A 110,615-nucleotide genomic window follows, 5' to 3' on the forward strand; every position below is an offset into this window, starting at 1 on the left:
GCCCTCGTTGCCGTCTATCTGGTCTGCGCGGAGGGCCTCAAATCGATCGCTGTTCAATCCAGGGCTGGGAGCACTCACCGGCGGGATCACCACGAGCAAGCATGACCGCCGCCGCTGCATGGTCGCGATGCATCTGCCCTCTTGATAGGCAGCGACAATTGGTGTCTGTCGAGGAGGCCGGGGAGGACCAGCGGCCGGGATGACCGGGCCGGATGCCCAGGGCATACCAACCGGGACCAACACCGCCGCATGTCTGCCGCCGATCCCACAGCATCCGCCGCGCCCGCGCGCGCCTGGATCGCGAACCAACCCTATGTGCTGCTCAGCATCACGGCGCTGTGCTGGGCGGGCAATTCGATCGTCGGCCGCCTCGCAGCCGGTCACATCCCGCCCGTCACTCTGTCGTTCCTGCGCTGGTCGCTGGCGTTCCTTCTGATCCTGCCGATCGCCTGGAAGCAGCTTCGCCAGGACTGGCCCGCGATCCGGTCCAAGCTCGGCATCATGATCGCGCTGTCGGTGACCGGCATCGGCGCCTTCAACACGCTGCAATATTGGTCGCTCGAATACACCCAGGCGCTTAACACGCTGCTGCTGCAATCGGCGGGTCCGCTGATCGTCGCGCTGTGGTCGATGCTGTTGCTGCGCGTGCATCTCACCTTCGCGCAGGCGATCGGCATCGTGCTGTCGCTCGCCGGCGTGCTGCTCATCCTGACGCGCGGCCACCCGACTGCGCTGGCCGACATCAGCTTCAACAAGGGCGACCTGATCTTCCTGCTGGCGATGGCGGTGTTCGGCTTCTACTCGGTGCTCACGATCAAGCGGCCGCAGATCCATGGCCTGTCGATGGTGGCCTTCACCTTCGGCTGCGGCGCGGCCAGCCTGATCCCGCTGCTGGTCTGGGAGCTCACGACGCGCCCGGTGATGGCGCTTGACACGCAGAACCTGCTGTCGCTGCTCTACGTCGCGATCTTTCCCTCGACCATCGCGTATCTCTGCTTCAATCGCGGCGTGCTGCTGATCGGCGCCAACCGCGCCGCGCCGTTCTTCCATGTGGTGCCGGTGTTCGGCTCGATCATGGCCTTCGTCTTCCTCGGCGAGCAGCCGCAGATCTTCCACGTGATCGGCTTCGCGCTGGTGCTGGCCGGCGTCTATGCCGCCTCGCGCAAGCAGGCGACCTGATGCGAACGGCTCATCCGAGCGCCTTCCAGGTCATGTAGACTGTCATCAGCGAGACGAAGCCGATCAGCAGGATCCGCAACCGGTCTGGCGGAACGCGGTTCGCCAAGCGCGCGCCGACATCGGTGCCGACCGCAAGGCCGATGATCACGGCGGCTAAAATAGACCATTGCGGCGTGGCGCCGTGCTGCCAATAGATCCACGCCGACGGGATCGTCATGGGCACCAGCGTCAGCGCGAGGCTGATCATTTGCGCCCGATGCTGCGCCATGCCGAGCATCGCGCTCAAGCCGACCACGGTGGCAAGCCCACCGCCGATGCCAAGAAAGCCTGAGGATACGCCGGCCGCGCAGCCGACCGCCAGCAACGCGCCGCGATGCGGCTCAGGCACCGCATCCGGTGTTTCGCCCGGCTGCTTCTGCGATCGCCGGCGCAGCAGCAGGATATCGAGCAGAAGCAGGTAGACGACATAGGCCCAGCGCAGCACCGCTGATGTCGCCGCGTTCGCGATCAGCGCGCCGACGATGCCGCCGATGAGGAATCCGAGACCCAGCCAGAGCAAGATCGTCGCGGTCACGCGGCTGCCGCTCTCCCAATAGCGCCTGATGCCGGCCGCGCTGGTCGGCGGGATCTGCGCGACCAGCGAGAGCCCCTGCGCGACATGCTGCTCGGCCCCGAGCAGCAGCACGGCGAACACGACGAGGCCGCCGCCGGGACTGACGCCAAGCAGCCCCGAGGTGAAGCCGCCGACCAGCCCGGTGCCGAAACCGCCGATGAGATCAGGAACGTTCATCGCTTCGACCTCGCCCGCCCTTTGGTGCTCACCGCCGCACCGCGAGTCCCGTCAACAGCGTCTCGAATGCGGTCATCGCTTCGGCGGAGGAGAACGGCTCGCCCCACAGCCGCTGCAGCACGAAGCCCTGGAACATTGCGACCATCGTGCGGGCCATGCTGCGCGGATGAACCGAGCGGTCGATCAGCCCGAGGCGCTGGCCGCGTTGCAGCAGCTCGCCGATCAGCGCGACTGGCTTGCGAACACCGTCGCTCACCTGGGCGCGGATGTCATCGTCGCGCAGTGCCTCGGCCCAGAGCTGCAGCGCGATGCGGCGGCTGCGCAGCCCCTCCTCCTTCTGCATGTCCGCAAGCGAGGCGCGGGCGACGGCGCGCAACGCATCCAAGGGATCGGAGATGTCGCGCGCGGCAGCCAGCAGCGCCGCATCGCAGGCATGGCGGTGCTCGCCGATCGCCTGGATGAGCTCCTCCTTGCTGGAGAAATGGCCGTAGATGCAGCCCGCGCTCAGACCGGATTGCGCGATCACATCGGCGATCGTGGTTTGATGAAAGCCCTGCCGCGCAAAGCAGACCTCTGCCGCCTGCAGGATCTCGTCCCGGCGCGCGGCCATCGTCTCAGGCTTGAGTTTGGGCATCCGCAGCTCCAGCCCGTCCAGCCGCATGATCGCGGCCCCCGCACGACCGCGATTGTCGCTCCAAAAGGCCTCGGCATCATACAAAACGAATATTCGTTTTGTAAAGCCCTCGCTCGATTTTCGGCATGGCGCCATCCCGCGGGGCGCTCTTGTCCCGCCGGCGGTTTCGGGCACAAGCTCGGATCATCAAGAGAAGCCGATTCCTTGCCCGCTCCATCTCATCCGACCTCGCCGCTGGCCTGGCTCAACAACCAGCCCTATCTGCTGCTGACGCTGGCCTCGCTGTTCTGGGCCGGCAACATCGTGCTGGCGCGCTATGTCGCCGGGCACGTGCCGCCGCTGACCTTGTCCTGCATCCGCTGGATCGGAACCTTCCTGATGCTGTGGCCGTTCGCGCGGCCACATCTCATACGCGACTGGCGCACCTTGCTCGCGAGCTGGCCGCTGCTGCTGCTGCTCGCGCTGACCGGCTTTGCCATCAACAACGCGCTGTCCTATTGGGCGATGCAGTACACCCAGGCGCTGAACGGCCTGCTGATCCAGTCCTCCGCTCCCCTGTTCGTGGCGTTGTGGTCGCTCGTATTGTTCGGCGTGCGGCTGACAGCAGCGCAGCTTGCCGGCATTGCGACGTCATTGACCGGCGTGCTGGTGATCCTGCTGCGCGGTGACCTGGGCGCCCTCACCGCCATTCAGTTCAACCGCGGCGACCTGATGTTTGCCGGCGCGCTGCTGGTGTTCGGCATCTACTCCGCGGTCATGACGCGGCGGCCGGCCGTGCATCAGCTGTCGCTGATCTCGTCCTGCACTGCCCTGGGCGCCGTGCTGCTGCTGCCGCTGGCGGCCTGGGAGTACAGCTCCGGCTTCGTGCTGCAGCTCGATCTGCTGTCGGTGCTGACGCTCGGCTACGTCGTGGTGTTCGCCTCGACGCTGGCCTATCTGTTCTTCAACCGCGGCATCGGCCTGATCGGGCCGAACCGGGCCGCGCCCTTCCTGCATCTGGTGCCGCTGTTCGGCTCGGTGCTGGCCATCCTACTGCTCGGCGAGGAGTTGAAGCCGTTCCACCTCGCCGGCTACGCGCTGGTGGTCGCCGGCGTCGTCATCGCCTCCCGCGTGCCGCTGCGCAAGCCGGACCCGGCGCCTAAACGCTGAGCATGCGGCAAGACGCCCCAGCGGACCGGGCCGCCATCATCCGACTGTCATCGAAGTGTCAGCGTCGCGTCAGGCGTGCTGGTCACAACGCGCATGGTTCAAGCTCGCAGGAGGCTTCCCATGCATCGATATCTGCTTACCACCGTCGCGGTCCTCGCTCTCGGCGCCGGCGCGGCGCTCGCCCAAGGCGAGGGTGAATTTCCGGCCACGCTGGCGGGTCATGCCGTATTATCAGCCGAATCCTTCATCGACGCCCCCGCCGATGCGCCCGACGATCTCAAGACATCCGGCAAGTACACCACCGGCAAGCGCGTCGACGCCATCGGCAGCGTGATGGGCAAGTCCTATGAGCGTCCGACCGGCGTCTCGCTGCCGTTCAAGGGGCAGCCGCTGCAGGGCCATTCCGGCATCAAGAAGATGGCCGACGGAACGTTCTGGGTCCTCACCGACAACGGCATGGGCTCGCGCTACAACTCGCCGGACTCGATGCTCTATCTGAACCGCTACAAGATGGATTGGGCGGGCGGCAAGGTCGAGCGGCTGGAGACGATCTTCCTGCATGATCCCGACAAGAAGGTGCCGTTCCGCATCGTCCACGAGAACACCGCCAAGCGCTATCTGACCGGCTCCGATTTCGATACCGAAGGCTTCCAGATCATCGGCGACACGATCTGGATCGGCGACGAGTTCGGCCCCTACATCATCAAGGCGGACAAGAGCGGCAAGGTGCTTGCGGTGTTCGAGACGGTGGCCGACGGCAAGCCGGTGCGCTCGCCCGACCATTGGGCGGTGCAGTCGCCGGGCGCGCCGGGGGCGACCTACACCAACGTCAACCTGCGCCGCTCGAAGGGTTTTGAGGGCTTCGCCTCGTCCACCGACGGCAAGTTCATCTACGGCCTGCTCGAAGGACCGCTGTGGGACGCCGACAAGAAGGATTGGGAGAAGGTCGACGGCAAGGAAGCGTCGCGCATTCTCGAATTCGACGTCGCCGCGGAGAAATTCACCGGCCGCTACTGGCAATATGTGTTCGAGCAGAACGGCAACGCCATCGGCGACTTCAACATGATCGATCCCGCCCAGGGCCTGATCATCGAGCGCGACAATGGCGAGGGCACCTCCGACAAAGCCTGCCCGCAGGGCACGCGCGGCGAGAGCTGCTTCCCCGATCTCGCCAAGTTCAAGCGCGTCTACAAGATCGAGCTGTCCGACGCCAATGTCGGCAAGCCAGTTCGCAAGATCGCCTATATCGACCTGATGAAGATCAAGGATCCGGACAAGAAGGCACGCAAGCCGCTCAACGACGGCGTCCTCACCTTCCCGTTCTTCACGATCGAGAACGTCGATCGCGTCGACGACACCCACATCATCGTCGGCAACGACAACAATTTGCCGTTCTCGTCGAGCCGCGATCCCAACAAGGCCGACGACGACGAGTTCGTGCTGCTCGAGGTGGGTGACTTCCTCAAGGCCAAGTAACGGGCCTTCGCACCTCACGGCGCTGGCGTTGCGACGCCAGCGCCGACGCCCCTCAGGCCGTGCACACCTTGGCCATGAAGCCGTCGACCGCCTGTTGTAGCAGGCCGGACTGGCTGTCGAGCTCGCGGGCGCTGTTCAGCACCTCGGAGGCCGCCATGCCGGTGGCTTCGGCAGCCTTGGTGACGCCGCCGATATGGGCGCTGATCTCGTTCGAGCCCGCGGCGACCGACTGGATGTTGCGCGCGATCTCGCGCGTCGCGTCGCCCTGCTGCGCGATCGAGGTCGAGATCGAGTTGGTGATCTCGCTCATCTGCGCGATCGTCTGGGTGATGCCGCTGATGGCGGTGACCGCGTCCTGGGTCGAGGTCTGCATCGCCGCGACCTGCGCCGAGATCTCCTCGGTCGCCTTCGCGGTCTGGTTGGCGAGCGCCTTCACTTCGGAGGCGACGACCGCAAAGCCCTTGCCGGACTCGCCGGCGCGCGCGGCCTCGATGGTGGCGTTCAGCGCCAGCAGGTTGGTCTGCGCCGCGATCGAGTGGATCAGCTTGACGACCTCGCCGATCTTCTCGGCGCCGGTCGACAGCACCTGCACGGTGGCATTGGTGCGCTCGGCGTCGCCGACCGCCTTGCTGGCGATCTCGCTGGAGCGGGCGACCTGGCGGGAAATCTCGTTGACCGAGCTCGACAGCTCCTCGGCCGCCGAGGCCACGGTGCCGACATTGTCGTTCGCGCTCTGCGTGGCCGCGCTGACCGTCGAGGCGCGCGAGCTCGCATCGCTCGCCGTCGACGTCATCGACTCCGCCGTGTGCTGCATGCCCTCGGCAGCCGACGCCACCGAGCGGACGATGCCGTTGACGCTGCGCTCGAAGTCGGCCGCAAGGCTCTGCATCGCGGCGCGCCGCTCCGCCTCGGCACGCTGCTTGTTCGCAGCCTCCGCCTGCTCGAGCTCGCGCATGCGCAGCGCATTGTCCTTGAAGATCTGGACCGTCGCCGCCATCCCGCCGATCTCGTCGCCCCGCCCGACTCCGGGAATCTCGCCATCGAGCTTGCCGTCCGCGATCTCGCGCATGCGGCCACCGAGACGATCGAGCGGCACGCTGATGCTGCGGCTGATCAGCCAGGCGATGCCGCCGGCGATGACCGCGATGCCCGCGCAAGCCATCCACATGAGCCATTTCAGCGGCTTCATCTTGGCGTCGAGATCGTCGACATAGACCCCGGTGCCGACGAACGTATTCCAGCCGGGAATTGCGACCGCGTAGGAGATCTTGCGGGTCGGCTGCTCCTGGCCGGGACGCAGATATTCGTAGTGCAAGGTGACTTCGCCGTTCTTGGCGACGCCATCCCGCAGCTCGACGACCAGCTTGCGGCCGTTGAGCTCGAAATCGATCACGTTGGAGCCGCGCTGCTTCATGTCCTGCGAGATCACGACGTTGCCGTCCATCGTGTAGGCGAACAGATAGCCCATGCCCTTGTCGAAGGTCATGGTCCGGCCGCGATTGACGAACTCGTCGAGCGCGGCCTCCTTCGTCATCTTGCCGGCTTCGACCTCCTTGATGAGGCCCAGCGCCATGTTGCGCGCGGTCTCGACGATCGCCCGGCATTGCTCGATGCGGGCGTTGACCATCTCCCGATGCATCAGGTCGGCGGCGAATGTACCGGCTGCCGCGAGCCCCAGGAGAGCGACGCCGACCACAATGGCCAGCTTGGGGGCGATCTTCATATTGTTCAGCAGCACGCGACGCACTCCGCCCGATCGATCTCAACGACCTGTCAAGATTAGCTGCCGGTTAAATGATCAGGCGATCGTTAGGGTTCGGTTGCGAAGCCTCCCCGTAAAAACCCGGATCAGCCGGGTACGGCTTCATCCGCAGCCACAGCCGCGGACGCCGGCCGCAGGGGCGCGAATTCCTCGGCCGTCAGCGTCTCCTTGGCGATCAGCAACTCGACGCCGCGCTCGAGATCGTGGCGATGGCCGTCGAGGATCGCACGCGCCCGCGCGCCGCCCTCCGCGATCAGGTCGCGCACCGCGAGATCGATCTCGCGACCGGTGTCCTCGGCTGCCGATACGATCTGGTCCTGGGGCTGCAGGAACGACGCCTGCGGGTGCGGCGCGTAGGTGCGCTGGCCGACCGTCTTGTCCATGCCGTACTTGGTGACCATCTCGATCGCGATCTCGGTCGCGCGCTGCAGGTCGTCGGCGGCGCCGGTCGAGACGTCGCCGTCGAAGATGATCTGCTCGGAGGCGCGGCCGCCCATCAGCACGGCGATGCGGTTCTTCAATTCGCTGACTGCGAGCAGGAAGCGATCCTCGGTCGGCCGCTGCATGGTGTAGCCGAGCGCGCCGACGCCGCGCGGAATGATCGAGACCTTCTGCACCGGATCGACGCCGGCGAGATTGGCCGCGACCAGCGCGTGCCCCATCTCGTGATAGGCGACGCGGCGGCGCTCGGCCGGGCTGAGCACCCGGCTCTTCTTCTCGATGCCGGCGACGATGCGCTCGATTGCCGTGGTGAAGTCCTCGAACGTCACCTCGTGACCCCCACGGCGGGTCGCGGCGATCGCGGCCTCATTGATCAGGTTGGCAAGATCGGCGCCGGTGAAGCCCGCGGTCAGTGCGGCGACCTTGTCGAGATCGACGCTCCCGGCCATCGTGATCTTGCGGACGTGAACCTTGAGGATGGCGAGCCGGCCGCTTCGGTCGGGCCGGTCGACCAGCACCTGGCGATCGAAGCGGCCGGCGCGCAGCAGCGCGGGATCGAGGATCTCGGGGCGGTTGGTCGCTGCGAGCAGGATGACGCCCGAGCTCGGATCGAAGCCGTCGAGTTCGGCGAGCAACTGATTGAGCGTCTGCTCCTTCTCGTCATAGCCGCCCATCTGCGCGCCGGCGGAGCGGCTGCGCCCGAGCGCGTCGAGCTCATCGATGAAGATGATGCAGGGCGCGGCCTTGCGCGCCTGCTCGAACAGATCGCGCACCCGCGCGGCGCCGACGCCGACGAACATCTCGACGAACTCGGAGCCCGAGATCGAGAAGAACGCGACGCCGGCTTCGCCGGCAACGGCGCGCGCCAGCAGCGTCTTGCCGGTGCCGGGCGGACCGACCAGCAGGATGCCTTTCGGCACGTGGGCGCCGAGCCGGCCATAGCTCTTCGGGTCCTTCAGGAACTGCACGACCTCCTGCAGCTCGAACTTGGCCTCGTCGACACCGGCGACGTCGGCGAAGGTCACCTTGGTATCGGTCTCGACATAGACCTTGGCGCGCGACTTGCCGATCGACATCAGGCCACCAAAGCCCTGGCGGTCCATCACCTTGCGCCCGAGGAACACCCAGATGAGATAGAACATCAGCGCCGGCACGACCCAGGACAGCAGCGTCTGGATGACGCCGCCCGACGGCACGCCGGTCACCGTGACGCCCTTGGCCGCGAGCTTCTCAGCCAGCGGCGGATCGACCCGCGCCGTGATGAACGCCGTCTTTCCGTCGGCCTGCTTGTCCTTGAACTTGCCCTGGATGGTGTCCTGGCTGACCGAGACCTCGGCGATCTTGCCCTGCTCCACCAGTTGCTCGAACTGGCTATAGGGAATGGTCTCGACGGTGTTGTAGGTCGTCAGCAGCCATTGCAGCAGCAGCATGCCGACGCCGGCCAGGAAGATGTAGCCGACGGCAATGGCCTGCTTGCGGGTGTTGGAATCGGATTCCATGTTGGGCACTCGTCCAGTGCTCCCGAGCATCGATCCACGATGATCACGGCCCGGAGCTGCACGAGCGTTTAACAAGCGCCACCCTCGGGCCGCTTGTCCTGGATCAAGTCCGGCCGACAGACCGGCGGGCATCCGACATTGCCGGATGCCGCCTGAACCCGATCATTCCAGATCAATCGGTTGATAGACTCCGGATTTGTCGAGCTGGGTGCCCCAGACCTTGTGCAGCGCCTGATGATCGCCGCGGCTCAGATTGAGCGCGGCGCCAAGGCCCATGTCGAGATTGCGCGTGCTCTCCAGCGCTTCCACCAGGCGTTCGGTATCGAGCTGCGGCCCGCAGCGCTTCAGCGCGTCGATCAGAAGGTTGGCCGCGATATAGCCTTCGAGCGAGATATAGTCCGGCACCTCGCCGGGCGCGACTTGTGAAAGCGCCGTCTTGAAATCGAGCACGGTGCTCGAATAGCCCGAGACGGCCGGCACCGCCTGCGTCACGATGACGTTCTCGGTGAAGCGCGGGCCGAGCAGCATCAACTCCTGCGCCAGCGCGGTGGCGCCGACGATCGACATGTTGGTGTAGATCATGCCGGGATACAGGTCGCGCGTCTTCTCGATGAACTTCGCCGCCGGCCGCGTGGTGCCGACCATCACGATGGCCTTGATCGGCACCTTCTGCGCCTTGAGCTGGGCGACCGCCTCGTCCATGTCGATCGAGTTGCGGGCATAGAGCAGCCGCACGATCGCCTTGTCGTTGAGGCCTGCTGCGCGATAGGCCCTCGCGACACCGGCGAAGCCTTGCTCGCCGAGATCGTCGTTCTGTCCGAACACCGCGATCTGGTTCGGCCTGATCTTGCGCATCTTCAAGAGATAACGCACCGCGGCGTCGGCCTCCTCGACGAAGCTCGGACGGTAGTTGAAGACATAACGATCCGGCGGATCGCGCCGCACCACGCTGCCGCCGGTGAAGGGCGCGAAGAACAGCACCCTGCGCTCGAGCGCGAACGGCACGGCCACGGCCGCAGTCGGCGTGCCCAGATTGCCGACGAAGCCGAACACCTGCTCCCTCTCCCACAGCTGCTTCATCGCCTCCGGCGTCCGGGCCGGCTCGAAGCCGTCATCCGCGGCAATCAGCTTGAGGGCTCGTCCGTGAACGCCGCCGGCGGCGTTGACACGCGCGAACGCCACCTCGATGCCGCGCTTGTAGCTCTGCCCATTCTCCTTGGCGCTGCCCGTATAGGGGATCACCATGCCGAAGCGGATCTCCTGATCGGTGACCCCGCGCACATTGCCCGATGCGACCGGTCTCACCGTGCCGGGGGCGGCATTGGCGGCGGCCGGCGCAACCGTGGCCGATTGGGTCGGCGGCGCGCTGACGCTCCGCTCGAGATCGGCGAGCTGGCGCTCGACCAGCCGGCAGTCGGCGCGTCCGGCATTGACCGCAGCACGGCCCTCCGCGATGTTGCGCTCGAACTCGCGGGCCAGCTCGTTGCGATCGTTCGGATTGGTCGACGCCTCGCGGATCGCTTCCTGAAACTTCGTCAGGATCGCCTGCACGCGACGCGCCGCGATGCTGGTGCATGCCTGAGACGAGCCGACGATCGGGCCGACACGGCCAGCCAGTTCGCGGACCAGATTCACAGTGTCAGCCGAGAAGGCGCCGCTTGCACTCCCCGTCAGGACGACGGCAGCAAGAACCGCGGGGCAACGCGAGCGCCGCGCGATGCACGAGGCGAGAGACAAAAATCGCATCTTGTAGACTGAGGCCTCCGTTCCTGTCCGCCGGGCGACGCGCACAGACCGAACGCAAGGATGAGGCCACCGCGACAATCGCGGTTGCGGTAATTCGGATATCGTCATGACGATATGGAATGCCGGAAACGTCAGGAAAGAATCGGCGTGGTCCCGAAGATCGGAACGAGCCGGTCATTTTTTCCTACGGCCGCTTGATCGCGAAAGCTCTTTTTCCCGTATCCTGCAGCCGTAACGTCCGAATGCCGCTTGCTACTTGCGTCCGCGTCCGGGTGAAGACACGGCATTGCCGGCATCTACGACGGCTTTAAGTTCGGATCAGGGCAGACGTGACGCAATCAGGCCGCACCTGCGTTGACCCGGCAGATCGTGCCGGAGCGGAATCTGTAACTCCTGATATCAACGGATTCCGCGGCCCGATCTCAAGTTGTTAGGACGATCATCGTGACGCGGGCGGATGCCTGGCACTCGGTCATCCGCCCACGATCGATCAGCCTGACGGGCTCATCACCACCGTCTTGTCCTTCGGCCAGCGAACGCGCCACGCGAACGAGATCTCCTTCGTCTCACCGGGCCTGGCATCGAGCATCCATTCGGTGACGCCGCGACGATCGCGAACATTGGTCGAGGTCGGCGGCGTGGTCGCCGGCAGCATCTCGACCGTGATCTCCTCGTTCTCGCTGACCGGGAGCTGATCCTGGATCGCGACCTTCACCGCGAAATCATGCGCGTTGCGAACCGTCGTCTTGAAAGCGCGCTCGTCGATCTTCGCCGTCGTCACGATCAGACCGGCAGATCCCTCGTTGCGCTTCACCACGCTGCGCTCGACCTTGACCTTGTCGTCGGCGCCGAAGCCGAGACGTACGGTCTCGTCCTTGCCGGACGACGCAAGCTTCGAGGTGCCGACGAACATGCCGTCGCGATAGATCGAGACCTTGCCCGGTAACAGCGGCGCATCCTCTGGCTGCGTGAAGCTGGCTTCGAGATAGGCGGTGGGATCGGCGACGGGCGCAGACCTAATGATCAGCTCCGGCGTGATCGTCGCGGTCGAGATGCGCAGGCTCTTGGCGCCATCATTGGTGCCGACGGTCACGCGACCGGGAAGCCGGAAGGCGGTCTGGTAGGCACCGATCTCGACCGCCGTCTCGCGCTCTTCAGCTCTTTTCGGCTCCTGAGCTGCCGGCGTGGGGACGAACGCCTCGACGCTACGACGTCTGGCGAAATTGTCCGACATCGTACCGAGTTGCGGCATCGGCGGAGGCGGTGGCGGCGGATATTGGGCGATCACGGTCCGGAGCTCAGGCGCGCTGCCGCCGCGTCCCGTCCGCACCGTCGACACCGAGAGCGCGACGTCAGACCAGTCCTCGCCCGTAGCCTGCTGGATCTCGGCGCGGCGTACCAGCTCGAGCGCGGGTTTGCGGTCCTTCGCCGACGTGTCGAGGCGGGCGTCGTAGAGCGGCACCCAGCGGGCGTTGCGCACGGCGTAGGTGACGCGCAACTTCGCCTTCGTCGCCGCAGCGGCAGACAGCTCGATCTGAACTTCCAGCTTGCTCGGCGGCTTCTCCGCGCGATCGGCCTCCAGCCGCGCGATCTCACGATCGATCTCGCGCTGTTTGCGCTCGGTCTCACGGATCGCCGCGTCCGCCTGCCCGACTTCTTCCGCAACAGCGGCGAACGCCGTGCGCCATTCGGCGATCGGACGCGCCTCGCCCTTTTCCCCGAGGCCCGCGGGCGACGCCTCGGCGAATCGCTCGGCGAACTTCTTGCGCGCAAGCGCGGCGGCAATGGTGCCGTCGAGATTTGCGCGCTCGTCCTTCAGTGCCTCGATACGCTTGTCGATCTCGGGCAGATTGACCGGAGGGGCCGGGCGCGGCGGCTTCGCATCGACGGTGCCGATCACGAGCTTCGCGCCAGCCTCGCCTTCGACACGCAGCGACGAGACATCGAGCCCGAGCGGAAAGTCCCTGGCGATGGCCGTCGTTTCGCCGGCCGGAAGATCGAGCGAGACCAGCCGCGTGACGCTTGCGCCATCCGGATAAACCGTCACGGCATCGACGATGGAAGTCGCATCGAGATCGCCCGCGCAAGCGGGGCCCGCGGCGAAGGCCGCGCCCAGAACGAGCCCCGTGGCCATCAGGCCCTTGTGTCGCATGGTCATCACTCTCTCCACAGCCCAGCGCCCTCGGGACCGGAACAGCCGGTCCTTCGTCGAGCGTTAGACGCGAGCAGAGCGGGACCGGTTCAAGCTGCCGGAAGCGCGTCCCGAAAAGACAAGGGCAACATGGCGAAAGCCATGCTGCCCTTGTCGGATGACCGATCCGAACGTGGGATCAGAACGTCAGCGCCTTGGCCTGCTTGACCTGCGGCAGCGCCTGGATCTTGGCGAGCAGATCGGCCGGCACGGCGCCGTCGACCTCGACCAGCGCGATGGCGTCGCTGCCCGGCGCGACACGGCCGAGATGGAAGGTCGCGATGTTGATCTTGGCATCGCCCAGGAGGCTCGCGAACTTGCCGATGAAGCCCGGCTTGTCCTCGTTGGTGACGTAGATCATCGACCTGCCGAACTCGGCGTCGACGCGGATGCCCTTGATGTCGACCAGGCGCGGCTTGCCGTCGGCGTAGACGGTGCCGGACACCGCGCGCTCCTGCTGGTCGGTGGTGACCGCGACGGTGATCAGGCTCTCATAGTCGCTCTCGCCGGCGCGCAGCACCTCGTCGACGACCATGCCGCGCTCCTTGGCAATCACCGGCGCCGACACCACGTTGACCTCACCCAGCATCGGCCGCAGCAAGCCGGCCAGCACCGCCGAGGTCAGCGCCTTGGTCTTCATCTCCGCGACCTGGCCTTCATAGGTGATCTGGATCTTGGTGATGCTGCTCTCGGTGAGCTGGCCCGCGAACGAGCCGAGCTTCTCGGCCAGCGCAATGAACGGCTTCAGCTTCGGCGCTTCCTCGGCCGTGATCGAGGGGAAGTTGATCGCGTTCGAGATCGCGCCCGTCAGCAGATAGTCCGACATCTGCTCGGCGATCTGCAGCGCGACGTTCTCCTGCGCTTCGGTGGTGGACGCGCCGAGATGCGGCGTGCAGATCACGGAGGGATGGCCGAACAGCGGATTGCTGGTGGCCGGCTCCTCGGCGAACACGTCGAGCGCCGCGCCCGCGACATGCTTGCTGTTGAGCGCCGCGAGCAGCGCCGCCTCGTCGATCAGACCGCCGCGGGCGCAATTGATGATGCGCACGCCCGGCTTCGTCTTGGCGATCGCCTGGGCATCGATGATGTTGCGGGTCTTGTCGGTCAGCGGCGTGTGCAGGGTGATGAAGTCGGCACGCTTGAGCAACTCGTCGAGCTCGACTTTCTCCACGCCAAGATCGCGCGCGCGCTCCTCGGTGAGGAACGGATCGAAGCCGATCACCTTCATGCGCAGGCCCTGCGCGCGGTCGCACACGATCGAGCCGATGTTGCCGCAGCCGACCACGCCGAGCGTCTTGCCGGTGATCTCGACGCCCATGAAGCGGTTCTTCTCCCACTTGCCGGCCTGCGTCGAGGCGTCGGCCTGCGGGATCTCGCGCGCCAGCGACAGCATCATGGTGATCGCGTGCTCGGCGGTCGTGATCGAATTGCCGAACGGCGTGTTCATCACGATGATGCCCTTGGCGGTCGCCGCGGGAATCTCGACATTGTCGACGCCGATGCCGGCGCGGCCGATCACCTTGAGCCGCTTGGCGCGCTCGATGATCTTCGCCGTCGCCTTGGTTGCGGAGCGGATCGCAAGGCCGTCATAGTCGCCGATGATGTCGGCGAGCTTGTCCTTGTCCTTGCCGAGGTTCGGCTGGAAGTCGACCTCGACGCCGCGGTCTTTGAAGATCTGAACGGCCGCGAGCGACAGTGCATCGGAGATGAGAACTTTGGGCTTGGTCATGACGATGATCCTTCACGCCCTCTTCGAGGGACAGCGCAGCGCGCCGGGATAGGGGAAGCTGTAGGGTGGGCAAAGCGAAGCGTGCCCACCGCCCTCTCGCGTCAGGTGACATAGTCGGTGGGCACGGCGCTCACGCGCCTTTGCCCACCCTACGAAGCTTCGATGAGGCTCAGGCCGCCTTCGGCAGCGCCGCCTTGGCTTCCGCAAACGCCCAGTCGATCCACTGCGTCAGCAGCGCGACGTCGCTCGCTTCCACCGTGGCGCCGCACCAGATGCGCAGGCCGGCTGGCGCGTCGCGATAATGCGCGAAGTCGAAGCCGGCGTTCTCCTTCTCGACCAGCGACACCAGCTTCTTGGCGAACTCGGCCTGAGCATCGGCCGAGAGCGCCGTGATCGCGGGATCGACGACCTTGAGACAGACGGAGGTGTTGGAGCGGATCGCCGGATCCTTGGCGAGGAAGTCGATCCACGGCGTGCGCGCCTTCCAATCGGCCAGCACCTTGGTGTTGGCGTCGGCACGTGCGATCAGCGCCTTGAGGCCGCCGATCGACTTACCCCAGTTCAGCGCGTCGAGATAGTCCTCGACGCACAGCATCGACGGCGTGTTGATGGTCTCGCCCTCGAAGATGCCGGCATTGAGCTTGCCGCCCTTGGTGAGGCGGAAGATCTTCGGCAGCGGCCAAGCCGGCTTGTAGGTCTCGAGACGCTCGACCGCACGCGGTGACAGGATGAGCATGCCATGCGCAGCTTCGCCGCCGAGCGCCTTTTGCCAGGAGAAGGTGACGACGTCGAGCTTCGGCCAATCCAGCGGCTGCGCAAACGCGGCTGACGTCGCGTCGCAGATCGTCAGGCCTTCGCGGCTCGCGCTGATCCAGTCGGCATTCGGCACGCGCACGCCGGACGTGGTGCCGTTCCAGGTGAAGACGACGTCGCTCGCCTGATCGACCTTCGACAGATCAGGAATCTCGCCGTAGCCGGCGTGCAGCTTGGTAACGTCCTTGAGCTTGAGCTCCTTGACGATGTCGCTGACCCAGCCCTCGCCGAAGGATTCCCAGGCGATGGTGGTGACGGGCCGCGCGCCGAGCAACGACCACAGCGCCATCTCGACCGCGCCGGTGTCGGACGCCGGGACGATGCCGATCTTGTAGTCGGCGGGCACTTCGAGCACGTCGCGCGTCAGCTCGATGGCCTGCTTGAGCCGCGCTTTACCGATCTTCGCGCGATGCGAGCGGCCGAGAGGAGCGTCCTTGAGATTTTCGGCGGTCCATCCGGGGCGCTTGGCGCAGGGGCCGGAGGAGAAATGCGGCACGGAAGGCCGCTGCGAGGGCTTCGCTGCAGTCATCGTCTATCCTTCCAGATAGTAAGCCTCCCGTTGGGGGGAGGTGTCCCGCCGGGGTGATTAAGCGAAGGGCCGTTCCGCGTCAAGGAACTTCGCGCCCTCTGATTTGCGGTTCACGCAGACGTGGTTGGCATGCAAGTCGAACTCATTCAGGCGCGGCGCCGATCGGCGCCTGTCCGCCGGGCGGACGATGCAGGAACGTCATCGACGCGTAGGCGCCGATCCAGGAGCCGACGGCCGCAAAGCCGACATAGATCCAATTTTCCGTGTAGCTGATCACCGCGAAGGATGACAGCGTGTACCAGATCGCGCTCCAGTTCGCGGCCGACAGGCGCCGTCGGGCGACGACCGCCGACGTGAACATGACATACACCGCGTCCGTCGCAGCCGTTGCCAGCACGACGCCGAGCGCCGTCAAGGGATTGATCTCGGTCATCGGTCCTCCACACTCCTGGTTGCCGTGCCGCACAAATTCGCAGCGTTGTGTCGCCGGACATGCTCATGCACAATGAAGCGATCTGCACGCGCCGAACAACAAGGATAGAAGAATGGAACGCGTCCGTCTCGGGAGGAGCTCACTCGATGTTACCCGGCTGGGTCTCGGCACGGCGCCGCTCGGCGGCCTGTTCGAGCCGGTCAGCGAGGCCGATGCGGAGGCGACGATCACGGCCGCCTGGGCGCGCGGCGTGCGCTTCTACGACACCGCCCCGCTCTACGGCTTCGGCCTCGCCGAGCAGCGGCTCGGTGCCTTCCTGCGCACACAGCCGCGCGACAGCTATGTGATCTCCACCAAGGTCGGGCGACTGCTGCGCCCCGACGCTGATGCAACGGAGGAAGACCCGCACTACAAGGGCGTGCCGCCGCTGCGGCCGCGCTTCGACTATTCCTATGATGGCGTGATGCGGTCGGTCGAGGAGAGCCTCATCCGGCTCGGCCTCGACCGCGTCGACATCCTGCTGGTGCACGATCCTGACGATCACTACGAAGAGGCCGTCTCGGACGCCTTCCGCGCATTGCAGCGGCTGCGCGACGACGGCAGCATCAAGGCAATCGGCGCCGGCATGAACCAGTCGGAGATGCTGGCGCGCTTCGCCGAGGCCGTGCCGGTCGACTGCTTCCTGCTGGCAGGCCGTTACACGCTGCTCGATCAGGGTGCGCTGACCGCCCTGTTCCCGATCTGCCAGAAGCAGAACATCGCGATCCTGCTTGGCGGCATCTACAATAGCGGCATTCTCGCCAATCCGCATGGCCAGGCGAAGTTCAACTACGAGGATGCGGATGCGGCCCTGGTGGCGCGAGCGCGCCAGCTCGACGCGCTGTGTAAGCAGCACGGCATCGAGCTCAAGGCCGCCGCCATCCAGTTCTGCCTCGCCCATCCGGCCGTGACGGTCGGCCTGCAAGGCGCGCGCAACGCGCAGGAGGCTGCCGACAACATCGCGCTGGCGCAGGCGCCGATTCCGCCCGCGTTCTGGCGCACGCTGCGCGACAGCCATCTCGTCGATGCCAGCGCGCCGCTGCCGGGAGACGCGGCATGAGCCGGAGGATCGATGCGCACCAGCATTTCTGGGATCCCGGCCGCGCCGACTATCCGTGGATGGAAGGCGACGCGCTGGCGCCGATCCGCCGCCCGTTCGGCCCCGCAGACCTCGCGCCGCTGCTCGCCAGGAACGGCCTCGATGCCAGCATCCTGGTGCAGACGCGATCCTCCCTGGACGAGACGGAGGAGTTCCTGCGCATCGCGCATGAGTGGCCATTCGTGGCCGACGTCGTCGGCTGGGTCGACCTGACCGATGCAGCAGTAGGCACGACGATCGACCGGCTGCGCAATCTGCCGGGCGGCGACAGGCTGGTCGGCATCCGCCATCAGGTTCACGACGAGGCCGACCCCGCTTGGATTTTTCGCGGCGATGTCCGGCGTGGGCTGGAGGCCGTGTTCGCACACGACCTGACCTACGATCTATTGGTGCGCACGCGCGAGCTGCCGGCGGCGATCGCGACGGTGCGCGCCTTTCCAAAAGCACGCTTCGTGCTGGATCACGCCGCCAAGCCGCCGATCGCCACCGGCTTCGACCAGGACTGGGCCGATCGGATCGCCGAGCTCGCGGCGTGCGGCAATGTCTGGTGCAAGGTGTCGGGGCTGGCGACAGAGGCGGTCTGGACCGACTGGGACGCCGAGCGGCTACAGCCCTATGTGACGCATGTCGCGCGCTGCTTTGGCCAGGACCGGTTGATCTTCGGCTCGGACTGGCCGGTCTGTCTGCTCGCGGGCGAGTACGACGCGATCAAGCAGGCGCTCGAGCGTTGCCTGGCGCAGCTCGGCCCCGATGTCCGCGACAAGGCCTTCGGGCCGAATGCCGTCGTTGCCTACCGCCTTCAACATACGCCGGGCGATCGCGGGACGAAGACGTAGAACGGAGCAGCGATGCTCTCGTTGGCGCAATCCATCTCGGCACGCGCAGTGCAACCTCTCTCCGCCCTTCGCGGAGAGAGGTCGGATTGCGCAGCAATCCGGGTGAGGGGCATGGCACGCGCGATGCCCAGTTCACAAGTCCATCGGACGGGTACATCGCTGTGCGCCAATGCGGAAGCTCAAGCGCATTCATCGCTGCGGCAATCATCGACAGAGAATGCGCGTGCTGCAAACAAGGTAGCACCACCCATGCAGCTGCCCCTCACCCCAGCCCTCTCCCCGTGAAGAACGGGGAGAGAGAGCGCACTGCCCTCGGCAGCGGCCCCTCGCATCAATCGCCAGAGTGGACAACCCGCACCACGAGCGGATCCGATCAGAACCGCATGACCATGCCGAAATGGCTCTTGGCAAAGCCGAGGCGCTCATAGAAGCGCTGCGCATCGGTGCGGCTCTGGTGCGTCATCAGCTCGATCAGATTGCAGTGACGGCTGCGCGCCTCGGCAATCGCCCATTGCAGCAACTGCTCGCCGATCCCCAGGCTGCGGCGGTCGGTGGCGACGCGGACATCCTCGACCAGCGCCCGCGACGCGCCTTGTGAGCTCAGGCCCGGCAGGATGCACAATTGCAGGCAGCCGACCACCCGGCCCGCCTCCTCCGCCACGACCAGCGTGATGTTGGAATCGCGCGCGATGGCGTCGAACGCGTCGAAATAGGATTGCGGCAGCGGCTCCTGGATCCGCTCCCGCGCACGGCCGAGATGATCGTCGGCGAGCATCGCGATGATGGCGCCGACATCGTCGCGGCGCGCGGAGCGGATGATGATAGACATCGAGCTCACTCGGTGCAACGACAGGCTCAGAACTTGTAGCCGAGACCCGCGCGCACGGTGTTGACGCTGGTGTCGACCGTCGACGTGAACCGCACATATTCGTATTCGGCGCGCGCGAACAGTCCGCCGACCAGATTGACGTCGACGCCGAGACCGGCGCTGTAGCCATAGATCAGGTGGTTGTGCTGCAGGTTGTTCGCGCTCAGCGGCGCCAGCGCCGTGTAGCCGCCGAGCTGGGTGGTGCTCACGCGATCCTGCACCGTGACGGTCTGGCCGATATCGGCATTGCCGAGCGAGAGGCCGAAGAACGCATAGGGCAGGAAGCAGCCGAGCGCATAGCCGGCGCGACCGCGAATGGTCGCCATGTCCTTGATCGAGATCTGCGAGGTCTGCGTCGAGGTCACGCTGTGGTAGTTGCCGTCGGACAGCGCGGCGGCGCTGACGAGCGAGCGGGTCGACGAGGCCATGCCGCCGTATTTGCCGTGCATGTAGCTCGCCTCGACGCCGAGCACGACGTCATCCCATTGGCTGTTGTAGCCGACGAAGCCGCCAAAGCCCGAGGATCGCGAGGACTGCTTGCCCAGATTCATGTTCCAGGACGACACCTGCATCTGGCTTTCGATCAGCGTATTGGCGAGCACCGCGGCCGTCATGTTCTGGGTCGAGCCGTTGAAGTTCTCGTCAGACGAGCCGTAGCCGCCCTGGACGCCGACATAGTAGCCGTCCCAGTTGACCCGCGAGTTGCTCAGGCCCTCGGTCAGGCCGCCTCTCAGGATCGGAAGGTCGGGCAAATCGGCGGCCTGAGCCGCCGAGACCATGCCGCACACCGAAACCGCCACCACCAGGCTACGCATCGCAACGCTCCAATCAGCACTTGAACTCTCTGCAAGCGATCATCGCGCGTTAACCTTAATCATCCGTTTCCGGAACACGACGCGCGCTAATTCTTTCGCCGAAAACGCAACCGCCGGACTGATGAGACAGCAACTCCGAAACGCGAAACGGCGCGGGAGGCCCGCGCCGTTTGCGTACTCACAACCAGGATTGTCCGGATCAGCCCTTGCGGATCAGCGGCATCATCGGAGGCGGCGGAGGATTGTCGAAGTTCCAGCGCACGCCGAGCTTCAGGTCATGCGAGGTGATGTCCTTGAACTTGAAGATGTTGCCGGTGGTGGTGCCGGTGTAGGTCGACAGCACGCCGGTCTGCCCCTGCCCGAGGTCGACATAGCTGTAGGCCAGCTCGAGCACCAGGTTCGGATTGACGTTGTAGGCGAGACCCGCATGCGCCGCCCAGGCGAAATTCCACTTCGAGGAGCTCGGCGCCGTGGCGAAGCTCGTGGTCGTGAACGGCAGGTTGTTGATGCCGGTGTCGGTGAAGTTCGAGATCGTCACCCGCGAGCCGCCGACGCCAGCGCCGATGAACGGCGTCACGCACCACCAGGTGCCGAGATCGACATAGGCGTTGGCCATGACCAGCCATTCGGACTTGCTGGCCGTGTAGTTGTCGATGCCGCTATAGGGCACACCGCCCGCGGTCGCATTGAAGCGATCGGTGCCCTTGAAGTTGGAACTGCCGCGATACTGGCCGGTGACGTCGGCGCGGAACCAGCTATTGAAGCGATAGCCGACGCCGACGCCGTAGATGCCGGCGGCATCGAAGCCCGAGGTCTGCTCGAACGAGGTCATCGGCGTATAGGCCGACTCGCGGCTGTAATGAACGTCCTTGACCTTCTGGTTGCTGAAGCCGATGTCGCCGCGCAGATACCAGCCGCCGAAATCAGCCGCCGGCGGCGGCGCGTAGACGGGCGGGGGTGCGATCGGCATGTCGGCCGCAAAGGCCAAGGTGGAAAACAGAGAGGCCGCTCCGGCGGCGATCAAAGACATAACGCTACGCATTGGCTTCGTCCCTTTGGCCGGTGAGGCGTTCGGAAATGGGCCCCACATCACAACTGACGGCTGTACAATCGCACCAAATGCTTAAGCAGCGCTTAACCCTAATTATTAGGGTTGATATTTCATGAGCGCGCAGGCGCCGTTAACGGGCGTGCAAGGTGTCCTAATGATTGGTTATCGAGCGGACTTCCCGTCGCAGGACTAGAAACTCATTAGTTGACTTCGACTGCCTCACTCATCATCTCGCCCCTCGGACAGAGGCAAGCCGCGACACCATCTATCGCCGCAGCGGCGGTGCGCCCCCTCTCCCCGTTCTTCACGGGGAGAGGGTTGGGGTGAGGGGCAACCGCACGGGCGGTGTAACTCCTGCGCAACGAACTAATCAGATCAGATCTCAATGCAATCCAAGCGGGCGGAGTTAGTGTGCCCGTCCGATGGACCGTGACCTTGGCCTCTTATGTGCCATGCCCCTCACCCGGATTGCTGCGCAATCCGACCTCTCCCCGCAAAGGGCGGGGAGAGGTTGCACCGGCCGCGCCGACGCAGCTTGCCTCAATAGAGCGCGCGACGACCCTCATCTTGGCCGACGCGAAGAGCGATCCCCTGCAAAACAAAAAAGCCTGCCATCGAAGGATGGCAGGCCTTGCTGATGGATTGATCAGTCGACGATCAGGCCGCGGCGGCGGCGTGACCGACGGCGGCGACGATCTCGTCGACGACCTCCTCGACCAGATTGCGGTCGTCGCCTTCGCCCATGACGCGGATGACGGGCTCGGTGCCGGAGGAGCGCACGAGCAGGCGGCCGTGGCCGTTGAGGCGCCTCTGGCCGGTGTCGATCGCCGACTTCACCGCGTCGGCATCGAGCGGCTTGCCGCTGCGATAGCGGACGTTCTTGAGGATCTGCGGCAGCGGATCGAACTTGTGGCAGACCTCGGAGACCGGACGGCGCAGCCGCTGCACGGTCGCCAGCACCTGCAGCGCCGCGACGAAGCCGTCGCCGGTCGTCGCGTAGTCCGACAGGATGATGTGGCCGGACTGCTCGCCGCCGAGATTGTAGCCGTCGGCCAGCATGCGCTCAAGCACGTAGCGGTCGCCGACGGGCGTGCGCACCAGCTCCATGCCCTGCCCCTGCAGGAAGCGCTCGAGGCCGAGATTCGACATCACGGTCGCGACGATGCCGGGCCGCGAAAGACGGCCGTCCTCTTTCCAGCTTTGCGCGATCACCGCCAACAGCTGATCGCCGTCGACGATATGGCCGCGCTCGTCGACCAGGATCACGCGATCGGCGTCGCCGTCGAGCGCGATGCCGATGTCGGCGCGCATCTCACGCACCTTGCGGCACAGCGCCTCGGGCGAGGTCGAGCCGCATTCCTTGTTGATGTTGAAGCCGTCCGGCTCCACGCCGATCGAGATCACGTCGGCGCCGAGCTCCCACAACGCCTCGGGCACGACCTTGTAGGCGGCGCCATTGGCGCAATCGATCACGACGCGCAGGCCGTCCAGCGACAGATCGCGGGGCAGAGTGCGCTTGGCGAATTCGATGTAGCGGTCGTGCACGCCGTCGATGCGGCGGGCGCGGCCGAGGCTCGCGCTCTGCGCAAGCTTCTTGTCGAGCGATTCATCGAGCAACTGCTCGATCTGCTTCTCGACATCGTCGGACAGCTTGAAGCCCTGCGGGCCGAACAGCTTGATGCCGTTGTCCTCGAACAGATTGTGCGAGGCCGAGATCATGACGCCGAGATCGGCGCGCATCGACTTGGTCAGCATCGCCACCGCCGGCGTCGGCATCGGGCCGACCAGCAGCACGTCCATTCCCACCGAGGTGAAGCCCGCGACCATGGCGTATTCGATCATGTAGCCGGAGAGGCGCGTATCCTTGCCGATCACCACGCGGTGGCGATGCTCGCCGCGCTGGAACAGAAGGCCCGCGGCCTGCCCCACCTTGAGCGCGAGTTCCGGCGTGATCAGGCCGTTGGCACGGCCACGAATCCCATCGGTCCCGAAATAGTTACGGCTCATATGACCCCCAGCAACGGCTTTCTGGATTTCGTTACCGGCGGGCGCGAATCACGGCACGGCCCATCCGGTCAGCCCGCGGGTTATAGTCTCCTTAAACCCGCCCTGGCTTCAAAAAATGTGATGAATCATTACCAGGAAACTGCCGCACCCCCGGTAAGCTGCTGTTAACGCTAATTTTTCTAAAGCGAGGGGCCGGGCAGCCCGGGCCCCTTGTGCGCTGCCGCGCTGGCCGCGCGGGACCACATGGCCTGTCGGATTTCGCCTCTCTTGCCGGCTGCGGCGCACCCACGCCCTGCCCTTCCATCCGCCGGGCTGGCTGCCCGTCCAACTTGGATTTGGCTGCCGAAGCAAAGATGCTAGAGGACTGCAAGCTCAAAAACGAGACGTCGGTGGGGAGCCGAACACTGCGATGAAGCACATCACCTGCATTGAAGACCTGCGCCTCTTGCACAAGCGCCGCGTGCCGAAGGCGTTCTTCGACTACGCCGACCGCGGCTCCTATGCCGAGGAGACCTTGCGCGCCAATCGCGACGACCTGCAGAAGATCAAGTTCCGGCAGCGCATCCTGGTCGACGTCTCCAAGCGCGACCTCTCCACCACCATTCTCGGCGAGCCCTCGTCGATGCCGCTGATCCTGGCGCCGGTCGGCCTGCTCGGCATGCAGCATGGCGACGGCGAGATCCACGCCTGCCGCGCCGCGCAGGCTGCCGGCATACCCTTCACCCAGAGCACGATGTCGATCTGCTCGATCGAGGACATCGCCGGCAGCGTCGAGAAGCCGTTCTGGTTCCAGCTCTACGTCATGAAGGACCGCGGCTTCATCAAGGCGCTGGTCGAGCGCGCCATCGCGGCGAAGTGCACCGCGCTGTGCCTGACGGTCGACCTCCAGGTGATCGGCCAGCGTCACCAGGACATCAAGAACGGCATGAGCGTGCCGCCGGAATGGTCGCTGTCGAAACTGTTCGACTTCGCCACCAAGCCGGCCTGGGTGCAGGGCGTGCTGCAGGGCAAGCGCCGCACCTTCGGCAACATCGCCGGCCACGTGAAGAACACCGAGGATCTCACCAAGCTCTCGGCCTGGACCGCCGCGCAATTCGACACCTCGCTGAACTGGAAGGATGTCGACTGGATCCGTTCGATCTGGCCGGGCAAGCTGATCATCAAGGGCATCCATGACATCGAGGATGCCAAGCTCGCGGCCGCGACCGGCGCGCAGGCGATGGTGGTGTCCAACCATGGCGGCCGTCAGCTCGACGGCGCGCCGTCGTCGATCCATGTGCTGCCCGGCATTGCCGAGGCGGTCGGCGACAAGATCGAGATCATGTTCGACGGCGGCATCCGCTCCGGCCAGGACGTGATGCGCGCGCTCGCGCTCGGCGCCAAGTCCTGCATGATCGGCCGCGCCTACGCCTACGGCCTCGGCGCCGGCGGCCAGCTCGGCGTCGCCAAGGCCATCGACATCATCCGCAACGAGCTGCTCACGACCATGGGCCTGTGTGGCGTGAACACAGTGGCCGAGATCGATCGCAAGGTGCTGGCGGATTAGTTGGAGGCCACGCTGCCTCACCGCGAACGGTGCAACCTCTCCCCGCGCTTTGCGGGGAGAGGTCGGATTGCGCAGCAATCCGGGTGAGGGGCATGGCACTGAAGAAGCTCAGATCGCAGTCCATCGGACGGGCACAGCGACTTCGCGTCGATGAAGCATCGAGCGCGCATCGATCATCATTGCCGAGCTGACAGAAGATCAGTTCGCAGCAAGAGAAACTACACCACCGTGCCGCTGCCCCTCACCCTAGCCCTCTCAGCGCGAGCGAAGCTCGTCGCGGCCCCGTGAAGGACGGGGAGAGGGAGCGCACCGTCTGCTACATCGGCGGCGTGATGCCGTCGCGGCCGACGCTGACGCGGCTGGTTTCGAGCGAGCCGTCGGGCAACTGCTTGACAGTAGCCATGACCTTGGCGCCTGCCTTCAGCTCGGCCTTGTCGCCGGGCACGAAGGTGACGATCGGCGTATCCGGCGTGATGTCGACGCGCTTCTCGCCACCCTTGTACTTGACCAGCAGCGTGTGACCGTCGGTCGAGACCGAGCTTTCGGCCACGGTGGCGTTGGTCATGCTCGAATTCGGCTTCAGGTCCCAGGGGCGCGAGCCTTCGCCGGTGCCGCGCATCTCCTCAGGGAAAATGTGGATCTCGACCGCCTTCGGCGCGCCGTCCGGACCAGGCACCGTGGTCGCGCCGATGAATGATCCCGGCTTGATGTCGGAGAGCTCGGCCTTGACCACGCCGGACACCCTGAGATCGCCGGCCATGCGCAGCTTGAAGATCTCGCCGCTGCGGGCTTTGATCGTCATCGTGTCGGCATCGACGCTCTCGATCGCTCCGCGCAAGCGCGTCGGCACCGGAGCCTGCTGACAAATAGCGAAAGACGACGTCATCGCAACCATGGCGAGTGCGATCGCTGGACGTATCAGGGTGAAACGGGAAGACATGCAGAAGGCTCCGACATTTTCTGGCTTGGACTCTCGTCGAGGTCCGCAAGCGGTTTGGCGAGACTACGTGGATTGAGACGCTGGATGGCCACGCTTATTCCATTCTCAAGCCATTGTGAGAACGCGTGTGGCGATGCCTCCCGAAAGATCCGACGGATGACTTTGCTCGGGACGATCAGCGCGGCCCGGCCGGCAACAGCTCCGGCCGGTACTCGAAATGCATCGTGTCGTAGTGATACCAGCGGCCGCCCCAGATGAAGCCGTGCCGCTCGAAGATGTCGACGATCTCACGTGGGAAGCGGTTCTTATAGGAAATGGTGGCCAACTTCTTCGCGTTCCAGAGCCAGTAGTCGGAGTAATCCAGGTTCAGGTCGATCGCTGCCGCGTAGCCATGCATGCTCATGCGGCCGGTGTCGGCCACAGGGCGGCAAGACAACACGCCCGCGATCGGAAACGCGGCACGCTTGATCTTGGGATCGAGCTCATCGATCTCCGCCGAGATCCGCTTCAGCCGCTCGGCGACGCCATTGACGCGGGTGACGCTGACCGACTTGCCCCAGCTCTTCGGCAGCCAGGTGATGGTGACGAGGTTTCGGCTCACGCCACCTGCGGTGCAGTCGCCGTACATCTTCTTGAAGAAGGCCTCGTTCCGGAAGCGGCCGGGATCGGCGTTGACCGCTGGCGGCGACGGCTCGCCCCGCGGATAGGGTAGGCTGAGCTGATCGAGGATGGTGGCGTTGCGCAGCATGTCGTTGAAGGGCCGCTGCGGATCGAGCTTGCCGACCGGCATGCGCGTGCCGTCGCGCCAGATGATGGCCTCGTCGTCATGCCCGGCCAATGCATCGGGATAAGCGAGCACGATCCGGTCGAGCATGCTGCCGATAGTTTCACATCGCGCTGCGGATGCGGTCAGCAGCAGCAGACAGATTGCGACCGAACACGAGAGAGGAGCAGCCTTTCGGATCACGGCCGCCTGCTCATCTGATCGATCAGCTTGACGTTGGCCTCCTCGATATTGTTCAGGACCGGATTCCAGGTCGAAGGCGCGTACCAGGCGAAACGGCCGAAATACGCCTTCAGATCGGCTGCGTCGAAGAAGCGTCCGCGCCGGGCGAAGATTTCGTTCTTCGCGAGCCGCAGCTCGGCCTTCGACAATCGCGCCAGCTCGGCCGGTGTCAGCAGTCGGCGGTCGGAGTCGGGAAAGATGAAGCCGCTCGGCTGCGCTCCACCATTTTCGGCACGATCGAGCAGATCGACATTGGCCGCCTCGACCGGGTTCAGGACCGGATCCCAGGTGCGCGGCACATACCAGGCGAACTTGCTGAAATAGCTCGTGAGCTCGGGCGAGGAGAAATAGCGGCCACGGCGCGCGAAGATCTCGTTGCGGGCGATGCGCAGCTCGTCCTTCGTCCGTCCTTGCAGGTCGGCGACCGACAGCAGGCGCTGGTCGGAATCGGGGAAGACGAAATCGGCCGATCGCGGCGCGCTGGCAAGGGACGGCGGCGGTGGAGGCGGCGGCGCGACGGCCGCCGCGCCGGCGGCAGGCTGCCCCGCCGCAGGCCCCGCGAAATAGAACGTGCCGTCGATCGGCGACGACGCGACCCAGGGCTGCTGCGCGCTGGCGGTCGCCTTCTTCACCGTCAGGCCGACCTGATTGAACGCCTGCAGCACATCCAGCCCCGGCCGCTGCACGGCGTCGACCAGCGCGCGGGTGTACGGGCTGTGTCCGTCATCGCCATCGAGCGCGACATTGCCGGGCTGCGTCGCGTAGGACAGGATCGTCCCCTCCGGCGCGCGGATCTGCGCGAGACCGCCATCGCTCGATCGCAGCCCACGCCCGCCGAACGGATTGTTGCGGCAGGCATCGAGGATGACGATGTTCAGCTTGGTGCCGGCCGCTTCCATCTGGCGCAGCACGAGACCGACATCGACCATCATGAAATCGACATCGGCCTCGCGCGCAGGGTTGGCGCTGACGGGAACGAGATAGTTGGTGCCGCGCACCTGGATGCCGTGGCCCGCGTAGTAGAACACGGCGACATCGGCGCCGAGCAGCTGCTTGCTGAAGGCCTGGATCGCCTGGTCGAAGCGCAGCTTGTCGAGATCGAGCTGCGCCGCCCCGCCGACCAGCGTGAAGCCGAGACGCTGAAACGTCTCGGCGACCAGGCGCGCATCATTGGCGGGATTGGCGAGCTTGCCGACGCTTTGGTAGTCCGAATTGCCGACCACCAGGGCGACCTGGGTCGCGGCTGCGCACGGCACCACGCTGAGCAACAAGAAGACCAAAATACCGATAGCTGATCGTCGCATCGTCCGTCCCTGAAATTCCGGACGTCGTTCTAGCTTGCCCGGCAGGTCAAATCGACTCCGCCAATGCGGCCATATCGCGGATGCCCATCGCCTAGCTCTTGCGGAGATCGGCCTCGACCAGCGCGCGCAACTCGGGCGTGACCTGCGGACGCCGGCCGAACCACAATTCGAAACCGCGCACCGCCTGATGCAGCAGCATGCCGAGTCCGTCGGCCGTGCGCAGGCCCCTTGCCCGTGCGGCACCGAGCAGCTGCGTCTCCAACGGCACATAGACGATGTCGGCCACGACCGCATGCGGCGACAGCAGGTCGATATCAAGCGTGAGCGGCGGTTGGCCGTGCATGCCGAGCGAGGTGGTGTTGACGAACAGGCCGGCGCGCGGCAGCAGCGCACCGACGCGATCCCAGCCCTCGGCGGCGACGCGACTGCCGAACTGATCGGCCAGCGCCTGGGCACGCGCGGCGGTGCGGTTGATGACATGCACCCGGCCGATGCCCCGCTCCAGCAGGCCGAACACGACGGCGCGCGCCGAGCCGCCGGAGCCGAGCACGAGCGCCTCGTCGGTGCGGTCCCAGCCCGGCGCGGCTGCATCGAGATTGCCGATGAAGCCTTCCACGTCGGTGTTGGTCGCGCGGAGCATGCCGTTCTCATACCAGAGCGTGTTGGCCGCGCCGACCGCGCGGGCGCGCGCATCCGGCTCGGTCAATTCGAGCACCCGCTCCTTGTGCGGGATCGTGACATTGGCGCCGACGAAGCCGCGGCTGTGGAGATGCATGACGAAGTCGGCCAGCTCTTCCGGCGGCACCGCCTCGATGGTGTAGCCGCCGGCGATGCCGAGCGCGTGCAGCCAATGATGATGGATCAAGGGCGAGCGCGAATGCGCGGCAGGCCAGCCGATCAGGCACGCGGCGCGGGGTTTGGCGGCAGAGGTCATGGCCGTGACATCGGACAAGCCCCGGCCGGAGTCAATGCTCTCCGGGAAGGCTCACCGCGGCCAGGAAGGCCAGCAGCAACGCCAAGCAGCCGCCTGGCCAGACAGCCATCAAACCCAGTTGCAAATAGGCCCAACCACCTGCCACAGAGCCCGCAGCCAGCGCAGCCCAGAGCAGAAGGTTCGGCAGCCAGCCGAGCCGTGGCCCGCCGCTGACGGCGAGCGCCAGCCCCTGCCCCACCTTGACCAGCGCGCCGGTCACATAGGTCAGCCCGAGCCCGCCGCCGCCCTTGCTCTGGAACGCGGCATTCTCCAGCCCCATCGCCAGCACGATCGCGGCGACCGCGCCGGACGGCCGCGCAGTCAGATGACAGAGCGTCGCGCCGACCAGCAGCGCACCTTCGACCAGCAGCAAAAGACTCTGAACCTCTCGAGCGCGTCGCCGCATGATCAGGCTGCCGCCGGCTGCGCCGAGCACGAACAGGCCGATCAGGCCCAGCGCGCTGCCGGCCTCCGGCCAGCGGCCTTCGGCGAGGCTGACGCCCATCCGGGTCGAGTTGCCGCTCATGAAGGAGACGAACAGGCCGCCGAGATGCAGAAAGCCGATCCCGTCGATATAGCCTGCGAGCGCGCTGAGCGCGCAGGCGAGGAGGACGTTGCGGCGGCTGTCGAGCATGGCGACACGCCCAACCCTCGCGCAGCGATTTCGTTCGAGCCGGGAGCGTGATCCGTTCGGGTCTCAGCTCGCCGCGAGCCCGTCGGCGATCTCTTCCCGCGGCGTCTCCTTGCCCTTGATGTCGGCCACCGCGCGCTCGATGGTCTCGCGATAGCGCACCAGCGGCGGCCGGACGCCATGGGTCAGCAGCGCCCGCCGAACGCTCGGCGACGCCCCGGTGATGAACAGCCGGATGCCCTGGCGCTTGGCCTTGGCGGCCACCCGGCTCATCGCGTTGGCCGCGGTCGAATCCAGAAACGGGACGGCAGCGAAGTCGACCACGAACGCCTTGCGTCGGTCGGCGATGGAGTCGAGCACGGTGCCGACGGTCGAGGCCGCGCCGAAGAAGAACGCGCCGGTGATGCGATAGACCAGCACGTCCTTGTCGGCGCTGAGCTTGGGATTGTATGGCACGCGTGCGCCATCCTCGAAGTCGGCGCGGTCCTCGGCCACCAATGGCGAGCCATCCTCGACGCCGGTCATCTGCGCCATACGATTGATGAACAGCACCGCGCCGAGCGCGAAGCCGACCAGGATGCCCTCGGTGAGGTCGCGGAAAATGGTGAGGCCGAAGGTCGCGAGCAGCACGGTGGCGTCGCCCCAGGACGAGCGGACCAGCGTGGCGAATTCGTGCTTCTCGGCCATGTTCCAGGCGACCACGACCAGCACGGCAGCGAGCGCCGACAGCGGGATGTAGCTCGCCAATGGGGCTGCGATCAGCATGAACACCAGCAGGAACAGCGAGTGCAGCATGCCCGACACCGGCCCGCGCGCGCCGGCCCGGACATTGGTCGCAGTGCGGGCGATGGTGCCGGTGACGCAGATGCCGCCGAACAGCGCCGAGCCGACATTGGCAAAGCCCTGCGCCACCAGCTCGCAGTTCGAGCGATGGCGGCGCCCTGTCATGCCGTCGGCGACGACGGCCGAGAGCAGCGATTCGATCGCGCCCAGCAGCGCAAAAGCGATGGCGTCGGGAAACACCGCCTGGATCTTGGCGAGCGAGAACGCCGGCAGCGCCGGCGCCGGCAGCTCGCGCGGAATGCCGCCGAACTTGGTGCCGATGGTCTCGACCGGCAGCTGCAGCGCATAGGTGCAGGCCGCCGCGACGACGACCGCGATCAGGATGCCGGGCCAGGTCGGGCGCAGGCGCTTCAGGCCGACGATGATGGCGATCGACAGCGCGGCCAACGCGACCGCGGCCATGTTCGCCGTCGGCGCGCCATGCGCCAGCGCGATGAGCTTCGGGATCAGCTCGCCCGGCTCCTTGGCTGTCAACGTGATGCCGAACAGATCCTTCAGCTGGCTGGCGAAGATGATGACGGCGATGCCGGCGGTGAAGCCGACCGTGACCGGATAGGGAATGAACTTGATGTAGGTGCCGAGCCGCAAATAGCCCGCGAGCACCAGCATGATGCCGGACATCATGGTCGCCAGCAGCAGGCCGTCCACGCCCTGCCGATCGACGGTCGCCGCGACCAGCACGATGAAGGCGCCGGCGGGACCGCCGATCTGGAAGCGGCTGCCGCCGAGCAGCGAGATCAGGAAGCCGCCGACCACGGCGGTGTAGAGGCCGCGGCCGGGCGAGACGCCGGAGGCGATCGCGATCGCCATCGACAACGGCAGCGCGACGATGGCGACCGTCAGGCCCGCGAGCGCATCGGCGCGGAAATCGGCAAGGCCGTAGCCCTCGCGCAGGACGGTGAGAAGCTTTGGCGAATAGAGCTCGGCGAAGGTCGGCTGATGATGTCCGACCCGTCCCGGCTTGCCGTGCTCGCTTGCGATGCTCATGCCCGTCACGCTCCCGTCGCATCTTCAGCGCCAGGCGCCACGATGCGTCTCACACGGAGAGCGCTGGGCGGCCTCCGTGCCGCGCGATGAAGCTAGCTCGCGCCATCGCGCGTAGTCTCAGTTTGACGGCCCACGCGGTTGGGCGGTCCCGGGTCCTTCAGGCGAACACCGCGCCCGCCATCCTCGCTGCGGGCATGCTCACCGATCAGATCCACGCCCGCACGATTGAGCGCATCGACGACCTTGGTCAGCGAGTCCACCACGCCGCGGACGTTGCCCGTGGAGGCTTCCATCCGCTGGATCGTCGGCAGCGACACGCCGGCCAGCTCGGCCAAGGTTTTCTGATCGATCCCGAGCAGCGCGCGGGCTGCCCGCATCTGGAATGACGTGATCACGATGGCCTCACGTGGCAGACACCATAGTTGATGTCTAAGACAAAGACAATGATGTAAAATACATTATCTGAGGACAATAGCAAGCGCTGGGCGCCTATGTCCGTGGCCTTCGCCTCAGGCCGGAACCTGCTTGGGAAAGTCGAGCCGAACCGTCGTGCCCCGGTCGCTGATGGTGGTGAGCTTGCCGTGCAGCTGCGCGGCGAGGCCCTCGCAGATCCGCAGGCCGAGGCTATCGCTTTTGGCGGGGTCGACGCCGGGAGCGAGACCCTTGCCGTCATCCGCGATCGTCAGGACATAGCGCGCCTCGTCGAGCGGCTTCAGGCTGACCGTGATGGTGCCCGCCTCGTCGGGGTCGAAGGCATGCTTCAGCGCATTGGTGACGAGCTCGACCACCAGCAGCGACAACGCGGTCAGGCGGGTCAGATCGAGCTGGGCCGGCGCGAAATCGACCACGCAGGCGACGTGGCGCGCGCCGCTCGACTCCAGCACGTCGTTGCAGATCGTCTGCAGATAGGGCCCGATGTCGAGATCCATCCGCCCGGGATCATGCAGCATGCGGTGGACGCGGGAGATCGTCTCCAGCCGCGTCTGGGCCTCGCTGAGGATGGCGGTCGCGCGCGACGGGTCCGCCGCCGCCTGCCGCTTCTGCAACATCAGCAATCCGGCGATGAACTGGATGTTGTTGGCCACGCGGTGCTGCAGCTCCTGGAACAGCACGCGCTGGTTTTCGTAGAGCCGCTCCGAGACGGCGCGCTCCTGGCGCAGATGCCGCGCGGCCTCGTGCATCAGGTGGATCAGCGTGATGTCGACCGCGACGATGAGCGCGTAGAAGCCGATCGCGAGTGCGCCCTGATAGCCGGACGCCGGCATGAAGAAATACCACGCCAGCGCGCCACACAGCGCTCCGCAGAGGATGCCCGGCCCCACCCCGCAGAAGAAGGTCGTCAGGATGACGGCTGGGAAGAATGTCAGATAAGGAAAGCCGTCCGGCAGCGTATCGACCAGGACCAGCCGCAGCCCGAAGGCCGCGATCGTGGCGCCGATCGCGATCGCATATCCCAGCACAGCGTCGCGCCGGAGTCGTTCCGTCGCCTGGGCGGCACGCAGATAGAAAGGGGCGGACGAGAGCTTCTGGATCACGGCAGACAAGGTAAGGGACAGAGACACTCTCAGGCCCGCGCCATGATCCCCTCTGGATCGTTATCACCAGAGGGGACGTGGGCGGCAGCCGATCATCATCGGTCGGCCGATGACGGGCATATCAGGTCTGGAGATCGAACGGCATCATCATAGCACCATCCGCGGAACTCGGTTGGTGCATAAGTGCACATAGGCGCGCCCCTTCGGGCACTCAGGCACCGGGGGGAGCCGTCCGGGCTGACGGCCACCTCCCACCAGCTGAGACAGCAGCCGGGCCCAAGGGCCCGGCTGCGCATTCAAAATACAGTCCCGACTCAGGCCGCGTCGCGATGCGAGGCGATGATGTGATCGGCGGCGCGGCCGGTCACCTCGGCCATGTGGTCGAACGTCCGGGTGAAGCTGCCGGCGCCGGCGGTGGCCGAGCGCAGCTCGACGATCAGATCGCCGATCTCGGCCTCCGGCATCAGCGCGCGGACGCAGTCCCAGCCCGGCCACCCGTCGCGGGTGTCGAACGACAGGATTTGGCCGCGCCGCGCCGAAAGGATGGCGTTGATCTTGGCGGTCGCCTCGCTCGGACAGACGATCTCGACGGTGTGGATCGGCTCCAGCAGCACCGGCGCGCATTGCGGCAGGCCCTCGCCGACGCCGGCCCGCGCCGCCGTCCGGAAGGCCAGGTCGGACGAATCCACGCTGTGGTAGGAGCCGTCGGTCAGCGTGACCTCGACGTCGATCACCGGAAAGCCGAGCGGTCCGCGCGCCAGCGCATCGACGACGCCCTCCTCCACCGCGGGGATGTAGTTGCGCGGCACCGCGCCGCCGACCACCTTCTCGGCAAAGCGAAAGCCTTCGCCGCGCGCCAGCGGCTTGATGTCGAGCACAACGTCGCCGAACTGGCCGTGGCCGCCGGACTGCTTCTTATGGCGGCCGCGCTGGGTGATGGCCTTGCGGATGGTCTCCTGATAGCCGATCGCAGGCTGATGCGATTTGACGTTGACGCCGAAGCGGTCACGCAGCCGCTCCAAGGCGACGCGCAGATGCATCTCGCCCTGCCCCCACAGCACCGTGTCGTGGGTGCGCGGGTTCTGCACCATCGTGAGCGACGGATCCTCCTCGTGCAGCCGCTGCAGGGCCTGGCCGAGCTTGACGTCGTCCTTGCGGTCGACGGCCGCGATCGAGAGCGCCAGCACCGGCGGGCATGGATCGATCTTTGTCAGCGCGGTCGGCGCGATCTTGCCAGTCGCAATGGTGTCGCCGGTCTTGACCGCATCGAGCTTGCCAAGCGCGATCGTGTCGCCGGCCTCCGCAACTGCACGCTTGCTGTCATAGGCGCCCGTCGCGGCGAGAACGCCCGACACGCGCGCCGCCTCCCCCGAGGCCGCGTGCAGCGTGGCGCCGTCGTCGAGATGCCCGGACAGCACCCGCGTCAGCGACAGCTTGCCGCCGTGCTGGAGATGCAGCGTCTTGAACACGTAGCCGAGCGCCTCCTTGGTCTCCTTCACGCCGAGCCGCTTCGCGGTCTCAGTGATGCCGGGCGCCTCGTGACGCAACGCCTTCATCAATCTCAGCACGCCGTTCTCGCGCAAGGCCGATCCGAGCAGCACCGGGCAGATCAGGCCCTCGCGCAGTTCACGCGCGAGATCGTCGAATACGGCGTCGCGCGGCGGCGGGATGTCCTCCAGCAACTGCTCCATCAGCGAATCGTCGTGGTCCGCGAGCTTCTCCAGCATCGAGAAGCGCGCCTCCTTCTCGCGATCGAGATCGCCGCCTTCGAGCGCGATCACCTCGGACGCCTTGTGCTCGCGGTAGATGAAGGCGCGCTCCAGCGCGAGGTCGACAAAGCCCTCGATCAGCTCGCCGTGCCAGATCGGAATCTGGCGCAGCACCAGCGGCACGCGCGAGGCGGGCTGCAAGGTCGCGAGCGTCTCGCGGATGCGCGCATTGGCGCGGTCGATCTTGTTGAGGAACAGGAAGCGCGGAATGCGCAGCTCCTCGAGCTCGCGCAGGATGATCTGCAATTGCGGCAGCTTCTTCTCATCCGCCTCGCACACCACGATCGCGGCGTCGACGGCCGGCAATGACGCGCGCATGTCATGCGCGAACTCGATCGAGCCGGGACAGTCGAGGAAGGTGTAGCTGTCGCCCATGAAGGTCGTGGTCGCCGCGGTCATCGCCACGCTCATCTTGTGATGACGCGCCTCGGGGCCGGCATCGCCGACGGAGGTGCCGGCATCGACGCTGCCGGCGCGCGGGATCGCGCCCGTCCGCGCCAGGATCGCTTCCAACAGAGTGGTTTTACCGCTTTGGAAAGGGCCCACCAGCGCGATGCACCGTGGACCTCGGGGACTTCTCAGGTCGTGTCCCATTTCGCCGCCTCCTGTTTCTGGAGCTCGGCCCGTGATTGGGTCGGCAAAGCCGAATGCTCTGCCTCGTCTGCCGCTTTGGCAAGCAGGAGGGGAGCGAAAAACGTTGCTGCAGTGCGGAGAGCGCACCGGTCTTCCCGCACGATTGCGGGAAGACCGGTTGGTCAAGACAAAGAAAAGGTCAACGTCCCGGACGCAATTCGAGGCTTTCCAGTCCGGCCGAGACGGCAAGGCCGACCTGCCCCTGCACGCTGAGCGGCTGCAGCGCGATCGAGTTGGAGGAGCCGCCGACCAGCACGTTGCCGCCCAGGCCGACACCGACCGCGGCCGAGCCCTGCGCGCCGGCATAGTCGCCGGAAAGATCGCCCGGCCCGAGCCGCGCCACCGGGGCATAGACCACCCACGCCAGCAGCGATTCCTGGGTGATGCCGAGATCGAGGCCGACCTTGCGGATGGTCGCGACGTAGCGGTCCTCGGGGATGCCGTCGGCGCGCAGCACGCAGCCGAGATGGGTCACCGAGCCGACGATGAAGCCGACGCTGGCGCCACCGCGGCATTCGAGGACGCCGACCCGCACGCGATCTTGCGCATGGGCCGCGCCGCCGCAGAGGACGGCCGCAGCAGTGAGCCCGGCGAGGATGGTCGAGCGCATGAATAAACTCCGGCTGAAATGAAGCTGTGATGCAGACCCGTCGACCGGACTGATGATCACGGGCGATCACATCTATGCCACAAGGCTTACAGCCGTACCAGAAGCACACGCGTTCATCTGCCTGAACGCGTCAGGCATCGCCCCGCGCAGCTGCGAGGCATTGTCGTCGTGCTCAGCGATAATAGCGCGAGAAGTAGGACGAGGGCTGGCTCGGGCTCGGATGAATCGGCAGCAGCGGCACCAGCTCGACCTCGGTGATTCCCGCAGCGAGGTTCATGCCGGTCTGCCCCTGCAAGCTGATCGGCTGCAGCTGGGTGGCACGATCGGTGTCGCGCAGCAGGAAGCTGCCGCCGAAGCCGACCAGCGCGGCGGCGTTGGCCGACACGCCGCCATAGCGGCCGCCGAGCTCGCTGCGGCCGAAATCATTGACGGGCGCGGTGACGGCCCAGGCCATCCTGGTCTCATCGGTCAGGCCGAGATCGAGACCGTAGCGGCGGACCTTGGCGACGTAGCGCTCCGGCGCACGGCCCTGGCTGCGGAAGACGCAGCGTAGGCGGGCGTTGGACATCACGAGCTTGCCGGTGGTGCGGCGTCCCTCGCATTCGAGCACGCCGACGCGCATGGGCCGACTGGCGTGGGCCTGCGCCAACGGCGCGACCGACACGAGCAACAAGACCGACAGCACAAGCAGCCGCATCGAACTCAAACCCTACGCAACCCAAACTTACCTCCGGACAAAAGAAAGGCGCCATGTTCAAAACATGGCGCCTTTCGGCCTGGAACTTGACTTCTGGTGTTTCGAGGCCGCTGTTGCCTGATTACCTCAGATTGCCGCAGAAGCGCTGGATACGCTTGCAGGCGTCCTCGAGGTCCGAGGTCTTGGTGGCGTAGGAGATGCGGAACGCCGGGCCGAGGCCGAACGCCGACCCATGCACGACGGCGACGCCCTCGGTCTCCAGCAGCTCGGTGACGAAGGCCTCGTCATTGTCGATCACCTTGCCCGACGGCGCGGTCTTCCCGATCGTGCCGGCGCAGGACGGATAGACGTAGAATGCGCCCTCGGGGCGCGGGCATTCGATGCCGTTGGCCTGGTTCAGCATCGACACCACGAGATCGCGGCGCTCCTTGAACACCTTGTTGTTGGCCGGGATGAAGCTCTGCGGACCGTTCAAGGCTTCCACTGCCGCCCATTGCGCGATCGAGCACGGATTCGAGGTCGATTGCGACTGGATCGTCGCCATCGCCTTGATCAATTGTGCCGGGCCGCCGGCATAGCCGATGCGCCAGCCGGTCATGCAATAGGCCTTGGAGACACCGTTCACGGTCAGCGTGCGATCGTAAAGCGACGGCTCGACCTGCGCCGGGGTCGTGAACACGAAGTCGTCATAGACCAGGTGCTCATACATGTCGTCGGTCATGATCCAGACATGCGGATGCTTGACCAGCACGTCGGTCAGCGCCTTCAGCTCGGCCTTGGTGTAGGCCGCGCCGGTCGGGTTCGACGGCGAGCACAGGATCAGCCACTTGGTCTTCGGCGTGATCGCCTTCTCCAGCGCCTCCGGCTGCAGCTTGAAGCCATGGGCTGCGGTGCAGACGACCGGGACCGGCTCGCCGCCGGCGAGCGCCACCATCTCCGGATAGCTGACCCAATACGGCGCCGGGATGATCACCTGATCGCCCGGATTGATGGTCGCCATCAGCGCATTGTACAGCACCTGCTTGCCGCCGACACCGACGATCACCTGGTTCGGCTTGTAGGTCAGCCCGTTCTCGCGCTGGAACTTGCCGATGATGGCTTCCTTCAGCTCGGGAATGCCGTCGACCGCGGTGTACTTGGTCTTGCCGGCCTGGATCGCCTTGATCGCGGCTTCCTTGATGTTGTCAGGCGTATCGAAATCCGGCTCGCCGGCGCCGAGGCCGATGACGTTACGGCCTGCCGCTTTGAGGACGCGCGCTTTGTCCGTGACCGCGATGGTCGCGGACGGCTTCACACGGTCGAGCGCAGCGGCGAGAAAGGACATCATCAGCTCCTATGCAGGCGTCTTGGATCACGCGTCGTGGATCACCCTTTTCGGGCCACGACCGGTCATGTCAGGGAAACGCCTGCTTTTAAGGCCCGAGCGCCCGCATCGCAAGAAGCTTGGGCACATGGCTCCCAAGACTTTAGAGAACGTTAAAGCGGCCGGGCTAGCGTGAGCCAACGATTGTCCCAATTTCCAGGCCGAAATGACCACCATCGCGCGCGCCCTGCGATCCGGCGACTGGCTGACGGCCGCACGGATCAAGTCCTACAGCTGGATCCTGCTCGCGGTGACGTGTGCTGCGATCGCCGGCTGGATCGCGCTGTCCGATGGGCTGATCGACCGCAACGGCAAGCCGATCGGCACCGACTTCTCCAACGTCTATGCGGCAGGCGTGCTGACCCTTCAAGGCAAGGCCGCCGATGCCTATGACCCACCGCTGCAGCACGCGACGGAGAAGGCCGTGTTCGACGGCCGCAACGTGCCGTTCTTCGGCTGGCACTATCCGCCGTTCTTCTTCGCCATCGCCGCGATCACGGCCCTGCTGCCCTATGCCGGTGGATTGGCGCTGTGGGTGGTCTCGAGCCTGCTGGCCTATCTCCTGGTAATGCGCGCCATCCTGCCACGCCCCGAGACGCTGCTGGTCGCCGCCGCCTTTCCGGCCGTGTTCGTCAATATCGGCCATGGCCAGAATGCGTTCTTCACCGCCGCGCTGCTCGGCGGCGCCTTGCTACTGATGGAGCGCGGCCGGCCATGGCTCGCCGGCGTGCTCATCGGCCTGCTCGCCTACAAGCCGCAATTCGGTGTCCTGATTCCCATCGCGCTCATCGCCGGCGCGCGCTGGCCGACGATTGCCGCCGCGGGCGCCACCGTGATTGCGCTGGTCGCGATCAGCTTCGTCGCACTCGGCAGTGACGTCTGGCACGCCTTCTTCCAGTCGATGACCTTCACACAGACCGTGGTGCTCGAACAAGGCGGCACCGGCTGGGAGAAAATCCAGTCAGTGTTCTCCGCAGCGCGTCACTGGGGTGCCGACATCAGAACCGCCTACACGCTGCAGGCCTTGCTGGGACTGTCGCTCGCGGCCGGTCTCGCCTGGCTGTGGCGGAGCCAGGCGGCGTTCGACCTCAAGGCCTCGGCGCTCGCAAGCGCGAGCCTGCTGGCCACGCCTTACGTGCTCGACTACGACCTCGTCGTGCTGGCGGTCGCCATCATCTTCTTCGCCCGGCACGGCCTCGCCAACGGCTTTCGCGACTACGAGCTCAGCCTGCTTGCCGCCGCCTGGATCGTGCCGCTACTGTCGCGCAGCATCGCAGGCCTCACGACGGTCCCGCTCGGCCTGATCGTTCTGGTGAGCCTGTTTGCGTTGACGCTGCACCGCGCGCTCGCCGATCGCAGCTCCGAGATCGACGCGCACGCGCGCATCGCGCAGGCGTGATCTCTGCTTTCAGCAGCTGTTGGAAAGTTGTTGTCTGCGCGTGCAGTGCAGTAGCGCATTTCGACTTTTTCCATCCGACAGGACTTGCAGCCTGCGCCCTTCGGCATCATTGTCTGGCCGCATTGCGGGACGATCTCGCGTGCCGATCTGCGATTCGACCGCGCGATGATTCCTCGAACTCGACATTGGCCGGATGTACAAGCTCTATTCAATGCAGCGCTCAGGCAACAGCTACAAGGTCCGGCTTGCGCTGGCGCTTTTGAACGCGCCCTATCAGGCGATCGAGATCGACATCCTCAGAGGTGAGAGCCGCACGCCGGACTTCCTCGCCAAGAATCCGAGCGGCCAGGTGCCGCTGCTCGAGGTCGGCGACGACCGCTACATCGCCGAGTCCAACGCCATCCTGTGGTACGTCGCCGGCGGCACACCGCTGGTGCCGGAATCGCGCATCGAGCGCGCCGAGGCGCTGCAATGGATGTTCTTCGAGCAGCATGCGCTGGAGCCGAACATCGGCGCCGCCTATTTCTGGCTGCTGCTGGTGAAGGGCGGACGCGATCTGCAGACGCATGCGCTGGAAGACTGGATGGAGCGCGGCTACGCAGCTTTGCAGGTGATGGAGAATCACCTCAAGGGCAACGACTACTTCGCGGCGAAGCAGCTCACGGTCGCGGATATCGCGCTCTACGGCTACACCCACGTCGCCGATCGTTGCGATTTCGATCTCTCGACCTTTCCGAAGATCCGCAGCTGGCTGCGCCGGGTGGAGCAGACCCCCGGCTTCGTGGCGATGGACTGGCAGCCCGCCCTGATCGACTCCGCAGGGATCGCCGCCGACTACGATTGAGCCGCGACCGTAAGACTACCGACCGCCCGTAGAACAGCGGGGAAAATACACGTATTAGCGGGAACAAATACCGCTAACGCCATGTTTCCGCCGCTTTTGGTCGTTGACCGCCGCATTCCTGCCCAGCGCGACCTTAGAATTTACCTCTGCGAGTGATTCGCTCGCGGATGTAGGGGTAAGGGATTCGTCGTATGTCCCGGTGGCGTCGTGCTTCTGTTCCGAGCTTCAGTTGGGTCCGCGGCCACGTCGCGGGATTGGAACCCGATGGCGACCCCAGCACCATCGTCAGCGGCTTCCACGGCAACGCCACGCTGACCCTTCCTTCCGGCCTGACCACCGCTGTCGCCGTCGTCATCGCCGCCTGCACGATCTCATTGAGCTTCACCCTCACCGTGCTGTCGGCTCGCGCCGTCTTGTCGTTGCTCGCTTAGCAGGAAGTCATTTTGACAACCCTTCGCGGTTTTCGCGACAACAGGCGATGATTGTCTCGCGCTCCAAATGGCGATGAAATCAACGGTCGTAATCGTTGCCGTGACCCTGGCACTCGCGATCCTGCTGGCGGCGTCACTTCTGATCATCATCGAGCGGCGCGGCGAGCTCTCGCTGTCTCCGGTGACCGAGGACGGTCAGATCCTTCATGCTGAGCTGGTCAGGCCATCCGGCGCGGACACGGATTCAACAGTCTCCGATTGATCGATGGCCTCGCGCTCGGTATCGAGAGCCTGAGACATCGAACAGGCGGCCTTCATGCATGAGACACTCACCGTGCGCGCGGTCGCGTACGCGGACTATGATCGATGGCTGCCCCTCTGGGACGGCTATAATGCGTTCTACGGCCGATCGGGACCGACCGCCCTGCCGGCCGAGATCACCGCGACCACCTGGGCGCGCTTCTTCGATGCCGGCGAGCCGGTCCACGCTTTGGTCGCCGAGAGCGGCGGCGAGCTGATCGGCCTTGCGCATTATCTGTATCACCGCGCCACGACGTCGATCGCACCGCTCTGCTATCTCAACGACCTCTTCACCAGCGAGGCCGCGCGCGGCAAGGGCGTCGGCCGCGCGCTGATCGAAGCCGTCTACGCGGCAGCGCGCGCCGCAGGCTCGGGACGCGTCTACTGGCAAACCCACGAGACCAACACCACGGCCCAGGCGCTCTACGACAAGGTCGCCGAGCGCTCGGGCTTCATCGTCTACCGCAAGTCCGTGTAGTACTGCACGGGCTGTCACTCAGCCGTCACGCCCCGCGCCTACGCTCATACCCGAGCGCTTGATCAGGCCCCCCCGTCACAGATCAGGCGTGTCAGCGGTCCCCGTCAGTCGCCGTCTCTGACCGGGGCCGCACTTTTTTGGAGCTGCAGGTAACCGTGAGCCGGCCGGTCTCGACCGCATCTCACGCGACATTCGTCGTCGGATCCAGCTTGACCGAGGGCAACGGCGGCGACGTCTTGGCCTGCGCAGCCTCGATGCACACCTTGACGGCCTCGCCCATGCTCACGGTGACCAGGTCGGCCTTGGTCGCTTCTTGCAGCGCCTTCGCTGCGTCCTGATCGAGATCCGCCGCGCAACAGACCAACATCACCTTGGCCCTCGGGAGGCGCCGCTTCAGGCGGCGGACGCCGTAGCGCATATGGGCAACGCCGGAGTGGCCGAGGTAAACCAGGCAGGCAATCGCAATTCCTGCCGGCTCGAGCTTGATGACGTTCGCGGTCGACAGCGCCTCCGCTCCCGACACCTTCGTCCCCAATCCGTGCGCCGAGAACAACTGCGCAAGAAGCACCGCAGCCGCTTCGTCGATCGGTGTTCGACCAGCCATGCAGAGCAGCGGCTGCTCGCTTCTCCAGCCCTCTGCGAGACTCTCCTTGCTGAGCACCGGTAACGTGTCGGCAGCCCGGTTGCTCGCCGAGTCGTCGATGGCTGACGCCGCCTCGGGATCAGTCGTCGTCTCGCCGGCCGCCGGAGCGTCATTCTGGTCGGAGAGATCGACGGTCAGCTCAGTCACCGCATCGCGGATCGTCGCCAGGCGATCATAAGCGAGCGCCCCTCGGTCGGCGTCGGCCTGGGCCAGCTGCAGCCCCTTGACGGCGACCTCATCGCAATAGGCGATCAGGGACCGCTCCTTCAAAAACTCCTCGGCTTTCTCCGCCGCTTCCGTCGGATCGTTTGCGAGCATGCGCTGATAGAAGATCTCGGGCGGGGACAGCGCCGGACGATCGCCGAACATCACGTCGAGAAACTCCAGGCGCTCGACATGCCGTCCGATGACGACAAGGCAGACTGTCAGCGGCGTCGCGAGCACCAAACCGATGGGCCCCCACAGAGCGGTCCAGAACGCGGCTGACACCACCACGGCCACGGGGGACAGACCCGTGCTACGCCCATAGACCATCGGTTCGATGACGTGGCCGAGCAGCGGCTCGACGACGACAAACAGCGCCAGCGTCCAGATCAGCATCGTCCAGCCGGGGTCGACTGCCGCCGCCAGCGCCAGCGGAAACGCAGCAGCAATGACGGCGCCGATATAGGGCACGAAGCGAAGGGCTGCGGCGAGGATGCCCCAGAGAATGGCGCTGGGAATGCCGATGAGCCACAGGCCAACGCCGATGACCACGCCGAAGCCACCGTTCAGGGCGAGTTGCGTGAGAAACAGCCGGCTGAGCCTCAACGCCGCGTCATCGAGCGCCGCCGTGGTGCGCTGGAGATCAGATGAGCCCGCCAAGCGAATGAGCCTGTTCCGGAGATCCTCGCGCTGGAGCAGGATGAAGATCACGAAGATGATGATGATGCCGGTGGTCGCCAGGGGATGAATGAGCGGCGAGATCAGCGTGCGAAGACTATCCAACGCTCCGGGATCAGGCTGTCGGACCTCGACCGGAATCGGAGCCACAGGCGTCGAAGGAGTCCCCCGGAGTCCGCTCGGCGGCCGGGGCGCCTCTGGCTCCTTCGGCCGGTCGAGCTCCTTGCCCAGATCCTTGAGCATGTCCGACGCGCGCTCGAGCGTCCCTCGACCGGCCTTGGTGTCGCGGAACGACTGGATCTTGTTGCTCATCGTCGATTGATAGTTCGGCAACTCGCTGGCGAGCTGGGTGAGCTGCGTGGCGAGCAGGCTGCCGAGCGCAAAGATCACCACAAAGGCGAGAACGACGACACTGACGACCGCGAGCCCGCGCGGCGCGCGAAGCCGCTGAAGCTGCGCCACCAGCGGCGCCAGAACGAAGCTGAGCAGAATGGCCAGCGCAACCGGCACGAGGATGTCACGGCCGAAATACAACAGCGCGATGATGATGACCGCGAAGATCGCGACAGCCAACGCGCTGACCAGGCCGAGAACCTCCTCGGCGGTACGAACCTTGAGCGGCTGTCGGCTGATCATCTCCCGATAACAGACGAGGGAGGCTCCAGTTCCCAGGCAGACCTTTCGTCGCATGCGGGTCGGATCGGCTTGGTCCGACAGCCGGATCACGCGTTCGACGAACATCAGCCGCCGCCTGTGCCCAGAGACGCTTTGTGCCGAGAAGGCCGCCACGGGCGTGGTCAGCTCCCTCTCCCCGTTCTTACGGGGAGAGGGTTGGGGTGAGGGGCAGCCGCACGGGAAGTATCAGCTCCGACAAGCTAATCTCTCCTCCTTAGCTCCTGCTGAATGATAGCAAGCACCCCTTCGATGTTTCCGAGAACATCGTTGTTCCAGACGCGAAGAACTCGATAGCCTTCGTCCGCCAACCGACGGTCACGGACGATATCCTGGTTGACTCGCTGTGTTGACCACCATCGACTTCGATGATGAGACATCTCTCACGACACACAAAGTCGCAGATATAAGTAGCGATGGGAAGTTGCCGAACAAACTTGTGACCATCGATCTGGCGGTTGCGGATCCTGCTCCAAAGAACCGTCTCCGCCTTCGTCTGGGCGGCCCGAAGACGCCGGGCTAGCCCGACGGATTTCACATCTGGGCCTCTCATGTGGCCTGCCCCAACAGGTCGGCAGTGATGAAACTACTAATCCTGCAGTCAGCAAGACACGAGCGCTGGCTGTCAAAAATGATCACTACCCGTGCGGCTGCCCCTCACCCCGACCCTCTCCCCGTGAAGAACGGGGAGAGGGAGCGCACCGCCGTCGCGGTGGCAGCGAGAATGAAACGAGACTTACTTCTTCCCGCCCACCGTCTGCTTCACCTCGAACCCCTCGAACTGCGGAGGCCCTAGGTAGAGCGGCTTGTTGTCGCCGGCGCCCTTGTGGGCCATGCGGAAGGCTTCGGATTTGGTCCAGTCCTCGAAGGCCGTCTTCGACGCCCAGATGGTGTGCGAGGCGTAGAGCGTGTGGTCTTCGGCTTCGGGGCCCTTTAACAGGTGAAACTCGACGAAGCCGGGCACCTTCTCGAGATGGCTGTCGCGCGACAGCCAGACCTGCTCGAAGGCGGCTTCCGAGCCCTTGGCGACGCGAAAGCGATTCATGGCGATGAACATGCTGATCTCCTGGATGATGTGCCGCTGCACCCAGGATTAGCAGACTTTGCGCTGCGATGCGCCTGCGGATAGAGCCACCGATGGGGCGATCTCTCGCGCGATCGAAGGCGGACCCAAGGCGTCCCACACGAACGGCTGAGTGGCCTTACGCCACCAGCCCCTTCATCGGCTTCACGGCCGCGCTCTCGGGAAACACGCTGTCGCCGAGCGCGCGCTCGCCGAGGCCGAGATGATCGGCGAGCACGCCCTTGAACACCGCGCGCAGATCCATGGTCGGCGCGAGATCACGTCCCTGATAGAGGCTCGCCATCTTCAGCGTCGGCCAGTCTGCGATGACGCGCCCGCCCTTGATCGCGCCGCCGGCGAGCAGCGCGATGGTGCCGGTGCCGTGATCGGTGCCCTGCGTGCCGTTGATCTTCGCCGTGCGGCCGAACTCGGTGGCGACGACCACCACCGTGTCGCGCCAGCGCGGGCCGAGCCCGCTTTCGAACTCGGCGAGCGCGCCATCCAGACCGGAGAGCAGCTGCGCGAGCCGGCCGACCGCGCCGCCTTCATTGGCATGCGTGTCCCAGCCGTCGAACGCCAGCGCCGCGATGCGCGGACCATCGTCGGCCGCGATCAGCTTCGCCGCACCACGCGCGACCTGGCGCATCGCCGCGATCTGATTGCCGCCCGGCTTCGGCTTCATGTCATCGCCGAACGCGACCTTCTCCAGCTTGAGCCCCTGCGACAGCGCAGATGCCAACGCGGGATCGCGATGCGTGTAGAGATCGACCAGCCGCATCGCCGTGTCGTCGTCGGCCTGCGGCAGGGTCACCGGCGCCCAGCCCACGGTGGGCGCGGCGCCGCGCAGCACCAGCGGCGCGGTTGGCCCAACCGCGAGCGCGCCGGAGACGCGCGGCCCGCGCGGCAGCGCCTCCATCGCACGATTGAGCCAACCCGATTGCACGCGGCCGGGACCAGCAAAGCCGCTTTCGAGCACGTCCTGGCCGTCGAAATGCGAGCGCTCGCGATACGGCGTCGCCACCGCATGGAGGACGGCCGCCTTGTTGTCGCGGTACATGCGCGCGAATTCCGGCATCGACGGATGCAGCGCAAAGAACGAATCCAGCGGCAGTGCCGGGTTCGGCCCGGCGATGGAAAGCGCAATCGCGCCATGCAGTCCGGCATAATCGGGATCGCCGACCGGTGCGACCGTGGCGAGCCCGTCGAGCGCGCCGCGCAGGATGACGACGATCAGCCGCGGATCGCGCGCGTCGGCCGCGCGGGCGAATTTCGGCAAATAGGCCCAGGCGGCAAAGGAGGCGCCGGCCAGCATCAATTGCCGTCGCGAGGTCAACAGCGAGGTCGTGATCCGCTCCATCGTCATCTCCTCTGGAATTCCGGCGCCATCAGCAGCAGCGCCAACGCCTGCTGGCGCGATTCCGCGCGCTCGATCGTGCGCCGCGTCTCGGGCGACGTGGCGTCACCCGCGACGAGATCAAGCAGGTCACGCGGATCGATGTTGTTGCCGAGCCGTGCGGCGAGCTGCGCCGAAATGTCGAGCCGCAGCTTCATGCCCTCCGGCGCGGCCCACATCGCATTGCTATCAGCAAATCCGTTGGGACCGGCTGGCGCCCACAGCGGCTGGCCGAGCGTGTTGAGCGAGTTGAGATAGAAGCCGGGGTCTTCGGGAACGCGCGCCAGCAGCCGACCGCCGGCGACCAGGAACTCATAGGGCGAGCGGATCTTGGTCAGCGGCGCCGACCACGCGTCATCGGACTCGATCAGCGCCAGCGTCACCGCCTTGAGATCGCCGTCGCTTTTCTTGAAGACGGCCTCGAGCCGTGCGACCAGCGCCGGCGGCGGATCGTCGGCGATGAAATGACGCGCGAGCTTGGTCGCGACGAATTTCGCGGTCGAAGGATGGCGCGCGATATCGGCGAGCGCCGCCTCGCCCTGCGCGACGCCGTCATCCTGATAGACCTTGCCGAGCAGGGTCTGCGGCCCCGGCTGATGCGCATTGGCGTTGAAGACGAAGCTGCCCGGCGCGCCGTTGCGCGCATTGCGGCCGGCAAAGCTCCAGCCGGTGATGATGCGCGCCAGCGAGGTCACGTCCTCCTGCGTGTAGCCGCCGCCGACGCCGAGCGTATGCAGCTCCATGATCTCGCGCGCGAGATTCTCGTTCAGGCCACGCTTGCGGTTCTGGCCGGCGCGCGAGTCCGGTCCGAGCGATTCCTGGTTGTCGAGGAAGAACAGCATCGCCGGATGTTGCTCGACGGCCTTGAGCATGTCGGCGAAGCGCCCGAGCAGGTGCGGCCGGATCGCCTCGCGCTCGAAGGAGCCGGCCCACATCCGCGCCAGCTCGCCTTTGCCTGCGGAGATGCAGAAATGGTTCGACCAGAACGCCACGAGACGCTCGGTGACGCCGCAATCGGCGAGCACCGCGCGCTGTAGCCGCGCCAGCGCTTCGGCACGGAACGTCTTCTGGACGACGTTCGGCGGCTGCTGCGGCTGAGCAGGTTTCGCCTGTCCCGCGTCTCCCGCGGGAGGCGCCATGCTGGCGCCCGTGGTCGGCGCAGCCGGAGGCGTTGCGGTCATCGGCGCCTCAGTGCCGTTCGTCGACGGGCCGCGGTTTTGGCTGGGCTGCTCGGTCGGCGGCGCCTCGGCCGTTTTGGCTGCGGCTTCGCGCGCCCGCTTGACCTCTTCCTGATAGGCGAACACGGCCTCGGCCAGGGCCGGCGTCGGCTGCAGACCGGGCACCTCGAGCAACGCACCGTTCGGCCGCAGCAGCTCCGCCTTGACGAAGCCGCGCGGATCCGACGCCGCATTGAGGAGATCACCTGAAGCACCGCCGCGCGCGCCGAAGCCGAAGCGGTTCAACGCCACCAGGGCCGCCTGGGGATCACGGGCCATGCCAAATCCTCATCGAATGCTGCGTCAGACTGGGTCCGCCAGCATCGTGAACAGGTTCGATGCCGGTGTGCTGGCGCCCGGTATTGCTGCGCACTATACTTGCCCCAGCAGATGAACCGGACATGAAAAAGGACCGGCCGAACGTGGTTCCGAACGTGACAAATCGTTTAGCAAACGCGACCGCGCGAAAGCTCATCTGCGAGTCCTGCGGCACGGAATTCAGCTGCGATCCCGGCGGCGCGTGCTGGTGCTTCGACGAGAGCGTTCGCCTGCCGCTGCCGAAAGCCGGCCAGAGCCGGTTCAAGGACTGCCTGTGCATCAATTGCCTGACGAAGCTGGCCCGCGACGCGGAGCCGGCCTCGTGACACGCTGGCACGTCGAAGCCGTCCTGATCGACATGGACGGCACCCTGCTCGACACCGAGAAGGTCTATCTCGACGCCTCCATCGCGGCGTTGAATGCGCTCGGCTATCGCGATGGCGTCGTCGAGCTCTGCCACGCAATGATCGGCATTCCCGGCCCCGACAATGAGCGCACCCTGCGCGATCATTTCGGCGACAACTTTCCGCTGATCGAGGTCAACCGCCTGTTCGCCGCCAAGACCGCGGAGATCCTGCATGCGGGCATGCCGCTGAAGCGCGGCGTGATCGACCTGCTCGATGCGATCGAGGCGGCCGGCCTGCCCAAGGCCGTCGTCACCTCGTCATCGCGCAGCACGGCGGCCGAGCATCTCCGGCTGGCGGGCATCGACCACCGCTTCGATGCGGTGTTGACACGCGACGATGTCAGCCGCGCCAAGCCGCATCCGGATCTCTATCTGCTCGCCGCCGAGCGGCTGCGCACGCGCGCGCCGGCCTGCGTCGCGATCGAGGACTCCAATCCCGGCGTCGCGGCGGCGCATGCGGCAGGCGCGATCACGCTCATGGTGCCGGACATCGTGCCGCCGACCGAGCAGTCGCGCGACAAATGCGCGGCCGTGCTGCCGCATCTCGATGCTGTGCGCGAGATGCTCGGCTTGCGCCTGCAGCCGGTGCTGACGACCTGACGCCGAGTTAGCGCGAACGCGATCGCCTAGACCGCGTCGGCAACGCTGCCGCGACCAGCGCCCGCGCCGCCTCGCCCGCCGTCTCCATGTAGCTGGCATCGCGATGCAGCAGCACGACCGCGAACGCGCCGTCGAGCAGCAGCAGCATCTGCCGCGCCAGCTCGCCTGCACCGTTGATACCGGCCTCGGCGAAAATCGCCTGCAGCCAGGCCTCGAACTTCTTCTTGTGCGCAGCCCCGATCTTGATCGCAGGATGACCCGGCAGATTGGCGAGCTCCGCGGTCGTGCGCAGGAAGCCGCAGCCGCGCCATTTTGGATGCCGTGCGGAGGCCGCGAGATGACGGAAGATCGCGGCGATCTTATCCGGCAAGGCGCCCTCGCTCTCGTCGAACCAGCGTTTGAACAGCGCGAGGTTCGGCTGGTCACGGGCAGCGAGATAGGCGGCGACGAGATCGTCCTTGCTGCGGAAATGATAGTACAGCGTCTTCTTGGTGATGCCGGCCTTCTCGGCCACCGCATCGACGCTGACTGCGCGGATGCCGTCGGCATAGAACAGCTTGTTCGCCGCGGCGAGAATACGCGCACGGGTCGGATCTGAGGAACGGGCCATGGCAGCGCTCTGCAATGTATACTGACCAGTGAATATACTTTGCCTGGCCTCGCGCCTAGTCTCGGCTGCACCAACTGCCAGCCAGCGAGGCGCTGCCATGACCGATCCCGTTCTGCTTCACGTCTCCGATCACATCGCCCTGCTCACGCTCAACCGGCCGCAGCGGCTGAATGCGCTGAGCTACGCCCTGATCGACGCGCTGATGGCCGCCCTCGACCGCATCGAGACCGACACCGCCATCCGGGCCGTGATCCTGACCGGCGCCGGCGAGCGCGCCTTCTCGGCCGGCGCCGACATTCATGAATTCTCGGAGAGCGTCCGACAGGGCCGCGCTGTCGCGGTGCGCGACTTCGTGCGGCGCGGCCAGGCGATGACGGCGCGGCTGGAGGCATTCCGCAAGCCGGTGATCGCCGCCGTGAACGGGCTCGCCTTCGGCGGCGGCTGCGAGATCACCGAGGCCGTGCATCTCGCCGTCGCCAGCGAGCGCACCAGCTTCGCCAAGCCGGAGATCCAGCTCGGCATGCCGCCGACCTTCGGCGGCACACAGCGGCTGCCGCGGCTGGTCGGCCGCAAGCGCGGGCTCGAATTGCTGCTGACCGGCGATCCGTTTCCGGCGCAGCGCGCGCTGGAGATCGGCCTCGTCAACGCGGTCGTGCCGCATCACGAGCTGCTGCCCGCGGCACGCGCGCTCGCCCAGCGCATCATCCGCCACGGCCCGGACGCCGTCGCCAGCGTCATCACCGCGACGACGCGCGGGCTCAACATGGCGATCGGCGAAGGGCTGGATGTCGAAAGCGAGCAGTTCGCACGCTTGGTCGGCGGCGGCGAACTGGACGAAGGTCTGGCGGCGTGGCGTGACCGCCGGTCGCCGGCGTCCTAGACCGGATATCCCGGCGACTTCCGCGCCATGCCGTCGAAGGCGTCGAGCAACCGCTCGCGCCAGGCGTAGACGCTGTCAGTCTCCTCCAGCAGCTTGAACGGGCTGACCACGCGCGCCCATTGGAAGCCGCCGAACACGATGTAGTCGGCATAGTCAGGCGCATGGCCGCCGATGAAGGGATGCGCCTTCAAGGTCTGGCGCAGCGGCTCCAGCGATTTGCGGAAGCCGATCACCGCCTGGTCGCGGGGCGCCATGATCTCTTCCAGGCTCTTGCCGAGCCGCGCTTCGCGCGAGGCGCGGAAATACGCCGCGTCCTCGGCCGCGAGATTCTGCGGGATATCAGCGATGATCAGCGGGAAGATGCCGCCGACGACAGTGATGTCACCCCAGGCGTTCAGGAAGCGCGCCATCGCGCGGCCGCCGGCGCCGCCGAACAGCGAGGGACGATCGGGATAAGTGTCTTCGAGATAGCCGGCGATCACCCAGGAATCGACCACCGCGCGCTCGCCGTCGAGCAACACCGGCACCTTCTCCGCACCATGCGGCGCCAGCGCGCTCTTTTCGGTGAAGCGCCAGGGGATCCTCTCCGCGCTCAGGCCCTTGTGCGCCAGCGCCATGCGCGTGCGCCAGCAGAACGGGCTGAACGGCCGCCCGGCGTCGGTGCCCACGAGTTCGAACAGCTTCAGTGCCATGCCCGGTCGATCCTCCCTTTGGTGGATCGAGTCTAGCTGAGGATACGGCCGTTGTCGCGCAGCAGCTGCGCGCCGCTCGCGGTGACGACGATGCAGAGGCCGATACCTGCGATCGCCTCGCGCGCGACATAGCCGAGATCGGCGGCATCCTCCCACACCGTCAGCCGCGGGCAGCTGGTGCGCCAGGTCGCGACCACCTCGGCATGGCTGCGCGGCTCACGCGCGATCCATTCGACGAAATCCAGCACCAGCGGATCCGAGCTCATGCGTCCCTCATTCGGCTGCGACGGAGCGCTGCGCGAGCAGCAGCAGCCAGCCGCCATAGAGGATGTAGTAGCTCGCGACCGCCGTAATGATGCGGCTGGCCCAGGTGCGGAACTGCTGCTCGCTCATTGCCTCCAGCAGCCGCCGCGCCAGCGTCGTGCCGAGCATGGATGCAGCGATCGCCACGAGCGCGAGCACCGGATCGAGGCTTGCGGCCTGGTCGATGATCCCGCCGAAATAGATCAGCTTGGTGAGATGGCTCGCGACCTGGCAGGTCGCCTTGGTCGCCACGATCGAGCGGCGGTCGAAGCGCGCGCCGAGGAAGAAGGTGTCGAGCAGCGGGCCGGACACGCCGGTCATCAGCATCAGCCCCATGCAGATCATGCCGTAAGCCGCGCCCTGCCAGACGCTCTCGGGATCCGGCTTGAGCGAGGCCGGCATCATCCGCGCCATGAACGGCGTGACGCCGAGCAGCAGCAGCGCCGCCGGCTTGTCCGGCACGTAGCGCACCAGCGACCAGGCGCCGAGCGCCAGGGCGCAGCCGATCAGATAGACCGCGACCGGCCGCCAGCGGATGTGCCGGCGCCACAGCACCGCGCGCCAGCCGTTGGAGGCCATCTGGGTGATGGCGTGCAGCACCATCGCAGCCGGCAGCGGCATCAGCGCGAGCAGCACGCCGATCAGGATCAGCCCGCCGGCCATGCCGAACAGGCCCGACAGAAACGCCGTCGCGACCATCAGCAATCCGAGCGCTGCAATCAGGACGGGCGTCATGGCTGATCTCCTCTGCCCGCAAGGATCTCGCACTGGCGACAACAGTGCAAACCGAGTTATCTTGCCCTCCATCAGTTTTCCTGAGGGCTCGCATGCGGCGGCTTCTGTTCCTGAACGGCATCAAGGCATTCGAGGCGGCGGCGCGCACCGGCAGCTTCGCGGCCGCCGGAGGCGAGCTCAACGTCTCCGCCGCCGCGATCAGCCGCATGGTCAACCTGCTCGAGCAGCGGCTCGGCGTGGTGCTGTTCGAGCGCAAGGCCAATCGGCTCGCGCTGACCGCCGCCGGCCGCGCCTACCAGAGCGGGCTGACGCCGATCTTCGACGCGCTGTCGAGCCTAACCGCGCAGATCATGGCGCCGTCCTCGATGCGCGTGCTGACGCTCGGCGTCGGCCCCACTTTCGCGATGAAATGGCTGATCCCGCGGCTCGCCGATTTCAGCACCGTGGAGCCCGACATCGAGGTGCGCATCACCACCGGCGGCGCGGCGGTGCCGTTCGGCGACGATTGGAGCTGCGGCATCAGGCTCGGCGACGGCGCCTGGCCGGGCCTGGTCGCCGAGCCGCTGTTCGCCGCCGACCTGCTGCCGGTGTGCACGCCGCGGCTGGCCGCGACGCTGAAGCGGCCGGCGGATCTGAAGGGCCCCAGCCTGCTGCGCGTGTCGCACGCGGCCGAGGACTGGTCGCTCTGGTTGAAGGCCGCGGGCGTTACGCGCGTCACCGCGCGAGGTACGGAGTTTCAGTATTACGGCCATGCGCTGCAAGCGGCCATCGACGGCCTCGGCGTCGCCATGGGCATCCGTCCCTATATCGACGACGACCTCGCGGCTGGACGCCTGGTTGCACCCTTCGCGCTGACTGTCCCAAAGGGCGAGCGCTGGTATCTGGTCTATCGCAGCTTTCAGGCCGGACAGCGCGATTTCACCGCGTTTCGCCGCTGGATCATGCGCGCCGCTGCGCAATCCGCCACACGGAATGCGCAACGCAAGGATACTAGCAAAAAAGACGTTGCCGTGTGAACCGGTTCACAGTTGGCCCGACGTATTCATGCTGTCATTGCCGTTCGGGATATCCAGGACTGCGCAATGACGTACTTGTACGAGGACTTCGCCATCGAGCCGTTCGAAGCAGGAAAGGGCTTGTGGCACGCGCGGATTCGCCGCGCAGACATGACTCCCGTGGTGATCAATGGTGTCTCGTTTCCCTCTCTCGAAGTCGGCTTTGCCTGGTCGGATGCAGACATGGCGATCGCCGATGCCAAGAGTCACATCGACCGCTTTCGCAAACGGTGGAGATAGTGCGGCCCAATTGCAGCCAACGGAGGATATCGAACGAACCCCGGGAAAAGACGGATAGCGCGGCGTGAAACAATCTCCGAGAGTACCGTTGCGATGCGTCCACTTTCGCTGAAGACGGCTCCAACACATTCACTAGGCCGTCATTCACAACGCCAATTCGAAATGCCGAGTGTATTCGTAATGCGGACTGCAATTCATGGCTGAGCCTGCCGTCAAACACCTCGCTTTTTCGGTTCGCACGCGATGCCCGGACTGTGATGCGGAACTGAGCATCCTCAGCGTCATCAATGGCCGCGGCGGCTCGGAATACTGGGCGCTGCAATGCGTGGCCTGCCACGGCGTCCATCTCGACATCGTCGAACCACCCACCCGGCACTAGCTCTCCCGGCCCGCTCGGTGTCGAGCCGTCACTGCGCGGTCGCTTGCCCAGGGTGGTCGCCAAAGGTGAGCCGAGGTCCGCAGCTCCTGCTGCCACCATGCTGTCAGCAGGGCTGGTGACAAGGCGCGTTCACTCTTTCATGTCGGCCCCATCGGTCCCATATTCGGGCCATGGCGAAGACCCCCGACACTCCCAAGAAGCCCGGCCGTTCCCCGAAGTCCAAAGCGCATCGCCCGGATGTTCAGCCGATCGCGCCCGCGCTGGCGGAACTGCTGAACCCCGCCATCAACCGCGGCGAGAGCGGCATCGGCTCCTCGACGGGATTGAAGCCGCCGCCGGACAATTCCTGGGACCGCCGCAGCGGCGGCGAAGCGGCCGCGCATCGGGCGCGGGCCTCCACCAAGGGCAAGAGCGAGGATGTCGCGGCGCGTGACGGGACGGAACGCGCGATGCCGCTCCGACCGAATCCGCAGCCCGCCGGCGCGCGTTCCTCCAATGCCGCTGAGAGCGACGGCGCGGACCTGACCGGCTTCGCCGAAGCCCCACAGGCTAATTTCGGCACCTCAGCCAGCATCCCCACGCTCGATCCGGAGCTGGCGCGGCAGCTCGGCCTGCCCACCGCGGAGGACGATGACGAAGCCCTCGCCCGCCCGCCGCGCAACAAGATGGAGGCGCTCGGCGTCAAGGCCACCGCGGAAGCGCTGGAGGCCCTGATCCGCGAAGGCCGTCCCGAGTTCCGCAAGAATGACGGCTCGCTGAAGGTCTGGACCCCGCACCGCCCCCCGCGTCCGGAGAAGTCGGAAGGCGGCGTCCGCTTCGAGATCAAGTCGGCCTATGAGCCGAAGGGCGACCAGCCGCAGGCCATCAAGGAACTGGTCGAGGGCATCAACCGCAACGACCGCACCCAGGTGCTGCTCGGCGTCACCGGCTCCGGCAAGACCTACACCATGGCCAAGGTGATCGAGGCGACGCAGCGTCCCGCCATCATCCTCGCGCCGAACAAGACGCTCGCCGCGCAGCTCTATGGCGAGTTCAAGAGCTTCTTCCCCGACAACGCCGTCGAGTATTTCGTCTCCTATTACGACTACTACCAGCCCGAGGCCTACGTCCCGCGTACCGACACCTATATCGAGAAGGATTCCTCGATCAACGAGCAGATCGACCGCATGCGCCACGCCGCGACGCGCGCGCTGCTGGAGCGCGACGACGTCATCATCGTCGCCTCGGTGTCCTGCATCTACGGTATCGGCTCTGTCGAGACCTACACCGCGATGACCTTCGCGCTGAAGAAGGGCGAGCGCATCGACCAGCGCCAGCTGATCGCCGATCTCGTCGCCTTGCAATACAAGCGCACCCAGCACGACTTCACCCGCGGCACATTCCGCGTCCGCGGCGACGTCATCGATATCTTCCCGGCGCACTATGAGGACCGCGCCTGGCGCGTGAACCTGTTCGGCGACACCGTCGAGAATATCGAGGAGTTCGATCCGCTCACCGGCCACAAGCAGGACGAGCTGGAGTTCATCAAGGTCTATGCCAATTCGCACTACGTCACGCCGCGCCCGACTCTGGTGCAGGCGATCAAGTCGATCAAGCATGAGCTGAAGATCCGGCTCGACCAGTTGCACGCGCAGGGCCGTCTGCTCGAGGCGCAGCGGCTGGAGCAGCGCACCACCTTCGACATCGAGATGATGGAGGCGACCGGCAGCTGCGCCGGCATCGAGAACTACTCGCGCTATCTCACAGGACGCCTGCCCGGCGAGCCGCCGCCGACCTTGTTCGAATATGTGCCCGACAATGCGCTGGTGTTCGCCGACGAGAGCCACGTCACCGTGCCGCAGATCGGCGGCATGTTCCGCGGCGACTTCCGCCGCAAGGCAACGCTGGCCGAATACGGCTTCCGCCTGCCCTCCTGCATGGACAACCGTCCGCTGCGGTTCGAGGAATGGGACATGATGCGGCCGCAGACGGTCGCGGTGTCCGCTACGCCCGCGGCCTGGGAGATCAACGAGGCTGGCGGCGTGTTCGTCGAGCAGGTCATCCGCCCGACCGGACTCATCGATCCTCCCGTGGATATCCGCCCCGCCCGCACCCAGGTCGACGACCTCCTCGGCGAGGTCCGCGCGACCGCGCAGAAGGGCTATCGCTCGCTGATCACGGTGCTGACCAAGCGCATGGCCGAGGACCTCACCGAATATCTGCACGAGCAGGGCATCCGCGTCCGCTACATGCACTCGGACATCGACACCATCGAGCGCATCGAGATCATCCGGGATCTGCGCCTCGGCGCGTTCGACGCGCTGGTCGGCATCAACCTGCTGCGCGAGGGCCTCGACATCCCCGAATGCGCGCTGGTCGCGATCCTCGATGCCGACAAGGAAGGTTTTCTGCGCAGCGAGACGTCGCTGATCCAGACCATCGGCCGCGCCGCGCGCAACGTCGACGGCAAGGTCATCCTCTACGCCGACCAGGTCACCGGCTCGATGGAGCGCGCGATGGCCGAGACCACGCGCCGCCGCGAGAAGCAGATGGAGTACAACACGCTCAACGGCATCACGCCGGAGAGCGTCAAGAAGTCGATCGGCGACATCCTCAACTCGGTCTATGAGCGCGACCACGTGCTGATCGAAACCGGTGGCGGCACCACCACCGACGACGTCATCTCGATCGGCCACAATTTCGAGGCCGTGCTCGCCGATCTCGAAACGCGCATGCGCGAAGCCGCCGCTGACCTCAACTTCGAGGAAGCCGCCCGCCTCCGCGACGAGGTCAAGCGCCTCCGCGCCACCGAGCTCGCGGTGGTCGACGACCCCACCGCCAAGCAGCGCACCGTGCAGGACAAGGCCGGCGCCTACGCCGGCGCGAAGAAGTATGGTGACGCCGCCAACCTGCCGACGGCCGCGATGAAGGGACGTGGCACTGCCCGCGGCTCATCAAGCCGCGCGGGCAGTCCTTCCGTTCCCTCCCCCCTTGTGGGGGAGGGTCAGGGAGGGGGGCCCGCGAGTCGTGGCGGCCGTGGCAGCGGAAAGTCTGCCAACCGCGACCCGCTCGCGCCGTCACTCGACGACATCCTCAACGGCGGCTCGCGCAGCGGCTCCAAAGTCCACAAGCCCCATCTCGACGAGATGCACGGCCCGGAGTCCCTGCCCTACCGCCCCAACGCCAAGTTGCCGCCAAAACCCTTCGGCAGCAGCAGCAAGATCATCCAGCCGACAAACTCGCGCGAGTCCGGCCCGGAGTTTGGCCCCGCGCCGCGCTCGACGGGTGGCGCGCCGGGGAAGCGCGGTGGATGGAAGAAGCGGTAGTTGCGCCTACCGCGCCTCCGGCAAGCTCACACCGACGAACTCACAACTCATACTGCCCGTGCGGCTGCCCCTCACCCCAACCCTCTCCCCGTGAAGAACGAGAGAGGGAGTGGACCGTTGTAGCGGCAATAGCTCGGATCACGTTGACAAATTGGCCGGTTCATTGAGGCAATTGTTGTCGGCGCAGGCGGTGCAACCTCTCCCCGCTCTTTGCGGGGAGAGGTCGGATTGCGCAGCAATCCGGGTGAGGGGCATGGCACATGCGGAGCCAGATCCGAGGTCCATCGGACTCCCGTGCCAGGTGCGTAGGGCGGATTAGTTAGGCGAAGCCGTAATCCGCCGCAACGCGGACTCTCCCGTGGGCCCAGCTTGTCTTCACTCATCCGCATCGGTAGTCTGACCATCATCTCGACGTTGGCTTGCAGCATGCCCAACTATCGTCGCACCTTTGTTCCAGGCGGCTGCTGGTTCTTCACCATCAACATCCTCGATCGGCGTCTTCGTCTGCTGATCGAGCACATCGATCTCTTGCGTTCGGCCGTAGCTGCGACTCGGGAGAGATACCCTTTCGAAATCGATGCCTTCGTCGTCATGCCCGATCATCTGCACGCCGTCTGGACGTTGCCGCCTGATGATGCCGACTCTCAACGCGCTGGCGGCTGATCAAAACCCGCTTCGCACGGGAGTTGCCGAGAACTGAATGCTTAAGCTCGATTCGTCTCGCAAATGGAGAGCGGGGCATCTGGCAGCGGCGATTCTTGGAGCATCTGATCCGCGACGAGAATGATTATGCCCGACACGTGGAGCATTGGTACATCAATCCAGTGAAACATGGTCTGGCCAGCAGCATGGTCGAATGGCTTCATTCGTCATTTCATCGCGATGTGCGCGCTGGGCTTTTTCCAGCGACTGGACCGGTGGCCGCTGTAGGTTATGATTGGTCATGAGCTGGTTGACCAAGCGACGTATCCGCTCGGCCTTCGGCGCCTTCATGTCGAAGAGTGCGCTGCGTGCCCTCGAGCATGGCGACGTGTCGATACCCCCGCCGGCAATGACGAGGGTGTGCCACGTTCTGCTTCAGGTCCGTGACGACACGGCCGAGGACATATCGAGGAATGTGTCCGTCGTGACCGAGTTGATCCTCGGCGAGGGAGCGATCATCGAGAGCGTTCTATCGTCGCTGATCTCCGCCGTCTTCGTGCCGGGGCCACCGGGAACGGGCCATGACATCGAACGGGCTCTCGGGCGGCTGGGTCCGAATGTCAGGGCCGTCTACCACTACGGCGAGTACATGCGCGGCATGTTCGGCTCACATGCTCGTATGACCTATGGTACCCTTGTTCCTGAGATGAGCACGGTGCTGGAAGTTCTGCTTTGCTCCGAGTTCGGCACAGCCATACGGCTTGGTCGCTGAGCCGGCCTTGAACTGCTCGGCGCGCCAGATCGCCTCCTGAAGGCGTGTCAGGCCGCCTCGTCCGTCATGAGCTTTTTGGCCGCCTGCACCAACAACCCGGACCGGGTAAAGCCGTGCGCTTCGGCATAGCGATCGATTTGGGCCAGCACGTCTTCGGGCAGCGTGACATTCACGCGCACTGCCCTGGACTGCTCGACCTTGGCTGGAACGAGAACAGCGACGCCGGAGCGGTTGGTTCGATGGGACATGATCTGCTCCAGTGAGGATGGCTCGGGAATGGCTTCGCCGTCCTCGACGAGACCTTCGATATGTAACGCCAGGGCTTCCTCGGCCATCACCCGCGCGTCATCCAGAGTTGTCCCCGCTGTCACGACGCCGGGCAAATCCGGAAATGAGACGCCGAAATGGCTATCAGCATCCTTGTGAATGAGACCGATGTAGTACCGCATGATGCTCACCTCAGCTTGAGACCTGCTTGCTTCTCGATGCTTTTCAGCGTGCCGATCGGGAGGTCTCGCGACGGATGAGGAACGGTCACTCGTCCCTTTTTGGACGGATGCTTGAATTGGACGTGGCTGCCCTTCTGGGCGATTTGAACCCACCCGTCCCGTTGCAGAACCGAGATCACGTCCCGACTATTCATGTGTGTATTTATACACACAGACTTGGCGCGTCAACGTAGTCTGAGGGGATTCCGGCCGTCCGCTTCCGGTCTTTGTATCGCTGCTCCCGAGTATCGTCACACGCCAGGGCTAGACAACCTTGCGACAGACCCTGCGAAGCTCGCCCTTGGAGGGTCGGGGTGAGGGGCGCCCCACGGGCAGTCCCTCCACCTCCAAAGTCCACAAGCCCCACCTCGACGAGATGCACGGCCGGAATCCCTCCCTACCGCCCCAACGCCAAGCTGCCGCCCAAACCCTTCGGCAGCAGCAGTAAGATCATCCAGCCGACGAATTCGCGCGAGTCCGGCCCGGAGTTCGGCCCCGCGCCGCGATCGACGGGTGGCGCACCGGGCAAGCGCGGTGGGTGGAAGAAGCGGTAGTTGCGCCTACCGCGCCTCCGGCAAGCTCACACCGACGAACTCACAACTCATACTTCCCGTGCGGCTGCCCCTCACCCCAACCCTCTCCCCGTGAAGAACGGGGAGAGGGAGCGCACCGTTGTCGCGGTATTAGTTCGTAGCACGTTGAGAGATCGCCCAGTTCATTGGGGCAATTGTTGTCGGCGCAGGCGGTGAAACCTCTCCCCGCTGTTTGCGGGGAGAGGTCGGATTGCGCAGCAAGCCGGGTGAGGGGCATGGCACAAGCGCAACTCCGCGGAAGGTCCATCGGACCTACGTGTCAGCCCCTCGCGCCACCAACCACCCTACTCCCTGAAAGTAGTCGTCGCGGTTGGCGCCGTCATAAGCACCAGAGCCCATGCAGCAGGCCTTGAAACCTGCGTCCGGAGCCGCATGGGCAGAGATCGTTGCGGCCGAGCTTTTCGCTGAGCTCGACGTCGCCGTGAACGAACCGCCGTCCACGCTTCACATGCGTCTCTGAGGGATAGGAATTCCGCCGCTTACGCGTGACGCTGAAAGCTGGGGAGGTTGTCGAGATCATGGATCTTGCGCATGATGGCCTCCATCGTTGGATGCGCAGCCTGATTGCCGCGCCGCGGCTTTGCTAGCAGCTTGGATGAATGCTGGAAAGTCACGCTGACCATCGCCGGCTGACGGGCAGGCCAGGCTGTGTCCTGCTGGTCACGATCGAGGAGACCGCAGCGTTCAGATCTGGACGATGAACGTCAGATAGATCATCAGGCCGATCGCCAGGAATATGACGATGACACGACGCCAATTGTAGGTGACGTCCTCTGACCGCGACCGCCATGCGTGACGGAGGAAGGCCGCGATCGCGATCAGGTAGATCAATGCAAAGACGAGACCCCAGCCGTACTTCCAGTAATCATACAGCGGGTCGTGGCGCCAACAACGCATGCAGCGTCCCAAACAAGGCAATTTCGCCGATCAGCAAATCAATCCTAGATCAACCTGACGCCAGAGAGAATAGCGGGCCTGAGGCACGACCGCACGCCCGTCGCCCAAATCAGTCCGCGCTTGCGAAAACCTGTCCAGCCCCCCGCACAAAAATAAACCGCTTGGCGATTTCGCCAAATCAGCATTACTCTCCCGCCTGTTCCGTTGCGTCGGAGGGGACGTATCGCGGTCGTCACGGACGTCGGCAGCGGAATGCGGTGGGCATGTCGGGTCGCAGCGTGAAGTGATTTGCGCCGACGAACGGTCCGGTATGCACGGTCAAGTCGCGCGGTCCTGATACCCCGAAGCTGGTATCACGCTTGCGCCGGCGCTTCAGGCGCCGCGCAGGCAACGGTGGCCAGAAAGCCCGGCGCACCGGGGAGAACGCGAAGCAGCCGTTAAAGCCATCGCGCAGGGAGGGCCGGGTGTATCAGGCCAGACCTGTGGTACCTGCCGCCTGCATTTTTTTCCGCAGGCGGGCCACGGGCGCGGCCAGCGCCCGGCCTTCCCTGCGCCCTTCTCTGTGGAGGGCGATGCTGAGATCAAAGCTCGGGTGCGAGATGCGCCGCGAGAACGAGGCGACGTGTCCGCGGTGTCGATTGCTGATGCAGGTCGTGGTTGGAGCCGTGAATGCGCCTCATCCTCCCCTGTCGTCCCGGACAAGCCGCAGCGCGTGGCGGCGCCGATCCGGGATCCAGACGCTGCGGCGGTCATGATGAGCAAAAAGCCAACGGCCAGCGTTCCTCGATCCGCACCCTGGGGTATGGGTCCCGGCGTTCGCCGGGACGACAGCGCTGGTCTTCGGGACAGCCGGGCCCACATCTTCCCGCCATGGCAAGATGCACGTTCGACCGAGGTCAGTCGATCAGATCAAGTCCGACAGGATGGGGCGACTACTCAGTCGAACAAGCTCGACACCGACTCTTCCGCCGCCGTGCGGCCGATGGCTTCGGCGATCAGCGGGGCGATCGGGAGGGCGCGGATGTTCGGCGCGCCGCGGACGGCTTCGGTCGGCAGGATGGAGTCGGTGATGACCAGCTCCTTCAGCCGGGACGAGCTGATGCGGGTCGCGGCGCCGCCGGAGAGCACGCCATGGGTGATGTAGGCGTAGACGTCCTTGGCGCCGTATTTCAGCAGCGCATCGGCGGCGTTCACCAGCGTGCCGCCGGAATCCACGATGTCATCGATCAGGATGCAGGTGCGGCCCGAGACGTCGCCGATCACGTTCATGACCTCGGACTCGCCGGGACGCTCGCGGCGCTTGTCGACGATGGCGAGCGGCGCGTTGATGCGCTTGGCGAGGCCACGGGCGCGGGCCACGCCACCGACGTCGGGCGAGACCACCATGACGTTGGAGAGATCGAACCGCTCCTTGATGTCGCGCACCATCAGCGGCGCGGCAAACAAATTGTCGGTCGGGATGTCGAAGAAGCCCTGGATCTGGCCGGCATGCAAATCGAGCGTCATGACGCGGTCGACGCCGGCATGGGTGATGAGGTTGGCGACCAGCTTGGCAGAGATTGGCGTGCGCGAGCCGGATTTGCGGTCCTGCCGGGCATAACCGAAATACGGAACCACGGCGGTGATGCGGCGCGCGGAGGCGCGGCGCAGCGCATCGGTGATGATCAGGAGCTCCATCAGCAGGTCGTTCGCCGGATAGGACGTCGACTGGATGATGAAGACGTCGGAGCCGCGCACGTTCTCCTGGATCTCGACGAAGATCTCCATGTCGGCGAAGCGCCGGACCACGGCCTTGGTCAGCTGCAGCCCGAGCTCGGTCGCGATGGCGGCGGCCAGAGGCGGATTGGAGTTGCCGGCGACGAGTTTGATGGAGCCGTTCTTGGCCGACATCGCGATTTCTCCTCGCGTCTCGCTGGAGACCTTGTTCAGCATATCGGACTATCCGTGGAACCGGCGGTTTTACACGGGCGAGGTGATATCAAGGACATAGCGCGGCTGGCAACCCGCCGCGGCCGTTTTCCCGGTCAAAAAACGGCGCAAAATGCGCCGCTTTGCCTAATGGTCGGTGTAGCCGAGGGCGGCGACGCTGCTGCCGTCGGAGGCCGGCAAAGCAGGCTCGGCGGCTGCGATCGCAGGTCCACGGGTCACAGGCGCCGCTGCAGGAGGCGCGCTGTCCGCAGGCGCCACGCCGTTCAGCATGTTGCTGAGCCCGCTGAAGCCGGCCTGCGCGATCTTCCTCAGCACCATGTCGTCGACGGCGCCCCAGGGATCGCGGCCGCCGCGGCCGATCGGCTCCTCGCCGGACAGGCGCAGCGCGCGTTGCTGATTGCGATCGTAGACGTCGAACACCCAGGCGATGACGCTCTTGCCGCTGACGACCTGCGCCGAGAGATAGGTGCGGACGCGATAGGCGGCCGGCGCCTCGCGCGAGACGATGGCAAGGCTGCGCAGCTTGGATTCGCTGTCGAGCACGCTGACCATGCGGTCGAAGATCTGCGGCGGCGGGCCGTCGATCTGCTCGAAGGCGATGGTGGCGCCATCGGACGACGGCGCCATGGCGTAGGCGTTGGCGGGACCACTGCTGCCGCTGCTGGCGCAGCCTGCGAGCGTGGCGGCGGACATCATCAGCACAGCAGCAACGCAGGCGTGCTGCGCAGCGCGGCTGATCAGTCGCAATGGTGTCGTCGCTCCCCTCATCGTCGGGAGCGATATCGTTAAAATCGATTAACGTCTAGGTCGCGGCTGCCACAGATTGGGACAGAACGTCGTCAGTTGTAGAGAAACGGTTAAGCAATCCACATGCGGCCACAATGGCGCCCAGCTTCAGCCTTCGAGCATGATCGCGTGCACGTGACGGCCGTAGTCCGGTTCTTTCCGGTGCACCGAGCGGCGGTAACTGAAGAAGCGCTCATCGGCATAGGTGTCGAGGCCGAGGTCGTCGATCAGCAGCACGCCGGCTTTTTCCAGCCGCACCCGGATGAAGCCGCCGAGGTCGAACATCGCATGCCCCTGACGCTCGGCCGGCAGGAAGAAGCGCGCATGCTCGGCATCATCGTCGATGAAGCGGGTGACGAACTCAGGCCCGACTTCGTAGCTCGGCTGGCGGATCAAGGGACCGATCGCGGCGACGATCTGCCCGCGCTCGGCGCCGAGCTCCTCCATCGCCTGCAACGTGGCTTCGAGCACGCCGGTCAACGCGCCCTTCCAGCCGGCATGCGCCGCACCGACGACGCGCTTGTGCGGATCGGCGAACAGGATCGGGCCGCAATCGGCCGTGGTGACGCCGATCGCGAGATTGGGCGTGGCGGTGACCAGAGCATCCGCCTTGGGCCTGACGGCGCCGTCCCACGGACCGGTCGCCACCACGACATCAGGCGAGTGGATCTGATGCACGCTGAGGAGCTGCTCCGGCGCGACGCCCATATGCGCCGCCATCCGGCGACGGTTTTCCCGCACGGCCTCCGGCACGTCGTTCGATCCGAGCCCGCCATTGAGGCCGGCATAGATGCCGTCGGACACCCCGCCCTCCCGGGTGAAGAAGGCGTGGCGCAGCCCGGGGATTGCGGACATCACATCCGATGACACCAGCATCATGCGCCTCCCGTCTTCTCGCTCGTATGCTCGTCGCTGATCCCCGCGAGGATCGGAATGCCGGGATCGGACACGCCGAGCACCTTGAACAGCGAGCCCATGCCGTCGCGCCCGGTGCCGGTCAGGCGCTTGAGCCCGCTCGCAATATCGGCGGAGACCTCGGGCGAGGCCTTCTGCATCAGGGTGAGCGCCCGCGTCTCGATGCCGAGCCGCTGCAGGAATTCACCTTGGGTGATCGGCCCATGAACGCGCGCGCCGACCGCTTCCGCCGCCCGCGCCAGCGCATCGAAATCGACATGCGCGGTGATGTCGGCGAGGCCCGGCGTCTTGAGCGGGTCGGCAAAGCTGTGCCGCGCGATCGCCTGGAAGGTGTCGCCGACATCGCTGCGGACATGGCCGTAGTCGATGATGACGGCGGCGCCGCGCTGCTCGCGAATGCGCTTGGCGATGGCCATGATCTCGGTGTTCGGCCGCCATTCGAAGATCGCCCCCGACGGAGCGGCGCGCACCAGCGGCGACAGCAGCAGCTCGAAGCCCGGCGTCGGATCGGCGGCCGTGCCGTAGACGAAGTTCTCGTCGTCATCGAGCTCGACGACGCGCTCATGCCAGCCGGTTTCGCGCCTCACCATCTGGTGCACCGGCAGCACGTCGAAATACTCGTTGGCGAAGATGACGCTCGGCCCTTCCGGCACGTCGTCGAAATTGTCGTGCCAGTTGACGTTGCGCAGGCCGGTCAAGGTCGCCTTCTGTTTTTCGCGCAGCACCGGGTTGATCTCGACGAGGTGCACCGAGATCGTCTGATACAATGGCGGCAGCACGCGCAGCGCCCGCAGCGCGTCCGACATCATGGTGCCGCGGCCCGGCCCCAGCTCGATCAGCCGGAACTGTTGCGGCGAGCCCGCCGCCTTCCAGATCGAGGCCGCCCACAGGCCGAGCAGCTCGCCGAACATCTGGCTCACCTCCGGAGCGGTGGTGAAGTCACCCTCGCGTCCCAGCGGATCGCGCGCGATGTAGTAGCCGTGCTCCGGATGCGTCAGGCACAGCTCCATGTAGCGCCAGACCGGCATCGGTCCGGACGCCTTGATCAGCCGCTTGATCTCGGTGTGGAGCGGAGAGGTTTCGATCACGGCTGGGCCTGCAGCGCGGGAGTGGCGTGATGAACCCCGGGCTTGCGCAACGCCCTGATCACCAGGATCGCGCCGACGATCAGCATCGGCAGCGACAGGATCATGCCCATGGTGAGATGGCGCCAGAAGAAGCCGAGCTGCTCGTCCGGCTCGCGGAAGAACTCGCTGACGATGCGGGCCACACCATAAAGACCGATGAAGCTGCCGAGGATCAGGCCCGGCCGCCTCAAGGCGCCGAACCGGATCATGATCGCGAGCACGATGAACAGCGCGATGCCTTCGAGACCCGCCTCGTAGAGCTGGCTCGGATGGCGCGGCAGATGGGTCGGATCGCGCGGGAAGATCATCGCCCAGGGCACGCTGGAATCGGCCGGGCGGCCCCACAATTCGCCGTTGATGAAATTGGCGATGCGACCGAGCAACAGGCCGATCGGGGCCACCGCGGTGGTGATGTCGCCGAGCGACAGGATCGGCAGGCCGTTGCGGCGCGCGAACCAGATCACCGCGACGACGCAGCCCATGAAGCCGCCATGGAAGGACATGCCGCCATTCCACAGTTGGAAGATCTCGAGCGGATGCTTGATGAAGTGCGGCAGGTTGTAGAACAGCACGTAGCCGGTGCGGCCGCCGAGAATGATGCCGAGCGTGGCCCACAGGATGAAGTCGTCGAGCTGGATCAACGACACCGGCGCCGGGCCGCCCCACAGCCGCTCCTTCTTGAGCAGCGATCGGGCATAGAGCCAGCCGATCACGATGCCGCAGATATAGGCCAGCGCGTACCAGCGGATCGCCAGGGGACCGATCGCGATCGCCACCGGATCGAACACGGGGAAGTCGATGAGGAGAGGCGTCATTCACAGGCTTTCGTGGGCATGCGGTCCGCAGTCCGGCTGCACGCGAGCGATACGGCTTTGAACAGGCCTCGCCGCAGGCGACGACGCGATGCCGTCCAGGGCCGCTCATACAGCGCGGCGGGCCGACGCAACAAGTACGATGACAAGGAAACCGCGGCGTGACAAGACGAGCGCATCTTGAAGCCGGCGGGACGGATCGCCATTGTGTGACCGAGCGCGTCACGGGAAGCGGAGTTTTAAGCGATGACCCAGACCAACAACCGGTTTTTCGACGAGATCGGCCGCCTGATGAACGATGCCGCCGGCGCCGCCCAGGGCATGAAGCGCGAGGTCGATTCCGTCATCCGCAACCAGGCCGAAAAGATCCTGAACGATTTGGACATCGTGAAGCGCGAGGAGTTCGAGGCGGTCAAGGACATGGCCCGGCTCGCCCGCGAGGAGAACGAGGCGCTGAAGGCCCGGATCGCGGCGCTCGAGGCCAAGCTCGGCGGGGCGGCCGGCGGTCAGCCGGGCTCCGGCAGCGCCGACGGCTGAGGCCGGGCGGGCAGCACCGGGGCGGGAGGATGGGGCCACCGGCCCCTTCATTTCCTTGTCATTTCCCGGGTTTGCCGCTAGAACGCCGCCACGTCCGCGGCCCCCGCACCCCTGGAGGCTTGCCGAGAGGACGTCCAGCAACGGGCCGCATTGCGGCCTTTAACTTTTTAAAACAAGGACTTGAGCAAGATGGCGACCGTCAGAGAACTGAAGGCGACCGCCCGTCCGTCAGTCGGCAAGGGGGCCGCACGGGCAGAGCGTCGCGCCGGGAGAGTGCCCGGAGTGATTTATGGAGACAACCAGCCCCCCCTGCCGATCTCGGTGGAAGACCGCGAGCTGCGCCAGCGCATCCTCGCAGGCCGGTTTCTGACCACGATCTTCGACATCAGCCTCGACGGCAAGAAGCACCGGGTGATCCCGCGCGACTTCCATCTCGATCCGGTCAAGGACTTCCCGATCCACGTCGACTTCATGCGGCTCGGCCAGGGCGCGACCATTCGCGTCTCCGTGCCCCTGCACGTGGTCGGCTCGGAAGGCGCGCCGGGCGTGAAGCGTGGCGGCACGGTCAACATCGTGACCCACACGCTCGATCTCGAGTGCCTCGCGGAGAACATCCCGCAGTTCATTGAGGCCGACGTCAGCGCACTGGAAATCAACCACTCGCTGCACGTCTCGGACGTCAAGCTGCCGACCGGCGTGAAGACGCTGTCGCGCGAGGACGCCACCCTCGTCACCATCGTGCCGCCGTCGGGCTATGGCGAGGAGCAGAAGGCTGCTGCTGGCGCTGCCGCGGCTCCCGCTGCTGCCGCTCCGGCTGCCGGTGGCAAGGCGCCTGCCGCCGCTGCGAAGGCCCCTGCTGCCGCGGCCAAGGCCCCCGAGAAGAAGAAGTAAGCCGATCCGCTGTCGGGGCGCGCGGGCTTACCTCGCGCGCCCCGGAGCGACGGCAGGTCCCGGTGCCGCGCCATGCTGCTGTTCGTCGGTCTCGGCAATCCCGGCGCGAAATATGCGCGCAACCGGCACAATATCGGCTTCATGGCCGTGGACGAGATTTGCCGGCGCCACCGCTTCTCGCCCTGGCGCCGCCGGTTCCAAGGCGAGGCCTCGGAAGGCACGCTCGGCTCTGAGCGCGTCATCCTGCTGAAGCCGACCACCTTTATGAACGAATCCGGCCGCGCCGTGCAGGAAGCCGCCAGCTTCTTCAAGCTCGGCGTCGGCGACGTCACCGTGTTCCAGGACGAGCTCGAGCTGGCCCCGGGCAAGCTGCGCGTCAAGGTCGGCGGCGGCATTGCCGGACATAACGGGCTGCGCTCGATCTCGGCGCATCTCGGCAACGACTACCGCCGCGTCCGGCTCGGCATCGGCCATCCCGGCGTCAAGGAGCTGGTGCACGGCCACGTGCTGTCGGACTTCGCCAAGAGCGAGATGCCCTGGGTCGAGGCGCTGTGCGAGGCGGTGGCCGACAGTGCTGAATTGTTGACGGGCAAGCGCGACTCCACCTTCGCCAACAAGGTGCACCTGGCGCTGCAGGCCAAAGGTTTTCTGGACAAGGGCGACGCCGGCGCCGCGTGAGGCGCGCGCGATGTCGCCAAAGAGGATGCGAGACGGATCATGGGATTCAAATGCGGGATCGTCGGCCTGCCGAACGTCGGCAAATCGACGCTGTTCAACGCGCTGACGGAGACGGCGGCGGCGCAGGCAGCGAACTATCCGTTCTGCACCATCGAGCCGAATGTCGGCGAGGTCGCCGTCCCTGATCCGCGGCTGGAGAAGCTCGCGGCGATCGCCAAGTCCGGCCAGATCATTCCGACCCGGCTGACCTTCGTCGACATCGCCGGCCTCGTGCGTGGCGCCTCCAAGGGTGAAGGCCTGGGCAACCAGTTTCTCGCCAACATCCGCGAGGTCGACGCGATCGCGCATGTCGTGCGCTGCTTCGAGGATTCCGACATCACCCATGTCGAGGGCAAGATCGCCCCGCTCGCGGACATCGAGACCATCGAGACCGAGCTGATGCTCGCCGACCTCGACAGCCTCGAGAAGCGGGTGGACAACCTCGCCAAGAAGGCCAAGGGCGGCGACAAGGACGCCAAGGAGCAGCACGATCTCGTCACCCGCGCTCTGGTGCTGCTTCGCGACGGCAAGCCGGCCCGGCTCATGGAGCGCAAGCCGGAGGAGGAGCGCGCGTTCGGCATGCTCGGCCTGTTGAGCTCGAAGCCGGTGCTCTACGTCTGCAACGTCGAGGAAGGCTCGGCCAAGGACGGCAACAGCTTCTCGCAAGCCGTGTTCGCCCGCGCCAAGGACGAAGGCGCGATCGCCGTGGTGATCTCGGCCAAGATCGAATCGGAGATCGCGACCCTGTCGCGCGAGGAGCGCGTCGACTTCCTCGATACTTTGGGGCTCGAAGAGGCCGGCCTCGACCGTCTGATCCGCGCCGGCTATCAGCTGCTCGACCTCATCACCTACTTCACGGTCGGTCCGAAGGAAGCGCGCGCCTGGACCATCCACCGCGGCACCAAGGCGCCGGCGGCGGCGGGCGTCATTCACACCGATTTCGAGAAGGGTTTTATTCGCGCCGAGACCATCGCCTATGCCGACTATGTCGCGCTGGGCGGTGAAGCCGGCGCCCGCGAGGGCGGCAAGCTCAGGCTCGAGGGCAAGGAGTATGTCGTCGCCGACGGCGACGTGATGCACTTCCGCTTCAACAACTAACCGGACGTGTCGGGGGGCGGACTACATCCGCCCCTGCTCGCGGATGGCGCCGAGATGCTCGTTGATACGGAAGACGATCAGCACGAACTCGGCGATGATGCGCGAGAACACCATGCCGACGATGATGCCGGCGAGTGACGACAGCAGCATCAGGAAACCGCCGAACGGGCTGATCGCCATCTCCGAGAGGCCGGTGAAGACGCCGCGAATTCCCGACAGGATGATCAGCACGACCACCAGCCAATAGAATGTCTTGATGATGGTGGGCGTGATGAAGCGGTCCCACTGGAACAAATCGCGAAATTCCAACATCCTGATCCCCCAGCACCTTCCGAATCGCAACGCACAGCCGTCTTTAAGTCCTGCTCGAATCCGGCGCCAGCCGACATCGGCGGCTCAGATCTCAGCCCGGTATCAGGCGCCTTCTGGCGCTCTCTCTACGACGCGACCGGGCGTCAGCCATGCGAGCGGCCCGGTTGTGATTGCTGCAAAGTGCGGCCACAATCGGGCTTCTTTCAGCCATTCCCGCCCCCATGACCCTCACCTTCGAAGATTTTCCGCAAGGCCCGTTCGGCAGCTTCGGCCCGCGACACGTCACCCGCGACGAGATCATTGCCTTTGCATCTGAGTTCGATCCGCAGCCGATGCATTTGGACGAAGAGGCCGCCAAGCAGTCGATGCTCAACGGCCTTTCTGGATCCGGCTGGCATCTCTGCTCGCTGATGATGCGCATGATGTTCGACGGCTTCATCGGCCGCACCGCCTCGCTCGGCTCGCCCGGTGTGAACGAGGTGCGGTGGCTGTCGCCGTTGCGGCCGGATGATGAATTGATGCTCGACGTCGAGGTCATCGAGGCGCGCGTGTCGCGGAGCCGTCCGTCGACCGGGATCGTCACCTTCAAGTGCAGCATGCGCAACAAGGCCGGTGAGAGGCTGTGTGAGATGGTCTCGCCGATCATCGTCGAGCGGCGTGCCGTCGGCGCGGAGGTGGCGTGATGCGCTTCTTCGAGGATCTTGAGGTCGGCCAGCGCCGCGAGCTCGGCTCCTACACGTTCACGGCCGAAGAGATCATTCGGTTCGCGCGGCAGTTCGATCCGCAGCGCTTCCACCTCGATGAGGAGGAAGGCCGCAACTCGCTGTTCGGTGGCTTGGCTGCCTCGGGGTGGCACATCGGCTCGGTCTGCATGAAGCTGATCGTCGCCGACAACCAGCGGCTTGCCGAGCTCGCGCGCTCGCGTGGCGAGCCGGTTTCGGTCGGTGGACCGTCGCCCGGATTCCGCGAGCTGCGCTGGCTCAAGCCGGTGCTCGCAGGCGACACGATCGCTTTCTCCAGCGAGATTGATTCGCTGCGCGCCTCCGCCTCGCGCCCGCAATGGGGCATCCTGCAAGCGCGCAATACCGGCATCAATCAGCGCGGCGAGCTGGTGTTTTCGGTGCTCGCATCGGCATTTGTCCCGCGACGGAACAACCGTTGAGGCGAAAAGGTCACGCTTGGTAGGATTGTCAGCGCGGAACGAACTTCGCGCTAACGCATTCTGAACCCGGTCTCTATAAGACAGCCCATCAGGGATCAGGATGTGGGGGATGAGTATGGCAGATCGCAGTGGTCTGAAACTCCTCGGCTTTATCTTTGCCAGCGTGACGCTCGCGGTGATGCTCGCCACGGGAATGGTCGTGAAGGGATACGCCGACGGTTCGTATTCTTTGGAGACGTCGGCTTCCGTCGACGAGTGACGAGCTTAAGAAGTCGTTAACCACGACGAGCAGCAGTTACGACGAACGGCGCGACCTTCGTCCGGCGGTCTACCGGCTCCAGATGAGCACCATGACCGCCATCGCAATCACCAGCAATCCGACGAAGCGGACCATGATGGTCCCGATCCGCTGAGGCTGCGGCCTCAGGGGGATCGGATCGGTGTTTTCCGGCCGGATCATTTCCATGAAATTGACAGTCCCCCGACAAACTCGCCCGCAAACAAATGGGCAGGAGTTGGTCGCGACGCTGTCGAACAACGTTCAACATTGCTCATTGCAAAGAGAAAAGCCGCCGTGCGAGGCCTCGCACGGCGGCTGCTCTATTCGCTTGCAGGTGGAGATAGCTTAGCTGCTGCGCAGCCCGTCGGCGGCGCGCTTCCACTGCGTGACGTTCTCGGCGATCGCCCGGGTGGACTTCATCGCCGCCTGGCTGAGCTGCGCGTAGCTCGCGATCTCGCGCTGAACGCGCTGGCCCTCGGCATGCAGCAGCTCGCGCAGACTCTCGAGCTCGCCGATCAGGTTCTCGATCTCCGACAAAGACGTGCCCGCCACGCGCTGAATCAACGTCGTGACGCTGTTGACGGCCGCGTCGGCATCGATGGCAGCCTCGGCTGTGGCAGCAGCATTGGGGCGGCGCAGATAGGCGATGTCATTACGCACGAAATCACGAATGCCGGCCTCGACTTCGGAGACCGCAGCGAGATCCGTATCCAGCTCGGCTTCAGTTCCATCGATCTTGTCCGGACGAATGGCATTCATCGGCTATTTCCTCATTTCGCGTTCAAGCGAGCGCGGTGTCCCCGCACGACGAACTTCTCAAAGCCTATCAGTGCGGCCAAATTGGGCCGCAACGCGGCGAACCTGCGGCGACGGTTCGATCATTCGTGGCAGGCTGCCGCAATTCGCCGGGCTTACCAGCTCCGCTTGAAGCCCGCCGAAATGCTCTTGCTGATCCCGCCTTGCGGAGTCTCGCTGACCGAGCCGGATACGCTGAGACCATCCGACAGCTTCTGCTCGGCGCCAATCTTGCGCAGCCATTTGTCGTCGCTCGACGACAATGTCTGTCCTGCCGTAACGCTGGTGCCCGTATCCTGGATCGAGAGCTTCGCGGATTGCTCGGTGTCGAAGCTGCGGCTGGTCTTCGGCGCCGCGCCGGGAATTGGCACCATGCCCTGCTGCGTGACGTTGTAGCCGTTCTGCAGAGTCAGATTGTAATGATCGATCGGCACCGCCTTAGTGATGGTGGTCCCGAGCCGACTCTGGTCCGAGCCAGGATCGACGCGGGCCTCGATCGCGGTCTTGTCCCAGATCGCGCCGGCGCCTGGTGCGGTCACGGCCGCCCACGCCGAGCCTCCGGACTGGGGCGCGCTGCCGCCATTCTCGGCCTTCTCGGCCAACAATTCCGACATCGTGGTCGGCTGCCGCGCGACCGTCATGTCGGCGCCGACACGCGCATCCCAAAACGGCGACACGGACTGCTTGACGGATACGCCCGAGGCAAGATTGCCCTTGTTCTGGTTGGACCAGTCGAGCGCGGCCGCCTTCTCCGCGGCAGCCTTGCGCTTCGCCGCGGCGGCCGCTTCCGGGCGATCCAGAAATGTCAGTTCGTCGATCGCGAGCTGGCTCCAGTCGAGCTTGTCGACGTCGATGTCCTTCATCGGGTCGGCTGCGGCGACCTGATCTTCCGGCTTGCCGTCGTCCTGATCCTGCGGCTCCGGCGCGATCTGCTGCCAGGGCGAGATCTGCAGCGGCTGCGGCGCCTGCATCAGTGTCTGCGCTTGTCCGGCGGACGCAAGAACGCCGAAGCCGGCCGTCAGAAACGCCAGCGCGCAACCATACGATCTCATGAGAGCAACCCCCGCCGCCCGAACCTGTCTGCCGGAATATGGTGGAATCTTGGCGCAAAATTATGACCGCGCCAGTCACGAAGTGTTGGGTTGTGGAAAGCCGAAATGCAATCCGCGCGCGCCCCGGCAGTTAGTGCGCGTCTCAGACGAAGCTGCCGATCCGCGGCAGGTCGATCGGCCGGCCGAGCGTCTGCTCCACGAGGTCGAACGTGTCGATCAGGATGCGCAGCCGCGCCAGCTTGCCGGCACGGAATTGCATGAATTGAGCGAGCCGCGCCGTGATCGGCCTGTCGGAATCCTGTCTCGTCATCGCGCATCTCACCATCGTCGCCGCGCCGCTCTCGTCCAGCATCAAGGTCTCGCGGTCGAGCTTGCGGATGTGGACGTTGTCCGCGATCTGCCGGACGGTCTCGAGCACGGCCTCCTTGCCCAGGCGGGCGCCGAGGAAAGGAAACATGTCGATCGGGCCATAGATGGCCCAATCGATCTCGTCATCGAGAATCGCAGCGAGGTCGTCGAGATGGCGTTCGTTGATCGCGCGATGCAATGCGCGCGACAGACGCCAGAGGCTATGCTCCGTCATCTCCGGTGATCCTGATCTGGCTTGCAAGGCGCCGCGCCGGACTTGAGGCGACATGACCATGATGTCGCGCCGGGGCGCCTAATCTGTTTTCTCTATTCTCCCTGCATACGCCAGCCAGACGCACGCGCAACGGGTGTTTTTGCATTGCACAAATGCATCATGCCTGGCGGCCAGGACGGAGCACGCGTTGACGTCGCGTTAACCGTGCTCGTGCGGCACATGCTGGCGTGCGAGCGCCACCTCGTGGTCGCGGAAAGCCGCCATCCCGAACATCGTCGCGCCCGCCAGCCCACCGATCAGGGCGCCCAGCGGCATGAAGGTGAAGAACACCAGCATGCCGGCATAGCCCTCGAACTCGCTGGTGCTGAACATCTCGATCCAGGCCAGCCCAAGCCCGATACCGACCGTCGCGCCGCCCACGACTCCCATCACCAGTCCTGCCATCGCCAGGAAAGCGATCTTCATATCCATCGATGCCCCATCAACCACCCGCTGATGGGTTCCCTCCGTCTGCCGCAGGTTCAACGCCACAAGCGAAGGCTTGCTGACGTTTCCGTGATCAGCTCGGATCGTCATGTGGCTGGCGCCCCCGCACGCGAATCAAGGCCGGGCGGTCCCCGCGACCAGCAACCGGCTGAGGTCGCATTCGAGCACCTGCTGCACCAGGTCGAACGTATCCATGATCTCGCGGATGCGGCTGACCCGACCATCCCGCAGCGTGTAGAAGGCGGCGAGGTCGTACTGCACGATGCGGTCGTTGTCGCGCTTGCGCAGGAAGATGCGGAGGTCGGCGGCGACCTGGTCGCCTTCGCAGATCATGGTCTTGATCTCGTGCCTAATGTCGGCATAGCGGCTGCGGCCGGCCTCCCACATCTGCCTGACCTCGGCCTTGCCGTGGCGGCGTCCGAGATGGGGAAAGATGTCGATCGGCGCCGAGGCGAAGTGCTCGACGTCGTCAGTGCAATGAGCCAGCACGGCGTCGAAATCGCCGGCGGCATGAGCCTCGAGCAGCTTGCGCACGCGCTGCTTGTTGATGTGCTCGATCATCCTGTCTCCACTGACCGGAAGCCCTTATCCGCGCCCCTCGTTCTGGAGAGATTGGCTGGGGAGCGTCAATCGCGGAGCGCCAGCCTAAGGTGACAATGCGCCGACACGGTGAATCGAAGCTTGGCAATCGGTGATGCGCGCGATCATTTCTTCCAGCCCGTAGGTCATCGCGGTGACCAAAAGGTTCGCGCCTTGGCCTCGGCAGTCTCAGGCCGGAACTACGACGCAGAGCCGTCGTTAGAGGAGCATCATCTCTGCGGAGCTCGATCATGAAGACCATGCTTGCCTTGTCCGTTGCAGCCATCGCGCTGCTGTCCGCCCCGGCTGCCGAGGCCAAGGGCTGCATCAAGGGAGCCCTCGTCGGGGGCGTCGCCGGCCATTATGCCGGTCACCACGGCGTGCTCGGCGCAGCTGCGGGTTGTCTCTACGGCCGTCATCGCGCCAAGGAGCAGGAGCGTCAGCAGCAGCAGGGCCAGGTCAACGGCCAGGGCCGGACGTAAGGGGCGGACGTAGTCGCGACCGGCGTCAACCGGCATTGCGGCAACGCTTCGTCAGTGGTCCGTAACACGGCCGGTGTGACGCGCCTCACGGTGCGCGCAATGCGCACGGGCTACACGGGAGCGGTCAGGTCCTCGTCGAGGGCCGCCGCACCCGGATGCTCCGCCATGCACCCCGTTTTGTCTTCCAGCGCATCTGCCCCGAAGGCTCCCCTGCTCAATCTGCTCGAAGGCATGGTGCTGACGGCGCTATTCCAGGCCATCCCGACCTATGCCGGCGCCGCGCTGATTCTCAAGCTGGCGCGCAGCAACGCGCTACATACGAACATCATCGGCTTCGTCGCGATCGCGACCATCATTCACGTGCTGATGACCTCCGCTGCCGGCCCCCGCTACCCGCATGTGCTCAAGCAGGCCTACGCCGCGGAGTTCTATGACGCGACGCTCGGCGTCGCCGACAAGGTGCTGCGCTGGCGCATGCAGCCCGAAGCCTCGCTGCAACTGCTGACCTCGACGGTGATGCTGGCGATCCTCTCGATCGCCGCGCTCGCGATGGGCTGAGGGCAATGCCGCTTGCGCGGGAGGCCTCGGCATCGGGATGAACCCGCAAGCTCAGACCCAGCGCTCAGCCACCACGCCAATCGCCTTGCGCAGCCGAATGGCTTCCGCCACAACATCCTGGAGACGCCCCGGACAACAACAAGAACACGTCGAGCCACTGCCTGCCATGTTCCGCGCCATCGAACGCCCAGTGGGCCCGCCGCCGCAGCTCAGCCAGATCGCCGGCGATTTCGGTCCGCTCTACGCCTCGCACGGCTTCATCGGCTGGCTGTTCGCCATCACCGGACCTGTCGCGATCATCCTGTCGGTCGGCGCCAATGGCGGACTGTCGCAAGCCGAGATCGCCTCCTGGATCTTCGGCGTGTTCTTCATCAACGGGCTGATCACGCTGTTGCTGTCCTGGCGGTATCGTGAACCGCTCGTGCTGTTCTGGACCATTCCGGGCACCGTGCTGGTCGGCCAGTCGCTGACGCATCTCAGCTTTCCACAGGTGGTCGGCGCGTTCTATGGCACGGCGCTGCTGATGCTCGTGCTCGGACTGTCGGGGTGGGTGAAGCGCGCGATGCAGCTGGTGCCGATGCCGATCGTGATGGGCATGGTGGCCGGCGTGTTTCTGCGCTTCGGGCTCGACCTCGTCCGCGCCGTGTTCACCGAGTTCGCCATTGCCGGCCCGATGGTCCTGATGTGGCTGGCGCTGACGGCCCTGCCCGCGCTGGGCCGTCGCTGCCCGCCGATCATCGGAGCGCTCATCATCGGTACGGTCACGGCGATCCTGTTCGGCAAGTATGATCACGGCGCCTCGCTACAGCTTGCCCTGATCACGCCGGTGATCCCGACGCCGTCCTGGTCGCTGGCAGCCATGATCGAGCTGATCGTGCCGCTCGCGGTGACGGTGCTGGTGGTGCAGAACGGGCAAGGCTTTGCGGTGCTGACTGCCGCGGGCCACAAGCCGCCGGTCAATCTCGTCACCGTCGCCTGCGGCATCGGCTCGGCGCTGTCGGCTGTCGTGGGCGGCGTCTCGACCTGTCTCACCGGACCGACCAACGCCATCGTCGTCTCCGGCGGTGAGCCGAAGCGTCATTATACCGCGGCGATGGTCGTCGGCATGCTCGCGCTCGGCTTCGGTCTGCTGGCGCCGACCTTTACGACATTGCTGCTGATCGCGCCGAAAGCGCTGATCACGGCGCTTGCCGGTCTCGCCATGCTGCGCGTGCTGCAGACGGCCTTCGTCACCGCCTTCAAGACGCGCTTCTCGCTCGGTGCTCTCACAGCCTTTCTCGTCACCGTCGCGGACGTCCCGCTGCTCAATATCGGCGCGGCGTTCTGGGGACTGGTGGCCGGCTTCGCACTGTCCTGGCTGCTGGAGCGTGCCGATTTCGCTGCTGACGCGGCGGAGGCCTAGCGACCATCGCATCGCACCACGCTCTGTTGTCGCGATCGCCATGGGACAGGCCATGCCCTAGTTGCAGCGCCGCCGGATCGCGCTACACTTCCCGATCAAACAAAAAGTCTTCGGGGAGGATCTCAATGACCGCGATCACGCGCCGCAACATGCTTGCGGGCACGGCAGCAGCGGGCGCGCTGGCGCTCACCGGGCAACCTGCCTGGTCGGAGCCGCAGTGGAAGAAATATGCCGGCACCAAGCTCGAGGTGATCCTGGCCAAGGGCCCGCGCGGCGACAATCTGCAGAAGAACATCAAGGAATTCACCGCGCTGACCGGAATCGAGGTGGAGTCCGAGCAGATCCCCGAGCAGCAGCAGCGCCAGAAGGTCGTGATCGAGCTGTCGTCGGGCAAGCCGAGCTTCGACGTGGTTCACCTGAGCTATCACGTGCAGAAGCGGCAGTTCGAGAAGGCCGGCTGGCTCACCGACGTCACCGACATGATGAAGGATCCGAACCTCACCGCGCCGGACCTCGTCCCGACCGATTTCTCCGCCGCAGGCCTCACCTACGCCAGCAACGACAAGGGCCGCATGTTCTCGCTGCCATGGTCGGTCGACTACTTCATCCTCTACTACAACAAGGAGCTGTTCGCGAAGAAGGGCGTCGAGGTGCCGAAGACGCTCGACGAGATGGTCACGGCGGCGCAGAAGCTGACCGATCCGAAGGACGGCACCTTCGGCTTCGTCGGCCGCGGCCTGCGCAACGCCAACATGACTCTGTGGACGAACTTCTTCCTCAACTACGGCGGCGAGTTCCTCGACGCCAAGGGCAACATCCTGACCGATGGTCCGGAAGCGGTCGAGGCGACCAAGCTGTATCAGAAGCTCCTGACCACCTGCGCGCCTCCCGGCGTCGCTGGCTTCAACTGGATGGAGTCGATGGCCTCGTTCACGCAAGGCCGCTCGGCCATGTGGATCGACGGCGTCGGCTGGGCGCCGCCGCTGGAGGACCCCAATGCCTCGCGCGTCGTCGGCAAGGTCGGCTACACCGTGGTGCCGGCGGGCCCGAAGGGGCAGTATTCCGCGACCTATGGCGACGGCGTCGGCATCCCCGCAGCCTGCAAGAACAAGGAGGCCGCCTGGCTGCTGTGCCAATGGATGGTCTCCAAGACGCAGGGCGCGCGCCTGGTGCAGGCCGGCGGCGGCGTGCCGTTCCGCAACTCCGTGCTCAACGATCCCGGCATCCAAGGCGGCGTGAAGATGCCGAAGGAGTGGCTGCAATCGGCGATCGACTCCGGCAAGATCTCAAAGCTCGGCCTGCCCGTGGTCATTCCGGTCGCCGAATTCCGCGATCTCGTCGGCGCGGCGCTGACCGCCACTCTGTCGGGCGCCGATCCCGCGACCGAACTTAAGAAGGCGCATGAGCAATTCCGCCCGATCCTGGAGCGCAGCGAAAAAGCGTGAGCACGATGGTCGAACAGGTCGGCGCGGCAGCGAAAGCTGCTGCGCCGGAGCGCGCGTTACGGCCACCGTCGTACTGGCCGTTCGTGGTGCCCGCGCTGATCACCGTGCTCGCGGTGATCATCTTTCCCTGGCTGTTCACGATCTGGATGAGCTTTCAGGAGTGGAAGGTCGGCTCGCCCACGACCTTCGTCGGACTGGCGAACTATCTGCGGCTGCCGACGGATCCGCGCTTCGTCGAGTCGGTCGGCCACACGCTGTCCTACACGGCGCTGTCCGTGCTGCTGCCCCTGGTGCTCGGCACCTTCGCGGCGGTGATCTTCCACGCCCGCTTCCCCGGCCGCGGCCTGCTGCGGGCGCTGTTCATCATGCCGATGATGGCGACGCCGGTCGCGATCGCGCTGGTGTGGACGATGATGTTCCACCCGCAGCTCGGCATCCTGAACTATCTGTTGTCACTGGTCGGCCTGCCGCCGCAGCTCTGGGTGTTTCATCCGGGCACGGTGATCCCGTCGCTGGTGCTGGTCGAGACCTGGCAATGGACGCCGCTGGTCATGCTGATCGTGCTCGGCGGCATCGCCTCGCTGCCGACCGAGCCGTATGAGAGCGCGCAGATCGACGGCGCCTCGACCTGGCAGATGTTCCGCTACATCACCCTGCCCCTGATCATGCCGTTCCTGTTCATCGCCGCGATGATCCGTGCGATCGACGCGATCAAGAGCTTCGACATCATCTTCGCGATCACCCAAGGCGGCCCGGGCTCGGCGTCGGAGACCATCAACCTCTATCTCTACAGCGTCGCCTTCGTCTATTACGACCTCGGCTATGCCTCGGCGATCGCGGTGGTGTTCTTCGCGCTCATCATCGCGCTGACCGCACTCTTGCTGGTGCTGCGCCGTCGCGCGCAATGGAATGCGCTGGGGAGCGAGACATGAGCGTGAACACCCTGCTCGGCCGTCTTGGGCTGGCGCTCGGCGTCTTCCTCATCGTCTCGCCGGCGATCCTGTTCTTCCTCTGGATGATCTCGCTGTCGGTCAAGTTCGAGGTCGACAACGCCGCCTACCCGCCGGTGTTCTGGCCGGAGCACTTCGCCTGGAAGAACTACACCGACGTGCTGTCCTCCAACCGCTTCTTCACCTATTTCAAGAACAGCCTGCTGGTGACCGGCGCCGCGACGGCGCTCGCCATGCTGGTCGGCGTGCCCGCCGGCTACGGCATCGCGCGCATGGCCGCGCACAGATCGGCCATCGTGATCCTGATCGCGCGCATCACGCCCGGCCTGTCCTATCTCATTCCGCTGTTCCTGCTGTTTCAGTGGCTCGGCCTGCTCGGCACCTTGTGGCCACAGATCATCATCCATCTCGTCGTCACCGTGCCGATCGTGATCTGGATCATGATCGGCTATTTCGAGACCACGCCGATCGAGCTCGAGGAGGCCGCGCGCATCGACGGCGCCACGCGCTGGCAGGTCTTCCGTCACGTCGCCTTGCCCGTGGCCAAGCCCGGCCTCGCCGTCGCCCTCATCCTGGCGGTGATCTTCTCGTGGAATAATTTCGTGTTCGGCATCGTGCTGGCGGGACGTGAGACGCGGACGTTGCCTGTCGCTGTATATAATATGATTTCTTTCGATCAGTTGAGCTGGGGGCCGCTCGCAGCGGCGGCGCTGATCGTGACGCTACCAGTGCTGCTGCTCACCGTCACGGCGCAACGACAGATCGTCGCCGGGCTGACGGCGGGCGCCGTCAAGGGCGGCTGAACGTCATACAACGACGTCTCAGCCGAACGCGCGTTCGGTATATCATATGCCATGCGACCGCTGCGGCGGAATGTCCGTATTGCCTTGGTCAGGCCATGATCTGCACCTTGGTTACCTTGATGGAACCAGGATTCGGCCAACGGCTTGACGCGAGTTGCGATAGCCTCCAAAGGTTTCAAATTGTTTCCGTGCCGGCTTCGTTTCAGCCGAATACCTCTGCGCCCGCACGATCGACCGAACCGGGATTGGCGCTCTCGTCGGTTTGTCGTGCAGATCTCTCACCGGCTGAATGCCTGACCGACGAAAGCTGCATGACGTCCGATCGCGACGCCTCCGCGCCTGACCGATTGACTGCCCTGTTGCAGACCGAGCTGTTGGACTCGCCGCCCGAGCCCGGCTTCGACCGCGTCACGCGCCTGACGACGCGGCTGCTGCAGGCGCCGGCTGCGATCATCGCACTGGTCGATCGAGACCGGCAATTCTTCAAGAGCTCGGTCGGTCTGTGCGAGCCCTGGGCCTCGCTGCGCGAGACGCCGCTCAGCCATTCGTTCTGCCAGCATGTCGTGACCTCGTCCGAGCCGCTGGTCGTCAACGACGCCACAACGCACCCACTGGTGAAGGACAATCTCGCGATCCCGAGCCTCGGCGTCATCGCCTATCTCGGCGTGCCCTTGAGGCTGCCGAGCGGCGAGGTCATCGGCGCGCTCTGCGCCATCGACCACGAGCCGCGGCAATGGAGCGAGGACGACATCGCGCAGCTGACCGAGCTCGGCGAGATCGTGATGGACGAGATCGCGCTGCGCACCGAGAACGCGCGGCGGCGCAACGTCGAGCAGCACCAGCGCGTGCTCGTGCATGAGCTCAATCATCGGGTCAAGAACACGCTGGCGCTGGTCGACAGCGTGATCGCGCTCAGCATCCGCGATGACTCCGCACTCGCGGAATTTGGCGAGGTGCTGCGCGGCCGAATCGCCGCGCTGACCCGCAGCCACGCGCTGGCGCTGGACCGCGGCCGCGAGGCGATCGCGCTCGACGCGCTGGTGTGCGCCGAGCTCGCGCCCCTGCAATCCGATCGCGTGGTGGTCGACGGCCCCGAGGTTCAGCTGTCGCCGGGCATCGCGCTGTATCTGTCGATGGGCCTGCATGAGCTCGTCACGAACGCGGCGAAATATGGCGCATTGTCCAACGATGCGGGACGGGTGACGCTGAGCTGGAGCCATGCCGACGACCGGCTGCGCCTGTCATGGCAGGAGAGCGACGGGCCGGCGGTCACGCCGCCCGCGCGCACCGGCTTCGGCTCGCTGCTGTTCGAACGCATCATCGGCGCGGCCCTGAAGGGCCAGGTCACGCGCGACTTCGCAGCCGACGGGCTCAAGGTCACGTTCGACCTGCCGCTCCCGTCCTGACGCTCAATCGCGCTGCCCGCGCCGGCGCGTCAGCGTGATCTCGGCGAGGATCGACATCGCGATCTCCTCCGGCGTGATCGCGCCGAGATCGAGCCCGGCCGGCGCTTTCACCTTGTCGAGCAGCGCCGCGTCGATGCCATCCTTCAGCAGCTTGTCGCGCAGGCTGTCCATCTTGCGTCGGCTGCCGACGAAGGCATGATACGCCGCGTCACAGCCGAGCGCCGCGCGCAACGCAGCCTCATCGCCCTTGCCTTGGGTCGAGACCACGATGAAGCGGCGGCCGCCGCCGAGATTGTCCAGAGTGAAGCCGTCGACATAGACATCGCTGTTTGGCGTGCCCGTCAGATCGGCCGACGGCGCTGCGAGCGTCACGTGATAGCCGAGCGGCCGCGCCTGCGCCGCGAGCGCCAGCGCCACCGGGCTGGCGCCGAGGATCACCAGCGCGGGATGCGGCAGCACCGGCTCGACGAAGATGTCCATCGTGCCCTTGCTCGGGCACATGTTGGCGGCGAAGCGCACACCCTCCTTCGTCTCGCCAGCCCTGACGCCGAGCTCGGCGAGCAGGTTCTCCGGCTGCACCGACACCATCCGCGGCACGCCATCGGCCAACGCCTCCCGCGCCGCCTTCAGCACCGCCCCCCGCGCGCAGCCGCCGCCGATCCATCCCGCGACGATGCTGCCGTCGGGCCGGATGATCGCCTTGGCGCCGGCCTTGGCGGCCGTCACGGAGACCGTGCGCACGACGGTGGCGAGCACGAAGCTTTCCTCAGCCGCCTTGAGCTGTGCGGCGAGATCGAGGAGTTCGGGAGAGGTGGTCATGCCTTCCTCCTCTGCGAATTGTCGGCCCACGCCGTTGCACCAAGCACGGTCCGTTCCCTCCCCCCTTGTGGGGGAGGGTGAGGGAGGGGGGCGGCTGGCACCGGTGTCCGCGGTACCCCCTCCCCAACCCTCCCCCACAAGGGAGGAGGGAGCGCACCGTTGGTGCCGCAGCGGCGGGGCTCGAACTGCGAGTAGTAGGTTCGATCCACATCTCATAACCTCGCCAGATACGGCTCGAGCGCTGCGAGCGAATTCAGCGTGTGCGCGGGCGCGTAGAGATCGACGTAAGGCAGCGCGGCCTTGATGCCGCGCGCTTCGGGCGCGTAGCCGTCCCAGCCGAGCATGGGGTTGAGCCAGACGATGCGGCGGCAACGGCGGCGCAGCTGCGCCATTTCGCGATCGAGCAAGGCCGGATCGCCGGTGTCGTAGCCGTCGGAGACGATCATCACGCAGGTCCGCGAATGGATCACGCGCGCGGCGTGCCAGCGGTTGAAGGTCTGCAAGCTCTCGCCGATCCGCGTGCCGCCGCCCGCGCCCTGCGTCATCATCGAGAGCCGGTCGAGCGCCCGCGCCGCGTCACGCTCCTTCATCGCATCCGAGACGTAGGCGAGCCGGGTGTGAAACAAAAACGCCTCGGCTTCGCGAAACTGATCGAGCACGCCATGGATGAAGCGCAGGAACACCGCCGTGTAGGCGCTCATCGAGCCGGAGGCGTCGAGCAGCACCACGAGCCGCAACGGCTTGACCTTGCGGCGGCGATGCACCAGCGCGATTGGCACGCCGCCATGGCTGATGTTGCGATGAATGGTCCGGCGCAGATCGAGCCGCTCGCCCTTGCGTTGCTGCTGATCGCGCCGCGTCAGCCGCGTGCGCATCGCCCGCGCGAGCCGCGCCGCCGCCTCATGCGCCAGCGCGACCTGGTCGGGATCGGCGAGCTTGCGGAAGTCGGTGTCGCCGATCGACTCCACGCGCGAGGCGCCCTCGCGCACACCTTCGCCGGTCTCGCGTGGTGCGTCTTCGGACGGCACCTGATCCATCACGCCTTGTGGACCACGCTCGCCTGCGCCAGCGTCCTGCAGGCTCTTCAAGGACGGGCTATTTGCCGCCTGCGGCGATCCCGATGTGAGGACCCGCGAGCGCGCGCGCTTGCCGAGCCAGAACGCATCGAACAGGCCGTCGAAGCGCTCCCACTCGCTCTTGCGCGCCGCGAACAGGTGCTTGAACGCGGAGCGCAGCAAGCCGGCCCTGTCGGCATAGCCCGCCGCCATCACTGCCGCGGCGTCCTGCCCCTCAGGCAGACCGACCGCAAAGCCATTGTCACGCAGCGTCCGCAGGAAGGCACCGAGACGGCCGGCGACCAACCGCGCCACTGCGTCCAAGTCCTCATGATCGGGGGTGGCGCCGCAGCAGCTCATGCGACCTTCCCCAGCAGGCGCGCCGCGACCTCGCGCGTGATGCGCGCGCGGTCCTCGTGGGTCTTCAACAAACAGACCAGCGTGTCGTGGATGACCTCAGGCTGGTCCTTGAGATCGCGGATGTCGAGACCGACCAGCGCCGCGGCCCAGTCGAGCGTCTCGGCGACGCCAGGCACTTTGCGCAGTTCCTCCTTGCGCAGACCCTCGACCATCCGCGCAATCTGCAACGCGAGCTGCGCGGAGGCGCCATTAATCCGCGCCAGGATGATGCGGGCCTCGCGGTCGACATCGGGATAGTCGACATAGTGATACAGGCAGCGCCGGCGCAGTGCGTCTGACAGCTCTCTGGTGCCGTTCGAAGTGAGCACCACATGCGGAATGCTGGTCGCCGTGATGGTGCCGAGCTCGGGGATCGACACCTGGAAGTCGGACAGCAGCTCCAGCAGGAAAGCCTCGAACTCGTCATCGGCGCGATCGATCTCGTCGATCAGCAGCACCGGCGGCGTGGCGCGGCGGATCGCAGCAAGCAGCGGCCTTTCGAGCAGATATTTCTCGGAGAAGATCTGGTCCTCGATGGCGTCGGCATGGCCGCGATGCGCCTCGATGGCGAGCAACTGGCGCTGATAGTTCCACTCGTAGAGCGCGGCGCTCTGGTCGAGTCCTTCATAGCATTGCAGCCGGATCAGCTCGGTGCCATGCACCGACGCGAGCGCCTTCGCGACCTCGGTCTTGCCGACGCCGGCCTCGCCCTCCAGCAGCAGCGGCCGCTGCAACAGCTGCATCAGCGCAATCGCGGTCGCCAGCTCGCCATCGGCGATGTAGCCGCAGGCGGCAAGAGATTGCGCGATGTCGTCGCGGGTTTTCATGTTGAGTTCAACTGCCTCGCCATCGGAGGTGAGCTCCCCTCCCCCTTGCGGGGAGGGGGCGGGGGTGGGGGTCTCCAGGCACACTGCCCGTGGGGTACCCCCCTCCCTAGCCCTCCCCCACAAGGGGGGAGGGAACGTACTGCATGCGCGGCGGACGCTTGCGGGCTGCGACTAGGCGGCCACCACACCCAGGTTCTTCGCCGCCTGCCAATTGCGCCAGAAGTCGTGGGGCATCTGGATGTGGGTGGCGCCGAGGAACGAGAAGGCGTCGTTGACGGCGTTGGAGAACGCCGGCACGCCGCCGACATTGGGGCTTTCGCCGACGCCCTTGGCGCCGATCGGGTGGTGCGGCGACGGGGTTACCGTGTAGTCGGTCTCCCAATGCGGCGTCTCGACCGCAGTCGGCATGAAGAAGTCCATGAACGAGCCGGTGACGACGTTGCCTTCCGTATCGTAGCGGATCTCCTGGCCCATCGCGATGGCGAAGGCCTCGGTGAGACCGCCATGAACCTGGCCCTCGATGATCATCGGGTTGATGCGGGTGCCGCAATCGTCGAGCGCATAGAAGCGCCGGACCTTGTACACGCCGGTGTCGACGTCGATGTCCATCACGCAGAGATAGGCGCCGAACGGATAGGTCATGTTGGGCGGATCGTAGTAGCTGACCGCCTCCAGCCCCGGCTCCATGCCCGGCGGCACCGAGTTGTACGCCGCCCAGCAGATGTCCTTCATCGACATCGCCTTCTCCGGCAGGCCCTTCACGCGGAAGCCGTCGATGTCCCATTCGAGATCGTCCTCGTGGACCTCGAGCTTGTAGGCTGCGATCATCTGCGCCTTGGCCTTGATCTTGCGGGCGGCCATCGCGATGGCCGCGCCGGCGACCGGCGTCGAGCGCGAGCCGTAGGTGCCCAAGCCATACGGCGCGGTGTCGGTGTTGCCCTCCTCGACCATGATGTTATCGGCGGGAATGCCGATCTCGCTGGCGATGATCTGCGCCCAGGTTGTCTCGTGGCCCTGGCCCTGGCTCTTGGTACCCATGCGCGCGATGCCGGCCCCGGTGGGGTGCAGGCGGATCTCGCAGGAATCGAACATCGCGATGCCCAGGATGTCGCAATTCTTCGACGGACCGGCGCCGACGATCTCGGTGAAGAATGAGATGCCGATGCCCATGATCTCGCGCGTCTCGCCGCGCTTGAAAGCTTCGCGCTTCTCGGCCTGCTCCTTGCGGAGCCCGGCGTAGTCGACGCTCTCCATCATCTTGCGCATGGCGGTGTGATAGTCGCCGGAATCGTATTCCCATCCCAACGCCGAGTGATAGGGAAACTGCTCCGGCTTGACGAAGTTCTTCAGCCGCAGCTCGGCCGGATCCATGCCGAGCTTTTGCGCCAAAATGTCCATCGCGCGCTCGATGCAATAGGCCGCCTCGGTGACGCGGAACGAGCAGCGATAGGCGACACCGCCCGGCGCCTTGTTGGTATAGACACCGTCAACCGCGAGATGCGCGACCGGGAAGTCATAGGAGCCGGTGACGATGTTGAAGAAGCCGGCCGGCCATTTCGACGGATCTGCGCAGGCATCGAAGCCGCCGTGATCGGCGAGCACGTGCACGCGCAGGCCGGTGACCTTGCCGTCCTTGGTCGCCGCGATCTCGGTCGTCATGTGATAGTCGCGGGCGAACGCCGTGGCGGTGAGGTTCTCGATGCGGTCCTCGACCCATTTCACCGGCTTGCCGGTGACAATCGAGGCCACCGCCGCGCAGATGTAACCGGGATAGGCGCCGACCTTGTTGCCGAAGCCGCCGCCGATATCCGGCGCGATGACGTGGATCTTCTGCTCCGGGAGCTTCGCGATCAGCGACACCACGGTGCGGATGACATGCGGCGCCTGGAAGGTGCCCCAGATCGTCAGCTCGCCCTTGATCTTGTCGAACGAGCACACGCACTGGCAGGTCTCGAGCGGCGACGGGTGAGTGCGGTGATAGGAGATCATCTCCTTGATCGTGACATCCGCCTTGTTGAACGCCGCGTCGGTCAGCTCCTTGTCGCCGACGGTCCATTCGAAGATGTGGTTGTGGTGCTTGCGCGGGCCGTGTGCGCCGACCGTCTTGCCGGCGAGGTCCTCGCGCAGGACAGGCGCATCCGGGTCCATCGCCTTGAACGGATCGACCAGTACCGGCAGCGGCTCGTAGTCGACGACCACCTTGGACACGCCGTCATCGGCGGCGTAACGGTCGGTGGCGACGACGAAGGCGACCTCCTGGTTCTGGAACAGCACCTTGCCGTCGGCGAGCACCATCTGCACGTCGCCGGCCAAGGTCGGCATCCAGGCGAGGTTGACGGTCTTCAACGTCTCCGCGGTGATCACCGCGAGCACGCCGGGCACCTTCAGCGCCTCCTCGGTGTGGATGGCCTTGACCCGCGCATGGGCGTGCGGCGAGCGTACGAAGTCGCCATGCAGCATGCCCGGCAGCTTGACGTCATCGACGTAGTTGCCCTTGCCTTGGGTGAAGCGGATGTCCTCGACGCGCTTGCGCCGGCAGCCCATGCCTTCGAGAGCGGCTTCGCGTTGTTCCCGCGTGGGAGTCATGTCGTTCATTCCGCGGCCTCCTGGAATTCCACGCCGTTGATCTTGGCGGCGGCGTATTGGATCGCCTTGACGATGTTCTGATAGCCGGTGCAGCGGCAGATATTGCCGGAGATGCCGGCGCGGATCTCGGCTTCGGTCGGCGACGGGTTCTCCTTCAGCAGCCGATGCGCGCGCAGAATCATGCCGGGGGTGCAGAAGCCGCATTGCAGGCCGTGCATCATGCGAAAGCCTTCCTGCAGCGGCGACAAGGTGCCGTCGGCATTCGCCATGCCCTCGATCGTAGTGATCTCAGCGCCATTGGCCTGCACCGCCAGAATGGTGCAGCTCTTCACGCTCATGCCGTCGATATCAACAGTGCAGGCGCCGCAATGGCTGGTCTCGCAGCCGATATGCGTGCCGGTGAGCTGCGCCTGCTCGCGCAGGAAATGAACCAGAAGCGTGCGCGGCTCCGCGAGGCCCTCGACCTCGCTGCCGTTCACCTTCATCGTGACGTGGGTTTTGGGCATTCGGTGCTCCCTGAAAATTGCGTCGGCTTATGCCGACTTTGGGCCTGCTATCAGCCACCCGGGAGTGCGCTCCCCTCCCCCTTGCGGGGAGGGGTCGGGGGTGGGGGGTCCACGGCGGCGGTCTCGCTTGGGGCTACCCCCCTCCCCGCCCCTCCCCCACAAGGGGGGAGGGAGAGGAGAAAGCGTGCCGTGGGGCGAGATGGCAGCGCGTGCTTCACCACGGTCTAGGCAAAACGCTGCTACTTCGCCCGGCTCGCCGCGCGCTGCAGCGCGCGCATCACCATGATGCCGCCGACATGCACGCGGTACTCGGCCGGACCACGCGCATCCGACGCCGGCTGCATGATCGCGCGCGCCGCGTTTGCGGCGGCCTTCAGCGCCGCGTCGTCCAGCGTGGTCCCGATCACGGCATTCGCCGCATCGGTCGCGAGCAGCGGCGTCTCGTGCAAATTGGTCAGCGAAATGACGCAGCTCGCCACCTTGCCGCCAGCCATCGTCAGCACGACGCCAGCCGCGGCAGTCGCATAATCGCCGACCTTCCGCTTCAGCTTCTCATACGCATAGCCGTGCCCCACGGGCGGCACGGGAATGCTTACCCCGGTCAGGATCTCGCCAGGCTCGAGCGCGGTGAAATACGCCCCCTGGTAAAACTCCCGCGCCGCGACCTCGCGGGCGCCGTTCGGCCCCTCCAGCCGGTAGCTCGCGTCCAGCGCAAGCATCAGCGCCGGCATGTCGTTGCCGGGATCGCCATTGGCGACGTTGCCGCCGAGCGTGCCGCGGTAGCGCACCTGCGGATCGGCGATCAAAAGCGCCGTCTCGTGCAGGATCGGCAACGCCTCACCGATCTCCGCGGACGCCAGCAGCTCGGCCTGCGTGGTCATCGCGCCGATTGCGATGCGGTCGCCATCGCGGCAGATGCCCTTGAGGCCGGCGATGCCGTGCAGGTCGATGAGATGCGCCGGTGTTGCCAACCGCAGCTTCATCATCGGCAGCAGGCTGTGGCCGCCGGCGAGCGGCCGCGCCTCGTCGCCGAGATCGGCGAGCAGCTTGATCGCATCGCCGACACTCGCGGGCCGATGATAGTCGAACGGACCTGGAATCATGGCGTTCCCTCCTGGACTGTCTTGCCTTGACGGCTTGGCTTCGCGCGGGTGCCGCGGGCGTTCGTGCTGCAAGAGCGAAGGGCGAACACGGGCGCATCGCGTGGTTGGCGGCAGGTTCGATCCGGATCGACGGGTCGCGCAACGAAGCCGGCACGGAGAGCGATGAATTCGCACGAATTGCAGGCGGGCGCGCACGAATTGCGTCAGACAAGGCGACCTAATCGCGCCGATGGCGAAGTGGCGGGACGCACGAAGGCGCAGCAGCAGGAGATGCTTGCGGTCTCGGTCGACGTGCGTCGTCGAGATCGTCCGCCTCTGATGTTGCGAATGCGAACAGATTCAGGCCGGCCGCCGCAGCCCGAGCCGCGCCTTGACCTCGGCGACCTTGGCGCGGCTCACCGGCACGCGCGGCTTGGAAGGACCATCGAGCTCGATGATCGCGCCCTCGCCTTCCTTGCCGACGAAGGTCACATGCTCGATCGCGACGATGTGACTGCGGTGGACGCGGATGAAGCGGCCGGGATCGAGCTGCGCCTCGGCCTCGGAGATCGACCACGGGCACATCCGCTCGCGGGTGCCGTCATGCACCCTTGTGTAGTGCGCATCGGCGCGGACGCTGCGGACGTCACCGGCATCGATGAAGTGGGTGCCGTTGGCGCCTTCGAGCGGCAGGCGCACGGCCGCGATGCGCGGCGGCTGGCCGATGCCGCCGAGCGGCGCGGCCTTGATGCGCGCAGGCGCGAGCGGCTCGACCGGTTCCGGAACAGCCGGCGCGACGGATTGTGCTGGCGGCGGGGGAATGACTGGTTCTGGCGCCAGCTCCGGGACAGCCTCGGCCGGCACCGTCATCGGCTGCGACGGGCGATGCGGATCGGGCACCAGCGACAACAGGAAGCCTGCCGCGACCACGAAGCACAGCACGGCCACGACGATCGCCAGCACCTGCGGCGATGCGGCAAGGCCAGCGGCAGCATGCTGATGTCCCTCGCCGGCCGGCACGACATGCATGCCGAGCATCGCCGTATAGTGCATGCCGGAGACCGCGATGCCGAAGGCGAGCGCGCTGATGGCGAGCCGCAGGCCATCCTGCCGCGCCAGGAAGATGCGCAAGCCCCCATAGGCGGCGACGATCGCGATCGCGACCGACAGCGCCACCAGCGCGGGATCATGCGTCAGCCCGAACGGGCCGGCGAGCCCGTGCATGCCGACATAATGCATGCTGGCGATGCCGGCGCCGAGCAGCAGCGCCGACGGCACGACGCGTTGCGGTGAGGGATCACCGATGCTGACGAAGAACAGCGAGATGCCGACGACGAGGGCGCAGATCAGAAAAGAGATGATGGTCGGCAGCACCAGATAGACGGCGTCTGCCGGCAAGGGCGCGGCCATCATGCCCACGAAATGCATCGTCCAGATGCCGACCGCCAGAATGCCCGCGGCCCCGGACAGCAGCACCCGCGGACTGGTCTCCGGCCCGCTGCGGATGCGCGCGGTGAGACTGAATCCGGTATAGCCACCCAGGCTCGCGACCACGACCGAGAGCGCGACGAGATAAGGATCGTATCCTTCGATCATCCTTGCCGGCCGCCCGTCGCCACGGGCCAGCCTCCTCCCGGGAGAGGTTTTACAGGGGGCCAGCGGGGAATGACAACACAAGGCGGGGAGCGCGAGGAGGCGTGATGTCGCTGGGCGGGGAGCGTTGAACGTAATGCGGCTCTTGGGCGAGTGAGATCCGGACTTTCACCGCGGAGGTGGTGCGCTCCCCTCCCCCTTGCGGGGAGGGGTCGGGGGTGGGGGTCCACGCATTCCGCTCAAAATGATGAGCCTCGAGTCCGAGAAAGCATATTGGCAGACGTGAGTCTCACGGAATTCAGTGCCCGGAGACCCCCACCCCCAACCCCTCCCCGCAAGGGGGAGGGGAGCGGACTGCCCGTGTCGCGAAAAGCGAGAATGACAACTCTGCCGTGAGAAGCGCGTGCGGCTGGCGTCCGCCGGCCACACGCCTTCGCCCTATCAGATGATCCCAGCCGCGACCTGGCTGCGCAGACGCTCCAGACTCAGCAACGTCTCCGCACACGCCGTGGCCACCTCCACGCCCTTGGTCGCAAAGTGCTTCCGGAAGAACTCGAAATGCGCCTGGGTCTCGTGGAATTGCTGCGGCGTCAGCACCGCGGAGAACACCGGCACCTCGGTGCGCAGCTGCACGTCCATCAGCGCCTTGATGACGGTGTCGGCGACGAATTCGTGGCGATAGATGCCGCCGTCGACGACGAGGCCGGCCGCGACGATCGCGGTGTAGCGACGGGTCTTGGCGAGCAGCTGGGCATGCAGCGGGATCTCGAATGAGCCCGGCACCTCGAAGATGTCGACGCGGTCGCGCGCGATGTGGCGTGCCTCGATCTCGTCGAGAAAGGCTGTACGGCATTCGGCGACGACGTCGCGATGCCAGGCCGACTGCACGAAGGCCACCCGCTGCGGCTTGGTGAAGCGGGGATGCGAGGGCGCCGGCGGCTGGTCCTCAGGCGGCGACGCGACCGGCGTATCCGCCGGCGGCGCGGTTTCGGTGGCAGTGTCGATGTCGGTGGTGTCGATGGAGTCTTGCAACATCTGATTCATGGTTGTCCTCGTTGAGAGACCAGAATCAGGGCACACGGAACGACGACGCCCCCACGCTGATGCGCGGGGTGCCGGGACCCGTTCTCTTTCATCCGGACTGTGACCGTCGGCTTCGGAGTCGCACCGAATCTGCTGACCCTTCTCTTCGAAGCGCGATCCGGAGAACGGGATTCTCCAGACCGTGCCCTGCAGAGAAGGCGCTCGCGGGCTCGCGCTCTCGACCGAGATTGCTTACCGCCGGTGGGGAATTTCGCCCCGCCCTGAGAACATGAGCCGCCCGGATGGACGGCCCGCAGGAACTATGCAGGCGCGCGTGGGCTGCGGCAAGGCCCGACGGCCGCGATCCGTGAGGGCCCGCCATGCAGCCCGCGGCCGTCGTTCCCGCGGCCAAATCAGCCCAGTCGGCGCCTTTGCGGCGATTCCGATTCCGTTTTGTTCTCGTTTGGCCATGATTCCACAGGTTGGACAGGAGTTGTGGACGAAGCGGTGTTTCGCTGTGGACGGACTCACCCCCCCGTTGCGCAGATTCCGCAAATCACATCAGTTTGTCGTCGCACGCCCGGGGGACCTCCGAGGCTGCAAGCCGGGTCTCGAAGCGCCGTGAGGGCGCGGGCCGGGTCGCCGCGTAAGTACCAACGAGATCAAGAAGACGAGGTCGAGACGGCATGTCCCTGCTCGAAAGCACTATCGATTCCGGAAATCATCCTTTGAGCGTCGTCGAGAACATCGCCGCCGACAACAACTGGATGTTCGAGCGTTCCGGCGAGGACGAGATCACGATCGCCTCCAAAGGGCAGTGGACCGACTACCAGATCTCCTTCACCTGGATGGGTGAGATCGAGGCGCTGCACCTGGCCTGCGCCTTCGACATGAAGATTCCGGAAGCGCGCCGCGCCGAGGTGCAGCGGCTGATCGCGGCCATCAACGAGCAGCTCTGGCTCGGCCATTTCGACATCTGGACCCATACCGGCATGGTGATGCACCGCCAGGCGCTGGTGCTGCCCGGCGGCATCACCGCCTCGGGTCCGCAATGCGAGAGCATGCTGGCCGGCGCCATCCACGCCTGCGAGCGCTACTTCCCGGCGTTCCAGTTCGTCGTCTGGGCCGGCAAGTCGACCCAGGACGCCATGGCGGCGGCGCTGTTCGATACGGAAGGCGAGGCGTAACTCGCCGGCGCCTGGACACACTCGGTGATAGGGGTAGGGAAGGCTTTTGGCCTCCCCTCCCTCCGAACCGTACGGGCGGTTTTCCCGCATACGGCTCTCCAGTTGGTGGTTTCTCAATCGAGACCGTCTCGCTGCTTGCTGGGTAGCGTAAAGAGTGAACCACCCAGCATTCGCGAAGGAGGCATTCCTGCCACCTGTGACGCCGTTGCCAGCGCCGACAGCACGCGCTCCGTCCACATCTCGGCTTCGACCGACGCCTGAGTTGCGTGCGGTCCCTCTGCATCTTGCTTAGCCTCTTCGGCACTCACAATGCTGCCTTTGCCTCGACATGATCTTCGCTCGTCCACCTTCCTGCCCTACCTTCCCTTGGAAGGGTTTTGCTACCCCCTCCTACAGTGGTCCGTGCACCAGACCACAACGGTACTATGCGGGCTCTGACTCCTGACGCTCTCACCCAAACGTCAGGTCTCTCCGCTTACTCCGCTTTGCCTTCCCGGCATTCCGACCTCAACCACGCGGGCTGTCCCTCGGTCGCTTTGGACGTCGCTTCAGCGCCGAGGGTTACTTCCAGGCTTCGCCAAGGACGAGCAGGCTCGCCACAGCTCCCCGCCGAATCAGGTTCGTGCTCCTACGGACTGCCAGTTCACCTCCGGTTGCTCTCCACCCCGCCTCACGGCGACGCAGTTACCTTCGATTATGGAGCTGCAACCAACTCCAGAGCGGACTTCCACCGCTCCAACAAAGCGTCCTCGCGGACGCACTCGTCCCGGCCTTGAGCCGGGACCCATACCGCGTGATATCGGCGTGGCGCGCGATGCTTGTCGCTCTGCCCTCGCTCCACTAGAACCGCCTGTGTTTATGGGTCCCGGCTTTCGCCGGGACGACAGTGGAGTGCGTCGTGGCTTCAGCGGACAACAACCTGCTTCATCACTTCACCGGCACGATCGTGCTCGCCGGCGCCGGCAAGATGGGCGGGGCGATGCTGACCGGCTGGCTGGCAGGGGGCCTCGATCCCAAGCGCGTCGTTGTGATCGAGCCGATGCCGTCGGCGGAGATTACGGTGCTGGCGGCCAGGGGCGTCCGGCTCAATCCCGCCGAAGCCATGGCGGCTGAGGTCGTCATCCTCGCCGTCAAGCCGCAGATGTTCCGCGAGGCGGGGCCGGCGCTGAAGCCGTGGGTCGGCGACGCCACGCTTGTGCTGTCGATCATGGCCGGCACCACGATCGCCAGCCTGCAACAGGTGGTCGGCGGCGCGGTCGTCCGCGCGATGCCGAACACGCCCGCTGCGATCGGCCGCGGCATCACGGTCGCGGTGCCCGCCGTCAATGTGAGCTCGGCGCAGCGCGCGCTCACGGATGCGCTGCTGCGCGCCACCGGCGCAGTGGAATGGATCGAGGACGAGACACTGATGGATGCGGTCACCGCCGTGTCCGGCTCCGGCCCCGCTTATGTCTTCCTGCTCGCCGAGGAGCTCGCCCGCGCTGGCATCGCCGCCGGCCTGCCCGAGGCGCTGGCCACGAGGCTCGCGCGCGACACCGTGTCCGGCGCCGGCGAGCTGCTGCGTCAGTCGGAGCTGCCGTCGGCGACCTTGCGGCAGAACGTCACGTCGCCCGGCGGCACCACTGCGGCCGCGCTATCGGTGCTGATGGGGACGGACGGCTTCAAGCCGCTGTTGGAGCGCGCTGTGGCGGCGGCAACGGCACGCTCAAGGGAACTGGCGAAGTAGCCTCCACACCTTCCGCCGTCATTGCGAGCGCAGCGAAGCAATCCAGGGGCACGCCCGCGGCCCTGGATTGCTTCGTCGCTTCGCTCCTCGCAATGACGGTGGAATACGCCGCCTAAGGCACCGCGAACCGCTTCTTGAACTGCTCGACATTGATCAGTCCGCGGCCGTGGCGGCCGTCGCCGATCCTCACCTCGCCATGATAGGCCTCGACGCTGAAGCGGATCACGCGGCGCTCGACCTCGATCACCTCGGCCACGGTGCGGATGGTGGCGCCGACCGGCGACGCGGCGAGATGGCGGACATTGACCTCGGTGCCGACGGTGACCCAGCCGGACGGCAGCACCGGGTTGATGGCATCGCCCGACGTCATCTCCATCTCCAGGATCATCATCGGCGTCGCATAGACCATCGGCATATGCGGCACGAAATGGCCCACGGTGCGCTCCGGCGGCACGACCAAAAGGCGCTCGGCGCGCAGGCCCGGCTTGATGATGTCACGTGCGTCCATGGTCGCTCCAAATTCCCATGTCGTCCCGGACAAGCCACGACGCGCGACAGCGCGGCGGGCGCCGATCCGGGATCCATACGCCGCGGCGGTCCTGATGGGCGACAAAGCCAATGACCAGCCTGCCTCGAACCGCTTCCTGAGGGTATGGGTCCCGGCTCCGCGTGCGCAATTGCGCACTAGGCCGGGACGACACCGGTGCTTATCGAGACGGAGGCGATGGCCGCGCTCCGCGCGGACGACAGTGAGGCTATTTCTTCTGCTCGGCCAGGCGCTCGACGAAGGTCTTGCCGCCCTTCATCTTGTGCGTCAGCGGCGCCTCGTTGATCTGGATGACGACGGCTTCGGGGTCGACGCCGAGATGCGTCACCAGCGCCTTGCTGATGTCGCGCATCATGTTGGTCTTCTGCTCGTCGGTGCGGCCGGCGGCCATGTTGATGGTGATCTCGGGCATCTACGTCCTCCTTCTATTCTGACCGTTCTCGCAACGGGTCTGTGAGTGAAACCGTCATCGCGAGAAGCGAAGCGACGAAGCGATCCAGGGCTGCTCCGAAAGATCGTTCTGCTTGGCCCTGGATTGCTTCGCTTCGCTCGCAACGACGCGTCGACCAACCGCGCCGCATGCTCGCCGAGGCTGTCGTTACCCCCAGCTCACGTCATGGCGCGCGAGCACCTCGCGGACGGCGGCGACGAGTTCGTCCTCCTTGGCCGAGAATTGCGCCGGGCGGCTCTCGCGCCATTCCTGGTTGGAGGCGATGGCGGCGGCGGCCTTGGCGCCCTCGATCAGGTCCTTGATCTGCACCTCGCCGCGCGCCTTCTCGTCCGAACCCTGAATGATGACGCAGGGCGCATTGCGGCGGTCGGCATATTTGAGCTGGTTGCCCATGTTCTTCGGATTGCCGAGATAGAGTTCGGCGCGGATGCCGTGGCCGCGCAGGGTCGAGACCATCTTCTGATAATCGGCGACGCGGTCGCGATCGAACACGGTGACGACGACCGGGCCGAAGGCCGGCCGCGTGTCGAGCTTGCCGAGCAAGGTCAGCGCCGCCTGCAGCCGCGACACCCCGATCGAGAAGCCTGTCGCCGGCACCGGCTCGCCACGGAAGCGCGAGACGAGGCCGTCGTAACGGCCACCGCCGCCGACCGAGCCGAACACCACCGGCTGCCCCTTCTCGTTCGGGATCGCGGCGAGCAACTGCGCTTCGAACACCGGGCCCGTGTAGTATTCGAGGCCGCGCACGACCGAGGGATCGACCATGATCTGGCTGTGATAGCCGGCGGCATCGACGAGGCGCGCGATCTCGACGAGCTCGTTCAGGCCGTCGACCGCGAGCTTGGAGTCGGCAAAGGTCTCGCGCAGCATGTCGACGATGCGGCGGGCGACGTCGTACTCGCTCTCCTTGCGATCGGCATCGCCGGCGAGTCGCTGCGCGACATCCTTGTCGCCGGCATAGGCGAGCGTCGGCGGCGCGACCAGCGCGCGCGCATTGACGAAGGTCTCGATCTTGGTGATCTGCGCGTCGTCGAGCCCGGCGCCCTTGGTGAAGTCACCGCTCTCATCCTTGCGGCCCGCGCCCAGCAGCTCGCGCACGCCGCGCTCGCCGAGACGGTCGAGCTTGTCGATCGCGCGCAGCACCGTCAGGCGGCGGCCGATGTTCTCGTCGCCGCCGAGGCCGATCGCCTCCATGACGCCGTCGAGCACCTTGCGATTGTTGACCTTGATCGCGTAGTCGCCGCGGGAAATGCCGAGCGCCTCGAGCGTGTCGGCCGCCATCATGCACATCTCTGCATCGGCCGCCGGCGATGCCGAGCCGACGGTGTCGGCGTCGAACTGCATGAACTGGCGGAAGCGGCCGGGGCCCGGCTTCTCGTTGCGGAAGACGTAGCCGGAGCGGTAGCTGCGATACGGCAGCACCAGGCCATCGGTGCCGTATCGCTCGCCGACATAGCGCGCGAGCGGCGCGGTGAGGTCGTAGCGCAGCGAGATCCACTGCTCGTCATCGTCCTGGAACGAGAACACGCCCTCGTTCGGACGGTCCTGATCGGGCAGGAATTTGCCGAGCGCATCGGTGTATTCGAACACCGGCGTCTCCACCGGCTCGAAGCCGTAGCGCTCGTAGACGGTGCGGATCTTCTCGACCATCTCGCGCGTGGCGGCGATCGCCGCCGGGCCGCGATCCTCGAGCCCGCGCGGCAGCCGCGCCTTCAGCTTCTGGGGTTTCTTGGGTTTGTCGGACATGGGACTCGACACGTAGGGTGGGCAAAGCGCAGCGTGCCCACCGTGGGTGACAAACACCGCAGGCGGTGGGCACGGCCCGCTTCGCGGTCCTTTGCCCACCCTACGGGATGGAATGCGTTGGCTTGGTTGGTAGCAGCCAGGGCGGGGTGCGGCAACCCGAAGGGCGGGGCAGGCAACCACGCATCACATTGGGTCACTCATGCCCAATGAGAGCCAGGATGTTCGCCTCACGGGCGGTGCGCCCCCTCCCCCCGCGCGAAGCGAAGCTTCGCTAGGCGGGGAGGGGAGTCGACCGTCCGTGCGGCGACAGCCCTACTTCACATCCCTGATCCACTGATGCGGATCCGCAGCTCGGCCGTATTGGATGTCCACCAGCTGCTTGCGCAGGCCCATGGCGACCGGGCCGGCGTCGCCGCCGTTGATCAGCACGTCGCCGCTCGTCGAGCGCACCTTGCCGATCGGCGAGATCACCGCGGCGGTGCCGCAGGCGAAGGCTTCCTTCAGCTTGCCGCTCGCGGCATCGGCGCGCCACTGGTCGATCGCATACGCCTCCTCGCGGACCTCGCGGCCGGCGTCGCGGGCCAGCTTGATGATGGAGTCACGGGTGATGCCGGGCAGGATGGTGCCGAGCGGCGGCGTCGACAGCGAGCCGTCGGCGAACACGAAGAACACGTTCATGCCGCCGAGCTCCTCGACATAGCGGCGCTCGATCGCATCCAGGAACACGACCTGATCACAGCCCTGCGCCATCGCCTCGGCCTGCGCCTTGAGGCTCGCCGCATAATTGCCGCCGCATTTGACACCGCCGGTGCCGCCCACGGCAGCGCGCGTGTAGTTCTCCGAGACCCAGATCGAGACCGGCGCCGGGCCGCCCTTGAAATAGGAGCCGACCGGCGAGGCGATGACCGCGAAGATGTATTCCGCCGACGGCTTGACGCCGAGAAACACCTCATTGGCGATCATGAACGGCCGCAGATAGAGGCTGCCCTCGCCGCCCGGGATCCAGGCGCGATCGATGCGGACGAGCTGCTCGACCGCCTCGATGAAGACGCTCTCGGGCAGTTGCGCCATCGCCATGCGCTCGGCCGAATTCCAGAACCGCTTGGCGTTGGCGTCGGGGCGGAACAGGTTCACGCCGCCATCGTCGCGCTTATAGGCCTTCAGCCCCTCGAAGATCTCCTGCGCGTAGTGCAGGACGGCCGCGGCCGGATCGAGCGGGAAGTTGGCGCGGGATTCGACGCGCGCGCTGTGCCAGCCTTTGTCCTGGCTGTACTGGACCACGGCCATGTGATCGGTGAACACGCGGCCGAAGCCGGGATTGGCGAGCTTGGCCGCCCGCTCCTGGTCGGAGGTCGGGTTCGCCGAAGGCTTGATGTCGAATGTCAAAGTCATGTCCTTGCTTCCCCCGCTCTGATCGCCATTCGCGAGTTCTGGCGCCGACCCGTCCGATCGGGCCAGTCGGCATTTGAATTTCGGACCTGCCGCGGCCGGCCTTTGGGCCGGTCACCAGGCAAGCGTGCCAACACAGGACATGCTTTTGCGCCCGGCGGAAGTCCAGTATGGTTTGCCGAAATGCCGCTCGACATCACACGGTTGTTCGATACGTCGCCCAGGGTTGCCCGTCGGGGTTGCTTTTGGCCCGTTCAGACACGTCCAGAGACGATCGCCCTCTAATGAAACGATCTAAAATTTCGTAGCGGGCGACTGTTTTGTAACATTGAACCGCAGAAACGTCAATATGGCTGACATAAATTTCTCGTCTCCGACGTTGAGCCCGGAACTGCGCGCGGCCGAGCCTCATGCGCCGGCCGGCGGCGAGGCGCTGCGCTGGGACATCATCGAGCTGCTGTTCTTCGCCTATCGCGACTTCGTCGGCGATGCCGACCATGAGCTGGAGGCGTTCGGCTTCGGCCGCGCGCATCACCGCGTGATGCATTTCGTCACACGCTATCCTGGCCTGAAGGTTGCCGATCTGCTCGACGTCTTGCGCATCACCAAGCAGTCGCTCGGCCGCGTGCTCAAGCAACTGCTCGACGAAGGCTATATCGTGCAGAAGACCGGCAACAATGATCGCCGGCAGCGCCTTCTTTTCGCCACCCCGAAGGGCGAGGCGCTGGTGGCCAAGCTAGCAGGATTGCAGACCAAGCGCATCGATCGTGCGCTGGAGCAGATCGGACCGGCCGGCGCAGAAAAAGTCCGGCAATTCCTGCGCGCGATGATCGATCGCGACGATCCGGACAAGGTGCTGGAAGCGATCTTCCGGACGCCCGTCACCGCTGCCAAGGAGTGACCGTGACGATCACCGCCATCGCCCCGCATCAGCAGCAGACGCCGGCCGACGACGCGCCGCATCTCCTGCTCGTCGACGACGACCGCCGCATCCGTGATCTGTTGTCGCGCTTCCTGCGCGGCGAGGGCTATCGCGTCACCACGGCGGCGAGCGCAAGCGACGCCCGAGCCAAGCTCACGGGGCTGCATTTCGATCTCTTGATTCTCGACGTGATGATGCCCGGCGAAAGCGGCTTCGACCTCGCCCGCTTCATCCGCACGCAGTCATCCGTGCCGATCGTGATGCTGACCGCGCGATCGGAGCCGGAGAGCCGCATCGAGGGCCTGCAGCTCGGCGCCGACGACTACGTCGCCAAACCGTTCGAGCCGCGCGAGCTGGCGCTGCGCATCGGCAACATCCTCAAGCGCGCCGCGCCGCCGCCGGCCGAGGAGGTCATCGAGCAGATCAGCTTCGGTCCTTTCGTCTATCATCTGGCGCGCGGCGAATTGAAACAGGGCGAGGAGATCGTCCATCTCACCGATCGCGAGCGCGAGATGCTGCGCATCCTCGCCACCGCCCGCGGCGAGACCGTGCCGCGCGGCGCCCTGACCGGCAACGGCACCGTCAACGAGCGCGCTGTCGACGTGCAGATCAACCGCCTGCGCCGCAAGCTCGAGATCGACCCCGCCAACCCGCTGTTCCTGCAAGCCGTGCGCGGCATCGGCTACCGGCTGATGACGTCGGGCTGAGGATGAGTGGGTTGACGATCCGACGCGGGCACCACCGCAAAGCTACATCTTTGCCCACGAAGTTGCGCACACACCCAGCGGCATACTCGGTGCACCCTCTCCCCTTGTGGGAGAGGGTGGATCGCATGAGCGGAGCGACATGCGAGCCGGGTGCGGGGTATGCCTCCGCAGATGAGATTGCGGAGGCATACCCCTCACCCGGTTTCGAACTTCGTTCGAAACCACCCTCTCCCACAAGGGGAGAGGGTGCACCGAGACCGCCGCACGCGCCCGTGCAACAACAGAGGGTTCGATACGCATGACCACCCTCGACACCGGCCTCACCCTCATCCGCACCGCATCCCGCCGCGTGTCGCGGGCCAACAGCATTGTCGGCAACGCCTTCAAGGGCTGGATGCCGACCGGCCTCTATGCGCGCGCGCTGCTGATCATGATCGTGCCGATGGTGATCCTGCAGACGGTGGTCGCCGGCGTGTTCATGGAGCGGCACTGGAACACGGTGACGCGGCGCCTGTCCGCCGCCGTCGTGCAGGACGTCGCCGCGCTGATCGACATCTACAAGGGCTATCCGCAGGACAAGGACCGCACCATGCTGCGCCGGATCGCGCAGCAGCGGCTCAATCTCGTGGTCGATTTCCTGCCCGCTGGCGACATGCCGCCGCCCGGGCCGAAACCGTTCTTCAACCTGCTCGACCAGTCGCTGTCGAGCCAGATCGGCCGCCAGATCAGCCGCCCCTATTGGATCGACACCGTCGGCCGCTCCAACCTGGTCGAGATCCGCATCGCGCTCGACGATGCCGTGATGCGCGTGTTCGCGCAACGCGGCGCTGCCTATGCGTCGAACACCGACATCTTCCTGTTCTGGATGGTCGGGACGTCATCGATCCTCTTGATCGTATCGGTGCTGTTCCTGCGCAACCAGATCAAGCCGATCCTGCGGCTCGCCGACGCCGCCGAAAGCTTCGGCAAGGGCCGCGAGGTGCCGAACTTCCGGCCGCGCGGCGCGCGCGAGGTGCGGCGCGCGGCGCATGCCTTCCTCGAGATGAAGGCGCGCATCGAGCGCGCGATGGAGCAGCGCACCGCGATGCTGGCCGGCGTCAGCCACGACCTGCGCACCATCCTGACGCGCTTCAAGCTCGAGCTCGCGCTGCTCGGCGACAGCCCCGAGATCGACGCCATGCGCAAGGATGTCGACGAGATGTCGCACATGCTGGAGGACTATCTGGCATTCGCTCGCGGCGACAATGGCGAGATCGCGCAGCCGACCGACATCTCGAACGCGCTGGAGGAATTGCGCAGCGATGCCGAGCGCAACGGCCATTCCGCCACCGTGTCATTCCATGGGCTGCCGGTGGTGACCGTGAAGCCGCAGGCGCTGAAGCGCTGCCTCGGCAACCTCGTCTCCAACGCCGCGCGCCACGCGGATGCGATCGCCATCACCGGCCATCGCGACCACCGCTATCTCACCATCACCGTCGACGATGACGGCCCCGGCATTCCCGCCGCCATGCGCGAGGAGGTGTTCAAGCCGTTCCTGCGCCTCGACGACGCCCGCAACCAGGACGAAGGCGGCACCGGCTTAGGCCTCGCCATCGCCCGCGACATCGCGAGGTCCCACGGCGGCGACATCACGCTCGGCGACAGCCCGATGGGCGGCTTGAGGGCGAGCGTTCGGATTCCGGTTTAGGCCGACTGTCGCCCAAACGGCGGTGCGCCCCCTCTCCCCGTTCTTCACGGGGAGAGGGTTGGGGTGAGGGGCAGCCACACCATCAGTGTCAGCGGCGAGCCTCGTAAGCTGTCATATCTCGCACGATCGCACTGAGACGTTGGACGACTCGGACTGACGAACTAAGCGGGACGAACGCTTACGATACGCACTTCCCGTGCCGCTGCCCCTCACCCCAGCCCTCTCCCCGTAAGAACGGGGAGAGGGAGCAGACTGCCGTCGTGGCAACCTGCTCATACTTCTCTAGAAGCTCGACGAGCCCACTCAGTCGCCAGTCCGCAGCCTACTGCTTCACGCCCGGAATCAGGTTCTTCAGCTTGTTCATGTCCTTGACGTTCATCTTCATGCCGCCGGGCATGACGATGTCACCGGGCTTCTGGTCGGGCTTGCAGGCGCCGAGCCACTTCGCCTCGATCGTCATCGCCGTGTCCTTGGTGCCGGCGCCGGTGGCGCCGCCGGACATCTTCGATGTGGTCTTCACCGTGTAGGCGGAATTGAAGTCGCCGGTGATCTCGGCATGCGAGGTCGTGCTCATGCCGCCGAAATTGCAGACGGCATCGCTGATATAGCCGGTCGCCGTCTTCTGGATCTCCTGCTTGGAGCAGACCTGCTGCGCCATCGGCGAGGCCATGTTGTTCATGTCCTTGTCGGTGGTCTCGTCGGTGCAGTGCTGCATCGTCATGTCGGGCGTCTGGCCGCCGGACCTGACCATCTTCAGCTCCCACAGCCCCGCCTTGCGGACCGGCAGGTCCACGGCGCGGGCCTTCGGGCTGGCGGCCACACTGAGAAGGCAGCAGGCCAACAGGCCGAGGGCGATGCGTGTGCAGGTCATGTGCTTTCGTTCCAGATCGTTGCGCGATGCCGGAGCGAATGCCGCCAAAAGATGGCAATTGGGAGAACGACGACGGAGCGAACGTCAGTCGGCCGAGGATCAGTACAGCGTCCGCAGCGGCCGCTGCGCCGAGCCATACGGTACCCAGCGGCAGGCGAACGAGACGTAGCCGCCATAGCGGGCGTCGACAGCGCCGAACTTCGCGACCTTGCCGTAGGAAGCGCAATGATCGACCGCGAGCTGGCGTGCGTCGGTGGTCTGGGCCAGCTGATAGGAAATGATGCCGCCGGTGTCGTTGCCCTTGAACGCCGGCACCACGTCGGCCTGGGCGGCCGTGGCGGCCAGCAACGTCCCCAAGGCCACGAGGCCTGCAGTCTTCACGAATCCGGCCTTGAGCGTCCGCATTGCAATCTCCCTGGTCTGGTTCGCCATTCTAAAGGTCCTGTCCGGCCAAGAAAAGAACACCGCTCCCCGGTTAACAGGACTAATCGTGGAGTGTTGCCGCGTTGCACTTGACCTCCTGTGGCCGCCGCGGCACGGTCCACGCTCCCCGGATCAGATTTTCGGACGGCCCATGCGCGACTTCAGCTCCTCCTTCAAGAGCTCCTCCTTCAAGACGTTCGGCGCCGCCTGCGGCGCGCTGCTTGCCGCCCTGCTCGCGACGGCCCCGGCCCATGCCGCCAATCCGCTCGAGATGAACTTCTGGCTGTCGGGCCCGAAATATGACGGCCGGGTCGCCCCTTGCGAGGCAGCCATCCCGACCATCGTCAGCCGGTTCCAGGAGAAGGAAAGCACCTTCTGGAATTCCTCGCTCCAGATCACCGGCGTGGCCAATATCCATGAGATCGCCTTCCGGCCCTGGCAGTCCGACAACATTCCGCGCCGCTTCTGCACCGGCAGCGTGATGATCAGCGACGGCAAGGCCCGCACCGTCAATTTCTCGATCATCGAGGACGGCGGCTTCGCCGGCTACGATCAGGGCGTCGAGTTCTGCGTCGTCGGCCTCGACCGCAACTGGGCGTTCAATCCGGCCTGCCGCGCCGCCAAGCCCTGATTCGGGTTTCGCCGAACAAGGCGGCTCGCTCCGAGCCCAGATGACGTGGCTGCCTCCGGGCAGCCATTTTGTTCTTGAAATGTTCCGGAGTGCTGCTAGGCTCCCGCCATTGTCCGGGGGAGTTCGCCATGTTCGATTGCCTGCGCCGACCTGCCGTCTTCTTTGCCAGAACCATCGTCTGCCTGACCCTGCTGCTCGGCGCGCTCGCCGTCAGGCCGGCCGATGCTCAGGACCGCCGGCAGAATGCTCCGGGCGCGTTCGATTTCTACGTGCTGTCGCTGTCCTGGTCGCCATCGTTCTGCGCCGAGGCCGAGGAGCGGGGCGGCCGTGGCAACCGCTCGCAGCAATGCAGCGGCCGGCCCTATTCCTTCGTCGTGCACGGGCTGTGGCCGCAATATGAGACCGGCTATCCCGAATATTGCGAGCAGCCGGCGCCGCGCCTGCCGCGCAACATCATGACCTCGATGCTCGACCTGATGCCGGCGCCGGGGCTGATCTACAATGAATGGGACAAGCACGGCACCTGCGCCGGCCTGTCGGCGAAGGCCTATTTCGAGGCGATTCGCAAAGCCCGCGCCGCCATCAAGATCCCGCCCGAGTTTCTCGATCTGTCGGAGGCCAAGACGGTGTCTCCGGCCGCCGTCGAGGAGGCCTTCATCAAGGCCAATCCCAAGCTGACCACGTCGGGCATCGCCGTCACCTGCAATCGCACGCGGCTGAGCGAGGTGCGGATCTGCCTGTCGAAGGACCTCGAGTTCCGGAGCTGCGACGAGGTCGACCGCCAGGCTTGCCGCCGCGACGAGGTGAACATGCCGCCGGTGCGCGGCGGCTAGGAGCTCCGCCCGGTCGCGCCGTTCGTGCGATCGCAGACAGCGGACGTCACGACGGGGTACCCTTTTGGCGTGGAACGGCGTAACTCCGGCGGCATGAACTACCGACACGCCTTTCATGCCGGCGGCTTCGCCGACGTCATCAAGCACATCGTGCTGACGCGCATCCTGGTCTATCTGCAGGAGAAGCCGGCGGCGTTCCGGGTGATCGACACCCATGCCGGCGCTGGTCTCTACGATCTCACCGGCGACGAGGCCACCCGCAGCGGCGAGTACCTCACCGGCATCGCGCGGCTGCTGCAGGCGCGTCTGTCGGACGACGCCTATGCACTGCTTCAACCATATCTCGACGTCGTCCGGTCGTTCAATCCCAAGGCCGAGCTCGTCGCCTATCCCGGCTCGCCGCTGATCGCGCGTGCGTTGCTGCGGCCGCAGGACCGCATGACCTTGTGCGAGCTGGCGCCGGTGCCGCGCAAGCAGCTGATCGATGCGCTGCGCCGCGACACGCAGGCGCGCGTCGTCGATCTCGACGGCTGGGTTGCCCTGCCCGCCTTCGTGCCGCCGAACGAGCGCCGCGGCGTGGTGCTGATCGATCCGGCCTTCGAGGCCAAGGATGAGTTCGAGCGTCTGGCCGACCGCTTTGCCGCAGCCTATGCGAAATGGACGACCGGTATCTACGTGCTCTGGTATCCCGCAAAGAGCCGCCGCGCGACCGAGCAGCTCGCCGAGCGCGTCGTCCAGCTTGCGGCTGCGGCCAAGCCACCCGGCAAGGTGCTGCGCATCGAGTTCAGCGTTGCGCCGCAGATCGAAGGCGAGGCGCTGACCTCGACCGGGCTCCTGGTCGTCAATCCGCCCTGGACATTGCATGATGAGCTGAAGCTCATCCTGCAGGAGCTCGTCCGGCCGCTCGGCCAAGGCGGCGCAGCACGCTTCCGGCTGGAAATCCCCAAAGCTTGACAGCGGTATTGGTCGAAAAGCCGTAGTCAATCGGCGCGGAACCGTATTATTGTGTCTGATTGTAAGACTGGCTTTACGTTCCGCTTCCGCGAATGGTTGCGGCGGGGTGATCAAGGCCTAATAAGATCCGGCGATCCGGCGCGGCGAGCGCTGGGCGTTAAGGTGGCCAACGCTTTCCGATCAAAGTGATGTCCGGTCGGACGCTGCGCAGGGCGCGCAGTGGAGGAAGCATTGCGGGGGAGGAGTTTCCCGATGGCCATGACTGGGACAGTCAAGTTCTTCAACGGTGAGCGCGGCTACGGCTTCATCAAGCCGGACGACGGTGGTCGAGATGTGTTCGTGCACATCACGGCGGTGGAGCGCGCCGGCCTGAAGGATCTGACCGAGGGACAGCGTATCAGCTTCGAGGTCGAGCCCGACAAGAAGGGCAAAGGCCCGAAAGCGGTGAACCTGGTCCTGTCGTCCTGAGGCGAGCCCGCCGGCCACCGCTCACGCGTCAGCGTGACTGCAGCGGCGGGCGCCTCGACGTCATTCGTTCGTTGGTTTTGGAAGCCGCCGGCAGCGCAGCCGGCCCGCGTGCACAGCGTTTGCTGCTTCGTACGTGCAGGCTGCGCGCGACGCTGCACGCCTCCAGATCGCATCGAGGATCATGATAAAAAAATTCCGGCCGCGCGAGCGGCCGGAAGGTTGTCGTTCGACGTTTCTTCTTCCTATCCCGTTTTGCCATCAGAACCGGAAGTTGATGCCCAAGCGCACCAGTCCCGTCCGATAGTCGTTCTTCGCCCCCGTAATCACGAAATTGCTGCTGTCGAGATCGACATAGAGATACTCGATCTTGGCGCTCCAGTTCTGCGTCAGCCCCACCTCGGTGCCGACGCCGAGCGTCCAGCCCACCGCAGTGTGCGATTCCGACAGACCGAACGTTTCCGCGCGCAGCGAGCCCAGCGCGAGGCCGCCGGTGCCGTAGAACAGGATGTTGTTGAAGGCGTAGCCGGCGCGACCGCGCATCGTGCCGAACCACGGGTTCGAGAATTTCCACGGCGCGAAGGTGTCGTTCGCCCCGGTCAGGTTGAAGTCGCCCTCGATGCCGAACACCCAAGGGCCGTTCTGCCAATTGTAGCCCGCGGTGATGCCGCCGGTCAGTCCGGACGGCTTGGTCGAATTGTTGCCGACCGTGCCCCATTCATAGCCCAGCGTGCCGCCGAGATAGGGACCGGCCCAGCTATAGGCATTCAAGGGCTGATTGACCGTGTAGGGCGCACGGCTGCCATAGCCGAGATCGGCCGCCTGCGCCGGCACCGATCCGAGAGCCGCGCCCAACCCCGCCACCGCGGCAGCACTGACCAAGAACCTGTTCATCGCTCACTCCACGCCACTCGCCGCAACCCGCCGGAGCAAGCACCGCGACACGCGCGGGCCGGCATGGTTACGGAACTCCGTCTTTTTTCGTGAGCATTTATCGAGAGTTTTAGGTTAAGCCGTTGTTAAGCCCGGTTAGCGGGCCATTAACGTGCTTAACGAAGCGTTACCGCCTGCTTGTCTCCCTGCCCTGTGCATGGCGCCAGCGCCCGCTGGCGGGAGCGGCTGCGAGCGCTTAATTTGGCGACATGACCACCGACAGCTCCGATCCACCCAAGGCGCCGGCGCCTGACAGCCGCCGTGGCGCGACGGCCGACCTGCCGCCAGATGCCGCCGACACGCCCGATCTCGACCCCGCCGCCCCCGCGGATGAGGACGATGACGGCCGCCTGCCGGAGCTGACGGAAGAGAGCCTGGAGCCGATCGGCGAAGGTCCGCTGGCGACCGGCCATGCCGCGATCGAGAACGCGGTGCGCTTGGCGCCGACCTCGCCCGGCGTCTACCGCATGCTCAATGCGGCGCACGACGTGCTCTATGTCGGCAAGGCCAAGAACGTCAAAAAGCGGCTGTCGTCCTATGCCCGCGCCAACGCGCCGCTGCCGGCGCGCATCCTGCGCATGATCGCGGCCACCGTGAGCGTCGAGATCGTCTCGACCACCACGGAGACCGAGGCGCTGCTGCTCGAGGCCAACCTCATCAAGCAGCTCAAGCCGCGCTTCAACGTGCAGCTGCGCGACGACAAGTCGTTCCCCTACATCCTCATCACCGGCGACCATTGGGCGCCGCAGATCCTCAAGCATCGCGGCGCGCAGTCGCGGCCGGGGCGCTATTTCGGCCCGTTCGCCTCCGCCGGCGCGGTCAATCGCACCATCACGGCGCTGCAGCGCGCGTTCCTGATCCGCTCCTGCACCGATTCGTTCTTCGAGAGCCGCACCCGTCCCTGCCTGCTGCATCAGATCCGGCGTTGCTCCGGCCCATGCACGCAGGAAATCGACTTCCCCGGCTACACTGAGCTGGTGCGCGAGGCGACCGACTTCCTGTCCGGCCGCAGCCAGGCGGTGAAGGCGCTGCTCGCAAGCGAGATGGAGAAGGCATCAGGCGAGCTCGAATTCGAGACCGCCGCCGTCTATCGCGACCGTCTCGCGGCGCTGTCGGCGATCTCCTCGCAGCAGGGCATCAACCCGCGCACGGTCGAGGAGGCCGACGTGTTCGCCATCCATCAAGAGGGCGGCTTCTCCTGCGTGGAAGTGTTCTTCTTCCGCACCGGCCAGAACTGGGGCAACCGCGCCTACTTCCCGCGCGCCGAGAAGACGTTCACGCCAGAGGAAGTGCTGTCCGCCTTCCTGTCGCAGTTCTACGACGACAAGCCGCCGCCAAAACTGATCCTGCTGTCGCATGAGATCGAGGAGGCCGAGCTGCTGGCCGAGGCACTGTGCGTCAAGGCCGGCCACAAGGTCGAGGTGTCCTGCCCGAAGCGCGGCGAGAAGAAGGACCTGGTCGGCCACGCGCTGACCAATGCGCGCGAGGCGCTCGGCCGCAAGCTCGCGGACACCGCGACGCAGAGCCGCCTCTTGGAAGCGATGACCGCGACGCTCGCTCTGCCGCAGGTGCCGAAGCGCATCGAGGTCTACGACAACAGCCACATCCAGGGCACCAACGCGGTCGGCGCGATGATCGTCGCCGGTCCCGACGGCTTCATGAAGAACCAGTACCGCAAGTTCAACATCAAGTCGGAGGGGCTCACGCCCGGCGACGACTACGCGATGATGAAGGAGGTGCTGCAGCGCCGCTTCAATCGGCTGGTCGCGCCGTCCGAGAAGGACCTTGCGCGGGCCGCGAAGGAGGACGACGTGCCGCAATGGCCCGACCTCGTCATCATCGACGGTGGCCGTGGCCAGCTCAATGCCGTCCGCGAGATCTTCACCGAGCTCGGCGTCAGCAACGTTGCGCTGATGTCGGTCGCCAAGGGTCCGGATCGCGACGCCGGGCGCGAGACGCTGTTCATTCCCGAGCGCGAGGCGATCAAGCTCGAGCCGCGCGATCCCGTGCTGTATTTCATCCAGCGTCTGCGCGACGAGGCGCACCGCTTCGTCATCGGCTCGCACCGCAAGCTGCGCAAGAAGGACATCCGCGAGGCCGGCCTGCAGGAAATCCCAGGCATCGGCCCGTCGCGCAAGCGCGCCCTGCTGCATCACTTCGGTACCCTGAAGGAGATCGAGCGCGCGTCGATCGCCGATCTCGGCAAGGTGCCGGGCGTCAGCGCCGAGAGCGCACGCAAGATCTTCGAGTACTTCCACAGCAACGCGAGCTGACCGCGATGCTGCGCCATCGTCGCGGTGCTCAGAACGGCTTGACGACGACGAGCACGGCGATCGCAGCAGCGCTGCCCACGATCAGCGGCGGCACATGGGAGAACCAGCGCGGCACCGGCGCCTCGGACCGCGCCAGCCGCCGCAGCATCCCCGCGAGCACGCCGTGCAGCGCGGACAGCCCGGCTACGAGGCCGAGCTTGATCGTCAGCCACAGCGAGCCGAACCATTGGCCCTGCATCGCGAGCGCGAGGCCCGCGCCCCACACGACGAGCATGGCCGGCGTCGTGACCCGCCGGTCCCAGCGGCTGACCGCCGCGATCATGCCCCTGCCCGCGGCGTTATCCGTGGCCGCATGCGCGGCGAGGGTCACCGCCGCGGCCAGCATCCCGCCGCTCCAGCACAGCACCGCGGCGACATGCAGCGCCTTCACCCAGACATAGATCATGGCGCGGCCAGCGCCGTCTCGCGGCGCGCCAGGACGCCGGCATTGACGAAGCCGCCGAACGGCACGAGTGCAGCGATCGTCATCCGGATGATCTCTGCCCGCGACCAGCCGCCGCCGGCGGCAAGCTGGATCAGCATCCAGACATAGGTCAGGAAGGCGAGACCGTGGATCGGCCCCATGATGCGGGTCGCGATCGCGACGCCGGCAAAATGTTTCAACGGCATCGCAACGAGCACCAGCAGCAACAGCGTGCTGCCTTCGAGCAGCGACACCGCGCGCATCCGCTTCAGTTGCGACAGCTCCTCGGCGTGATCCGGGGATGTCATCATTCGACCTCCTTCAGGACCTTTTCGACCTGGGCGAGCCGCAGCTCGATCTGTCCGAGACTGCTCTTGAGCGCGGCGAGCAGCTCGACGCTCGTCTCCTGGGCCCGCACCGCCCGTTCGGTCAGCGCGCGATAGCCCTCCTCCGTGGCGACCTGCAGCCCGGCCTGCCGGACGGCGGCGACATACTTCATCGCAAACACCAGGATGATGGTGACGAGCACGAGGATGGTGATGAGCAGGAAGATGGCGGCCTTGTCAGCCATGGGGGTCTCCTTCCGATTTGATGGAGGCGGGGACGCTCAGCGTCTGGACTGCCTCGGCGATCGAGGACGGCGTGAGCGCGATGTCGAAGGGCGCGACCTCGAAATAGTTCAGCGCCTTGCCGTCGGCAGACAGCTCCAGCCGGCTGACCACGAGCCCCGCCTGTTCGAGCTTGCGCAGATGGAGGTGCAGCAGCGGCCGGCTGATCCCGAGCTCTCGAGCGAGCTGGCTGACATAGGTGCGCCCGTTGAGACGCAGCGCGGCCAGCACCCGCAGCCGATGCGGATTGGCCAGCGCCGACAGCCTGTCCAGCAGTTGATCACCTTGGCTCGGCATCTGCCGCTGCTCCTACCTGTCAGAATATTCTGACAGGTAGGACAAGGCGTCAACAGTCAGAGACACCTGTCAGAGAAATATTTCTCATCTTCCATATTTACCCGGATAAAAATATAGATCGACCGGCCAATCGCCACGGAGCCCCTATCATGACCCCCGATCAGCGCAAGGCGGCCACCGCCGCCTACAAGGAGCGCAAGACCCCGGCCGGCATCTTCGCCGTCACCTGTGCAGCGACCGGCGCCCGCTGGATCGGCTGCGCACCCGACCTGGAGAAGATCCAGAACCGTCTCTGGTTCACCCTGCGCCAGGGCGGCCACCGGCGCGGCGGATTGCAGGCGGCCT

113 protein-coding genes, 3 pseudogenes and 1 riboswitch (2 of these 117 only partly in view) are annotated in these 110,615 nt (G+C 65.8%); of the genes and pseudogenes, 47 read left to right on the plus strand and 69 right to left on the minus strand.

All coding sequences use genetic code 11. The features are described 5' to 3' along the window. Both mgtA and ACVILH_RS01515 read left to right on the plus strand, forming a co-directional pair. A protein-coding gene (mgtA, locus tag ACVILH_RS01510; protein ID WP_456711305.1) for a magnesium-translocating P-type ATPase crosses the window boundary here: on the plus strand, nt 1-105 show its end. The gene continues 2,454 nt to the left of window position 1, outside the view; the window shows 105 of its 2,559 coding nt (coding positions 2,455-2,559); its start codon lies off the left edge, out of view; the stop codon is at nt 103-105. A 144-nt stretch (nt 106-249) separates the two neighbouring features. Next, nucleotides 250-1,179: a DMT family transporter gene (locus tag ACVILH_RS01515; protein WP_456711306.1), complete on the plus strand. Its 930-nt coding sequence runs from the start codon at nt 250-252 to the stop codon at nt 1,177-1,179. A 10-nt stretch (nt 1,180-1,189) separates the two neighbouring features. Here ACVILH_RS01515 and ACVILH_RS01520 read toward each other — a convergent pair whose 3' ends face one another. Next, nucleotides 1,190-1,969, minus strand: coding sequence for a sulfite exporter TauE/SafE family protein (locus ACVILH_RS01520; protein ID WP_456711307.1), 780 nt, complete (start codon nt 1,967-1,969; stop codon nt 1,190-1,192). 28 nt (nt 1,970-1,997) lie between these two features. After that, the gene (locus ACVILH_RS01525; protein WP_456711308.1) at nt 1,998-2,603 is read right to left on the minus strand and encodes a TetR/AcrR family transcriptional regulator; all 606 of its coding nucleotides are present in this window, start codon (nt 2,601-2,603) and stop codon (nt 1,998-2,000) included. 204 nt (nt 2,604-2,807) lie between these two features. On the opposite strand from ACVILH_RS01525, the gene ACVILH_RS01530 reads away from it, so the two are divergent. Beyond that, the gene (locus tag ACVILH_RS01530; RefSeq protein WP_456711309.1) at nt 2,808-3,752 is read left to right on the plus strand and encodes a DMT family transporter; all 945 of its coding nucleotides are present in this window, start codon (nt 2,808-2,810) and stop codon (nt 3,750-3,752) included. Nucleotides 3,753-3,872: 120 nt separating this feature from the next. Then, nucleotides 3,873-5,228, plus strand: a complete 1,356-nt coding sequence (locus tag ACVILH_RS01535) for an esterase-like activity of phytase family protein (protein ID WP_456711310.1) — start codon at nt 3,873-3,875, stop codon at nt 5,226-5,228. Nucleotides 5,229-5,280: 52 nt separating this feature from the next. Here ACVILH_RS01535 and ACVILH_RS01540 read toward each other — a convergent pair whose 3' ends face one another. The 7 genes from ACVILH_RS01540 to ACVILH_RS01570 form a co-directional block, all read right to left on the minus strand. Beyond that, nucleotides 5,281-6,966 carry a methyl-accepting chemotaxis protein gene (locus tag ACVILH_RS01540; RefSeq protein WP_456711311.1) on the minus strand — a complete coding sequence of 562 codons (1,686 nt, stop codon included), beginning with the start codon at nt 6,964-6,966 and terminating at the stop codon, nt 5,281-5,283. Nucleotides 6,967-7,076: 110 nt separating this feature from the next. Then, nucleotides 7,077-8,930 carry an ATP-dependent zinc metalloprotease FtsH gene (gene ftsH, locus ACVILH_RS01545; RefSeq protein WP_456711312.1) on the minus strand — a complete coding sequence of 618 codons (1,854 nt, stop codon included), beginning with the start codon at nt 8,928-8,930 and terminating at the stop codon, nt 7,077-7,079. Between the two features lie 162 nt (nt 8,931-9,092). Beyond that, complete coding sequence (locus tag ACVILH_RS01550) at nt 9,093-10,676, minus strand: ABC transporter substrate-binding protein (protein ID WP_456711313.1); 1,584 nt, start codon at nt 10,674-10,676, stop codon at nt 9,093-9,095. A gap of 490 nt (nt 10,677-11,166) precedes the next feature. Next, nucleotides 11,167-12,828, minus strand: a complete 1,662-nt coding sequence (locus tag ACVILH_RS01555) for a mucoidy inhibitor MuiA family protein (RefSeq protein WP_456716842.1) — start codon at nt 12,826-12,828, stop codon at nt 11,167-11,169. 178 nt (nt 12,829-13,006) lie between these two features. Next, nucleotides 13,007-14,596: a phosphoglycerate dehydrogenase gene (serA, locus tag ACVILH_RS01560; RefSeq protein ID WP_456711314.1), complete on the minus strand. Its 1,590-nt coding sequence runs from the start codon at nt 14,594-14,596 to the stop codon at nt 13,007-13,009. Between the two features lie 169 nt (nt 14,597-14,765). Beyond that, entirely contained in the window at nt 14,766-15,938 is a 1,173-nt protein-coding gene (locus tag ACVILH_RS01565; protein WP_456711315.1) for a phosphoserine transaminase, read from the minus strand. 142 nt (nt 15,939-16,080) lie between these two features. Continuing rightward, nucleotides 16,081-16,371, minus strand: coding sequence for a hypothetical protein (locus ACVILH_RS01570; RefSeq protein WP_456711316.1), 291 nt, complete (start codon nt 16,369-16,371; stop codon nt 16,081-16,083). A gap of 112 nt (nt 16,372-16,483) precedes the next feature. Here ACVILH_RS01570 and ACVILH_RS01575 point away from each other — a divergent pair, with 112 nt between their 5' ends. Beyond that, nucleotides 16,484-17,470, plus strand: a complete 987-nt coding sequence (locus tag ACVILH_RS01575; RefSeq protein WP_456711317.1) for an aldo/keto reductase — start codon at nt 16,484-16,486, stop codon at nt 17,468-17,470. Beyond that, the gene (locus ACVILH_RS01580; protein WP_456711318.1) at nt 17,467-18,345 is read left to right on the plus strand and encodes an amidohydrolase family protein; all 879 of its coding nucleotides are present in this window, start codon (nt 17,467-17,469) and stop codon (nt 18,343-18,345) included. The genes ACVILH_RS01575 and ACVILH_RS01580 overlap by 4 nt, the downstream gene beginning before the upstream one ends. A 373-nt stretch (nt 18,346-18,718) precedes the next feature. Here the strand turns inward: ACVILH_RS01580 and ACVILH_RS01585 are convergent, their stop codons facing one another. The 4 genes from ACVILH_RS01585 to glmM all read right to left on the minus strand — a co-directional run bounded on the left by ACVILH_RS01585 (nt 18,719) and on the right by glmM (nt 23,086). Further along, the gene (locus ACVILH_RS01585; RefSeq protein WP_456711319.1) at nt 18,719-19,174 is read right to left on the minus strand and encodes a GNAT family N-acetyltransferase; all 456 of its coding nucleotides are present in this window, start codon (nt 19,172-19,174) and stop codon (nt 18,719-18,721) included. 26 nt (nt 19,175-19,200) lie between these two features. Next, nucleotides 19,201-20,028 (minus strand): outer membrane protein, encoded by an 828-nt coding sequence (locus ACVILH_RS01590; protein WP_456711320.1) that lies wholly within the window; start codon nt 20,026-20,028, stop codon nt 19,201-19,203. A 199-nt stretch (nt 20,029-20,227) separates the two neighbouring features. Next, nucleotides 20,228-21,070, minus strand: coding sequence for an outer membrane protein (locus tag ACVILH_RS01595; RefSeq protein ID WP_456711321.1), 843 nt, complete (start codon nt 21,068-21,070; stop codon nt 20,228-20,230). Nucleotides 21,071-21,736: 666 nt separating this feature from the next. Beyond that, nucleotides 21,737-23,086, minus strand: coding sequence for a phosphoglucosamine mutase (gene glmM / locus ACVILH_RS01600; protein ID WP_456711322.1), 1,350 nt, complete (start codon nt 23,084-23,086; stop codon nt 21,737-21,739). Between the two features lie 409 nt (nt 23,087-23,495). On the opposite strand from glmM, the gene ACVILH_RS01605 reads away from it, so the two are divergent. Next, complete coding sequence (locus ACVILH_RS01605; RefSeq protein WP_456711323.1) at nt 23,496-24,632, plus strand: alpha-hydroxy acid oxidase; 1,137 nt, start codon at nt 23,496-23,498, stop codon at nt 24,630-24,632. Between the two features lie 316 nt (nt 24,633-24,948). On the opposite strand, the gene ACVILH_RS01610 is transcribed toward ACVILH_RS01605, so the two are convergent. The 12 genes from ACVILH_RS01610 to ACVILH_RS01665 form a co-directional block, all read right to left on the minus strand. After that, nucleotides 24,949-25,518 carry a hypothetical protein gene (locus ACVILH_RS01610; protein WP_456716843.1) on the minus strand — a complete coding sequence of 190 codons (570 nt, stop codon included), beginning with the start codon at nt 25,516-25,518 and terminating at the stop codon, nt 24,949-24,951. A gap of 229 nt (nt 25,519-25,747) precedes the next feature. Then, nucleotides 25,748-26,446 carry a M15 family metallopeptidase gene (locus ACVILH_RS01615; RefSeq protein WP_456711324.1) on the minus strand — a complete coding sequence of 233 codons (699 nt, stop codon included), beginning with the start codon at nt 26,444-26,446 and terminating at the stop codon, nt 25,748-25,750. A gap of 89 nt (nt 26,447-26,535) precedes the next feature. Continuing rightward, entirely contained in the window at nt 26,536-27,882 is a 1,347-nt protein-coding gene (locus ACVILH_RS01620; RefSeq protein ID WP_456711325.1) for a YARHG domain-containing protein, read from the minus strand. Nucleotides 27,883-27,973: 91 nt separating this feature from the next. Continuing rightward, entirely contained in the window at nt 27,974-28,816 is an 843-nt protein-coding gene (locus tag ACVILH_RS01625) for a shikimate dehydrogenase (protein WP_456711326.1), read from the minus strand. A gap of 31 nt (nt 28,817-28,847) precedes the next feature. Then, complete coding sequence (locus tag ACVILH_RS01630) at nt 28,848-29,489, minus strand: YoaK family protein (protein WP_456711327.1); 642 nt, start codon at nt 29,487-29,489, stop codon at nt 28,848-28,850. Nucleotides 29,490-29,552: 63 nt separating this feature from the next. Continuing rightward, on the minus strand, nt 29,553-31,316 hold the full coding sequence (locus tag ACVILH_RS01635; RefSeq protein ID WP_456711328.1) for a SulP family inorganic anion transporter: 1,764 nt from the start codon (nt 31,314-31,316) through the stop codon (nt 29,553-29,555). A 92-nt stretch (nt 31,317-31,408) separates the two neighbouring features. Beyond that, nucleotides 31,409-31,711, minus strand: a complete 303-nt coding sequence (locus tag ACVILH_RS01640) for a helix-turn-helix domain-containing protein (RefSeq protein ID WP_434860486.1) — start codon at nt 31,709-31,711, stop codon at nt 31,409-31,411. Between the two features lie 114 nt (nt 31,712-31,825). Next, entirely contained in the window at nt 31,826-32,851 is a 1,026-nt protein-coding gene (locus ACVILH_RS01645; RefSeq protein ID WP_456716844.1) for a histidine kinase dimerization/phosphoacceptor domain -containing protein, read from the minus strand. Between the two features lie 314 nt (nt 32,852-33,165). Continuing rightward, nucleotides 33,166-35,214, minus strand: a complete 2,049-nt coding sequence (locus ACVILH_RS01650) for an elongation factor G (protein ID WP_456711329.1) — start codon at nt 35,212-35,214, stop codon at nt 33,166-33,168. 178 nt (nt 35,215-35,392) lie between these two features. Further along, entirely contained in the window at nt 35,393-35,863 is a 471-nt protein-coding gene (locus ACVILH_RS01655) for a DUF992 domain-containing protein (RefSeq protein ID WP_456711330.1), read from the minus strand. Nucleotides 35,864-36,035: 172 nt separating this feature from the next. Continuing rightward, nucleotides 36,036-36,560: a DUF992 domain-containing protein gene (locus ACVILH_RS01660; RefSeq protein WP_456711331.1), complete on the minus strand. Its 525-nt coding sequence runs from the start codon at nt 36,558-36,560 to the stop codon at nt 36,036-36,038. Nucleotides 36,561-36,681: 121 nt separating this feature from the next. After that, nucleotides 36,682-37,884, minus strand: coding sequence for a pyridoxal phosphate-dependent aminotransferase (locus ACVILH_RS01665; RefSeq protein ID WP_456711332.1), 1,203 nt, complete (start codon nt 37,882-37,884; stop codon nt 36,682-36,684). A gap of 205 nt (nt 37,885-38,089) precedes the next feature. Between ACVILH_RS01665 and ACVILH_RS01670 the strand changes: the two genes are divergently transcribed. The 5 genes from ACVILH_RS01670 (at nt 38,090) to ACVILH_RS01690 (ending at nt 41,375) form a co-directional block, all read left to right on the plus strand. After that, nucleotides 38,090-39,322 carry a glycosyltransferase family 87 protein gene (locus tag ACVILH_RS01670; RefSeq protein WP_456711333.1) on the plus strand — a complete coding sequence of 411 codons (1,233 nt, stop codon included), beginning with the start codon at nt 38,090-38,092 and terminating at the stop codon, nt 39,320-39,322. Between the two features lie 193 nt (nt 39,323-39,515). After that, the gene (locus ACVILH_RS01675) at nt 39,516-40,166 is read left to right on the plus strand and encodes a glutathione S-transferase family protein (RefSeq protein WP_456711334.1); all 651 of its coding nucleotides are present in this window, start codon (nt 39,516-39,518) and stop codon (nt 40,164-40,166) included. A gap of 191 nt (nt 40,167-40,357) precedes the next feature. Further along, a complete protein-coding gene (locus ACVILH_RS01680) occupies nt 40,358-40,597 on the plus strand; it encodes a hypothetical protein (RefSeq protein WP_456711335.1) in 240 nt (79 codons plus the stop codon). A 67-nt stretch (nt 40,598-40,664) separates the two neighbouring features. Beyond that, nucleotides 40,665-40,859 (plus strand): hypothetical protein, encoded by a 195-nt coding sequence (locus tag ACVILH_RS01685; protein ID WP_456711336.1) that lies wholly within the window; start codon nt 40,665-40,667, stop codon nt 40,857-40,859. A gap of 54 nt (nt 40,860-40,913) precedes the next feature. Beyond that, nucleotides 40,914-41,375 (plus strand): N-acetyltransferase family protein, encoded by a 462-nt coding sequence (locus tag ACVILH_RS01690; protein ID WP_456711337.1) that lies wholly within the window; start codon nt 40,914-40,916, stop codon nt 41,373-41,375. 181 nt (nt 41,376-41,556) lie between these two features. Here ACVILH_RS01690 and ACVILH_RS01695 read toward each other — a convergent pair whose 3' ends face one another. The 5 genes and pseudogenes from ACVILH_RS01695 to ACVILH_RS01715 form a co-directional block, all read right to left on the minus strand. Then, nucleotides 41,557-43,536 (minus strand): AI-2E family transporter, encoded by a 1,980-nt coding sequence (locus ACVILH_RS01695; protein ID WP_456716845.1) that lies wholly within the window; start codon nt 43,534-43,536, stop codon nt 41,557-41,559. Between the two features lie 239 nt (nt 43,537-43,775). Further along, nucleotides 43,776-44,125, minus strand: a pseudogene (locus tag ACVILH_RS01700) (endonuclease domain-containing protein). 183 nt (nt 44,126-44,308) lie between these two features. Further along, nucleotides 44,309-44,629 carry an antibiotic biosynthesis monooxygenase family protein gene (locus tag ACVILH_RS01705; protein ID WP_456711338.1) on the minus strand — a complete coding sequence of 107 codons (321 nt, stop codon included), beginning with the start codon at nt 44,627-44,629 and terminating at the stop codon, nt 44,309-44,311. A 145-nt stretch (nt 44,630-44,774) separates the two neighbouring features. Beyond that, complete coding sequence (locus ACVILH_RS01710; protein ID WP_456711339.1) at nt 44,775-45,998, minus strand: DUF1501 domain-containing protein; 1,224 nt, start codon at nt 45,996-45,998, stop codon at nt 44,775-44,777. Continuing rightward, nucleotides 45,995-47,524: a DUF1800 domain-containing protein gene (locus tag ACVILH_RS01715; protein ID WP_456711340.1), complete on the minus strand. Its 1,530-nt coding sequence runs from the start codon at nt 47,522-47,524 to the stop codon at nt 45,995-45,997. Before ACVILH_RS01715 ends, ACVILH_RS01710 begins: the two co-directional genes overlap by 4 nt. A 143-nt stretch (nt 47,525-47,667) precedes the next feature. Here ACVILH_RS01715 and ACVILH_RS01720 point away from each other — a divergent pair, with 143 nt between their 5' ends. Together ACVILH_RS01720 and ACVILH_RS01725 are read left to right on the plus strand one after the other, a co-directional pair. Then, complete coding sequence (locus tag ACVILH_RS01720) at nt 47,668-47,889, plus strand: cysteine-rich CWC family protein (protein WP_456716846.1); 222 nt, start codon at nt 47,668-47,670, stop codon at nt 47,887-47,889. Beyond that, on the plus strand, nt 47,886-48,569 hold the full coding sequence (locus tag ACVILH_RS01725) for an HAD family hydrolase (RefSeq protein WP_456711341.1): 684 nt from the start codon (nt 47,886-47,888) through the stop codon (nt 48,567-48,569). Before ACVILH_RS01720 ends, ACVILH_RS01725 begins: the two co-directional genes overlap by 4 nt. A gap of 7 nt (nt 48,570-48,576) precedes the next feature. Here the strand turns inward: ACVILH_RS01725 and ACVILH_RS01730 are convergent, their stop codons facing one another. Continuing rightward, complete coding sequence (locus ACVILH_RS01730) at nt 48,577-49,179, minus strand: TetR/AcrR family transcriptional regulator (RefSeq protein WP_456711342.1); 603 nt, start codon at nt 49,177-49,179, stop codon at nt 48,577-48,579. A gap of 97 nt (nt 49,180-49,276) precedes the next feature. On the opposite strand from ACVILH_RS01730, the gene ACVILH_RS01735 reads away from it, so the two are divergent. Further along, nucleotides 49,277-50,059 carry a crotonase/enoyl-CoA hydratase family protein gene (locus ACVILH_RS01735; RefSeq protein ID WP_456711343.1) on the plus strand — a complete coding sequence of 261 codons (783 nt, stop codon included), beginning with the start codon at nt 49,277-49,279 and terminating at the stop codon, nt 50,057-50,059. Here ACVILH_RS01735 and ACVILH_RS01740 read toward each other — a convergent pair. The 3 genes from ACVILH_RS01740 to ACVILH_RS01750 are packed head-to-tail and all read right to left on the minus strand — an operon-like array spanning nt 50,056 to nt 51,789. After that, complete coding sequence (locus ACVILH_RS01740; protein WP_456711344.1) at nt 50,056-50,751, minus strand: glutathione S-transferase family protein; 696 nt, start codon at nt 50,749-50,751, stop codon at nt 50,056-50,058. The two genes, ACVILH_RS01735 and ACVILH_RS01740, sit on opposite strands and share 4 nt — an antisense overlap. Before the next feature lie 32 nt (nt 50,752-50,783). Further along, nucleotides 50,784-51,017: a hypothetical protein gene (locus tag ACVILH_RS01745; RefSeq protein ID WP_456711345.1), complete on the minus strand. Its 234-nt coding sequence runs from the start codon at nt 51,015-51,017 to the stop codon at nt 50,784-50,786. Between the two features lie 7 nt (nt 51,018-51,024). Beyond that, nucleotides 51,025-51,789 carry a sulfite exporter TauE/SafE family protein gene (locus ACVILH_RS01750; RefSeq protein WP_456711346.1) on the minus strand — a complete coding sequence of 255 codons (765 nt, stop codon included), beginning with the start codon at nt 51,787-51,789 and terminating at the stop codon, nt 51,025-51,027. A 92-nt stretch (nt 51,790-51,881) separates the two neighbouring features. On the opposite strand from ACVILH_RS01750, the gene ACVILH_RS01755 reads away from it, so the two are divergent. The 6 genes and pseudogenes from ACVILH_RS01755 to ACVILH_RS01780 all read left to right on the plus strand — a co-directional run bounded on the left by ACVILH_RS01755 (nt 51,882) and on the right by ACVILH_RS01780 (nt 58,182). Next, a complete protein-coding gene (locus ACVILH_RS01755; protein ID WP_456711347.1) occupies nt 51,882-52,805 on the plus strand; it encodes a LysR substrate-binding domain-containing protein in 924 nt (307 codons plus the stop codon). Between the two features lie 66 nt (nt 52,806-52,871). Further along, the gene (locus ACVILH_RS01760) at nt 52,872-53,084 is read left to right on the plus strand and encodes a hypothetical protein (RefSeq protein ID WP_035638937.1); all 213 of its coding nucleotides are present in this window, start codon (nt 52,872-52,874) and stop codon (nt 53,082-53,084) included. A gap of 196 nt (nt 53,085-53,280) precedes the next feature. Then, the gene (locus ACVILH_RS01765) at nt 53,281-53,463 is read left to right on the plus strand and encodes a hypothetical protein (RefSeq protein WP_006609215.1); all 183 of its coding nucleotides are present in this window, start codon (nt 53,281-53,283) and stop codon (nt 53,461-53,463) included. A 170-nt stretch (nt 53,464-53,633) separates the two neighbouring features. Further along, on the plus strand, nt 53,634-56,768 hold the full coding sequence (gene uvrB / locus ACVILH_RS01770) for an excinuclease ABC subunit UvrB (protein WP_456711348.1): 3,135 nt from the start codon (nt 53,634-53,636) through the stop codon (nt 56,766-56,768). 426 nt (nt 56,769-57,194) lie between these two features. Next, a pseudogene (locus ACVILH_RS01775) lies at nt 57,195-57,715 on the plus strand (REP-associated tyrosine transposase). Further along, entirely contained in the window at nt 57,712-58,182 is a 471-nt protein-coding gene (locus ACVILH_RS01780) for a hypothetical protein (RefSeq protein ID WP_456711349.1), read from the plus strand. The pseudogene ACVILH_RS01775 and the gene ACVILH_RS01780 overlap by 4 nt, the downstream one beginning before the upstream one ends. Before the next feature lie 47 nt (nt 58,183-58,229). Here ACVILH_RS01780 and ACVILH_RS01785 read toward each other — a convergent pair whose 3' ends face one another. Both ACVILH_RS01785 and ACVILH_RS01790 read right to left on the minus strand, forming a co-directional pair. After that, nucleotides 58,230-58,631: a type II toxin-antitoxin system HicB family antitoxin gene (locus ACVILH_RS01785; protein WP_006609254.1), complete on the minus strand. Its 402-nt coding sequence runs from the start codon at nt 58,629-58,631 to the stop codon at nt 58,230-58,232. A 5-nt stretch (nt 58,632-58,636) separates the two neighbouring features. Then, nucleotides 58,637-58,825, minus strand: a complete 189-nt coding sequence (locus tag ACVILH_RS01790; RefSeq protein ID WP_006609255.1) for a type II toxin-antitoxin system HicA family toxin — start codon at nt 58,823-58,825, stop codon at nt 58,637-58,639. Nucleotides 58,826-59,001: 176 nt separating this feature from the next. On the opposite strand from ACVILH_RS01790, the pseudogene ACVILH_RS01795 reads away from it, so the two are divergent. Beyond that, a pseudogene (locus tag ACVILH_RS01795) lies at nt 59,002-59,224 on the plus strand (hypothetical protein); the annotation flags it as partial. A gap of 358 nt (nt 59,225-59,582) precedes the next feature. Here the strand turns inward: ACVILH_RS01795 and ACVILH_RS01800 are convergent. The 7 genes from ACVILH_RS01800 to lgt form a co-directional block, all read right to left on the minus strand. Beyond that, nucleotides 59,583-59,783 (minus strand): SEC-C metal-binding domain-containing protein, encoded by a 201-nt coding sequence (locus tag ACVILH_RS01800; protein ID WP_456711350.1) that lies wholly within the window; start codon nt 59,781-59,783, stop codon nt 59,583-59,585. A 164-nt stretch (nt 59,784-59,947) separates the two neighbouring features. Further along, nucleotides 59,948-60,160 carry a hypothetical protein gene (locus ACVILH_RS01805; RefSeq protein ID WP_456711351.1) on the minus strand — a complete coding sequence of 71 codons (213 nt, stop codon included), beginning with the start codon at nt 60,158-60,160 and terminating at the stop codon, nt 59,948-59,950. Between the two features lie 936 nt (nt 60,161-61,096). Then, the gene (locus ACVILH_RS01810; RefSeq protein WP_456716847.1) at nt 61,097-62,050 is read right to left on the minus strand and encodes a ribose-phosphate pyrophosphokinase; all 954 of its coding nucleotides are present in this window, start codon (nt 62,048-62,050) and stop codon (nt 61,097-61,099) included. A 165-nt stretch (nt 62,051-62,215) separates the two neighbouring features. Next, nucleotides 62,216-62,857 carry a hypothetical protein gene (locus tag ACVILH_RS01815; RefSeq protein ID WP_456711352.1) on the minus strand — a complete coding sequence of 214 codons (642 nt, stop codon included), beginning with the start codon at nt 62,855-62,857 and terminating at the stop codon, nt 62,216-62,218. 126 nt (nt 62,858-62,983) lie between these two features. Beyond that, nucleotides 62,984-63,730, minus strand: coding sequence for a peptidoglycan editing factor PgeF (gene pgeF / locus ACVILH_RS01820; protein ID WP_456716848.1), 747 nt, complete (start codon nt 63,728-63,730; stop codon nt 62,984-62,986). Between the two features lie 20 nt (nt 63,731-63,750). Continuing rightward, nucleotides 63,751-64,878, minus strand: coding sequence for a class I SAM-dependent methyltransferase (locus ACVILH_RS01825; protein ID WP_456711353.1), 1,128 nt, complete (start codon nt 64,876-64,878; stop codon nt 63,751-63,753). Then, a complete protein-coding gene (gene lgt, locus ACVILH_RS01830) occupies nt 64,875-65,732 on the minus strand; it encodes a prolipoprotein diacylglyceryl transferase (RefSeq protein WP_456711354.1) in 858 nt (285 codons plus the stop codon). Before lgt ends, ACVILH_RS01825 begins: the two co-directional genes overlap by 4 nt. A 243-nt stretch (nt 65,733-65,975) precedes the next feature. Between lgt and ACVILH_RS01835 the strand changes: the two genes are divergently transcribed. The 4 genes from ACVILH_RS01835 to ychF all read left to right on the plus strand — a co-directional run bounded on the left by ACVILH_RS01835 (nt 65,976) and on the right by ychF (nt 68,972). Then, nucleotides 65,976-66,266, plus strand: a complete 291-nt coding sequence (locus ACVILH_RS01835) for an accessory factor UbiK family protein (RefSeq protein ID WP_456711355.1) — start codon at nt 65,976-65,978, stop codon at nt 66,264-66,266. A 189-nt stretch (nt 66,267-66,455) separates the two neighbouring features. Further along, nucleotides 66,456-67,157, plus strand: a complete 702-nt coding sequence (locus ACVILH_RS01840) for a 50S ribosomal protein L25/general stress protein Ctc (RefSeq protein ID WP_456711356.1) — start codon at nt 66,456-66,458, stop codon at nt 67,155-67,157. Between the two features lie 72 nt (nt 67,158-67,229). Beyond that, entirely contained in the window at nt 67,230-67,835 is a 606-nt protein-coding gene (gene pth, locus ACVILH_RS01845) for an aminoacyl-tRNA hydrolase (protein ID WP_456711357.1), read from the plus strand. Between the two features lie 39 nt (nt 67,836-67,874). Beyond that, on the plus strand, nt 67,875-68,972 hold the full coding sequence (gene ychF, locus ACVILH_RS01850; RefSeq protein ID WP_456711358.1) for a redox-regulated ATPase YchF: 1,098 nt from the start codon (nt 67,875-67,877) through the stop codon (nt 68,970-68,972). A 21-nt stretch (nt 68,973-68,993) separates the two neighbouring features. Here ychF and ACVILH_RS01855 read toward each other — a convergent pair whose 3' ends face one another. Further along, a complete protein-coding gene (locus ACVILH_RS01855; RefSeq protein ID WP_456711359.1) occupies nt 68,994-69,284 on the minus strand; it encodes a DUF4282 domain-containing protein in 291 nt (96 codons plus the stop codon). 221 nt (nt 69,285-69,505) lie between these two features. On the opposite strand from ACVILH_RS01855, the gene ACVILH_RS01860 reads away from it, so the two are divergent. From ACVILH_RS01860 to ACVILH_RS01870, 3 genes are all read left to right on the plus strand, one after another. Further along, the gene (locus tag ACVILH_RS01860; protein WP_456711360.1) at nt 69,506-69,967 is read left to right on the plus strand and encodes a MaoC family dehydratase; all 462 of its coding nucleotides are present in this window, start codon (nt 69,506-69,508) and stop codon (nt 69,965-69,967) included. After that, entirely contained in the window at nt 69,967-70,446 is a 480-nt protein-coding gene (locus ACVILH_RS01865; protein ID WP_456711361.1) for a MaoC family dehydratase, read from the plus strand. The genes ACVILH_RS01860 and ACVILH_RS01865 overlap by 1 nt, the downstream gene beginning before the upstream one ends. A gap of 109 nt (nt 70,447-70,555) precedes the next feature. After that, complete coding sequence (locus ACVILH_RS01870; RefSeq protein WP_456717165.1) at nt 70,556-70,705, plus strand: hypothetical protein; 150 nt, start codon at nt 70,556-70,558, stop codon at nt 70,703-70,705. Between the two features lie 69 nt (nt 70,706-70,774). On the opposite strand, the gene ACVILH_RS01875 is transcribed toward ACVILH_RS01870, so the two are convergent. The 6 genes from ACVILH_RS01875 to ACVILH_RS01900 all read right to left on the minus strand — a co-directional run bounded on the left by ACVILH_RS01875 (nt 70,775) and on the right by ACVILH_RS01900 (nt 74,203). After that, the gene (locus ACVILH_RS01875) at nt 70,775-70,912 is read right to left on the minus strand and encodes a hypothetical protein (protein WP_456711362.1); all 138 of its coding nucleotides are present in this window, start codon (nt 70,910-70,912) and stop codon (nt 70,775-70,777) included. 159 nt (nt 70,913-71,071) lie between these two features. Continuing rightward, the gene (locus ACVILH_RS01880; protein ID WP_172112404.1) at nt 71,072-71,485 is read right to left on the minus strand and encodes a hypothetical protein; all 414 of its coding nucleotides are present in this window, start codon (nt 71,483-71,485) and stop codon (nt 71,072-71,074) included. Between the two features lie 152 nt (nt 71,486-71,637). After that, the gene (locus tag ACVILH_RS01885; RefSeq protein WP_456711363.1) at nt 71,638-72,573 is read right to left on the minus strand and encodes a hypothetical protein; all 936 of its coding nucleotides are present in this window, start codon (nt 72,571-72,573) and stop codon (nt 71,638-71,640) included. A 142-nt stretch (nt 72,574-72,715) separates the two neighbouring features. Next, on the minus strand, nt 72,716-73,156 hold the full coding sequence (locus tag ACVILH_RS01890) for a nuclear transport factor 2 family protein (protein ID WP_456711364.1): 441 nt from the start codon (nt 73,154-73,156) through the stop codon (nt 72,716-72,718). Between the two features lie 198 nt (nt 73,157-73,354). Beyond that, nucleotides 73,355-73,621: a hypothetical protein gene (locus tag ACVILH_RS01895; protein WP_456716849.1), complete on the minus strand. Its 267-nt coding sequence runs from the start codon at nt 73,619-73,621 to the stop codon at nt 73,355-73,357. A 135-nt stretch (nt 73,622-73,756) separates the two neighbouring features. Continuing rightward, nucleotides 73,757-74,203 carry a nuclear transport factor 2 family protein gene (locus tag ACVILH_RS01900; RefSeq protein ID WP_456711365.1) on the minus strand — a complete coding sequence of 149 codons (447 nt, stop codon included), beginning with the start codon at nt 74,201-74,203 and terminating at the stop codon, nt 73,757-73,759. A 269-nt stretch (nt 74,204-74,472) separates the two neighbouring features. Here ACVILH_RS01900 and ACVILH_RS01905 point away from each other — a divergent pair, with 269 nt between their 5' ends. The 7 genes from ACVILH_RS01905 (at nt 74,473) to ACVILH_RS01935 (ending at nt 81,267) form a co-directional block, all read left to right on the plus strand. Beyond that, nucleotides 74,473-74,703, plus strand: coding sequence for a hypothetical protein (locus ACVILH_RS01905; RefSeq protein ID WP_456711366.1), 231 nt, complete (start codon nt 74,473-74,475; stop codon nt 74,701-74,703). Nucleotides 74,704-74,868: 165 nt separating this feature from the next. After that, nucleotides 74,869-75,261, plus strand: a complete 393-nt coding sequence (locus ACVILH_RS01910; RefSeq protein ID WP_456711367.1) for a hypothetical protein — start codon at nt 74,869-74,871, stop codon at nt 75,259-75,261. A 166-nt stretch (nt 75,262-75,427) separates the two neighbouring features. After that, nucleotides 75,428-76,663, plus strand: a complete 1,236-nt coding sequence (locus ACVILH_RS01915; RefSeq protein ID WP_456711368.1) for a benzoate/H(+) symporter BenE family transporter — start codon at nt 75,428-75,430, stop codon at nt 76,661-76,663. A gap of 125 nt (nt 76,664-76,788) precedes the next feature. Further along, nucleotides 76,789-78,108 (plus strand): ABC transporter substrate-binding protein, encoded by a 1,320-nt coding sequence (locus ACVILH_RS01920; protein WP_456711369.1) that lies wholly within the window; start codon nt 76,789-76,791, stop codon nt 78,106-78,108. After that, entirely contained in the window at nt 78,105-79,040 is a 936-nt protein-coding gene (locus ACVILH_RS01925; RefSeq protein ID WP_456711370.1) for a carbohydrate ABC transporter permease, read from the plus strand. Before ACVILH_RS01920 ends, ACVILH_RS01925 begins: the two co-directional genes overlap by 4 nt. Then, nucleotides 79,037-79,861, plus strand: coding sequence for a carbohydrate ABC transporter permease (locus ACVILH_RS01930; RefSeq protein ID WP_456711371.1), 825 nt, complete (start codon nt 79,037-79,039; stop codon nt 79,859-79,861). The genes ACVILH_RS01925 and ACVILH_RS01930 overlap by 4 nt, the downstream gene beginning before the upstream one ends. Nucleotides 79,862-80,172: 311 nt before the next feature. Beyond that, the gene (locus ACVILH_RS01935) at nt 80,173-81,267 is read left to right on the plus strand and encodes an HWE histidine kinase domain-containing protein (RefSeq protein WP_456711372.1); all 1,095 of its coding nucleotides are present in this window, start codon (nt 80,173-80,175) and stop codon (nt 81,265-81,267) included. Nucleotides 81,268-81,270: 3 nt separating this feature from the next. On the opposite strand, the gene ACVILH_RS01940 is transcribed toward ACVILH_RS01935, so the two are convergent. The 8 genes from ACVILH_RS01940 to ACVILH_RS01975 all read right to left on the minus strand — a co-directional run bounded on the left by ACVILH_RS01940 (nt 81,271) and on the right by ACVILH_RS01975 (nt 91,178). Further along, nucleotides 81,271-82,086 carry an XdhC family protein gene (locus ACVILH_RS01940; protein ID WP_456711373.1) on the minus strand — a complete coding sequence of 272 codons (816 nt, stop codon included), beginning with the start codon at nt 82,084-82,086 and terminating at the stop codon, nt 81,271-81,273. A 212-nt stretch (nt 82,087-82,298) separates the two neighbouring features. Further along, a complete protein-coding gene (locus tag ACVILH_RS01945; RefSeq protein WP_456711374.1) occupies nt 82,299-83,501 on the minus strand; it encodes a vWA domain-containing protein in 1,203 nt (400 codons plus the stop codon). Continuing rightward, entirely contained in the window at nt 83,498-84,367 is an 870-nt protein-coding gene (locus ACVILH_RS01950) for an AAA family ATPase (protein WP_456711375.1), read from the minus strand. The genes ACVILH_RS01945 and ACVILH_RS01950 overlap by 4 nt, the downstream gene beginning before the upstream one ends. A 171-nt stretch (nt 84,368-84,538) precedes the next feature. Further along, entirely contained in the window at nt 84,539-86,962 is a 2,424-nt protein-coding gene (locus tag ACVILH_RS01955; protein ID WP_456711376.1) for an aerobic carbon-monoxide dehydrogenase large subunit, read from the minus strand. Next, entirely contained in the window at nt 86,959-87,459 is a 501-nt protein-coding gene (locus ACVILH_RS01960; RefSeq protein WP_456711377.1) for a (2Fe-2S)-binding protein, read from the minus strand. Before ACVILH_RS01960 ends, ACVILH_RS01955 begins: the two co-directional genes overlap by 4 nt. A 239-nt stretch (nt 87,460-87,698) precedes the next feature. After that, nucleotides 87,699-88,562 (minus strand): FAD binding domain-containing protein, encoded by an 864-nt coding sequence (locus ACVILH_RS01965; RefSeq protein WP_456711378.1) that lies wholly within the window; start codon nt 88,560-88,562, stop codon nt 87,699-87,701. Between the two features lie 339 nt (nt 88,563-88,901). After that, on the minus strand, nt 88,902-90,137 hold the full coding sequence (locus tag ACVILH_RS01970; protein ID WP_456711379.1) for an MHYT domain-containing protein: 1,236 nt from the start codon (nt 90,135-90,137) through the stop codon (nt 88,902-88,904). A gap of 438 nt (nt 90,138-90,575) precedes the next feature. Beyond that, nucleotides 90,576-91,178 carry a 6,7-dimethyl-8-ribityllumazine synthase gene (locus ACVILH_RS01975; protein ID WP_456711380.1) on the minus strand — a complete coding sequence of 201 codons (603 nt, stop codon included), beginning with the start codon at nt 91,176-91,178 and terminating at the stop codon, nt 90,576-90,578. A gap of 76 nt (nt 91,179-91,254) precedes the next feature. Next, nucleotides 91,255-91,450, minus strand: a riboswitch (FMN riboswitch). Nucleotides 91,451-91,843: 393 nt separating this feature from the next. Between ACVILH_RS01975 and ACVILH_RS01980 the strand changes: the two genes are divergently transcribed. Beyond that, complete coding sequence (locus ACVILH_RS01980) at nt 91,844-92,344, plus strand: YbjN domain-containing protein (protein WP_456711381.1); 501 nt, start codon at nt 91,844-91,846, stop codon at nt 92,342-92,344. 898 nt (nt 92,345-93,242) lie between these two features. Continuing rightward, a complete protein-coding gene (gene proC / locus ACVILH_RS01985; protein WP_456711382.1) occupies nt 93,243-94,070 on the plus strand; it encodes a pyrroline-5-carboxylate reductase in 828 nt (275 codons plus the stop codon). A 112-nt stretch (nt 94,071-94,182) separates the two neighbouring features. Here proC and ACVILH_RS01990 read toward each other — a convergent pair whose 3' ends face one another. The 4 genes from ACVILH_RS01990 to ACVILH_RS02005 form a co-directional block, all read right to left on the minus strand. Then, nucleotides 94,183-94,578 carry a thioesterase family protein gene (locus tag ACVILH_RS01990; RefSeq protein WP_456711383.1) on the minus strand — a complete coding sequence of 132 codons (396 nt, stop codon included), beginning with the start codon at nt 94,576-94,578 and terminating at the stop codon, nt 94,183-94,185. 247 nt (nt 94,579-94,825) lie between these two features. Further along, on the minus strand, nt 94,826-95,029 hold the full coding sequence (locus ACVILH_RS01995) for a tautomerase family protein (protein WP_456711384.1): 204 nt from the start codon (nt 95,027-95,029) through the stop codon (nt 94,826-94,828). Between the two features lie 186 nt (nt 95,030-95,215). Further along, nucleotides 95,216-96,814, minus strand: a complete 1,599-nt coding sequence (gene hisS, locus ACVILH_RS02000) for a histidine--tRNA ligase (protein ID WP_456711385.1) — start codon at nt 96,812-96,814, stop codon at nt 95,216-95,218. Between the two features lie 312 nt (nt 96,815-97,126). Next, nucleotides 97,127-98,206, minus strand: a complete 1,080-nt coding sequence (locus ACVILH_RS02005; RefSeq protein ID WP_456711386.1) for a branched-chain amino acid aminotransferase — start codon at nt 98,204-98,206, stop codon at nt 97,127-97,129. Nucleotides 98,207-98,552: 346 nt separating this feature from the next. Between ACVILH_RS02005 and ACVILH_RS02010 the strand changes: the two genes are divergently transcribed. The 3 genes from ACVILH_RS02010 to ACVILH_RS02020 all read left to right on the plus strand — a co-directional run bounded on the left by ACVILH_RS02010 (nt 98,553) and on the right by ACVILH_RS02020 (nt 101,519). Continuing rightward, nucleotides 98,553-99,104: a MarR family winged helix-turn-helix transcriptional regulator gene (locus ACVILH_RS02010; RefSeq protein WP_456711387.1), complete on the plus strand. Its 552-nt coding sequence runs from the start codon at nt 98,553-98,555 to the stop codon at nt 99,102-99,104. Next, complete coding sequence (locus ACVILH_RS02015) at nt 99,101-99,832, plus strand: response regulator (protein ID WP_456711388.1); 732 nt, start codon at nt 99,101-99,103, stop codon at nt 99,830-99,832. Before ACVILH_RS02010 ends, ACVILH_RS02015 begins: the two co-directional genes overlap by 4 nt. A gap of 298 nt (nt 99,833-100,130) precedes the next feature. Then, complete coding sequence (locus tag ACVILH_RS02020) at nt 100,131-101,519, plus strand: ATP-binding protein (protein ID WP_041757058.1); 1,389 nt, start codon at nt 100,131-100,133, stop codon at nt 101,517-101,519. Nucleotides 101,520-101,841: 322 nt separating this feature from the next. On the opposite strand, the gene ACVILH_RS02025 is transcribed toward ACVILH_RS02020, so the two are convergent. Both ACVILH_RS02025 and ACVILH_RS02030 read right to left on the minus strand, forming a co-directional pair. After that, nucleotides 101,842-102,390 (minus strand): DUF3617 domain-containing protein, encoded by a 549-nt coding sequence (locus ACVILH_RS02025; protein ID WP_456711389.1) that lies wholly within the window; start codon nt 102,388-102,390, stop codon nt 101,842-101,844. 99 nt (nt 102,391-102,489) lie between these two features. Beyond that, on the minus strand, nt 102,490-102,795 hold the full coding sequence (locus ACVILH_RS02030) for a hypothetical protein (protein WP_456711390.1): 306 nt from the start codon (nt 102,793-102,795) through the stop codon (nt 102,490-102,492). A gap of 169 nt (nt 102,796-102,964) precedes the next feature. Here ACVILH_RS02030 and ACVILH_RS02035 point away from each other — a divergent pair, with 169 nt between their 5' ends. From ACVILH_RS02035 to ACVILH_RS02050, 4 genes are all read left to right on the plus strand, one after another. Continuing rightward, nucleotides 102,965-103,444, plus strand: coding sequence for a hypothetical protein (locus tag ACVILH_RS02035; RefSeq protein ID WP_456711391.1), 480 nt, complete (start codon nt 102,965-102,967; stop codon nt 103,442-103,444). Nucleotides 103,445-103,572: 128 nt separating this feature from the next. Beyond that, nucleotides 103,573-104,277, plus strand: a complete 705-nt coding sequence (locus ACVILH_RS02040; protein WP_456711392.1) for a ribonuclease T2 family protein — start codon at nt 103,573-103,575, stop codon at nt 104,275-104,277. 93 nt (nt 104,278-104,370) lie between these two features. Then, on the plus strand, nt 104,371-105,231 hold the full coding sequence (locus ACVILH_RS02045; RefSeq protein WP_456716850.1) for a 23S rRNA (adenine(2030)-N(6))-methyltransferase RlmJ: 861 nt from the start codon (nt 104,371-104,373) through the stop codon (nt 105,229-105,231). A 252-nt stretch (nt 105,232-105,483) separates the two neighbouring features. After that, nucleotides 105,484-105,699, plus strand: a complete 216-nt coding sequence (locus ACVILH_RS02050) for a cold-shock protein (RefSeq protein ID WP_006612991.1) — start codon at nt 105,484-105,486, stop codon at nt 105,697-105,699. Nucleotides 105,700-105,957: 258 nt separating this feature from the next. Here the strand turns inward: ACVILH_RS02050 and ACVILH_RS02055 are convergent, their stop codons facing one another. Then, nucleotides 105,958-106,590 (minus strand): outer membrane protein, encoded by a 633-nt coding sequence (locus ACVILH_RS02055; RefSeq protein WP_456711393.1) that lies wholly within the window; start codon nt 106,588-106,590, stop codon nt 105,958-105,960. Between the two features lie 248 nt (nt 106,591-106,838). Between ACVILH_RS02055 and uvrC the strand changes: the two genes are divergently transcribed. Further along, on the plus strand, nt 106,839-108,902 hold the full coding sequence (uvrC, locus tag ACVILH_RS02060; RefSeq protein ID WP_456711394.1) for an excinuclease ABC subunit UvrC: 2,064 nt from the start codon (nt 106,839-106,841) through the stop codon (nt 108,900-108,902). A gap of 28 nt (nt 108,903-108,930) precedes the next feature. Here uvrC and ACVILH_RS02065 read toward each other — a convergent pair whose 3' ends face one another. The 4 genes from ACVILH_RS02065 to ACVILH_RS02080 are packed head-to-tail and all read right to left on the minus strand — an operon-like array spanning nt 108,931 to nt 110,270. Further along, complete coding sequence (locus ACVILH_RS02065; RefSeq protein ID WP_456711395.1) at nt 108,931-109,347, minus strand: CopD family protein; 417 nt, start codon at nt 109,345-109,347, stop codon at nt 108,931-108,933. Beyond that, the gene (locus ACVILH_RS02070) at nt 109,344-109,676 is read right to left on the minus strand and encodes a DUF3817 domain-containing protein (RefSeq protein ID WP_456711396.1); all 333 of its coding nucleotides are present in this window, start codon (nt 109,674-109,676) and stop codon (nt 109,344-109,346) included. The genes ACVILH_RS02065 and ACVILH_RS02070 overlap by 4 nt, the downstream gene beginning before the upstream one ends. Next, nucleotides 109,673-109,936 carry a hypothetical protein gene (locus ACVILH_RS02075; protein WP_456711397.1) on the minus strand — a complete coding sequence of 88 codons (264 nt, stop codon included), beginning with the start codon at nt 109,934-109,936 and terminating at the stop codon, nt 109,673-109,675. The genes ACVILH_RS02070 and ACVILH_RS02075 overlap by 4 nt, the downstream gene beginning before the upstream one ends. Beyond that, nucleotides 109,929-110,270, minus strand: coding sequence for an ArsR/SmtB family transcription factor (locus ACVILH_RS02080; protein ID WP_456711398.1), 342 nt, complete (start codon nt 110,268-110,270; stop codon nt 109,929-109,931). Before ACVILH_RS02080 ends, ACVILH_RS02075 begins: the two co-directional genes overlap by 8 nt. A gap of 149 nt (nt 110,271-110,419) precedes the next feature. On the opposite strand from ACVILH_RS02080, the gene ACVILH_RS02085 reads away from it, so the two are divergent. Continuing rightward, nucleotides 110,420-110,615 carry the 5' portion of a GIY-YIG nuclease family protein gene (locus ACVILH_RS02085; protein ID WP_456711399.1) on the plus strand. It continues 140 nt past the right edge of the window, so 196 of the gene's 336 nt are visible here — the first part of the coding sequence; the start codon lies at nt 110,420-110,422; the stop codon falls past the right edge of the window.

Source organism: Bradyrhizobium sp. USDA 4353, assembly GCF_054063215.1.

Bases quoted from the DNA above. Each gene is read 5' to 3' on its own strand.
- ACVILH_RS01515 (WP_456711306.1), top strand. From the start codon at position 250: ATGTCTGCCGCCGATCCCACAGCATCCGCCGCGCCCGCGCGCGCCTGG.
- ACVILH_RS01520 (WP_456711307.1), bottom strand. From the start codon at position 1,969: ATGAACGTTCCTGATCTCATCGGCGGTTTCGGCACCGGGCTGGTCGGC.
- ACVILH_RS01525 (WP_456711308.1), bottom strand. From the start codon at position 2,603: ATGCCCAAACTCAAGCCTGAGACGATGGCCGCGCGCCGGGACGAGATC.
- ACVILH_RS01535 (WP_456711310.1), top strand. From the start codon at position 3,873: ATGCATCGATATCTGCTTACCACCGTCGCGGTCCTCGCTCTCGGCGCC.
- ftsH (WP_456711312.1), bottom strand. From the start codon at position 8,930: ATGGAATCCGATTCCAACACCCGCAAGCAGGCCATTGCCGTCGGCTAC.
- ACVILH_RS01550 (WP_456711313.1), bottom strand. From the start codon at position 10,676: ATGCGATTTTTGTCTCTCGCCTCGTGCATCGCGCGGCGCTCGCGTTGC.
- ACVILH_RS01555 (WP_456716842.1), bottom strand. From the start codon at position 12,828: ATGCGACACAAGGGCCTGATGGCCACGGGGCTCGTTCTGGGCGCGGCC.
- serA (WP_456711314.1), bottom strand. From the start codon at position 14,596: ATGACCAAGCCCAAAGTTCTCATCTCCGATGCACTGTCGCTCGCGGCC.
- ACVILH_RS01565 (WP_456711315.1), bottom strand. From the start codon at position 15,938: ATGACTGCAGCGAAGCCCTCGCAGCGGCCTTCCGTGCCGCATTTCTCC.
- ACVILH_RS01570 (WP_456711316.1), bottom strand. From the start codon at position 16,371: ATGACCGAGATCAATCCCTTGACGGCGCTCGGCGTCGTGCTGGCAACG.
- ACVILH_RS01575 (WP_456711317.1), top strand. From the start codon at position 16,484: ATGGAACGCGTCCGTCTCGGGAGGAGCTCACTCGATGTTACCCGGCTG.
- ACVILH_RS01580 (WP_456711318.1), top strand. From the start codon at position 17,467: ATGAGCCGGAGGATCGATGCGCACCAGCATTTCTGGGATCCCGGCCGC.
- ACVILH_RS01585 (WP_456711319.1), bottom strand. From the start codon at position 19,174: ATGTCTATCATCATCCGCTCCGCGCGCCGCGACGATGTCGGCGCCATC.
- ACVILH_RS01590 (WP_456711320.1), bottom strand. From the start codon at position 20,028: ATGCGTAGCCTGGTGGTGGCGGTTTCGGTGTGCGGCATGGTCTCGGCG.
- ACVILH_RS01595 (WP_456711321.1), bottom strand. From the start codon at position 21,070: ATGCGTAGCGTTATGTCTTTGATCGCCGCCGGAGCGGCCTCTCTGTTT.
- glmM (WP_456711322.1), bottom strand. From the start codon at position 23,086: ATGAGCCGTAACTATTTCGGGACCGATGGGATTCGTGGCCGTGCCAAC.
- ACVILH_RS01605 (WP_456711323.1), top strand. From the start codon at position 23,496: ATGAAGCACATCACCTGCATTGAAGACCTGCGCCTCTTGCACAAGCGC.
- ACVILH_RS01610 (WP_456716843.1), bottom strand. From the start codon at position 25,518: ATGACGTCGTCTTTCGCTATTTGTCAGCAGGCTCCGGTGCCGACGCGC.
- ACVILH_RS01615 (WP_456711324.1), bottom strand. From the start codon at position 26,446: ATGCTCGACCGGATCGTGCTCGCTTATCCCGATGCATTGGCCGGGCAT.
- ACVILH_RS01620 (WP_456711325.1), bottom strand. From the start codon at position 27,882: ATGCGACGATCAGCTATCGGTATTTTGGTCTTCTTGTTGCTCAGCGTG.
- ACVILH_RS01625 (WP_456711326.1), bottom strand. From the start codon at position 28,816: ATGACCTCTGCCGCCAAACCCCGCGCCGCGTGCCTGATCGGCTGGCCT.
- ACVILH_RS01630 (WP_456711327.1), bottom strand. From the start codon at position 29,489: ATGCTCGACAGCCGCCGCAACGTCCTCCTCGCCTGCGCGCTCAGCGCG.
- ACVILH_RS01635 (WP_456711328.1), bottom strand. From the start codon at position 31,316: ATGAGCATCGCAAGCGAGCACGGCAAGCCGGGACGGGTCGGACATCAT.
- ACVILH_RS01650 (WP_456711329.1), bottom strand. From the start codon at position 35,214: ATGGGACACGACCTGAGAAGTCCCCGAGGTCCACGGTGCATCGCGCTG.
- ACVILH_RS01655 (WP_456711330.1), bottom strand. From the start codon at position 35,863: ATGCGCTCGACCATCCTCGCCGGGCTCACTGCTGCGGCCGTCCTCTGC.
- ACVILH_RS01660 (WP_456711331.1), bottom strand. From the start codon at position 36,560: ATGCGGCTGCTTGTGCTGTCGGTCTTGTTGCTCGTGTCGGTCGCGCCG.
- ACVILH_RS01665 (WP_456711332.1), bottom strand. From the start codon at position 37,884: ATGTCCTTTCTCGCCGCTGCGCTCGACCGTGTGAAGCCGTCCGCGACC.
- ACVILH_RS01670 (WP_456711333.1), top strand. From the start codon at position 38,090: ATGACCACCATCGCGCGCGCCCTGCGATCCGGCGACTGGCTGACGGCC.
- ACVILH_RS01675 (WP_456711334.1), top strand. From the start codon at position 39,516: ATGTACAAGCTCTATTCAATGCAGCGCTCAGGCAACAGCTACAAGGTC.
- ACVILH_RS01680 (WP_456711335.1), top strand. From the start codon at position 40,358: ATGTCCCGGTGGCGTCGTGCTTCTGTTCCGAGCTTCAGTTGGGTCCGC.
- ACVILH_RS01685 (WP_456711336.1), top strand. From the start codon at position 40,665: ATGGCGATGAAATCAACGGTCGTAATCGTTGCCGTGACCCTGGCACTC.
- ACVILH_RS01690 (WP_456711337.1), top strand. From the start codon at position 40,914: ATGCATGAGACACTCACCGTGCGCGCGGTCGCGTACGCGGACTATGAT.
- ACVILH_RS01695 (WP_456716845.1), bottom strand. From the start codon at position 43,536: ATGATCAGCCGACAGCCGCTCAAGGTTCGTACCGCCGAGGAGGTTCTC.
- ACVILH_RS01705 (WP_456711338.1), bottom strand. From the start codon at position 44,629: ATGTTCATCGCCATGAATCGCTTTCGCGTCGCCAAGGGCTCGGAAGCC.
- ACVILH_RS01710 (WP_456711339.1), bottom strand. From the start codon at position 45,998: ATGACGATGGAGCGGATCACGACCTCGCTGTTGACCTCGCGACGGCAA.
- ACVILH_RS01715 (WP_456711340.1), bottom strand. From the start codon at position 47,524: ATGGCCCGTGATCCCCAGGCGGCCCTGGTGGCGTTGAACCGCTTCGGC.
- ACVILH_RS01730 (WP_456711342.1), bottom strand. From the start codon at position 49,179: ATGGCCCGTTCCTCAGATCCGACCCGTGCGCGTATTCTCGCCGCGGCG.
- ACVILH_RS01735 (WP_456711343.1), top strand. From the start codon at position 49,277: ATGACCGATCCCGTTCTGCTTCACGTCTCCGATCACATCGCCCTGCTC.
- ACVILH_RS01740 (WP_456711344.1), bottom strand. From the start codon at position 50,751: ATGGCACTGAAGCTGTTCGAACTCGTGGGCACCGACGCCGGGCGGCCG.
- ACVILH_RS01745 (WP_456711345.1), bottom strand. From the start codon at position 51,017: ATGAGCTCGGATCCGCTGGTGCTGGATTTCGTCGAATGGATCGCGCGT.
- ACVILH_RS01750 (WP_456711346.1), bottom strand. From the start codon at position 51,789: ATGACGCCCGTCCTGATTGCAGCGCTCGGATTGCTGATGGTCGCGACG.
- ACVILH_RS01755 (WP_456711347.1), top strand. From the start codon at position 51,882: ATGCGGCGGCTTCTGTTCCTGAACGGCATCAAGGCATTCGAGGCGGCG.
- ACVILH_RS01760 (WP_035638937.1), top strand. From the start codon at position 52,872: ATGACGTACTTGTACGAGGACTTCGCCATCGAGCCGTTCGAAGCAGGA.
- ACVILH_RS01765 (WP_006609215.1), top strand. From the start codon at position 53,281: ATGGCTGAGCCTGCCGTCAAACACCTCGCTTTTTCGGTTCGCACGCGA.
- uvrB (WP_456711348.1), top strand. From the start codon at position 53,634: ATGGCGAAGACCCCCGACACTCCCAAGAAGCCCGGCCGTTCCCCGAAG.
- ACVILH_RS01780 (WP_456711349.1), top strand. From the start codon at position 57,712: ATGAGCTGGTTGACCAAGCGACGTATCCGCTCGGCCTTCGGCGCCTTC.
- ACVILH_RS01785 (WP_006609254.1), bottom strand. From the start codon at position 58,631: ATGCGGTACTACATCGGTCTCATTCACAAGGATGCTGATAGCCATTTC.
- ACVILH_RS01790 (WP_006609255.1), bottom strand. From the start codon at position 58,825: ATGAATAGTCGGGACGTGATCTCGGTTCTGCAACGGGACGGGTGGGTT.
- ACVILH_RS01800 (WP_456711350.1), bottom strand. From the start codon at position 59,783: ATGATCTCGACAACCTCCCCAGCTTTCAGCGTCACGCGTAAGCGGCGG.
- ACVILH_RS01805 (WP_456711351.1), bottom strand. From the start codon at position 60,160: ATGCGTTGTTGGCGCCACGACCCGCTGTATGATTACTGGAAGTACGGC.
- ACVILH_RS01810 (WP_456716847.1), bottom strand. From the start codon at position 62,050: ATGTCGGCCAAGAACGGCTCCATCAAACTCGTCGCCGGCAACTCCAAT.
- ACVILH_RS01815 (WP_456711352.1), bottom strand. From the start codon at position 62,857: ATGAGGGGAGCGACGACACCATTGCGACTGATCAGCCGCGCTGCGCAG.
- pgeF (WP_456716848.1), bottom strand. From the start codon at position 63,730: ATGTCCGCAATCCCCGGGCTGCGCCACGCCTTCTTCACCCGGGAGGGC.
- lgt (WP_456711354.1), bottom strand. From the start codon at position 65,732: ATGACGCCTCTCCTCATCGACTTCCCCGTGTTCGATCCGGTGGCGATC.
- ACVILH_RS01835 (WP_456711355.1), top strand. From the start codon at position 65,976: ATGACCCAGACCAACAACCGGTTTTTCGACGAGATCGGCCGCCTGATG.
- ACVILH_RS01840 (WP_456711356.1), top strand. From the start codon at position 66,456: ATGGCGACCGTCAGAGAACTGAAGGCGACCGCCCGTCCGTCAGTCGGC.
- pth (WP_456711357.1), top strand. From the start codon at position 67,230: ATGCTGCTGTTCGTCGGTCTCGGCAATCCCGGCGCGAAATATGCGCGC.
- ychF (WP_456711358.1), top strand. From the start codon at position 67,875: ATGGGATTCAAATGCGGGATCGTCGGCCTGCCGAACGTCGGCAAATCG.
- ACVILH_RS01855 (WP_456711359.1), bottom strand. From the start codon at position 69,284: ATGTTGGAATTTCGCGATTTGTTCCAGTGGGACCGCTTCATCACGCCC.
- ACVILH_RS01860 (WP_456711360.1), top strand. From the start codon at position 69,506: ATGACCCTCACCTTCGAAGATTTTCCGCAAGGCCCGTTCGGCAGCTTC.
- ACVILH_RS01865 (WP_456711361.1), top strand. From the start codon at position 69,967: ATGCGCTTCTTCGAGGATCTTGAGGTCGGCCAGCGCCGCGAGCTCGGC.
- ACVILH_RS01870 (WP_456717165.1), top strand. From the start codon at position 70,556: ATGAGTATGGCAGATCGCAGTGGTCTGAAACTCCTCGGCTTTATCTTT.
- ACVILH_RS01875 (WP_456711362.1), bottom strand. From the start codon at position 70,912: ATGGAAATGATCCGGCCGGAAAACACCGATCCGATCCCCCTGAGGCCG.
- ACVILH_RS01880 (WP_172112404.1), bottom strand. From the start codon at position 71,485: ATGAATGCCATTCGTCCGGACAAGATCGATGGAACTGAAGCCGAGCTG.
- ACVILH_RS01885 (WP_456711363.1), bottom strand. From the start codon at position 72,573: ATGAGATCGTATGGTTGCGCGCTGGCGTTTCTGACGGCCGGCTTCGGC.
- ACVILH_RS01890 (WP_456711364.1), bottom strand. From the start codon at position 73,156: ATGACGGAGCATAGCCTCTGGCGTCTGTCGCGCGCATTGCATCGCGCG.
- ACVILH_RS01895 (WP_456716849.1), bottom strand. From the start codon at position 73,621: ATGAAGATCGCTTTCCTGGCGATGGCAGGACTGGTGATGGGAGTCGTG.
- ACVILH_RS01900 (WP_456711365.1), bottom strand. From the start codon at position 74,203: ATGATCGAGCACATCAACAAGCAGCGCGTGCGCAAGCTGCTCGAGGCT.
- ACVILH_RS01905 (WP_456711366.1), top strand. From the start codon at position 74,473: ATGAAGACCATGCTTGCCTTGTCCGTTGCAGCCATCGCGCTGCTGTCC.
- ACVILH_RS01910 (WP_456711367.1), top strand. From the start codon at position 74,869: ATGCACCCCGTTTTGTCTTCCAGCGCATCTGCCCCGAAGGCTCCCCTG.
- ACVILH_RS01915 (WP_456711368.1), top strand. From the start codon at position 75,428: ATGTTCCGCGCCATCGAACGCCCAGTGGGCCCGCCGCCGCAGCTCAGC.
- ACVILH_RS01920 (WP_456711369.1), top strand. From the start codon at position 76,789: ATGACCGCGATCACGCGCCGCAACATGCTTGCGGGCACGGCAGCAGCG.
- ACVILH_RS01930 (WP_456711371.1), top strand. From the start codon at position 79,037: ATGAGCGTGAACACCCTGCTCGGCCGTCTTGGGCTGGCGCTCGGCGTC.
- ACVILH_RS01935 (WP_456711372.1), top strand. From the start codon at position 80,173: ATGACGTCCGATCGCGACGCCTCCGCGCCTGACCGATTGACTGCCCTG.
- ACVILH_RS01940 (WP_456711373.1), bottom strand. From the start codon at position 82,086: ATGACCACCTCTCCCGAACTCCTCGATCTCGCCGCACAGCTCAAGGCG.
- ACVILH_RS01945 (WP_456711374.1), bottom strand. From the start codon at position 83,501: ATGAGCTGCTGCGGCGCCACCCCCGATCATGAGGACTTGGACGCAGTG.
- ACVILH_RS01950 (WP_456711375.1), bottom strand. From the start codon at position 84,367: ATGAAAACCCGCGACGACATCGCGCAATCTCTTGCCGCCTGCGGCTAC.
- ACVILH_RS01955 (WP_456711376.1), bottom strand. From the start codon at position 86,962: ATGAACGACATGACTCCCACGCGGGAACAACGCGAAGCCGCTCTCGAA.
- ACVILH_RS01960 (WP_456711377.1), bottom strand. From the start codon at position 87,459: ATGCCCAAAACCCACGTCACGATGAAGGTGAACGGCAGCGAGGTCGAG.
- ACVILH_RS01965 (WP_456711378.1), bottom strand. From the start codon at position 88,562: ATGATTCCAGGTCCGTTCGACTATCATCGGCCCGCGAGTGTCGGCGAT.
- ACVILH_RS01970 (WP_456711379.1), bottom strand. From the start codon at position 90,137: ATGATCGAAGGATACGATCCTTATCTCGTCGCGCTCTCGGTCGTGGTC.
- ACVILH_RS01975 (WP_456711380.1), bottom strand. From the start codon at position 91,178: ATGAATCAGATGTTGCAAGACTCCATCGACACCACCGACATCGACACT.
- ACVILH_RS01980 (WP_456711381.1), top strand. From the start codon at position 91,844: ATGTCCCTGCTCGAAAGCACTATCGATTCCGGAAATCATCCTTTGAGC.
- ACVILH_RS01990 (WP_456711383.1), bottom strand. From the start codon at position 94,578: ATGGACGCACGTGACATCATCAAGCCGGGCCTGCGCGCCGAGCGCCTT.
- ACVILH_RS01995 (WP_456711384.1), bottom strand. From the start codon at position 95,029: ATGCCCGAGATCACCATCAACATGGCCGCCGGCCGCACCGACGAGCAG.
- hisS (WP_456711385.1), bottom strand. From the start codon at position 96,814: ATGTCCGACAAACCCAAGAAACCCCAGAAGCTGAAGGCGCGGCTGCCG.
- ACVILH_RS02005 (WP_456711386.1), bottom strand. From the start codon at position 98,206: ATGACTTTGACATTCGACATCAAGCCTTCGGCGAACCCGACCTCCGAC.
- ACVILH_RS02010 (WP_456711387.1), top strand. From the start codon at position 98,553: ATGGCTGACATAAATTTCTCGTCTCCGACGTTGAGCCCGGAACTGCGC.
- ACVILH_RS02020 (WP_041757058.1), top strand. From the start codon at position 100,131: ATGACCACCCTCGACACCGGCCTCACCCTCATCCGCACCGCATCCCGC.
- ACVILH_RS02025 (WP_456711389.1), bottom strand. From the start codon at position 102,390: ATGACCTGCACACGCATCGCCCTCGGCCTGTTGGCCTGCTGCCTTCTC.
- ACVILH_RS02030 (WP_456711390.1), bottom strand. From the start codon at position 102,795: ATGCGGACGCTCAAGGCCGGATTCGTGAAGACTGCAGGCCTCGTGGCC.
- ACVILH_RS02035 (WP_456711391.1), top strand. From the start codon at position 102,965: ATGCGCGACTTCAGCTCCTCCTTCAAGAGCTCCTCCTTCAAGACGTTC.
- ACVILH_RS02040 (WP_456711392.1), top strand. From the start codon at position 103,573: ATGTTCGATTGCCTGCGCCGACCTGCCGTCTTCTTTGCCAGAACCATC.
- ACVILH_RS02045 (WP_456716850.1), top strand. From the start codon at position 104,371: ATGAACTACCGACACGCCTTTCATGCCGGCGGCTTCGCCGACGTCATC.
- ACVILH_RS02050 (WP_006612991.1), top strand. From the start codon at position 105,484: ATGGCCATGACTGGGACAGTCAAGTTCTTCAACGGTGAGCGCGGCTAC.
- ACVILH_RS02055 (WP_456711393.1), bottom strand. From the start codon at position 106,590: ATGAACAGGTTCTTGGTCAGTGCTGCCGCGGTGGCGGGGTTGGGCGCG.
- uvrC (WP_456711394.1), top strand. From the start codon at position 106,839: ATGACCACCGACAGCTCCGATCCACCCAAGGCGCCGGCGCCTGACAGC.
- ACVILH_RS02065 (WP_456711395.1), bottom strand. From the start codon at position 109,347: ATGATCTATGTCTGGGTGAAGGCGCTGCATGTCGCCGCGGTGCTGTGC.
- ACVILH_RS02070 (WP_456711396.1), bottom strand. From the start codon at position 109,676: ATGATGACATCCCCGGATCACGCCGAGGAGCTGTCGCAACTGAAGCGG.
- ACVILH_RS02075 (WP_456711397.1), bottom strand. From the start codon at position 109,936: ATGGCTGACAAGGCCGCCATCTTCCTGCTCATCACCATCCTCGTGCTC.
- ACVILH_RS02080 (WP_456711398.1), bottom strand. From the start codon at position 110,270: ATGCCGAGCCAAGGTGATCAACTGCTGGACAGGCTGTCGGCGCTGGCC.